101 protein-coding genes, 5 tRNA genes and 2 pseudogenes (2 of these 108 cut by a window edge) are annotated in these 115,343 nt (G+C 32.1%); 63 read left to right on the top strand and 45 right to left on the bottom strand.

Annotation, left to right across the window (positions count from 1 at the left end; genetic code table 11):
• From GQR97_RS09865 to GQR97_RS09775, 19 genes and pseudogenes are all read left to right on the top strand, one after another.
• Positions 1 to 595 carry the 3' end of an oligosaccharide flippase family protein gene (locus GQR97_RS09865; RefSeq protein WP_158847917.1) on the top strand. The gene continues 941 nt to the left of window position 1, outside the view, so 595 of the gene's 1,536 nt are visible here — the last part of the coding sequence; its start codon lies off the left edge, out of view; the stop codon is at positions 593 to 595.
• Positions 596 to 1,378, top strand: a complete 783-nt coding sequence (locus GQR97_RS09860) for a hypothetical protein (RefSeq protein WP_158847915.1) — start codon at positions 596 to 598, stop codon at positions 1,376 to 1,378. It begins immediately after the preceding gene.
• A 25-nt stretch (positions 1,379 to 1,403) separates the two neighbouring features.
• On the top strand, positions 1,404 to 2,357 hold the full coding sequence (locus GQR97_RS09855; protein ID WP_158847913.1) for a glycosyltransferase family 2 protein: 954 nt from the start codon (positions 1,404 to 1,406) through the stop codon (positions 2,355 to 2,357).
• A 26-nt stretch (positions 2,358 to 2,383) separates the two neighbouring features.
• Complete coding sequence (locus tag GQR97_RS09850) at positions 2,384 to 3,367, top strand: hypothetical protein (protein ID WP_158847911.1); 984 nt, start codon at positions 2,384 to 2,386, stop codon at positions 3,365 to 3,367.
• Between the two features lie 3 nt (positions 3,368 to 3,370).
• On the top strand, positions 3,371 to 4,393 hold the full coding sequence (locus GQR97_RS09845) for an acyltransferase family protein (RefSeq protein ID WP_158847909.1): 1,023 nt from the start codon (positions 3,371 to 3,373) through the stop codon (positions 4,391 to 4,393).
• 1 nt (position 4,394) lies between these two features.
• Positions 4,395 to 5,369, top strand: a complete 975-nt coding sequence (locus GQR97_RS09840; protein WP_158847907.1) for a hypothetical protein — start codon at positions 4,395 to 4,397, stop codon at positions 5,367 to 5,369.
• A 431-nt stretch (positions 5,370 to 5,800) separates the two neighbouring features.
• Positions 5,801 to 5,975 (top strand): annotated as a pseudogene (locus tag GQR97_RS19970) (DapH/DapD/GlmU-related protein); the annotation flags it as partial.
• Between the two features lie 80 nt (positions 5,976 to 6,055).
• Positions 6,056 to 6,664 carry an acyltransferase gene (locus GQR97_RS09830; protein WP_158847905.1) on the top strand — a complete coding sequence of 203 codons (609 nt, stop codon included), beginning with the start codon at positions 6,056 to 6,058 and terminating at the stop codon, positions 6,662 to 6,664.
• Positions 6,665 to 6,687: 23 nt separating this feature from the next.
• The gene (locus GQR97_RS09825) at positions 6,688 to 7,986 is read left to right on the top strand and encodes a hypothetical protein (RefSeq protein WP_158847903.1); all 1,299 of its coding nucleotides are present in this window, start codon (positions 6,688 to 6,690) and stop codon (positions 7,984 to 7,986) included.
• On the top strand, positions 7,968 to 8,804 hold the full coding sequence (locus GQR97_RS09820; RefSeq protein ID WP_158847901.1) for a glycosyltransferase family 2 protein: 837 nt from the start codon (positions 7,968 to 7,970) through the stop codon (positions 8,802 to 8,804). The genes GQR97_RS09825 and GQR97_RS09820 overlap by 19 nt, the downstream gene beginning before the upstream one ends.
• On the top strand, positions 8,789 to 9,649 hold the full coding sequence (locus GQR97_RS09815; protein WP_158847899.1) for a hypothetical protein: 861 nt from the start codon (positions 8,789 to 8,791) through the stop codon (positions 9,647 to 9,649). Before GQR97_RS09820 ends, GQR97_RS09815 begins: the two co-directional genes overlap by 16 nt.
• A 45-nt stretch (positions 9,650 to 9,694) precedes the next feature.
• The gene (locus tag GQR97_RS09810; RefSeq protein WP_158847897.1) at positions 9,695 to 10,816 is read left to right on the top strand and encodes a glycosyltransferase; all 1,122 of its coding nucleotides are present in this window, start codon (positions 9,695 to 9,697) and stop codon (positions 10,814 to 10,816) included.
• 8 nt (positions 10,817 to 10,824) lie between these two features.
• Positions 10,825 to 11,397 carry an acyltransferase gene (locus tag GQR97_RS19895; RefSeq protein ID WP_199269927.1) on the top strand — a complete coding sequence of 191 codons (573 nt, stop codon included), beginning with the start codon at positions 10,825 to 10,827 and terminating at the stop codon, positions 11,395 to 11,397.
• Entirely contained in the window at positions 11,390 to 12,241 is an 852-nt protein-coding gene (locus GQR97_RS09800) for an NAD-dependent epimerase/dehydratase family protein (protein ID WP_158847895.1), read from the top strand. The genes GQR97_RS19895 and GQR97_RS09800 overlap by 8 nt, the downstream gene beginning before the upstream one ends.
• 9 nt (positions 12,242 to 12,250) lie before the next feature.
• Positions 12,251 to 13,618 carry a hypothetical protein gene (locus GQR97_RS09795; RefSeq protein WP_158847893.1) on the top strand — a complete coding sequence of 456 codons (1,368 nt, stop codon included), beginning with the start codon at positions 12,251 to 12,253 and terminating at the stop codon, positions 13,616 to 13,618.
• 10 nt (positions 13,619 to 13,628) lie between these two features.
• Positions 13,629 to 14,663: an acyltransferase family protein gene (locus GQR97_RS09790; protein ID WP_158847890.1), complete on the top strand. Its 1,035-nt coding sequence runs from the start codon at positions 13,629 to 13,631 to the stop codon at positions 14,661 to 14,663.
• Entirely contained in the window at positions 14,660 to 15,883 is a 1,224-nt protein-coding gene (locus GQR97_RS09785) for a glycosyltransferase (RefSeq protein ID WP_158847888.1), read from the top strand. Before GQR97_RS09790 ends, GQR97_RS09785 begins: the two co-directional genes overlap by 4 nt.
• A 202-nt stretch (positions 15,884 to 16,085) precedes the next feature.
• Positions 16,086 to 16,811 (top strand): WecB/TagA/CpsF family glycosyltransferase, encoded by a 726-nt coding sequence (locus GQR97_RS09780; RefSeq protein ID WP_158847886.1) that lies wholly within the window; start codon positions 16,086 to 16,088, stop codon positions 16,809 to 16,811.
• Positions 16,812 to 17,290: 479 nt separating this feature from the next.
• The gene (locus GQR97_RS09775) at positions 17,291 to 19,651 is read left to right on the top strand and encodes a GumC family protein (protein WP_158847884.1); all 2,361 of its coding nucleotides are present in this window, start codon (positions 17,291 to 17,293) and stop codon (positions 19,649 to 19,651) included.
• Between the two features lie 229 nt (positions 19,652 to 19,880).
• Here the strand turns inward: GQR97_RS09775 and GQR97_RS09770 are convergent, their stop codons facing one another.
• The 6 genes from GQR97_RS09770 to GQR97_RS09745 all read right to left on the bottom strand — a co-directional run bounded on the left by GQR97_RS09770 (position 19,881) and on the right by GQR97_RS09745 (position 29,274).
• Positions 19,881 to 21,656 (bottom strand): Ig-like domain-containing protein, encoded by a 1,776-nt coding sequence (locus GQR97_RS09770; RefSeq protein WP_158847882.1) that lies wholly within the window; start codon positions 21,654 to 21,656, stop codon positions 19,881 to 19,883.
• A gap of 3 nt (positions 21,657 to 21,659) precedes the next feature.
• The gene (locus GQR97_RS09765) at positions 21,660 to 22,085 is read right to left on the bottom strand and encodes a hypothetical protein (protein WP_158847880.1); all 426 of its coding nucleotides are present in this window, start codon (positions 22,083 to 22,085) and stop codon (positions 21,660 to 21,662) included.
• Positions 22,086 to 22,541: 456 nt separating this feature from the next.
• Positions 22,542 to 23,150, bottom strand: coding sequence for a DUF2652 domain-containing protein (locus GQR97_RS09760; protein WP_158847878.1), 609 nt, complete (start codon positions 23,148 to 23,150; stop codon positions 22,542 to 22,544).
• Positions 23,151 to 23,382: 232 nt separating this feature from the next.
• Positions 23,383 to 24,435, bottom strand: coding sequence for a sugar-transfer associated ATP-grasp domain-containing protein (locus tag GQR97_RS09755; protein WP_158847876.1), 1,053 nt, complete (start codon positions 24,433 to 24,435; stop codon positions 23,383 to 23,385).
• 179 nt (positions 24,436 to 24,614) lie between these two features.
• Positions 24,615 to 26,099, bottom strand: coding sequence for a hypothetical protein (locus GQR97_RS09750; protein WP_158847874.1), 1,485 nt, complete (start codon positions 26,097 to 26,099; stop codon positions 24,615 to 24,617).
• A gap of 655 nt (positions 26,100 to 26,754) precedes the next feature.
• Entirely contained in the window at positions 26,755 to 29,274 is a 2,520-nt protein-coding gene (locus GQR97_RS09745) for a cation-translocating P-type ATPase (RefSeq protein ID WP_158847872.1), read from the bottom strand.
• A gap of 580 nt (positions 29,275 to 29,854) precedes the next feature.
• On the opposite strand from GQR97_RS09745, the gene GQR97_RS09740 reads away from it, so the two are divergent.
• Positions 29,855 to 30,949, top strand: coding sequence for a L,D-transpeptidase (locus GQR97_RS09740; RefSeq protein ID WP_158847870.1), 1,095 nt, complete (start codon positions 29,855 to 29,857; stop codon positions 30,947 to 30,949).
• A gap of 31 nt (positions 30,950 to 30,980) precedes the next feature.
• On the opposite strand, the gene GQR97_RS09735 is transcribed toward GQR97_RS09740, so the two are convergent.
• The 3 genes from GQR97_RS09735 to GQR97_RS09725 are packed head-to-tail and all read right to left on the bottom strand — an operon-like array spanning position 30,981 to position 34,687.
• The gene (locus GQR97_RS09735; protein ID WP_158847868.1) at positions 30,981 to 32,630 is read right to left on the bottom strand and encodes a SulP family inorganic anion transporter; all 1,650 of its coding nucleotides are present in this window, start codon (positions 32,628 to 32,630) and stop codon (positions 30,981 to 30,983) included.
• Positions 32,631 to 32,673: 43 nt separating this feature from the next.
• On the bottom strand, positions 32,674 to 33,051 hold the full coding sequence (locus tag GQR97_RS09730) for a DUF983 domain-containing protein (protein ID WP_158847866.1): 378 nt from the start codon (positions 33,049 to 33,051) through the stop codon (positions 32,674 to 32,676).
• Positions 33,052 to 33,073: 22 nt separating this feature from the next.
• Complete coding sequence (locus GQR97_RS09725; RefSeq protein ID WP_158847864.1) at positions 33,074 to 34,687, bottom strand: NAD-dependent malic enzyme; 1,614 nt, start codon at positions 34,685 to 34,687, stop codon at positions 33,074 to 33,076.
• Between the two features lie 207 nt (positions 34,688 to 34,894).
• Here GQR97_RS09725 and GQR97_RS09720 point away from each other — a divergent pair, with 207 nt between their 5' ends.
• Entirely contained in the window at positions 34,895 to 35,599 is a 705-nt protein-coding gene (locus tag GQR97_RS09720) for a Crp/Fnr family transcriptional regulator (protein WP_158847862.1), read from the top strand.
• A 166-nt stretch (positions 35,600 to 35,765) separates the two neighbouring features.
• Here the strand turns inward: GQR97_RS09720 and acs are convergent, their stop codons facing one another.
• From acs to GQR97_RS09675, 9 genes are all read right to left on the bottom strand, one after another.
• On the bottom strand, positions 35,766 to 37,673 hold the full coding sequence (gene acs, locus GQR97_RS09715; RefSeq protein WP_158847860.1) for an acetate--CoA ligase: 1,908 nt from the start codon (positions 37,671 to 37,673) through the stop codon (positions 35,766 to 35,768).
• A gap of 14 nt (positions 37,674 to 37,687) precedes the next feature.
• Positions 37,688 to 39,583 carry an acetate--CoA ligase gene (locus tag GQR97_RS09710; protein ID WP_158847857.1) on the bottom strand — a complete coding sequence of 632 codons (1,896 nt, stop codon included), beginning with the start codon at positions 39,581 to 39,583 and terminating at the stop codon, positions 37,688 to 37,690.
• Between the two features lie 3 nt (positions 39,584 to 39,586).
• Entirely contained in the window at positions 39,587 to 39,805 is a 219-nt protein-coding gene (locus GQR97_RS09705; RefSeq protein ID WP_158847855.1) for a hypothetical protein, read from the bottom strand.
• 72 nt (positions 39,806 to 39,877) lie between these two features.
• Positions 39,878 to 40,243, bottom strand: coding sequence for a response regulator transcription factor (locus GQR97_RS09700; RefSeq protein ID WP_158847853.1), 366 nt, complete (start codon positions 40,241 to 40,243; stop codon positions 39,878 to 39,880).
• Between the two features lie 16 nt (positions 40,244 to 40,259).
• The gene (locus GQR97_RS09695; RefSeq protein WP_158847851.1) at positions 40,260 to 42,950 is read right to left on the bottom strand and encodes a sensor histidine kinase; all 2,691 of its coding nucleotides are present in this window, start codon (positions 42,948 to 42,950) and stop codon (positions 40,260 to 40,262) included.
• Positions 42,951 to 43,276: 326 nt separating this feature from the next.
• Positions 43,277 to 45,043, bottom strand: a complete 1,767-nt coding sequence (locus GQR97_RS09690) for a sodium:solute symporter family protein (RefSeq protein ID WP_158847849.1) — start codon at positions 45,041 to 45,043, stop codon at positions 43,277 to 43,279.
• A gap of 29 nt (positions 45,044 to 45,072) precedes the next feature.
• Positions 45,073 to 45,333 carry a DUF4212 domain-containing protein gene (locus GQR97_RS09685; RefSeq protein WP_158847847.1) on the bottom strand — a complete coding sequence of 87 codons (261 nt, stop codon included), beginning with the start codon at positions 45,331 to 45,333 and terminating at the stop codon, positions 45,073 to 45,075.
• Between the two features lie 12 nt (positions 45,334 to 45,345).
• A complete protein-coding gene (locus GQR97_RS09680) occupies positions 45,346 to 46,596 on the bottom strand; it encodes a hypothetical protein (protein WP_158847845.1) in 1,251 nt (416 codons plus the stop codon).
• 107 nt (positions 46,597 to 46,703) lie between these two features.
• Positions 46,704 to 47,123 carry a terminase gpP N-terminus-related DNA-binding protein gene (locus GQR97_RS09675; protein ID WP_158847843.1) on the bottom strand — a complete coding sequence of 140 codons (420 nt, stop codon included), beginning with the start codon at positions 47,121 to 47,123 and terminating at the stop codon, positions 46,704 to 46,706.
• 100 nt (positions 47,124 to 47,223) lie between these two features.
• Between GQR97_RS09675 and GQR97_RS09670 the strand changes: the two genes are divergently transcribed.
• From GQR97_RS09670 to GQR97_RS09615, 12 genes are all read left to right on the top strand, one after another.
• Positions 47,224 to 49,140: a DUF294 nucleotidyltransferase-like domain-containing protein gene (locus GQR97_RS09670; RefSeq protein ID WP_158847841.1), complete on the top strand. Its 1,917-nt coding sequence runs from the start codon at positions 47,224 to 47,226 to the stop codon at positions 49,138 to 49,140.
• Between the two features lie 359 nt (positions 49,141 to 49,499).
• On the top strand, positions 49,500 to 50,084 hold the full coding sequence (locus GQR97_RS09665; protein WP_158847839.1) for a CDP-alcohol phosphatidyltransferase family protein: 585 nt from the start codon (positions 49,500 to 49,502) through the stop codon (positions 50,082 to 50,084).
• A 19-nt stretch (positions 50,085 to 50,103) separates the two neighbouring features.
• The gene (locus GQR97_RS09660) at positions 50,104 to 51,324 is read left to right on the top strand and encodes a metallophosphoesterase (RefSeq protein ID WP_158847837.1); all 1,221 of its coding nucleotides are present in this window, start codon (positions 50,104 to 50,106) and stop codon (positions 51,322 to 51,324) included.
• 212 nt (positions 51,325 to 51,536) lie between these two features.
• The gene (locus tag GQR97_RS09655; RefSeq protein WP_233267636.1) at positions 51,537 to 52,013 is read left to right on the top strand and encodes a nicotinate-nucleotide adenylyltransferase; all 477 of its coding nucleotides are present in this window, start codon (positions 51,537 to 51,539) and stop codon (positions 52,011 to 52,013) included.
• Between the two features lie 445 nt (positions 52,014 to 52,458).
• Positions 52,459 to 53,568, top strand: coding sequence for a sensor histidine kinase (locus tag GQR97_RS09650; protein WP_158847832.1), 1,110 nt, complete (start codon positions 52,459 to 52,461; stop codon positions 53,566 to 53,568).
• Positions 53,565 to 54,281: a LytR/AlgR family response regulator transcription factor gene (locus tag GQR97_RS09645; protein WP_158847830.1), complete on the top strand. Its 717-nt coding sequence runs from the start codon at positions 53,565 to 53,567 to the stop codon at positions 54,279 to 54,281. The genes GQR97_RS09650 and GQR97_RS09645 overlap by 4 nt, the downstream gene beginning before the upstream one ends.
• Before the next feature lie 96 nt (positions 54,282 to 54,377).
• On the top strand, positions 54,378 to 55,565 hold the full coding sequence (locus GQR97_RS09640; RefSeq protein WP_158847828.1) for a DUF1566 domain-containing protein: 1,188 nt from the start codon (positions 54,378 to 54,380) through the stop codon (positions 55,563 to 55,565).
• Positions 55,566 to 55,674: 109 nt separating this feature from the next.
• A complete protein-coding gene (locus GQR97_RS09635) occupies positions 55,675 to 56,901 on the top strand; it encodes a DUF1566 domain-containing protein (protein WP_158847826.1) in 1,227 nt (408 codons plus the stop codon).
• 64 nt (positions 56,902 to 56,965) lie between these two features.
• Complete coding sequence (locus GQR97_RS09630; protein ID WP_158847824.1) at positions 56,966 to 58,000, top strand: arylsulfotransferase family protein; 1,035 nt, start codon at positions 56,966 to 56,968, stop codon at positions 57,998 to 58,000.
• A gap of 145 nt (positions 58,001 to 58,145) precedes the next feature.
• The gene (locus GQR97_RS09625) at positions 58,146 to 58,895 is read left to right on the top strand and encodes a YHYH protein (RefSeq protein ID WP_158847822.1); all 750 of its coding nucleotides are present in this window, start codon (positions 58,146 to 58,148) and stop codon (positions 58,893 to 58,895) included.
• Between the two features lie 140 nt (positions 58,896 to 59,035).
• The gene (locus GQR97_RS09620) at positions 59,036 to 59,479 is read left to right on the top strand and encodes a toxin-antitoxin system YwqK family antitoxin (RefSeq protein WP_199269926.1); all 444 of its coding nucleotides are present in this window, start codon (positions 59,036 to 59,038) and stop codon (positions 59,477 to 59,479) included.
• Entirely contained in the window at positions 59,448 to 60,113 is a 666-nt protein-coding gene (locus tag GQR97_RS09615) for an SCO family protein (protein WP_158847820.1), read from the top strand. The genes GQR97_RS09620 and GQR97_RS09615 overlap by 32 nt, the downstream gene beginning before the upstream one ends.
• A gap of 233 nt (positions 60,114 to 60,346) precedes the next feature.
• Here GQR97_RS09615 and GQR97_RS09610 read toward each other — a convergent pair.
• A tRNA-Pro gene (locus tag GQR97_RS09610) sits at positions 60,347 to 60,421 on the bottom strand.
• Between the two features lie 161 nt (positions 60,422 to 60,582).
• Between GQR97_RS09610 and GQR97_RS09605 the strand changes: the two genes are divergently transcribed.
• The 9 genes and pseudogenes from GQR97_RS09605 to GQR97_RS09565 all read left to right on the top strand — a co-directional run bounded on the left by GQR97_RS09605 (position 60,583) and on the right by GQR97_RS09565 (position 70,339).
• Positions 60,583 to 62,880 carry a TonB-dependent receptor gene (locus GQR97_RS09605; protein ID WP_158847818.1) on the top strand — a complete coding sequence of 766 codons (2,298 nt, stop codon included), beginning with the start codon at positions 60,583 to 60,585 and terminating at the stop codon, positions 62,878 to 62,880.
• 25 nt (positions 62,881 to 62,905) lie between these two features.
• A complete protein-coding gene (locus GQR97_RS09600; protein WP_158847816.1) occupies positions 62,906 to 64,030 on the top strand; it encodes a PQQ-dependent sugar dehydrogenase in 1,125 nt (374 codons plus the stop codon).
• Positions 64,031 to 64,034: 4 nt separating this feature from the next.
• Positions 64,035 to 64,451 carry a c-type cytochrome gene (locus GQR97_RS09595; RefSeq protein WP_199269925.1) on the top strand — a complete coding sequence of 139 codons (417 nt, stop codon included), beginning with the start codon at positions 64,035 to 64,037 and terminating at the stop codon, positions 64,449 to 64,451.
• Positions 64,452 to 64,501: 50 nt separating this feature from the next.
• A complete protein-coding gene (gene udk, locus GQR97_RS09590; protein WP_158847814.1) occupies positions 64,502 to 65,107 on the top strand; it encodes a uridine kinase in 606 nt (201 codons plus the stop codon).
• Positions 65,108 to 65,440 carry an FtsB family cell division protein gene (locus GQR97_RS09585; protein ID WP_158847812.1) on the top strand — a complete coding sequence of 111 codons (333 nt, stop codon included), beginning with the start codon at positions 65,108 to 65,110 and terminating at the stop codon, positions 65,438 to 65,440.
• Positions 65,433 to 66,815 (top strand): methylmalonyl-CoA mutase subunit beta, encoded by a 1,383-nt coding sequence (locus GQR97_RS09580; RefSeq protein WP_158847810.1) that lies wholly within the window; start codon positions 65,433 to 65,435, stop codon positions 66,813 to 66,815. The genes GQR97_RS09585 and GQR97_RS09580 overlap by 8 nt, the downstream gene beginning before the upstream one ends.
• Positions 66,799 to 67,440: a hypothetical protein gene (locus tag GQR97_RS09575; protein ID WP_158847808.1), complete on the top strand. Its 642-nt coding sequence runs from the start codon at positions 66,799 to 66,801 to the stop codon at positions 67,438 to 67,440. Before GQR97_RS09580 ends, GQR97_RS09575 begins: the two co-directional genes overlap by 17 nt.
• Before the next feature lie 3 nt (positions 67,441 to 67,443).
• Positions 67,444 to 69,565, top strand: a pseudogene (gene scpA, locus GQR97_RS09570) (methylmalonyl-CoA mutase).
• Between the two features lie 24 nt (positions 69,566 to 69,589).
• Complete coding sequence (locus tag GQR97_RS09565) at positions 69,590 to 70,339, top strand: DUF5995 family protein (protein WP_158847806.1); 750 nt, start codon at positions 69,590 to 69,592, stop codon at positions 70,337 to 70,339.
• 18 nt (positions 70,340 to 70,357) lie between these two features.
• On the opposite strand, the gene GQR97_RS09560 is transcribed toward GQR97_RS09565, so the two are convergent.
• From GQR97_RS09560 to GQR97_RS09550, 3 genes are read right to left on the bottom strand one after another with little or no spacing between them, the layout of a single operon-like run.
• On the bottom strand, positions 70,358 to 70,588 hold the full coding sequence (locus tag GQR97_RS09560) for a VF530 family DNA-binding protein (RefSeq protein ID WP_158847804.1): 231 nt from the start codon (positions 70,586 to 70,588) through the stop codon (positions 70,358 to 70,360).
• Positions 70,569 to 70,793, bottom strand: a complete 225-nt coding sequence (locus tag GQR97_RS09555) for a DUF6500 family protein (RefSeq protein WP_158847802.1) — start codon at positions 70,791 to 70,793, stop codon at positions 70,569 to 70,571. The genes GQR97_RS09560 and GQR97_RS09555 overlap by 20 nt, the downstream gene beginning before the upstream one ends.
• 3 nt (positions 70,794 to 70,796) lie before the next feature.
• A complete protein-coding gene (locus GQR97_RS09550) occupies positions 70,797 to 72,080 on the bottom strand; it encodes a DEAD/DEAH box helicase (RefSeq protein WP_158847800.1) in 1,284 nt (427 codons plus the stop codon).
• Positions 72,081 to 72,258: 178 nt separating this feature from the next.
• On the opposite strand from GQR97_RS09550, the gene GQR97_RS09545 reads away from it, so the two are divergent.
• From GQR97_RS09545 to GQR97_RS09535, 3 genes are all read left to right on the top strand, one after another.
• Entirely contained in the window at positions 72,259 to 74,115 is a 1,857-nt protein-coding gene (locus GQR97_RS09545) for a M1 family metallopeptidase (protein ID WP_158847798.1), read from the top strand.
• 55 nt (positions 74,116 to 74,170) lie between these two features.
• On the top strand, positions 74,171 to 74,632 hold the full coding sequence (locus GQR97_RS09540) for a VOC family protein (protein WP_158847796.1): 462 nt from the start codon (positions 74,171 to 74,173) through the stop codon (positions 74,630 to 74,632).
• A 243-nt stretch (positions 74,633 to 74,875) separates the two neighbouring features.
• A complete protein-coding gene (locus GQR97_RS09535) occupies positions 74,876 to 75,556 on the top strand; it encodes a hypothetical protein (protein ID WP_158847794.1) in 681 nt (226 codons plus the stop codon).
• Positions 75,557 to 75,629: 73 nt separating this feature from the next.
• Here the strand turns inward: GQR97_RS09535 and GQR97_RS09530 are convergent, their stop codons facing one another.
• Positions 75,630 to 77,942 carry a type IA DNA topoisomerase gene (locus GQR97_RS09530; RefSeq protein WP_158847792.1) on the bottom strand — a complete coding sequence of 771 codons (2,313 nt, stop codon included), beginning with the start codon at positions 77,940 to 77,942 and terminating at the stop codon, positions 75,630 to 75,632.
• 302 nt (positions 77,943 to 78,244) lie between these two features.
• On the opposite strand from GQR97_RS09530, the gene GQR97_RS09525 reads away from it, so the two are divergent.
• From GQR97_RS09525 to GQR97_RS09460, 14 genes are all read left to right on the top strand, one after another.
• A complete protein-coding gene (locus GQR97_RS09525) occupies positions 78,245 to 80,278 on the top strand; it encodes a tetratricopeptide repeat-containing sensor histidine kinase (RefSeq protein WP_158847790.1) in 2,034 nt (677 codons plus the stop codon).
• 4 nt (positions 80,279 to 80,282) lie between these two features.
• Entirely contained in the window at positions 80,283 to 80,924 is a 642-nt protein-coding gene (locus GQR97_RS09520; protein WP_158847787.1) for a response regulator transcription factor, read from the top strand.
• A gap of 371 nt (positions 80,925 to 81,295) precedes the next feature.
• The gene (locus tag GQR97_RS09515) at positions 81,296 to 81,715 is read left to right on the top strand and encodes a hypothetical protein (RefSeq protein ID WP_158847785.1); all 420 of its coding nucleotides are present in this window, start codon (positions 81,296 to 81,298) and stop codon (positions 81,713 to 81,715) included.
• A 25-nt stretch (positions 81,716 to 81,740) separates the two neighbouring features.
• Positions 81,741 to 82,358 (top strand): SIMPL domain-containing protein, encoded by a 618-nt coding sequence (locus GQR97_RS09510; protein WP_158847783.1) that lies wholly within the window; start codon positions 81,741 to 81,743, stop codon positions 82,356 to 82,358.
• Positions 82,359 to 82,402: 44 nt separating this feature from the next.
• Entirely contained in the window at positions 82,403 to 83,083 is a 681-nt protein-coding gene (locus GQR97_RS09505) for a Lipl32 family lipoprotein (RefSeq protein ID WP_158847781.1), read from the top strand.
• A 466-nt stretch (positions 83,084 to 83,549) separates the two neighbouring features.
• On the top strand, positions 83,550 to 84,683 hold the full coding sequence (locus tag GQR97_RS09500) for a fibrinogen-like YCDxxxxGGGW domain-containing protein (protein ID WP_158847779.1): 1,134 nt from the start codon (positions 83,550 to 83,552) through the stop codon (positions 84,681 to 84,683).
• Between the two features lie 154 nt (positions 84,684 to 84,837).
• Entirely contained in the window at positions 84,838 to 86,709 is a 1,872-nt protein-coding gene (locus GQR97_RS09495; RefSeq protein ID WP_158847777.1) for a B12-binding domain-containing radical SAM protein, read from the top strand.
• Positions 86,710 to 87,045: 336 nt separating this feature from the next.
• Positions 87,046 to 87,534, top strand: coding sequence for a hypothetical protein (locus GQR97_RS09490; RefSeq protein ID WP_158847775.1), 489 nt, complete (start codon positions 87,046 to 87,048; stop codon positions 87,532 to 87,534).
• A 136-nt stretch (positions 87,535 to 87,670) separates the two neighbouring features.
• Positions 87,671 to 87,976 (top strand): ArsR/SmtB family transcription factor, encoded by a 306-nt coding sequence (locus GQR97_RS09485; RefSeq protein ID WP_158847773.1) that lies wholly within the window; start codon positions 87,671 to 87,673, stop codon positions 87,974 to 87,976.
• A 50-nt stretch (positions 87,977 to 88,026) separates the two neighbouring features.
• The gene (locus tag GQR97_RS09480) at positions 88,027 to 88,263 is read left to right on the top strand and encodes a thioredoxin family protein (RefSeq protein ID WP_158847771.1); all 237 of its coding nucleotides are present in this window, start codon (positions 88,027 to 88,029) and stop codon (positions 88,261 to 88,263) included.
• Positions 88,264 to 88,277: 14 nt separating this feature from the next.
• Complete coding sequence (locus GQR97_RS09475; protein WP_158847769.1) at positions 88,278 to 88,685, top strand: OsmC family protein; 408 nt, start codon at positions 88,278 to 88,280, stop codon at positions 88,683 to 88,685.
• On the top strand, positions 88,678 to 89,655 hold the full coding sequence (locus GQR97_RS09470) for a permease (protein ID WP_158847767.1): 978 nt from the start codon (positions 88,678 to 88,680) through the stop codon (positions 89,653 to 89,655). Before GQR97_RS09475 ends, GQR97_RS09470 begins: the two co-directional genes overlap by 8 nt.
• Positions 89,656 to 89,709: 54 nt before the next feature.
• Complete coding sequence (locus tag GQR97_RS09465; RefSeq protein ID WP_158847765.1) at positions 89,710 to 90,141, top strand: nitrophenyl compound nitroreductase subunit ArsF family protein; 432 nt, start codon at positions 89,710 to 89,712, stop codon at positions 90,139 to 90,141.
• Positions 90,142 to 90,852 carry an aromatic aminobenezylarsenical efflux permease ArsG family transporter gene (locus GQR97_RS09460; RefSeq protein ID WP_158847763.1) on the top strand — a complete coding sequence of 237 codons (711 nt, stop codon included), beginning with the start codon at positions 90,142 to 90,144 and terminating at the stop codon, positions 90,850 to 90,852. It abuts the gene before it with no gap.
• A 20-nt stretch (positions 90,853 to 90,872) separates the two neighbouring features.
• Here GQR97_RS09460 and GQR97_RS09455 read toward each other — a convergent pair whose 3' ends face one another.
• From GQR97_RS09455 to GQR97_RS09440, 4 genes are read right to left on the bottom strand one after another with little or no spacing between them, the layout of a single operon-like run.
• On the bottom strand, positions 90,873 to 91,451 hold the full coding sequence (locus tag GQR97_RS09455; protein WP_158847761.1) for a pentapeptide repeat-containing protein: 579 nt from the start codon (positions 91,449 to 91,451) through the stop codon (positions 90,873 to 90,875).
• Positions 91,452 to 91,511: 60 nt separating this feature from the next.
• Positions 91,512 to 93,659: a DNA helicase RecQ gene (recQ, locus tag GQR97_RS09450; protein ID WP_158847758.1), complete on the bottom strand. Its 2,148-nt coding sequence runs from the start codon at positions 93,657 to 93,659 to the stop codon at positions 91,512 to 91,514.
• Positions 93,660 to 93,698: 39 nt separating this feature from the next.
• Complete coding sequence (locus tag GQR97_RS09445; protein WP_158847756.1) at positions 93,699 to 94,496, bottom strand: lysophospholipid acyltransferase family protein; 798 nt, start codon at positions 94,494 to 94,496, stop codon at positions 93,699 to 93,701.
• A gap of 59 nt (positions 94,497 to 94,555) precedes the next feature.
• Entirely contained in the window at positions 94,556 to 95,197 is a 642-nt protein-coding gene (locus tag GQR97_RS09440; protein ID WP_158847754.1) for an NUDIX hydrolase, read from the bottom strand.
• Positions 95,198 to 95,201: 4 nt separating this feature from the next.
• On the opposite strand from GQR97_RS09440, the gene GQR97_RS09435 reads away from it, so the two are divergent.
• On the top strand, positions 95,202 to 95,894 hold the full coding sequence (locus GQR97_RS09435; protein WP_158847752.1) for a peptidylprolyl isomerase: 693 nt from the start codon (positions 95,202 to 95,204) through the stop codon (positions 95,892 to 95,894).
• 32 nt (positions 95,895 to 95,926) lie between these two features.
• Here the strand turns inward: GQR97_RS09435 and GQR97_RS09430 are convergent, their stop codons facing one another.
• Complete coding sequence (locus tag GQR97_RS09430; RefSeq protein ID WP_158847750.1) at positions 95,927 to 96,592, bottom strand: M15 family metallopeptidase; 666 nt, start codon at positions 96,590 to 96,592, stop codon at positions 95,927 to 95,929.
• Positions 96,593 to 97,199: 607 nt separating this feature from the next.
• Here GQR97_RS09430 and GQR97_RS09425 point away from each other — a divergent pair.
• Positions 97,200 to 97,901, top strand: coding sequence for a DUF4369 domain-containing protein (locus GQR97_RS09425; protein ID WP_158847748.1), 702 nt, complete (start codon positions 97,200 to 97,202; stop codon positions 97,899 to 97,901).
• 66 nt (positions 97,902 to 97,967) lie between these two features.
• On the opposite strand, the gene GQR97_RS09420 is transcribed toward GQR97_RS09425, so the two are convergent.
• The 4 genes from GQR97_RS09420 to idi form a co-directional block, all read right to left on the bottom strand.
• Positions 97,968 to 98,041: transfer RNA gene (locus tag GQR97_RS09420), tRNA-Thr, on the bottom strand.
• A 61-nt stretch (positions 98,042 to 98,102) separates the two neighbouring features.
• The gene (locus tag GQR97_RS09415; RefSeq protein WP_158847746.1) at positions 98,103 to 98,369 is read right to left on the bottom strand and encodes a hypothetical protein; all 267 of its coding nucleotides are present in this window, start codon (positions 98,367 to 98,369) and stop codon (positions 98,103 to 98,105) included.
• A gap of 176 nt (positions 98,370 to 98,545) precedes the next feature.
• The gene (locus GQR97_RS09410) at positions 98,546 to 98,956 is read right to left on the bottom strand and encodes a 6-pyruvoyl trahydropterin synthase family protein (RefSeq protein ID WP_158847744.1); all 411 of its coding nucleotides are present in this window, start codon (positions 98,954 to 98,956) and stop codon (positions 98,546 to 98,548) included.
• A gap of 1 nt (position 98,957) precedes the next feature.
• Positions 98,958 to 99,479: an isopentenyl-diphosphate Delta-isomerase gene (gene idi / locus GQR97_RS09405; RefSeq protein WP_158847742.1), complete on the bottom strand. Its 522-nt coding sequence runs from the start codon at positions 99,477 to 99,479 to the stop codon at positions 98,958 to 98,960.
• 381 nt (positions 99,480 to 99,860) lie between these two features.
• On the opposite strand from idi, the gene GQR97_RS09400 reads away from it, so the two are divergent.
• Both GQR97_RS09400 and GQR97_RS09395 read left to right on the top strand, forming a co-directional pair.
• A complete protein-coding gene (locus tag GQR97_RS09400) occupies positions 99,861 to 101,450 on the top strand; it encodes a peptide chain release factor 3 (RefSeq protein ID WP_158847740.1) in 1,590 nt (529 codons plus the stop codon).
• Between the two features lie 50 nt (positions 101,451 to 101,500).
• A complete protein-coding gene (locus GQR97_RS09395) occupies positions 101,501 to 101,734 on the top strand; it encodes a (4Fe-4S)-binding protein (RefSeq protein ID WP_158847738.1) in 234 nt (77 codons plus the stop codon).
• A gap of 75 nt (positions 101,735 to 101,809) precedes the next feature.
• Here GQR97_RS09395 and GQR97_RS09390 read toward each other — a convergent pair whose 3' ends face one another.
• The 13 genes from GQR97_RS09390 to GQR97_RS09330 form a co-directional block, all read right to left on the bottom strand.
• Positions 101,810 to 102,127 (bottom strand): DUF3467 domain-containing protein, encoded by a 318-nt coding sequence (locus GQR97_RS09390; RefSeq protein ID WP_158847736.1) that lies wholly within the window; start codon positions 102,125 to 102,127, stop codon positions 101,810 to 101,812.
• 204 nt (positions 102,128 to 102,331) lie between these two features.
• Complete coding sequence (gene rpoC / locus GQR97_RS09385; RefSeq protein WP_158847734.1) at positions 102,332 to 106,633, bottom strand: DNA-directed RNA polymerase subunit beta'; 4,302 nt, start codon at positions 106,631 to 106,633, stop codon at positions 102,332 to 102,334.
• A gap of 94 nt (positions 106,634 to 106,727) precedes the next feature.
• Positions 106,728 to 110,540, bottom strand: coding sequence for a DNA-directed RNA polymerase subunit beta (rpoB, locus tag GQR97_RS09380; RefSeq protein WP_158847732.1), 3,813 nt, complete (start codon positions 110,538 to 110,540; stop codon positions 106,728 to 106,730).
• A 188-nt stretch (positions 110,541 to 110,728) separates the two neighbouring features.
• Complete coding sequence (gene rplL / locus GQR97_RS09375) at positions 110,729 to 111,103, bottom strand: 50S ribosomal protein L7/L12 (protein WP_158847730.1); 375 nt, start codon at positions 111,101 to 111,103, stop codon at positions 110,729 to 110,731.
• A 60-nt stretch (positions 111,104 to 111,163) separates the two neighbouring features.
• On the bottom strand, positions 111,164 to 111,685 hold the full coding sequence (gene rplJ / locus GQR97_RS09370) for a 50S ribosomal protein L10 (protein ID WP_158847728.1): 522 nt from the start codon (positions 111,683 to 111,685) through the stop codon (positions 111,164 to 111,166).
• Positions 111,686 to 111,704: 19 nt separating this feature from the next.
• Positions 111,705 to 112,394, bottom strand: a complete 690-nt coding sequence (rplA, locus tag GQR97_RS09365; protein WP_158847726.1) for a 50S ribosomal protein L1 — start codon at positions 112,392 to 112,394, stop codon at positions 111,705 to 111,707.
• A gap of 20 nt (positions 112,395 to 112,414) precedes the next feature.
• Positions 112,415 to 112,852: a 50S ribosomal protein L11 gene (gene rplK / locus GQR97_RS09360; RefSeq protein ID WP_158847724.1), complete on the bottom strand. Its 438-nt coding sequence runs from the start codon at positions 112,850 to 112,852 to the stop codon at positions 112,415 to 112,417.
• A gap of 71 nt (positions 112,853 to 112,923) precedes the next feature.
• Positions 112,924 to 113,478, bottom strand: a complete 555-nt coding sequence (gene nusG, locus GQR97_RS09355) for a transcription termination/antitermination protein NusG (protein WP_158847722.1) — start codon at positions 113,476 to 113,478, stop codon at positions 112,924 to 112,926.
• Between the two features lie 9 nt (positions 113,479 to 113,487).
• Positions 113,488 to 113,682 (bottom strand): preprotein translocase subunit SecE, encoded by a 195-nt coding sequence (gene secE / locus GQR97_RS09350; protein ID WP_158847720.1) that lies wholly within the window; start codon positions 113,680 to 113,682, stop codon positions 113,488 to 113,490.
• 78 nt (positions 113,683 to 113,760) lie between these two features.
• A tRNA-Trp gene (locus GQR97_RS09345) sits at positions 113,761 to 113,833 on the bottom strand.
• A 61-nt stretch (positions 113,834 to 113,894) separates the two neighbouring features.
• A complete protein-coding gene (gene tuf / locus GQR97_RS09340) occupies positions 113,895 to 115,082 on the bottom strand; it encodes an elongation factor Tu (RefSeq protein WP_158847718.1) in 1,188 nt (395 codons plus the stop codon).
• A 63-nt stretch (positions 115,083 to 115,145) separates the two neighbouring features.
• A tRNA-Thr gene (locus GQR97_RS09335) sits at positions 115,146 to 115,217 on the bottom strand.
• Positions 115,218 to 115,286: 69 nt separating this feature from the next.
• Positions 115,287 to 115,343, bottom strand: a tRNA-Gly gene (locus GQR97_RS09330); it runs 16 nt beyond the window's last position.

The following is a 115,343-nucleotide window of genomic DNA, read 5'->3' as shown; positions in this document are numbered from 1 at the left end:
TTTTTTTCTATTAACTATATTTTATGTACCAGTAATATTGGAAATGCCTTATATTTTTGGTTTATGGTTAAAAGAAGTCCCTGAATACGCCATTATATTCTGTCAATTACTTTTAGCAAGAAATTTAATAGAACAACTCTTTCGTACATTATCATCTTCCATTGCAGCAGTAGGTAATATTAAAAAATTCGAAATATATAAAGCCTTTATAAACTTCTTACCACTAATAGTTGCTTATATACTATTTTCTCTGGGTTACCCGCCTTACACCTTGTATGTCGTTTTTATCATTTACGCCATTTTGAATGCTATCCTTACTTTATATATAGCCAAAATAGAATGTGGATTATCTATTAAGGAGTTTCTAAAAGATGTGGTATTTAAAAGTGTTTTTACTTTTGTAGTTTTAATTTTAATCACAGCCATTCCTAATTACTTCTTAGAAGAGAGTTTTATTAGGCTTATAGTCGTGCTAGCTGTTAGTACTTGTTTCTTTTTTATCGTCGTTTGGTTTATTGGATTAACTGTATATGAAAAAAGTATGGTTAAAAATATATTAAACAATGTTCTCTCTAAGCATAAAGCAAAAATGTAAATGAAAAATTATTCTATTTTTATAAGCTCATCAGATGCTTATTCAGATCTATGGCCTATTTTTTTTGATCTATTCCACAAGTATTGGCCTCAATATAAAGGGGTTATTTATTTAAATACAGAAAGTAAAACTTATCAACATCCACATTTAAAAGTTGTTTGTACAAATGTTGGGCATCAAAGTAGTTTTGGAAGAACATTTAGAAAAGGCCTCGATAAGGTTGAAACCGATGATATATTATTGATGATGATTGACCATATTTTTATGGGAGATGTAGACCATGCTAAAATGATAGAATATTTTAACTATTTTAAAGATCATGATATAGACTCCATGTATTTAGCACATCAGAATTATAGAGAATTAGAAAAAACCAATTTTAAGGATATTGATATTATAGTACCTCCAGCACAATTTATATTTGCATTTCAAATTTCTTTTTGGAAAAAAAACGTTCTTATTAAAATGGTACTACCTCACGAAAACCCATGGACTTCAGAGAATTACGGATCTAAACGAGCTAGTAAAATGAAATTAAAGTTTACTTGTCTTTCTAAAGAGGTAAAACTACCCATAATTTATGATTTATCAGGATGCTTAGATAAAGGAAAGTGGTTGGAAAATGCAAAAGAACACCTTGAAAGTATTGACTACCCTGTTAATTATAGTAAAAGAGGATTTCGTACAAAAACTCCAATGCCATTAAAACTTAGAATTAAAATAAAACGGATTTATATATCACATTACCTAAAAGGTCTTTACTGGGGTTTATTTCGTAAATAATAATAATAATAATAATAAAGAATAAATGATTTCTATTGTCATACCACTATTTAATAAAGAAACCACAATTAAAGACACTATAGAATCTGTTTTATCCCAATCCTTCACTAATTTTGAGTTGATAATAATTGATGATGGATCAACAGATGATAGTGTAAACACAATTTCGAATAATTTTAAAGATGAAAGAATTAAAATTATTCCTCAAAAAAACCAAGGGGTTAGTGTAGCAAGAAATCAAGGGGTAAAAAATGCAAGACACGAATTAATTGCATTTTTAGATGCTGATGATTTATGGAGTCCTGAGTATTTGGAATATATGGTTAAAGCGCATAACAAACACCCAGAAGCTGGAATGTATTGCTGTGCCGGTTTTGTTAAAAATGCAGACGACTCAATATATAAACGAACAACAGATAAAGTTTCGGAAGATATTTCAATGATTCATTTTTTTCATAATCCACATATCTTTCTTCATACAAGCAGCACTATTGTAAAAAAAACTATTTTTGAAAAAGTAGGTGGTTTTCCTAAAGGAATGGTAAGGAATCAAGATTTCGCATTATTTTTTTCTATTGCACTAATTTCAAAAGTTTGCTATTGTAAACTACCACTAAGTACTTATGTTGGAGGTGTACCTAACCAAGCAACATCTTCTTTTTCAATAACTAAACTTCAGAGTATTGTTGATCGATTTAATATTGTCCACAATAATTGGATTAACTCAAACCGCAAAAACAAAGATTACTTAGTTTTTACGAAATATGAAGTCAGACATATGATTTTATCCAATATAAGAAGCAAAGAGTTTGAATTTATGAACTACTTTTTAAACAATTTATCCGAAGAATTAATATCTGAATTTTATAGCCTTGAAATCAAAATTTATAGATCGAAAAAATTCAACTTTTTGTCTAAGTATTGGATTCTTTTCACTAAAATAATTTGGAGATCAAAAAATTATCCAAGGGTGGGATAATATTATTATTAAATAAATAAAAAAACGTGATTGAAAAAATAAAAAAAAAATTATGGAGTAAGACCGTAAACTACGCTAAAAATAAAAAATGGTATACCTTTTTATACAAGGCATATTGGAAAACTAAAACCCGCAAAATTAACCCAAATACTATTAAACAATATTTCACGGCTATTCCTAATCCTGGTGCAGGTATCGGACATCAAATCGCTAATTGGATAGCAGGTTATTGGTTTGCCCAACAATTTAATTTAAAATTTGCTCATATTCCTTTTTCTTCAGCAAAATGGGAGGCTTTTTTAGGTTTTGGTAATGGCGAAATAACAGTACAAGAATTAATAAAAAAACAGGGGTACAAAAAAATTATGCTACCCTTATTTAATGAAACCAATGAGAAAGAAACCGCTTTAATAAACAGTATAATTGGCTCTTACGCAGGAAAAAAGATTATTTTCATTTGCGAGCAAGATCAATTTCACCGAGATCAGTTTGGTATTCAAGAGGTTATGCAAGAAAAATTCTCAAAATCAAAAATAAGAAAAAGTGAAAAATTAATATATTCAAAAGACAACTACAATATTGCCATCCATGTACGTCGAGGAGATATTGTTATAGGGCAAACAAACAATAACCCAAATTTATTAATGCGTTGGCAAAACAACGACTATTTTACAAACGTACTAAGTAATGTGCTAAAACAATTAAAGACTGATAAACCTATTGCTATTTACCTGTTTTCCCAAGGCGTTGAAACCGACTTTCCTGAATTTAAAAAGTTTGAGAACCTCTCCTTTTGTTTAGATATGAATGCGCAAGATTCTTTTTCTCACATGGTTTTTGCAGATTTATTAATTACTAGTAAAAGTTCATTTTCTTACAAACCCGCTTTATTAAATAAAGGGATTAAAGTATGCCCTGCCAATTTTTGGCATGGTTATCCAGAAACGAAGGATTGGATACTAGTTGATGATGATGGAATTATTGAAAATGAACAAATGATTAATTTGTAATTAATGAAGACAGAACGTTTATTATATATTGATAGATTAAAGGGTTTTACAATTTTTCTCGTGGTATTAGGACATGTCTTACAATATAATACGCAAAATCCTTTTGATAATATAATATTCAACATTATATATTCTTTTCATATGCCATTTTTCTTTTTTCTAAGCGGTTATGTGGCCAACATTACAACAAAAATCACATCTATTACTAGTGCAATTTTATTCATAAAAAACAAATCAATTGCTCTTTTAATTCCCATGATTGCTTGGCCAATTATTAGACATTACTTTTTTACAGAAAATGTAGACCTCACGTCAATTTTCACAATAATTTATAATCAAATATTAGACCCTAGTCTATGGTTTTTAAAAACGCTATATGAAATACTGCTCGTTTATTTGGTGTTTTGGATTGTTTCAAATTATTTTAATTCCAAACAACATATATTCAAGGATATTTTAGTTCTTATATTTATAGCTTCTTTTCTATTAGCAATATCATATGCCATTCATAGCAAAGAAATTTTAACATTTTTATTAAATTTTGTCTTTTTCATGATAGGAGTTTTTCTTTCTAAATACGAGTCATTAAAACTTTTAATTCAAAATAAAATAGTTCTATTAAGCGCGTCTTTACTATTTATGGCATTAATAGGACATTTTAAGTTTAATGAATTGAATTTTATATACATGAAATTTTTGAAAGTATGTATTACAATTACTGTAATCACCATATTTTATAATTATTCGAAAACATTAAAAATATCTAAAAATATAGACGATTACTTATGTTTAATGGGACGTAATTCATTAATTATTTATGTAACTCATTTCTCATTTTTTTATGTACTAAATGATAAGCTGCTATTATCTTCTGATATTAGTTTTATTTTATTGTTAATACTTACAATCCCCATAAGTTTAATTTTAATATCGTTAAGCATGTTTATCGGAAGACTTATTGCATTACAGCCAATTTTAAACTTCCTATTTTATGGTGTTAGAATAAAAAATAAAAACATTAATTAATATGCAGAAATTAACAAAGTTCACTTTAAAAGCACTACGAAAAATTTATCAAAAAACTGATAAACAATCTTTTAAATTTGTGAGAGGTACCGAAGAACAAGCTTATACAACCCTAAATAAAAAAATACTAGACAATGAACCTTGTATGATTGCAAGGTTAGGATCAACAGAATTAACATGTTTGTTAAATTATTTAAGTATTAAAGAAAACAAACATCAATATTTAAAATATATAAAAGGTGAATGTGAGCCTTTTTGGTGGAATGAAAACATCATGCTACAGATGCAAAATTGGAGTGGTTTCTTTCCTGCAGATCAAGAAAACCTTACTCGCTTTTGTGAACTGATGCTAGAAAATATAAAAGAAGTTGACATTTTAGGTTCGTGGTTATTTGCAGAGAAGAATGTAGATATCTATAGAAAAAAAAACTCTGTTAATATGCATCTTCGTTTATTGGAACCTTTTTGGTCTAAAACACCATGGACAACTGCATTAAAAGGAAAAAAAGTATTAGTAGTCCATCCTTTTAATGAAACTATTGAAGCACAATATAAAAAGCGCCAATTACTGTTTGATAAGGAAGTGCTCCCTGAGTTTGAATTAAGCACCATAAAAGCTGTACAGAGTTTAGGAGGCGATAGTACCTTTAAAACTTGGTTTGAAGCTTTAGATTATATGAAAGCAGAAATAGACAAAGTAGATTATGATGTATGCCTAATAGGCGCAGGAGCCTATGGCTTTCCGCTAGCAGCTCATGTAAAACGCAGCGGTAAAAAAGCAGTGCATTTAGGTGGTGCTTTGCAACTCTTGTTTGGTATTAGAGGGAAACGTTGGGAAGATCCTAATTATGGTGTTGAAGAGTGGGGTATTGAAAGAGGGAGTTATTCAAGCTTAATGAACGAACATTGGGTAAGACCTGGAGAAGTAAACAAACCAAAAAATGCACAACAAGTTGAAGGTGGTTGTTATTGGTAATTCATTATAAATTTATGAGATTATTAAAAAGAATATTGAGTATGCCAATAGGGTTAATTAAAGGACTCGTTAAATTGGCAAATGACAATGCTAGAGATATTGAAAACAAAAACCATTTTCCAAAATCTATTATTGATAAAGGATCTAGTTTCACGTCAAATTCTACTATAGGAGAACATAGTCACATATTAGCGGGGGCAATTATCAATCATAGCCATATAGGTCATTATACATATTGTAACACGAATGTACTCATACAAAATACAACAATTGGCAACTATTGTTCCATAGCGAGTGATGTTATAATGGGGCTTGGAGCGCATCCACTACATCTATTTTCTACATCCACTGTTTTTTATAAAGCAAAAAACACATTAGGAGTAAATTTTGTGGATAAAGACCTTGATTTTGAAGAATACAAACCTATTAAAATTGGAAATGATGTTTGGATTGGAACAAGAGCTATTATTATGGATGGCGTAATAATTGGCCATGGTGCCGTAATTGCAGCAGGATCTGTAGTAACAAAAGACATACCCCCTTATGCAATAGTTGGTGGAGTACCAGCAAAAATAATAAAGTATCGCTTCTCCGATGAAAGAATAAATAAACTTATTAATTCCAAATGGTGGGAATTAGATTTGAATGAGATAAAGGGAGAAATTAATAATTTAAATAATTAATCTATGGTGTCACACATTTATAAGGGAATCAGAAAAGTAACTGGTTTAGCGTTAAGTTATATTTACACGCCTTATACAAAACTAATTTTTTATTTAAACGGCGTTAAATTTTCAAAGCACCTTTCTATTAATGGTTTTATGAAAGTGTTTGTTACCCGCAGAGGTCAAGTTACAATTGGAAAAAAATTATTAATTAATAGTGGTCACAATCATAATATAATTGGTCGGCAACAAAAAACTATCTTTTGGGTTGAAGGAAAATTGATAATAGGAAATAATGTGGGGATGAGTTCCGTGGCAATAATCTGCAACCATGATATAGAAATAGGAAATGATGTTACAATCGGGGGAAATACCGTAATTTATGACACCGATTTTCATTCATTAGATTCAACTATTAGGATTGATAAATCAAAAGATAAAACAAATGCGAAAAAAGGTAAAGTAACCATAAAAAACCGAGTATTTATAGGAGCTCATAGTACTATTTTAAAAGGGGTTACAATAGGAGAAAATTCCATAATAGGCGCATGTTCTGTAATTACTAAAGATATTCCTGCTAATGAAATATGGGCTGGTAATCCCGCAAAATTTATTAAGAGGGTCAAGTAAATTATTAACAAAGTAAGATTGAAATGAAAAGACTTTTAATAAAAATAGTACCGCCACTAATATTGTTCATCACAATTTCATCAATCAATGCTTGGACCACTTTACTTATCGGAAACACAACGATATGGTGGTTTATTAATGCTCTAATTTTATTGCTATTTGTAAAGTCAAAGACCTATTTTTTTAATCAAGAAAACCGTAGGTCTGTTTATGTAGTGTTTGCCTATATAGCATGGAATGCAGTATGCATAATTAGAGGAACCTTTATTGCGGATAATTATTGGGAATGGAAAAATTTAGTATCAACAACCATGGTTTTATTAATGCCATTAGCCATTTATATAACGACTAACAAAGGAATTGTCCAGAGATTAATTTCAATATGGATAAAATATGCATTACCGGCATTCTTTATTTTTATTTTATTTATGCGTCCTATAGCTTTTGGCTATTATCTAATTCCAATTTCATTTTTGTTTTTGTTTTTTCCAATTTTAGAGAATAAATGGAAATTAATTCTTCTTTTTTTTACTTTAATTGTTCTTTTATCTGATTTAGGTGCGCGGAGTAACGTAATAAAATTTGCAGTCCCAATTATATTTGCCTGTATTTATTATATAAGGTCATTTGTTGGAGTTAAAATAATGGAGTTTGGAAGGCTAATATTTATTTTTTTGCCAATCGTTTTATTTGGCCTAGCTTTAAGCGGGATTTTTAATCCCTTTAAGATGGATGAATACATTGAAGGAGATTTTACTACGGAATCGCGATTTGAAGGAGAACAAGTTACGGAATCACTAACAGCAGATACGCGAACAGATTTGTATGTTGAAGTTTTAGAGTCTGCCCTTAATAATAATTATATCTTATTAGGTAGAACACCCGCTCGCGGTAATGATTCTGTGCTCTTTGGCAGTTTTTTAAGCGACGAATTAAACACAGGTAAAATGGAACGCTTTGCTAATGAGGTTTCTATTTTAAATATTTTTACTTGGACAGGGCTTACTGGGGTGATACTCTATTTCTTAGTATTCTTTAAGGCTTCCTATTTAGCTATAAATAAATCTAAGAGTATTTTTCTCAAAATTATTGGTCTATACGTTTCATTTCGTTGGGCCTATGCTTGGGTAGAAGATTTTAGCCGATTCGATTTGTCTAATATATTTCTTTGGATTGCCATTGGTATGTGTTTTTCAAAATCTTTTCGGGCTATGTCTAATAAAGAATTTATTATTTGGGTACGCGGTATCTTCGATAATCATTATCGAAAATTAGAATTTTACATGTATAAAAAAAGAACAGAATGGTTGTTAAAGAAATAGCTATCTTACTCACTTGCCATAACCGCAAAGAAAAAACAATAGAATGTTTAACTGCACTTTATTCAAATGTAATACCAACGGGATATTCATTTGATGTGTTTTTAGTCGATGATGGCTCCACAGATGGAACGGGAGAAGCAGTAAAAGAAGACTATCCAAATGTAAATATTATTTTGGGAACGGGAGATTTGTATTGGAATAGAGGTATGCATTTGGCTTGGAAAACAGCAACCAAAAATAAGAATTATGACTTTTATTTATGGTTGAATGATGACGTAAAATTACTTCGAGATTCTATAAAAATTATTTTGGATGATGCTATAAAAGCTCCTGACTGCTTATTGTGCGGCGTAATGGCTTCTGAAGATACAGGAAACATTACTTATGGAGGAAGAGACAAGAATGGTAAAATACTAATCCCTAACAAGAAAGAACCTATAATATGCATGGAGGTTAATGGCAATTTTGTTTTAATTCCTAAAGAGATATATGAACAAGTCGGTATGTTAGATCCTATTTTCCCTCATGCCATTGGTGATTTCGATTATGGATTTAGATGTGTCTCTAAAGGATTTACTTGTAAAATAACCTCAAAAATTGTGGGACACTGTGAGGCCAATCCTCAATTACCAAAATGGTGTCTTCCAGAAGTATCATTCTTAAAACGCGTAAAAGTATTATACTCTCCATTAGGGAATAGCCATCCTTATTACTATTTTCTTTATGAAAAACGACATTTTGGTTTATTACTTGCAATCAAACATTTTTTAACAATACACCTTCGAGTTTTGATACCACAATTATGGAAACAGATTTAAAAACCCCCTATGTGTTTCAGGTAGATTCTGAGATTGTAAAAGATATATATAAAAATAACAACAATTATCTTATCTCATTTAATGAAGAATGTACGGATAAAAATACATGTGCTATATATTTTAGTAGCAATGATATCTATTATCCAAATATTGAAGATACATTTAGAAAAAAAATTATAGAAAAAAACTTCTTTGAATGGTATGGTACCAGAATAAAGAATGTTTACAAACATATCTTAGTAAGGGACGTTCACAAACAGTGGTATCTTTCAGGTATAAATGATCAAATAAATTCTCCTGAAAAATTATTGTTTTTTTTAGAGAATGAAACAAAAAACAGCTCTGTAATTACAGTTGGTAGCTCCGCAGGTGGTTATGCTGCGGTGTTATATGGCTCATTACTAAAAGCAAAAAAAGCAATTGTTTTCAATGCTCAATTTGAGATAAAAACCTTATTAGCTTCAAGTAATAGCAATATCAATCCCTTTATTTTTAGATATTCTAAATTACCTATATCAAAATACTATGATATAAAACCTTTTATAAATAAAGAGCTAAACATATTTTATTTTTTATCAGCTAACTCTGCATGGGATGCCGAACAATACCAGCATATAAAAGATGTTAAAACAATACGTGTAATTGCATTTAACACAAAACACCATGGAATTCCTTTTTTAAAATCAGCGTTAAGTGCAGTTATTAATTTAGATGAAGTTAAATTTAAAAACTTTACTAAATCAAAAAATAATCCTATCTTTTTTACAATTCGTATAATTGGGTTGTTAAAAACATTTAAAGGAGCTAAAAAGCAATTATTATATAAATACAACAAGCAAAATTAGATAATCCGATAGGATTTAGCTGATTTATTATTATCGAATATAAAAATGAATAAGAATAAACCTAAAGCATTAATTTTTTTTCAATACTTACCTCCATGGCGTATTGATGTGTTTAATGAAATGGCACAGTATTATAATTTAACAATTGTTTATACAGATGCTGATATAGAAGGATTTAATTATGATAGAGAAGATCTATTAAATCGTTTGGATAAGGATATTAAAAATATATTTTTAAAAAAGGGTTTTAGAATTGGAAAACGTCCTATACGATTTGGAATTTTTAGATTAATTAAAACCATTAAGCCCGATATTGTTTTCTCACATGAGTACTCACCTACAAGCATTATAATTGCTACGTATCGTAAATTAAATCTTTTTAATTTTAAATACGTTATAACAACATCTGATAATTTATTAATAGCAGAAGAAGTAAAAGGAATAAAAGCAGTTTTTAGAAAAAAGGTATTATCAATTGCAGATGCAGCTATTGTTTATAGTGAAACTGTGAGAAATTTTTATAATAACAATTTCCCTAGCTTAAAAGTAGAGATCTGTCCTAATATACAAAACCCAATAACATTACTTAAAAACAGAATTTTTTTTCCTGATTTAATTGAAAAGTATATTGATCAATTTAGGCTGAATGATAGTAAAATTATATTATATACAGGTAGGTTAGAAAAAGTAAAGGGCCTAGACTTATTGCTTGAAGCATTTGCAAAGTCGTATAATGATAATTTTAAATTGGTATTGGTTGGGGATGGAAGTGAAAAGGAAAATTTAAAAGGTACCTGTAAAAAATTAAATATTGAAGATAAAGTGGTATTTGCTGGTTTTTATTCAGGAAAAAATTTGTATGCTTGGTATGATTTAGCAGATTTTTATATTCTTCCTAGTAGATTTGAACCCTTTGGCGCTGTCGTTAATGAGGCTTTGGTCTTTGGATGTCCTATAATGGCTAGTAAATATATAGGGGCGGTGGATTTTGTGAATCAATTTAATGGTTTATTGTTTGACCCTCTAAATGAGAATGAATTTGTTGAGTCTCTAAATTTATTTTTTAAAAGAATTCAATCATCGGAAAACAATTATAGAAAGAATTTAATGCCTTTTTCTTTTGAAGAGTATGTCAAAGTTTTTTCTGAAATCTATAACATGAACTAAATAGAGTTATGATAAAAATTGAATACAAAAATATGCCTTCTGGTAGTAATAAGTTTAAATTTGCTTTACGTTTCTATTTTAATGTTTTACGTACTTGGTATTATTTTACATTTAAATGGCCTTGGGTGAAGTATAAAGGCTTTGTTCGTGTTATGCCATTGTGTCTTTTTGTAAAAAGAGATATTCACATTGGTAACAATGTTCAGTTTGGAAGAGGTACTTGGGTTTCTACAGATGTACATTTTGGTAATAATATATTAATTGCTGGTAGGGTTAGTTTTGTAGGTAAAAATGATCATGTTTTTAATATTCCGGGAATAAATATGTGGGATGCTGAACGAGGCATTGATGAGCCTATATTAATAAAAGATGATGTTTGGATAGGTACTAATGCAATTATTATTGCAGGTGTTACTATAGGAAAAGGAGCTATTATTGCAGCAGGTTCAGTAGTTAATAAAAATGTACCAGACTGTGAAATTTGGGGAGGTGTACCAGCCAAAAAAATTAGGGATAGATTTAAAAATGAAGAATCAAAATCCATTCATTTAAATTATTTAAAATTAAATAATAATGACTAAAAAAATATTAATTATAGGTAGTAGTTCATTTGTGGCAAATGGTCTCTATAAAGAAATGACAGAAAATGGTTTTGAAGTAGATTGTTTTGCTAGAGGCGATAAAAATAGAATCGGAGACAAGGTCTTTGGAGATGTTTTTAATTTAGCAGAAAACGAATTTCTAAAAAAAACATATGATGTTGTTATTAATTTTATAGTTATAAAAGATGCAGATGAATCTAAAAATTTAGAGTTTATAAAAGGTTTAGTCTCATTCTGCAAAACTGTAAAAGTGAAACAGTTACTCCATTTTTCATCTATTATGGTGTATTCTAATACGGAAGTATTAATTGATGAAAATACAGCAATTGAAACCAATACGCATAAAAAAGGATATGGCGCTATTAAGATTGCAACAGATGCCTATTTAGAATCTTTAGACCCACTACCTTTTCAACTTTCTTTTATACGACCTAGCTATGTACTAGCAGGAGATAGACCAGCACCTTTCATTAAAAACTTACCTCTTGGCTTTGTTTTATTAAAAGGGCATAAAAAAGCTATTATGCCAATTATAAAGCGCTCAAGTATTCATAAAGCTATTATGGCCATTATAACTTTAGAGCCAAAGCAAAAAGTATATCTTTTTTTACCAAACGATAATGCGACCAAACTTAAGTATGCAAAAGAAATTGGGCATAAGCGCATTATTACTATGCCTAAATGGTTGGTATTGGGCTCTGCAAAACTGTTTATGAAAATAGGAGTGTTACCTGCATCATTTTATGTACGTATTGAGAGTATGTTTATTGAATCAAAGTATGATTCAACAATAACTGAAAATAAATTACAACTAACATTATAAATTCTAGATATGAATATTTGTGTTATGGGAGCAGGCGCATATGGTAGTTACACCATAGATGCATTACTCGAAAAATACCCTAAAGCAACTATTACCCTTTTTGATGTAGGAGATGCTGCCATTAAAAGTGAAAAAGAAATTGGATATTTTTCAAGTCTAAAGAGTAGAGTTTATAAAGGGCTTAGTGATGGACGTTTTTTTGGTTTTGGCGGAGCTACTGAGAAATGGGGTGGTCAATTATTAACGTATACAGAAAATGATTTTAGCAATCCAAACCCCTTCATGACTGATGTTGTTAAATTAAATGAAAAGCATAAAGAGAGCATGCTTAAAAAATTTAATATCACAAATAATTATAAAGAGAATTTTGTAACTAATACGCTTTTTACTAAAACAGGAGTTTGGTTAAGTGTCTTTAACAGAAACTTTTTTAAAATATTTAAGATTCAACAACGCAAGCAAGTTACAATTATTTCAAATGCTCGTGTTTCAAAGATTGCTACGAATGGTGAAAAAAAAATAACTAAAGTTCATTACATAAAAAATGGTGTTGAACAAGAGGCTTCTTTTGATTATTACTTTTTAACTACTGGTGCTTTTGAAAGTGCTCGTATTTTATTATCATCTGGTTTAATACCCGAAAAGAAGGTGTATTTTTCAGATCATCTTTCTCAAAAGGTTTTTAAAATAAAAAAGAATACCTCTATTGGTAAGGAAAATTTTGTTTTTAAAATGAAAGGATTTTCGTTAATAACCAAAAGACTTATTGGTGAATATGACAATTGTTCTTTTTATGTACATCCCGTTTTTAATATGGATTTTCCTTTTTTTCAAAGTTTAAAAACCATTTTATTTAAAAAACAAGTTACATTAAAAGCTATTAAAAACATTATAATCAATATTCCGCAGGCCATAGGTTTCGGATGGGCAGTTCTATTTCATCGCCGTATTTATGTTTATAAAAACGAGTGGTTTTTGTACATTGATATTGATAACCCCACTAATGATAGTTTTGTATCTCTTTCAAAAGAAAAAGACACATTTGGTATAAACGGTTTAGAAGTGACCTATAACATTGGTGAAAATGCAGCTGTAGTTTATAGAAATGCAAAAGACCAAGTTGTAGAACACCTTAAAAATTCTAAAGTAGATTTTGAAATTTTAGCTGAAGAAATTGATGTCCAAAATACGGAAGATATATATCATCCTCATAAGATGTTTCATTATGAAAATATTGATTCTTATTTCAATGAATATGATAATATGTTACTAGTTAATACTGGTATTTTACCAAGATCTGGTGGTATCAATCCAACTGCAGCATTGTTGCCTATATTGGATGAGTTTATCAATGAAAAATTAATATACAAAATATAAATATTTAAGGATGCTTGTTGAAAAAAAACGAATTTATTACATTGATATAGCTAAATCTATAGGAATAACATTAGTTGTTTTTGGACACACCTATAATAAACATGATTTTTTATATAATTTTATATATTCTTTTCATATGCCCTTATTTTTTTTACTATCTGGTATGTTTTCAAAAAATTTAAAAAAACATAGCATCAAACCTCTTTTAATTAAGCGTTTTAATAATCTAATTCTACCTTATTTGTTTTTCTATATTTTAACATACTTGTATTGGGTTTTTATAGAATCAAAATTTAGACCAGGAGCAAGCGACATTTATGAAACTTGGTATTCCCCTATAATTGGAGTATTTTATGGAGGCCACTATAACACTCCTCTATGGTTTATCCCCTGCTTGCTATCTATAGAGATTATGAATTTTTATGTTCAAAAATTCAAAAATTTTATAGTTCAATTAATATTGGTTTTTTTGTTTTTTACTATCGGGTTTTATGTTTTACAGCTTATCCATTTAGGCTTTGATCTGCCTTTTCAATTGTTTAAAGCATCAATTTCATTATTGTTTTTTTATTTTGGAAAATATTTTATGAAGCTTAACTTACTCCGTTTTTTTCAAAAAGGAATATTACTTATTTTAATGATTATAATCTATACTAGTTTTATATTAGATTATATTCCAAACACACACCTTTTACCAAGCTATAATACTAATTTAATTTATATATTAATTGCATTTTTTACAATTGCAATGCTCTTATTATTTGTAGATTTAGTAGCCTATAAAATGAATATGTATTGGTCTAATACTCTATCTTTTTTTGGTATTAATTCATTAGTGATATTATGTATTCACGATCCTATAAAAAGGGTGATTATATTTACCTATTCTGTTGTATCTGAAAAGTCTGTTTTAGAAGTTAGAACTGATATCGTAGCCTCTTTAATTTGTACTTTAATCGTAATGCTTCTAATGCTACCAACGATTTATTTATATAAGAAAATAATTGAAGGAAAATTATTAAAAAACTTAAAAATTTCACTATGATTTCTGTATTAATTAATGCGTATGCTTGCGCCCCAAATATGGGATCTGAACCCGGAATGGCATGGAACTGGGTCATCAATTTAGCTAAGTATTGCAAGGTAATAGTAATAACTGAAGGCGAATGGCAAAAAGAAATAGAAGCTGCTGTAAAAGAATTACCTCAAGGAACTAATTTAACATTTCATTACAACCCTGTTAGTGTCGAAATTCGAAAAATGTGCTGGAACCAGGGCGATTGGCGGTTTTACAAACATTATAAAAAGTGGCAATTTAAAACATATCAAATAGCTCAAGAAATCCTAAAAACAAATAAAATTGATGTATTACATCAATTAAATATGATTGGTTTTAGAGAACCTGGGTATTTATGGAAAATTACAAATGTTCCACTAATTTGGGGACCTGTCGATGCTAAACAAAAATTCCCTGTAGCTTATCTTAATGGGGCTGATTTAAAAACAAAGCTTTTCATAAATCTTAAGAATCGGATTACCTATCTGCAGCTTAAACATTCAAAACGTCTTCGGATAGCTGTTAAAAATGCTTCTGTGGTTGTTTCTGCATCTACGAATTCCCAAACCTCTTTTAATCGCTTTTTTGGAATAAACTCCCCTTTATTAAATGAAACTGGCTGTTATATCCAAGAACATAAAATAGTAGATAAAACAAATAAAAAGAACCTTGACCTACTGTGGGTAGGGAAACTTGATTTTAGAAAGCAATTACCTATTGCAATACAGACTTTAAAAGAAATAAATAACGAAGACATTGTGCTGCATATTGTAGGCGGTGGCGATGATTTAGCCTATAAGTCTTTGGCAAAAAGCATAGGTATAGAAAATCAATGTAAATGGTACGGTTTAATAAAACATAGTGAAGTGCAGCAATTGATGCAAAAATGTGATTTATTTTTTTTCACTAGTGTAGCAGAAGGCACACCTCATGTAGTACTAGAATCTATAAGCAATAACTTACCAGTATTATGCTTTAATACTTGTGGCCAAGGAGATTCAATAAATGAAAATGTTGGAATTAAAATTGAGTTAAGTAATCCTGAACAATCGTCTATCCATTTTGCAAAAAAAATTAAAGACTTATTTAATAATAGGGAAAAGCTAGAATTGTTATCCAATAATTGTAAACAACGTCAAATTGAATTATCATGGGATCTAAAGGCTAAAAATATGATAAAATTATATAATGAATCTTTAAAAAAATAGAATACTTTAATTACTATATCATCGACATTATAAAATTTTGACATTTATGATAAACAAAAATATAAAATAAACAAAAGTATTATATCCCACATGTATAAAACATGTTTAAACAAATTGAAGTCTAATTTAATAATTTTTAAAAAGTCAAATTGCAAGGTTATTAAATAAAAATTTATCACTTAAAAACAAAGTTCCTTTACATATGAATTTAACAGATATTGTTAAAAACAAAATTTTTAGTCAACCAGTTTCCGAAATAAAAACGGATAGCAAGTGTTTTATAAATACTATAAATGCCTATTCCTTTTGTATGGCTAAAAAAGATGCCCACTTTGCAGAGGTATTAAATACTAGTGATATATTATTACCAGATGGCACTAGTATTGTACTAGCTTCTAAATTATTAGGAGGTAAAAAAATCAAGAAAATTGCAGGTTGGGACATCCACCAATATTTATTATCGGAATCCCATTTAAAAGGTTTAAAAGTGTTTTATTTAGGAGCTTCAGAGAGCACCTTGGCCCTTATTAAAAATAGAGTTTCCCAAGAATTTCCTAAAGTAAAACTTGCTAGTTATTCACCACCATATAAAGCAACATTTAACAAGGAAGATAATAGTGAAATGATTGCCCAAGTGAATGCGTTTTCTCCGGATATTCTTTTTATTGGCATGACGGCACCTAAACAAGAAAAGTGGGGCCACGAGTATAAAGAGAAACTCCATACCTCTGTAATATGTTCTATAGGTGCCGTATTCGATTTTTATGCAGGCACCGTAAACAGAGCGCCCAAATGGATTCTTAATTTGGGTATGGAATGGTTGTATAGACTAGTAAAAGAACCCAAACGTATGTGGCGCAGGTATTTAGTTGGGAATACTAAATTTGTCTATTATGTATTTCTCGAAAAACTACAATCATTGTTTTAACACCAAAATACCCATAACGCAAGAGAGCATAAAATAAATGATATTCTGAACAAACCTGCAGTTTATATTTCATTTATTAAAACGAATCTCATTGTTAAAGAGCAAGTAAAGAGTGTTTTTTAGAGTTTTCATCGATGTTTTTTAATGTACAAAGAAAATAATTAAAAAAACGAAGTATTCATTTCTAAAAATACTATTATTGTAAGCAAATAAGCTACTAAAAACTCTATAATAGAGAGATAGCAGTTATTATAATAATAAAACCTGACGACAGTATGAACCGAATATATAGCAAACTGATATGTTAAACATTAACAGATTACTCATGATAAATATAAAGTAGTCGCTTAAAAAATACATCTTTCAACTATGAAAACAGTCTCAATTATAATCAACACAGCTCTAATCCGACCTAATACAGGTGCAATAACAGCTTCAACCTATACACTTATCACTCCCTAATCTTAATATAATATAATATGCAAAATAAAGAAAACTTTCAGGATTATATGTTTATCGATGACGACGAGGACATCAATATTCGCCAAAAAGTTGAAAAATACCTATACTATTGGAAGTGGTTTGTATTAGGACTTTTTCTTGCCTTAATGAGCGCTTACTTCTATTTGCGCTATACCCCAAACTCCTACGAGGTTTCTACAACTATTTTGATTGATAATGAAGACGGTGGTGGATTACCTACAGAACTGGCTGCTTTTGAAGAATTAGGCCTAGGTGGAGGTAATTCTAAAAATATTGAAAATGAGATGGGTATTTTAACGTCTAGAAGTTTAATGACACGCGTTGTAAACAAACTAGAGCTTAATATTAGTTATTTTAAAGAAGGTAACGTCATAAATCAAGAAATATATAAGGATGACCTGCCTTTTAAAACGGCTTTTTTTATTAAAGATTCTACATTTTTTTGGAGGAGAACAGCATTTACCGTTAAAATTCTTTCGGATACTAAATTTGAATTATCCCATGGTGAAGAAACACCTGCAGTAACACATACCTACGGTGAAAAAATTGCAATTACCGATGGTGAACTGATTATTACACCGAAACAAATTACAGAAGCCGATATTAATACAGTCTATATTGTTAGCACAGCGCCTATAAAAGATGTTGCCAATGCTTATAGAAACAGCATTGATGTGAGTTTATGGAATAAAAAAGCAAGTATTTTAAAACTAACTTTAAGAAGCCCCGTAAAAATAAAAGCAGAGCGTATTTTAGATGAATTAGTCCTACAATATAATAAGGATGCCATAGAATATAAAAGTTTGATAGGTAATAATACCAATACCTTTATTAACGAACGTTTAGAACTCATTGAGGATGATTTAAGAAAGGTTGACAAAACAGCCGAAAGATTTAAATCAAGTAATAAACTAACGGACATTACTGTTGAAACAGGCATTGTTTTACAAACCAACTCTGAAGTAGGAAAAGAAATTATTGATTTAAGGACCCAATTAAAACTGGTAGACTATGTGCTTGAAAATATGAATCCAGATTCGGATAATTTAATTCCGGAAAATTTAGGTCTTAACTCCAACCAAGTGAACTCGAGCACGACTCAGTACAATATTTTATTACTAGAACGTAATAGACTCATGCAAAGTTCTGGAAAAAACAATCCTGTACTTCTAAATTTGAATGCACAATTATCGCAATTGTATAATAGTATAAATCAAGGTTTAGCCAATTTAAAGCGAAGTTTAACGATTTCTTTAGGGCAAGCACAATCTCAGGAAAAACGTATTGATAACAAAATAACCTCTGCTCCAAAAAAAGAACGTCAGTATAGAGATATACAACGCCAACAACAAATTGTAGAAACACTCTATTTATTTTTATTAAAAAAACGAGAAGAAAATTCAATTTCTTTAGCCGTAACCGTACCAAACGCCAAACTTATTGATTCGGCAGACGGTAGCTACTACCCTGTAAGCCCCAACAAAAAAATGATTTATGTTATAGCATTGTTGTTCGGTTTCCTTATTCCTTTTGTAATTATATCCATAATATTTATGTTAGATACTAAAATACGCAATCAAGAAGATGTCGAGGACAGTTTAAAAGCGCCTATTATAGGTAACATTCCAAAAACATTAGACAAAAATAAAATTCTTACAAAATCTGACAGAGGGAATATTGCCGAAGCTTTTAGAATGCTAAGAACCAACATGAATTTTATGTTGGGTAACTTGAAAGACAGCTCTAAAACGATATACATTACTTCTACCATTCCTGGTGAAGGAAAAACATTTGTAGCTATTAATTTAGCAACCGTTCTTGCTATGTCTAACAAAAAAGTACTCCTTATTGGTGCTGATATACGTAAACCAAAAGTAGCAGAATATTTAGAAATGCCAACTACAGATAAGGGATTATCCGTTTTTATGGCCGATAACAGTGTTGACATAAAAAACATTATAGAGCCCGCTAAAAATGGTGAATTCGATATTATCCAGTCTGGAATGGTACCACCAAACCCCTCGGAGCTTCTGATAAATGGACGTTTTGACGAGGCTTTAAATTATGGAAAACTACATTATGATTATGTAATTGTAGATACCGCCCCCGTTAACATGGTAACAGACACCTTACAAATTGCATCGAAAGCCGATTTGTTTATCTATATGGTTCGCGCTAATTATTTAGACAAAAGCCTTTTAGATGTTCCTGTAAAATTATATAACGAAAAAAGAATTCCTAATATGTCTGTGGTTATAAACGGAACAGACGTAAAAAAAGGTTATGGTTATGGTTATGGTTATGGAGAAGATGATGTGAAGACCTCATGGTTTAAAAGGTTAACTAGTAAAAGTTAAAAAATGCCTTAAAATAATATACTTCTAACTTTAACTAGATAAAAACCCCTATGGTATTTAAATCCATAGGGGTTTTTTAGTTTTATTTAAATTTATGATTTTTATGGAAGATAAAAGTTTATTCACAATGGTACACTATGTCATAAAAAAAGGCTTAACTAGATGCCAAGCCTTGATTTATAATAATGAAAGTTCAAGTTATCATTAAAGCTATAAATTACTATTTATTTTAATTAAAGAAATTATTTTCTTGTTCAAACCATGCGCCACCTACAATAAGATTTCCCCATGACCCATAATCTTCTGGTAAGCCATAACCTTCACTAATTTGTATTTTAGCAGGATAACCAACACTGGTATTATACAAATAATAATCTTTTAAATCAATATCCTTATAATATAAATTAGCCATGGCGGCAAGCACTGAATTCTGTCTTTTTCCTACTGTTGACAATGGTGCTCCGTTATAAAACCTAATATCATTCCAACCTCCATAAACAAAACTTCGTAAATAATTAGATTGACCTAAAATTAGAGTTTTAAGGCTCTTTTGGGTTATACCATCTGTCGTGCTACTTCCTGCATATCCATTAGTTGTTATATTAGTTGAGCCTTGAATAATTCCTTCTGTGGTAGCGTAATCATAAAGCTTATCATCAGGAAAGTGATTTGCCATAGCATCTAAATGAGCCATAGAAACCAATGTCGTTAAACTTACATTTGTGTAGAAAACACCTATTGTATTATCATAGTCACTTTTATTTCTAATCAGTTCCCAAAAAGAGCCATCTGAAAAAGTACCGTATTTAATCACAACTTTAAAAAATTCACGACAAAAATGCTCTATTTCAAGATCGTTATTACTGACAGCCCACGACTCTAAATATATTAAAGTGTCTAAAATTCTATTGTTGAATACATCTTGCGCCCACGCCATTGTGTAATTTAAGTCAGGATTTCCGTTAGCATCCTCTATTGGATTGACCGCTGCAGACCCTAAAGGATACAACCCTTCAGGCCAAAAATGCGTTAACCCGTTTACATCCCAATCTTCACCCCAATATACTTCTGTATAACTTCTAAACCATGTATATAAAATATCTTTATACCTTGAAAACCATGTATCTATCAATACTGTTTCAGAATCGGTTAAAACATTTTGTACGTTTTTAGTAAGACTATATGAGTCCTTCATTTTCTTAATTGAAGACGATTGGATCATATAAGCACTCATCTCACGTATATTAATATTATTATAGTAAGAGGTCGTTAAGTCATTTGCTTTAATAGTTGCTAGTATCTCTATAACTACCGCATTAGCAACTTCTTCATTATCTAATGCATACGCATACATCGCAGAATGAGACAAAATTTGCCTTTCTTTTTGATATACAGGAGACTCCCCATAAATAGGCCTGTATAATGTAGGATTTGCTAGAAATGAAGGTATATTATTCTTAATAAGAGTAAAATCGCTTGAAAAACCTACACCTGTAACATAATCATTTTCAAATCTTTGTTTGAGTGTTTTTTTCGCCTCAGCAGTAAATAAATAATTTTTAATTTCAGCACTCACAATAACAGTAACATCTCCTGTATCTGTAAATAATTCACCATTGCCATCAAGCGCTTCAACAGTATAGGTAAAGGTATCACTAATTTCTGAACCGCTTATGGGAGCGATATATTCAATAGTATGATCTTCATTTACTGTTATAGTTCCATTTGTTGGTTTGGATACATCAGAAATCCTAACTTCATGAAAATTAGGGATATTATCATTTATTAAAACATCAAAAACTTTTGTTTTACTGGATCTGACCGTAAAATTATCATCTCCAACATAATATGTATCAACGTCTTCATTACTACCAGCATCTTTGGTAACAGCGGCTTCCTCTACGAAAAGCGCTTCATTTTCAGTACTACAAGATAAAAGTATGGTTGATAATAGAATTCCTATTGGTAGCATACGTTTTGCGCGAGGTTTGTTTTTTAATTTCATAGGTTAAGTGTTTTGGGAATTCAAGAATACTACTTTTATCACAAAAAACGCCATAATACAATATTTATTCGATGAAATACACTCTCTGTACGAAATTAATCTATTTTTTAATCGATTAAAGGTAGAAATTCGATTATAAAACTTAAAACCTAATGTATATAGGTGTGCCATTGCTTCTACAAAAACGTATAACCATTGCAAAAAAAGCAAGCCTTTAAAATTAAAACCGAAATTAAACGCTACAATGTGACTAATAATGTCGCCTTCAGTTTCTGAAACTCTTAACCCCACAGTATTGGGATAAATAACTTTATTTAAAAATGAGGGAAATATTTGTGAGTTAAACTCCGTATGTGTAAAACTCATAAGATCAGGGAATCTGCTAATATCTGGGTTACAAATTAATGTTGAAGTTGGGGTTAGTTCCATACTTTCAATTACTTAGATTAATTAGCAGTCTAAGAACTAAAAAATACGGTAAACTACCAAACGTTTGCTGTTATTAAATTGCGTTTTACTCAAAATATGTTCATATTTTTTTGAGATGCACTTTTCTTATAAATAGCTATTCACATTAAAAAACATTAAAACCTCAAATTCAAAAACCTTTTAGGGTACTAAACCCATAATCTATAAAGGTATTTTAAAATTTTAATTAGAATGTGTAACTAAACGTTAATAATGGTGGTAATCATGATTTATGAAGCAGTAAATCGGGTAAATTCGAGAATTTCAATATTAACGGGGTTTTATAGATCTCCTTTTCAGAAAAAGATTAATCAATAAAGAACAGAACATGTTCCAACTTGTTTTTGACATATTTGATAACTTTAAGGATATTAACCTATTACAATATTTTAATAACCCATTTTTAATACTGGCTTTTTATTCTATCAAAGGTTCTAAATTTATATAATTATAACTAACATCACCAATATGCTTATAAGTAGTATCATTTTCATGCAATTGACCCCAGCCAAAATTATGTTCTAAATCTTCCCCTTTATATTGCTCCAATATATTTCCAGAAAGTAAGATGTACTCATTAAAAGGAATTTTATTTTTTAACAAACGATGTGCTATAATAACATCTTCGCCCATAAGTTTTATATTTTTCCCTATTTGAACGGCACTAATTTTTTCTCCAAAATGCAAAATTATTTTTAAGCCTAAAACATCGGGAATATCAACACCTTTTGCGCGATACCCATATTTTTGATCCAACAGATTTAATTGCTTATAAAATTCGGTGTAAAATAATCTACATTGTTCTACCAAAGCTTTAAATGTGGGTAAAGGTCCTGTTTTAAAAAATAAAATGGCATCACCTTCAATCTCTGAAACTTTTAACCCTATGTTATTGGAATAAATGACCTTATTTAAAAGTGCTGGTATTATTTGTGAGCTTAACTCAATATCGGTGGAACTCATAAACTCAGTGAATCCGCTAATATCCGGGATACAAATTAATGTTGGCGCTGGTGTTTGTTCCATGATTTTAAAAATTAGTTTAATTTAAAAGTATAAGAACTATAAAATATGAATGAAAAACAAATATTTCTTAATTTTTAAACCACGTTTTACTTACAATTAATTCCATTTTTAACATGATGCTCTTTTGCGTTATTAATTATTCAAATTAAAAAATAGACCTTAACACTTTTATAAGTTCTTTATTCATAAAGATTATAACCTTAAAGTATATCTTTTTAAATGGCCATATAATTTATTTCCAAAGACTCTCCCACCCTAAGCCTTTAAAACAAGGACCTTGCGTGAATTCTGCAAAACCAATACCTGTATGAAAACCATTCCATTCCATAACCTGAACGTTATCATTTTCATCTAGAATCAGATCCCAACCAATACATTTTACAAAAGGCATGGAACTCTGCAATTCAAGTGATTTTTTAATGATTTTATCAAAATTTGGAATTTTCTTGTTCCTGAATTCAAATCCTGTATCTGGATGAGTATCTAGCGTATACCAAGATTTAGAATGACCTAGATTATTCAATTCACCATTTTCCACATCAACAGGAATGGATATTTGTGAACTTGACATAACATGAGAGTCTCGATTTCTTCCAACTCTAAGATAAACAGCCCTTACTGATGCTTTGCCATCATTAGTCAATACAGTGAGTACACGAATAGTAGAAACAGAATTAGGCATTATTTGATTAAAAAATGAATGTTGTTTAATATACTTCTGAAAAACACCATCGCCCAAACGCTTCACTTGACTAAGATTAAAAGATTCCTGATCCACAACTATGACTCCCATACCTTGCGCAGAATTATTGATCTTAAAAACAACTTTATCCGTATCTTTAAATAAATATTGAGCAACATGAGTATCTTTAATACATTGGTAATTTTCTGAATAAAACGTTCCATTTACAAAACACCCCACATCTGGAAAATCGAAACTATTAAAGAGTTTTTTTGATAAAGGTTTCAAAAAAGAAGTTTTTCCTACCTCACCTTGAAGTTTAGGCACAATAATGCTTCCAAAATAATTTTCCGGAATCCATCCTTCTTTAAATTCGCCAACCATAGCACTATAAGCTTTAAGCCATGGCGCATAACCACTCCACCCTAATACATCTTTTGCATATTCATTAGACAGATTAATCAACTTGGGGTTAGTACTACCTCTAATAGACTCAATAGTTTTAAGCGCATTTTTAGCCATAAGATGATGACTATGGTTATAATTATACTTTTTAATAAAATTTACAAATTGTTTGGAACTAGATATAAGTTTTGCTTTCATAGAAATAACTGAAATATTTATATATGATCTTTAAAAAAATAAGCTGATTTACTCTCGAAATATTACCTGTAAATTTTATAAACAGACAACCTCTTAAAAGTAATTTATAGTATAATTATCAAACTATTATGGAGAAAAACTCTTGATTAAATATTTTTTGCTCTAATCAAAACAAGTGCCTATTTATTATATTTTTCTAAACCTATTTTCACTAATGCGCTTTTAATTTTTTGTTTTAATTTTACTTTGGAAGTTTCAGGATTTATAGGCTCCAGTAAGACTTTTGGCCAAAGCATCTTCATCGTATCCCTGTATAAAATATAATCTGGTTTTGACCGATACTTTGTATCTATATGAAGCATAATATCTAAAAGCTCTCGATTATTAAAGGGTGTAAAGGTATCATGAACAATATCCCACTCTAACTGACTCTGCGTTTGCCAACTACCCGTACTCATTTCCCAATGAAATAAGTCTAGAATGTTATAACCCTTATTATTTTTTGATTGTTTAACTTCATCATACCACACCACCATACGTTCTTCGATAAAAGGAATCCCTTTCCATTTAGGGTAGGTATCAATGAAATCTTGACTAGAGTTAAATTTAGGATGAACCCCATTTTTATAAAAGAAACAACGCCCTGTTTCTGAGCAACTTCCTTTAACAGACATTGTATCCTTTGGTAAATTCTGAGAAATACCATAAGCAATAGCGCCCCAATCATCAAGATGTGCCATATCTGAATTTTCTAAATACACTTTTTTGAATGCTTCAGTAATAGGAATGCGGCAATCCATAACCTTATGAGGTATTTTAAGTTTGCTTGTTAAAGAAACAGGTATCCTTATATCATTGGAATATTTATCGAGGTTTCTATATTGCAACGTGTAAAACAACATGTGCTCTGCAGCATCTTTGCTAGCGCTTAGTAATATTCGGCTATCATAACCACTTGTAAGACCTAAACCAAGATTATACTTTTTACTACCAGCTTCCATTGTAAGTTTTAAAAGCTCGGCAAATTTTTCTTTGGCTTCTTCATAACCACCAATTTCTAAATTTTTAATTGGCCAATATCTTGTTTGCTCTAATGACTCACTTTTTAAATAATGATTCGCCACTAAATGGTATACATCTTTATATAATGAAGTACCACTAGGAAACCAGTGCTCCTTACTTCCTTTTACATAATCTGAATTATGGTAGCTCTTGTAACGCTCCCCTTCCACAATAAGGTCTTTGGTAACTAGTTTTAAAAGCAAAGGTTGTGAAGCCGCATAAAAGTCATTATTATATTGTGTGTAAAAAAAAGACTTTAAACCACAGGCATCATTAAAAAAAGTAAAAGTATTGTTCTCCTCAATAATTAATACAAACCTACCAACTAACTCGTACAAAACCTCAGCAATACCTTGCTCATTATTTTGTTCCAATAGAGATTCTAAAATAGAAGTATTTGTTAGGTCTGATTTCCTTGGGTTCAATATATGCCCGAGCAACACTCCTTTTTTACCGTTAGTGGTAACTACAGCTTTTAAACAATCTGGATGCACATACAACTCATGCTCTCCTAATAATTCCTTATTCCAGCCCTCCAATTCAAAGCAAGACTTTGGTGATAGTAAAAATTGTCTTCTAAATTTTAATTTTTCTAAACTCATACTTTTAATCTCGCATATTTTGTTAAAATGATAACTTTAGCTTCCAGTCATTTAGTTTGTTACTCCATTTACCTTAAGGAAATATGGTAAATATAGCATACCGAAATAGGCTGACTTTTTTAGTTTCATTTATACCTTTTTAAAATATTTTTTTTAGCTCATTATAAATCAAAAAACGGATTGAGCTATGCTTTTTATAAATTGTTAATTCAGGCAAACTTACATTATTTCTTCGATATGATTTGTATTTGATATTTGGATTCATCTGTACCTTAGCTGGTTTTCTTAAATCGAAGCTTAAATTATTATAAATATACTAATTGTTTAGTCTTTTTTTAGCTATCTCTATTTTTTTTTAATAGTTCGTTTTAAACCATTTTTAAATTATATTAATACGCACTGTAATATCATTTTCATAGGTTTCGAATTTTTCGGTTTCGTGCATTCTAATACCATTGTTTTTCGGTTGAGTGTTTTCTGTTTTTTATGGCTATAATTTCAACACAAACATATTAGTTAACAGGTAGCTTCAGTAAAAACCATAGTTTATTCACGCAAAAAAAAGAAGCAACTAATAAAAAGACTCGCTAATACTAATTTTGTAAGATATAATTTTTAGGACTACTATTTTGAATTCTAGTTTCAAAAACAATCTCTAAACTAGATTATTTGAAGATGTATTCTTTCTTCTCTTAAACCATTTTACCACTTCATACCAAATAACAGATAAAAAACCAATACCAATACTTGTAATTATGAGTGAAGTATTCAATATTTCGAATTGGAAGAATTGATTAAAGGGTTTAACAAACAGTAACAATGCGCTAATAAAAACGGTAATACCAATGATTAAAGAAATTAATCTATTTTTATACTTGATGGTGGTAAAAACTGAATAATAAAAAGAACGGTTTACAAAGGTTAGAAATATATTGGCCGACATAAGAACCGTAAAGACCATCGTTCTTGTAATAGATTCGTTATAACCTTGCAACACCGCATATTGATAGGCCAAAAGAACTCCTACAGTAATCATTAATCCCTGAATAACACTGGTTATTAACTCTTTCCCTTTAAAAAACTTAGTGGTAAAAGGACGAGGCTTTTGATACATGGTATTCTTTTCCATGGGCTCATTTTCATAAACAATAGAACAAGTAGGCCCCATTATTAATTCTAATAAAATAATATGCACAGGAGATAAAATGTTAGGATAAACCCAACCTAATACCAACGGAATGAATACCGTTAATATTATAGGTATATGGATGGATATAATATACTGAATGGCCTTTTTTAAATTACTATAAATTTTTCTGCCCATAGCCACAGCATCTACCATTTTAGACAAATCATCATCCACTAATATCAATGACGCAGAATCTTTTGCTATTTCAGTTCCTTTTTTCCCCATGGCAATCCCAATATGAGCACTTTTTAATGCAGGCCCATCATTTACGCCATCACCTACCATAGCAACCACTTCCCCATTTGCCTTTAATGCATTGATAATTTTTAATTTGGCATCTGGAAACATTCGTGTAAATATTTGAATTTTAGAAACTGTTTTTAACAATTTAGAATCGGGTATTTTCATTAACTCATCACCAGAAATACTGTATTCATAACCTCTAAAACCAATTTGTTTTGCAATTGCCATGGTGGTTGCAGAATTATCGCCTGTAATGATTTTTACATTAATTCCGGCAGTATTAAAATCTTCAAAAACAGATTGGATATTTTGCTTTGGAGGATCATAAAAAGCCACTAATCCTTTGAAGGCAAATTTGAAATCTTGTTGTTCTGAAGGGAAAACATCACCATTAAAAGTAGTGTGACCTACTCCTAAAACGCGATATCCATCATTTGCGAGCAAGTTTATAGCTTCTTCTATTTCTTTTCTTTCTTTAGGTGTAAGAATTGATACGTTTAGCAAGGCTTCTGGCGCTCCTTTGGCGGCAATTATTCGATGACCTGAATCGTCCTGAAAAATATGCGTCATCATTGGTGGTTTTCCATTCAAAGGATATTCGTGAAACATTTTATAGTTTGGTCTTTCATCTACCGTAAAAAGACGTTTATAACTTTCATGCAATGCTATTTCCATAGGATCGAAAGGAATAGGTTCGCTTGCCCACATAGCCATACGCACAAGTTCTTTTTCATTTTTATTTAGCGTTTCTTTAGTTGAAGTAATTTTTCTGATTACTGTACAATAAAGCTTAGCAAGGCTCATTTTATTTTCTGTAATTGTGCCGGTTTTATCCGTACAGATCACCGTTGCACTTCCTAAAGTTTCAACCGTTTTCATCTGTTTTACAACAACTCCCATTTTCATAAGTCGCCAAGCACCCATAGCCATAAAGGTTGTAAAAGCAACGGGAATTTCCTCTGGTAAGATACTCATAGCAAGCGTTAATGCTTTCAGCAAACTATCTAGTAAATTATAAGACTTAAAATAATTAACACCCCAAACCAATATAAAAACGGCAATACCTGCGATAACCATTTTCTTTACAAAATTGTTAATTTGTAATTCTAACGGTGTTTTTTCTTCTAATACATCTTCAAGACTTTTACCTATTTTACCTAATTTGGTTGCATTACCAATATGGGTTACCGTTGCAATAGCCAATCCGCTAGCTATCATGGTGCCCATATATATTACATTACGTTCCGCTGTTTGATTTTTGTTGACCGAAAAAGATTCTCCTGTAAGTATAGATTCATTAACCGAAAAATCATTAGAATGAACAATAATACCATCTGCTGGAATTGTAGCACCTTCCTCAACCATCATACTATCTCCAACAACTAGTTCTTCACTATTTATTTCGATAACTTTACCTACTCTAATAACCTTGCAATTAGGTTGTGTGTATATTTTTAATTTTTCTAAAGCATTTCGACTTCTGGAATCTTGGTACAAGGAAATTGTAGCAACCAATACAATGGCGACAGCTAAAAAAACGCCATCACCAAAATTTCCTGTTATAAAATATATTGTAGAAGTAACCAATAACAGTATAACCATTGGCTCTTTAATGATATTCTTAATGGCATAAATAAATCCGCTTTCTTTCTTAAAATTTAAGATGTTTTGCCCATACTTTTCACGTGCTTCAAGTACTTCACTATCGGTAAGACCTTTTATATTGTAGTTTTCAATGGCCATTTATATTTTTATTATTAATGAAAGAATGAAATTGAAACACTTTTTAGAAGAAGAAATATCAGAGAATTACAAATCATCCATTTTGATATTTATGAATTTTACATACCTCATTTTCAAATTGTAAAAGAGCAAATCTTTTTCCATAAAGCACCAATGTATTTCCGTTCTATCGTCCTGTGATAATATGGGTTCTTCACTATCCGATTAAATTCCAATATTTTTCATAACCATGTTAGGATATAAAACCATGAAGAAATTATTCTTATATCAAATATAGCACCCTCTTAAAAAAATGGCAATGATAATTATCAGGCAGTAAAGATGTTAGTTGAAGCTAACAGAGAAACGTATTTTACAACTCACGTTCTTATTAAATATACATTATTGGAATAACCGCCATAGCTGTAAATAGTTTCTGCCGCTTTAAACTATTTAGTTTTCTACTATTATCTACTTCATTAATATCAACTTACAGCTCACTATTTTAAAAAAATAATATTTTACTAAATTCTGAAGTACTGATATCTATCATTTCGAAATACGCTTTATAAGTCTATTTTGGTAATTAAAATGGTTAATTATGATACAGATAAAAGACCCTACAAGTATTACTTTCTCTACGGCTAAACAGAAGATCCAACTAAAAGCACTAGGGTTTCTATTCTGTATATCATTTATTTGTTTTACCGGTTGCGCCAATTTTAATAAAAAAAACACCGTATTAGATTCAAACACTACTAATAATCCACCCATAAAAAAAGAAAGCGTTCTAAAGAAACCGGTTATTAATAATAAAATTGTTGTAAATAAAGATATCCCTATACGTGTATACTTTAAATGGATGGACAGTCTGGTTACAGTGCTCAATCAAAAAAATAGTTATCCTATTGACGAGTATATTATTGTAAGATTTAATCCTTGGATATTAGATACTTTGGCACATACCGATTATTATTACTTAAAAGAAAAAGGTATTTTTAATGAAGATTCGCAGGCGCTATTTGCACTTGTAAAAGACCAAATAATTAGTATTCCAGATTCCGTACAAACTCAGAAAATAAAGGAACGTATGGCAAACACTTATATCGATGTTAATATACCCGAATTTAAACTTCGAATTATAGAAAACGGTAAAGTTAGCTATACGTTTCCTGTTAGAGTTGGCCAGAATAACAAACGGTATTTAGAAATGGCAAAACGCGAAGTTGATATGCGGACAAAACCTGGAATAGGAAAAATAGTAAGGGTTAATAAAACGCCTGTTTTTATCAATCCAAAAGACAACCATAAATATTACGCCACAAAACGAGATGATAATAAAGTCACCAAATTACCAGCAATACCTTGGATAGAGCCAGAAATTGATGGTCGTCGTTTTGGGCAACTTATTCATCCTACAACTAATATGGCTACTTTGGGTAAGGCATATTCTAACGGCTGTATTGGCTTAAGAGAATCTGATGCTTGGTTCGTGTATTATTATGCTCCGTTAGGTACAAAGGTATTTATTAGATACGAATTGCAAGGTAAAGATGATGAAGGTGAAAACATCCAGTTTGCAAATATTTACCCTGGTTTTGAGAATAAAACATATAGAAAAGAAGCTATTGAATCTGCATTTAAAGCTATTGACGGAAAACCGACAACAGCTTGTGATTGTAGAGTTTTGGAATAATAGAAGCCTTTTGCCGCAAATATCTAGGAGACTAATTATTTTCTTTAGCTATTTTAATGGCTGAATGAATTTCTTCAACTACAAAATCATTTTCTATAAATGAAAATACCTCATTTTTCTCAAAATCTTTTCTTAAGTCTTTTCCAATACCAGAAATAATAACTTTTATTTTCCTCGCCTTATAGGTTTTTATTATTTCTTTTATGCTTTGATACCCTGTAGCATCAATTAATGGTACATACCGCATTCTAATTATAATAACTTTAGGCTGCAAATGTGTATTGGTAATGGTTTCCTGAAATTGTCTGGCCGCTCCAAAAAATAATGGTCCATTAATTTCATATAAAGTAACACCTTCAGGAAGATCCAATAATTCATCATCAAAAAGATGTTCACTTTTTCTGTTTTCAGATGAAAACCCCTGAATATCCATAGATTTACTCATTCTTTTCATAAACATAAAACTAGATAACACAATCCCGATTTCTATAGCAATTACCAAGTCGAAAACAACGGTAAGAAAAAAAGTGGTAAGTAAAATAATAATATCCATTCTATTGCCTTTTAGAATAGATCTGAATTGTTTCCATTCACTCATATGGTAAGCAACAACCATTAAAACACCAGCTAAACATGACATAGGTATTAATTTAGCATAGGGTCCGAATAAAAGCATAATGGCCAATAAAACCAAAGCGTGAACGATACCAGCAATGGGTGTTCGCCCTCCATTTTTTACATTGGTTGCTGTTCTTGCAATGGCTCCTGTTGCAGGAATACCTCCAAAAAGAGACGACATTATATTTGCTCCTCCCTGCGCTACCAATTCCATATTTGTACGATGTTTACCCCCAATCATTGAATCTGAAACCACGGCAGATAGGAGTGATTCTATACTTCCCAAAATAGCAATGGCAAATGCTGGCTGAATAAGTGCTTGAATGGTTTCGAAATTAACATTTGGAATATGTGGTAAGCCCAATTTATTTGAAATAGTTCCAAAATTACTTTCAATAGTATCCACAGGAATATCAAATATAACCACCACTATAGTAGATAATAATATAGCTATAATAGACCCTGGGATTTTTTTAAATAGCTTTTGAAAATAAATTGTAATAAATATTGTTACAACAGCAATACCAATAGCATACCAATTTATTTTGTAGAAATTATTAAAATACACCACCCATTTATCTATAAAATTAGCAGGAACTTTAGCAATATGAAGCCCAAAAAAGTCATTAATTTGAGAGGAGAAAATAACAAGTGCAATCCCACTTGTAAACCCCACAATAAGAGAGTAAGGAATGTATTTTAGCAAATTTCCAAGCCGTGCTAATCCAAAACCAATAATAATAAAACCGGCCATAAAAGTAGCAATGGTTAAGCCATCTGTACCATATTCTTGAACAATACCATAGACAATAACAATAAAAGCGCCAGTTGGCCCTCCAATTTGAACCCGGCTACCTCCAAAAGTAGAAATAACGATACCTGCAATAATGGCTGTTAAAATTCCCTTTTCGGGAGAAACACCAGAGGCAATAGCAAAAGCGATGGCCAATGGTAAAGCAACAATCCCTACAATTAATCCCGAAAGAAGATCTTTAGTCAACGTTTCTTTTGATATCCCTTCTTTTAAAAGAGAAAATAATTTTGGTACAAATTCTTTGTTCATTAGTTTACTAATTAAATATTGATTTTTAACCTGTTATTATTTCTTAATACTTTGCATTATAATCAATAGTTATATTCAACAAAACAGCTCTCGCAACACGCATTAACGGTATCTGTAGCATTAAACTTAAGACTATAATAAATGGATAAATAATTTTGAAAAACCCACTAATATTATCCAATGAATACCCCAATACAATTAAAGGGACAAAAATGATAAGCACGATAGGATAACTAATCCATAAAGCCGCTGTATAAAACCCTGGTTCCAACTTAAAATCTTGCTTACAATGCGGACATTTATCAGGCATTTCTAAGATTCTTGAAAACACAAAAAGTCCTGGATTATTGAATAAATTTCCGATTTGACAACGTGGGCATTTTAGTTTTAAGACACTGTATCGTTTTGTTCCTTTTTGCATAAAATAATAAAACAAATAGTCTTTAATAATAAGGGTTATACATATAATCGGAAATAGTTTGCTTTAAATTTTTTGGTCTTTCTATTCTGGTAATACCCAATTCAAATGCTTTTTCAGCGACAGATAAAGCAATCTCCAATGAAATGCTCTGGATTTCATTTAACTTAGGATATATGGCACCTTCAACTATGTTTTTATCGCTTACCATTTCAGAAAGCGTTTTAGCTGCAGTTAGGAATATTTCGTCTGGAATTATTGTCGCTTTTGCAACAATAACCCCTAATCCTATTCCTGGAAAAATATAAGCATTGTTCCCTTGCCCGGGACGATATTCCTTTCCATTAAGTTTAACCTTATCAAAAGGACTACCGCTTGCAAAAACAGCCTTCCCCTTACTCCACAAATAAGCTTGCTCTGCAGTACACTCCGCCTTTGATGTTGGGTTAGACAAAGCAAAAATTATAGGACGTTCATTAATATCACTCATAGCCTCAATCACCTCTTTTGAAAAAGCTCCAAAGGCTCCAGTGGCACCAATTATTGCATGTGGTTTAATTGTGTTAATCGATTCGATAAAATTTAATTGATTATGATTGTGGGCATAGGGTAAATTATGTGGCATTAAATCTGTTCTTCCAGAGACAACTAATCCGTTTATATCAACAAACCATAAGCGCTCCAAGGCTTCTTGTTTGGTTAATCCTTCTTTTACTAATGCCAAAACCAACAAATCGGCTATTCCTGTTGCTGCAGAGCCGGCACCTAAAAACATAATTTTTAAATCTGAAAATAGAATATCTGTAATTCGTGTGGTTGCATACAAACCTGCCAAAGCAACAGCTGCGGTACCCTGAATATCGTCATTAAAACATAATGTTTTATCTTTATAAATATTCAATAAAGCATAAGCATTAGGCGTTAAAAAATCTTCAAATTGTATTAAAGCATCTGGATATTTTTCTTGAACAGCCATTACAAATTCATTAACCAACTCTAAATATGCCTCGCCTTCAATTCGTTCTTTGGGATACCCCAAATACATTATATCTTCTCGTATTTCTTTATTATTCGTACCTACATCTAGCATTACTGGCAAGCATTGATTAGGGTGTATTCCGGCGCATGCCGTATACAATGCTAACTTGCCTATAGGTATTCCCATACCGTTTGCCCCTAAATCCCCTAAACCCAAGATTCGCTGTCCATCGGTTATCACAATAACTCGTATATCCTTTTCTGGCCAATTTTCAAGAATTTTTAGCATTTCCCCCTTATCATCAGGTGTTATATAAAAACCTTTAGCTCGTCTAAAAATATGAGAAAATTTTGTACAAGCTTCACCAACTGTAGGTGTATAAATTATAGGCATAATTTCTTCTATATATTCACTGGCTATTCTATAATAGAGCTTTTCATTTCTGTCTTGAAGCGCAGAAAGCATAATATATCGTTCAATATCCGAATCTTTCCGGCGCAAGCCCTCTATCACACGCTTCACTTGAACGCTTTGATTTACAATAGAATACGGAAGCAAACCTCGCAATCCTAATTGTTCCCTTTCGTTTTTTGAGAAAGCCAACGATTTACTTATTGTACCATCATATAAAACCTCAAAACCTTTTTTATTAGTAACCATTATATAAATTATATTGTCGTTACGCATTAGTAACGATTGCTTGTAGAAATCCAGAACATCTAAGAAGGACTGCTCCCTCTATTAATAAAACTAATTATGTATTCATAATACATATTAAGTTAAATCGACCACAAAAATACAACAAAAGTTATTTCAAAACCTAACAAATGTTATGTTTTTATATGTTATTTGTCATATATTTGACTGATGAAAAACTTCTATTCACAATTTGATTTTCAAAGTAAGCTCCTTTTTGAAGCATTAACTTCTAATGAAAAAAAATTAGTTCTCGAAACTATGGAACCGTTAATAATAAAGAAGGGAAGTCTTTTGTTTTATGAAGAAGGTGTTCCTACAGGAATCTTTCAAATTAATAAAGGGAAAGCAAAAAAGTTTAAACGCGGTTTTTCGGGAACAGAACAAATTTTTTACATCTATACGCCTGGCGATGTTTTAGGATATCATGCTTTATTTGGTGAAGAACGCTATCAAGATTCTTGTGAGGCATTGGAAGATTTGGAAGTAAACTTTATACCCAAAGATGTTTTTTTTCAACTTTTAAAGGAAATACCTGCTTTACAACAAACTTTTATAAAAAATATAGGTCATGAATTTGGTGTTCTTGCTAATATTATTGCTGTATTAGCACAAAAAAATCTAAATGCACGCTTGGCTATTAATTTGCTTATTCTTGATAATCGATTTCAAAAACAAGACGAAAGAAGTGGTATTGATTTAACACGAGAAGATTTGGCTAATATTATTGGCACTTCTCCCGAAAGTTTGGGAAGAAGCCTTAAACAGTTTAAAGATGAAGGAATTATTGAAATACATAAAAAAATTATTTATATAAAAAACAAAGAACATATACTGCAATTATTAAATATTGATTTTGAGCTTTTAAAGGCTTGAACATGTTAGTCACTTCTCACATACATAAAAATTGATCTATTCAACGAGTCTTTTTATTCTCCAAGCTAGTTTCCCCATTAATAAAAGAGTTAAAAAAAACGTTGATAAGATATCTTACCAACGCTTTTAATAAAAATTAACTTTATTTCTATTTAAAATTAATTATCTACAAAACGTTATCCATTATATTTTGAACACATTCAGGGTTTAATAACGTACTAGTATCTCCTAAATTACTGGTGTCATTACTTGCTATTTTTCTAAGAATACGACGCATAATTTTTCCAGAACGCGTTTTCGGTAGTTCATTTGTAAATTGAATTTTATTTAGCTTAGCAATTGGGCCTATTTGTTCGGTAATAATTTGATTGATTTCTTTTCTTAAATTATCATGGTTTCTTCCTTCTCCTGTTTCTTTTAAAATTACATAACCATACAATGCATTTCCTTTTACATCGTGTGGAAAGCCAACTATTGCACTTTCAGAAACCGCTGGATGTTCATTTATAGCATCTTCTATTGGTGCAGTTCCTAGATTATGACCAGATACAATAATAACATCATCCACTCTACCTGTAATTCTGTAATAACCAACCTCATCTCGAAGTGCGCCATCGCCTGTAAAATACATGTTTTCATAAGCTGAAAAATAAGTATCTTTATAACGTTGATGGTTTCCCCAAATAGTTCTAGCCATACTTGGCCAAGGGAATTTTACACATAAACGACCATCGGCTTGATTGCCTTTTATTTCTTTACCATTTTCATCCATTAATACGGGCTGAACACCAATAAACGGTAGTGTTGCATACGTTGGTTTTGTGGGTGTACAAAAAGGAATAGGCGTTATCATAATACCTCCTGTTTCGGTTTGCCACCACGTATCTACAATTGGTGATTTTTTCTTACCAATATTATCATCATACCAGTGCCAAGCCTCTTCGTTAATTGGCTCTCCAACAGTTCCTAAAACTTTTAAGGATGATAAATCGAACTTTTCAACGTGCTCTACGCCTTCTTTGGCTAACGCTCTAATCGCCGTAGGTGCAGTGTAAAATTGTGTAATTTTATGCTTTTCTACAATCTCCCAAAAACGACCATAATCTGGATAGCTCGGTACGCCCTCAAACATAACGGTTGTTGCTCCATTTGCTAACGGACCATAAACAATATAACTATGTCCTGTTATCCATCCAATATCTGCCGTACACCAATAGATATCATTTTCTTTATATTGAAAAACATTCTTAAAAGTATAGGCACTATAAACCATATAGCCTCCCGTTGTATGCACCATTCCTTTTGGCATACCTGTAGAACCAGAAGTATATAGTATAAACAAAGGATCTTCAGCATCCATAACAGTGGCAGCAAGTTCGTCTGAAGCTTCATCTAATAAAGGTTGAAGCCATTCATCACGTCCTTCTTTCATATAAATATCTGTATTGATACGCTTTACCACTAAAACAGATTCTACACATTTACAATCGTTTAATGCTTCATCTACAATCACTTTTAAATCGATCGTTTTTGCACCACGATATGAACCATCTGAAGTAATGACCATTTTACAATCACTATCATTAATTCTAGTTGATAAGGCTATAGATGAAAAACCCGCAAATACAACAGAGTGTATTGCTCCAATGCGAGCACAAGCTAATACGGAAATTGCTAATTCTGGAATCATAGGCAGATAAATACAGACGCGATCTCCTTTTTTAACTCCTTTAGCTTTCAATACATTTGCAAACTTATTTACACGATGATATAAATCTTGATAAGTAATGTGCTGTGCTGCTTCTTTGGGATCATTTGGTTCAAATAATATAGCTGTTTTATCGCCTCTTGTAGACAAATGCCTATCAATGCAATTTTCCGTAATATTTAATTTTGCACCTTCAAACCATTTGATTTCTGGTTTTTTAAAATCCCAACTTAATACATTATCCCATTTCTTTCGCCATAGAAAATGCTCTTCAGCTATTTCTTCCCAAAAAGCTTCGGGATTACGAACAGACTTTCTATATACTTGATAATATTCTTCTAAATGTTTTATGTGATAATTACTCATTATTAATTAGCTTTTTATTTATGAATCCCGATATTATGGGCTTGATATATTAATTTTATTTCTTCTATTATGTTAACATCATCAATGGTTGATGGTGCATTATACTGATGTTCATCTGCTATATTTCTCAATAATTTCCTTAAAATTTTGCCCGAACGTGTTTTTGGTAATCGCTTAACAACTAGCACATCTTTAAAGGATGCAACAGCTCCTATTTCACGTCTTACATCTTGTACTATTTCTTTTTGAATCTTATTATCTTCAGAAATTTCATCAGATTTTAAAACAACCAATCCTAATGGTTTTTGTCCTTTTATTTCACAGTGAACTCCAAAAACAGCACATTCTGCAACTGCTTTGTGTGAGGCTACAATTTCTTCCATTTCGGCAGTAGATAATCTGTGTCCAGCTACATTTATAATATCGTCTACACGACCAGTGATAAAAACATAACCATCCTCATCTTTATACCCACCATCTCCAGAAAAATAATAACCTAGAAAACGATCTAGATAACCCGCTTTAAAACGCTCTGGATTCCCCCAAAGATTACTTAACATTCCCGGTGGTAATGGTAATTTTACTGCAACAAACCCTTCTACTCCAGCTTCTACTTCTTTTCCTTCTTTATTTACAATTTGTATATCATAACCACAAACAGGAAAGCTTGCAGACCCAGGTTTTATAGGTTGTAATTCTACACCAACCATATTAGCCAACATGGGCCAACCACTTTCAGTTTGCCACCAATGATCTATAACGGGTACTTTTAATTTTTCTTCTGTCCAAGTTAAAGTTGCCACATCACACCGTTCTCCCGCTAAAAACTGATATTTTAAACAAGACATATCAAATTGCTCTAGCAACTCTCCATTTGGATCTTCTTTTTTTATAGCTCTAATCGCTGTTGGAGCCGTAAACATTACTTTTACATTATGCTCACTAATAACACGCCAAAAAGTTGAAGCATCTGGTGTTCTTATAGGTTTGCCTTCAAATAAAATGGTTGTATTTCTATTTATCAAAGGTCCATATACAATATAACTATGCCCAACAACCCAACCTACATCACTAGCTGCCCAAAAGGTATCTCCTTCATCTAGACCATAAATATATTTCATAGAGAATTTTAATGCCGTGGCATAACCACCTGTATCTCTAATAATTCCTTTTGGTGTTCCTGTAGTTCCTGAGGTGTATAATATATAAGAAGGGTGTGTAGATTCTACAAAAACAGCTTCAATTGATGGAGACTTTTCTACTAAGGTTGCGTAATCTACATCGTAATCTTTCTTCGGAATCTCAACATCTAATTCTCTATCGAATACAATCACATGTTCTGGTTTGTTTTCGGCCTTATCAATTGCTTCATCTACAAAAGGTTTGTAAGGAATAATACGTTTTATTTCTATTCCGTTAGAAGCCGTTATAATGGCTTTAGGTTTACAATCATCTATTCTAATAGCGAGTTCGTGCGGTGCAAAACCACCAAACACCACTGAATGAATAACACCAATTCTAACACAAGCCAACATAGCATACAATGCCTGCGGAATCATTGGCATATAAATAATGCAAGTATCTCCTTTTTTAAGCCCTAAATTTTGCAATCCACCAGCAAGCTTTGAAACTTCTTGATGTAATTGATTGAAAGTAATATGTTGCTTAGTATTTGTAACTGGAGAGTCAAAAATAATTGCATTTTGAGTACCAAAACCATCTTTAATATGCTTGTCTATGCACAAATAACTTAAATTAAGTTGTCCATCTTCAAACCATTGATTATGATCGTATTTATCTTTAGATAGAATTGTTTTTGGCGCTTTAAACCAATCCAATTTATTAGCGTGTTTAGTCCAAAATTGTTCTGGATACTGAATGCTTTCTTGGTAAAATTCTTGATAATACATAACTTACTTTTTATTAGAATTAAGTAAGCCAAACCAATTAGGATTAAGCACATTAAGCTTGATGAGTACCCAAATAATAACCACAAAACAAATACCCATAACTATAGATAGCACAGGACTTACATTTGTAATATTTTCGTATTTGAACCTTAAAAATAGCGTAGCAATAGCATAGATACTAATTATAATATCTGAGGCTAATGGAGTGATGCGAAATTTCATGTCTTTAAACTTTAATTAAACTTAGTTTGTTTGCACACAAAACCAATTTTAAAAAAAGACTTTAAAAGACTTTTATTCTAAAAGCTCCAGTATTTCTGAAACTATTTTTTTTACTGAGAAAGGTTTAGTTAAATATTTATCAGCTCCAAGATTTAACCCTTTCTCAATATCTGAAGCTTTATTTTTGGCAGTTAAAAACACCACTTTGGTATCTTTTAAATTGCTCGTATTTTTTATATGTGTTAACGTTTGATATCCATCTACATTTGGCATCATAACATCTAGCAAAATAACATTAGGAATCTCATGTTTTAATATCTCTAAAGCCTCACTTCCATCTCTTGCAATAAACACTTCAAAGCCTTGTTTTTTGAAAGTGTATTCTAACGACATTACAATATTTGGCTCATCGTCAACAATTAAAATTTTCTTCTTCATACTTTAAGTTAACAATTTACTTAAAAGGGATGGTAAAAACAAGCATTGCTCCATTTTTTACATCTTTTTTTGCCCAAATTTTTCCTTTGTGTTTTTCAACAATTTGCTTAGTAATCGCTAAGCCTAACCCGCTTCCTTGCGGTTTTCTTGTATTTTGATCTTTAGATTGATAAAATTTGTCGAAAATAAAATCGTGATCTTCCTTCGGAATCCCTTTACCATTATCGGTTACAGAGATTTCAACTAACTCATTTCCTAATCTATAATCTATTTCTATCTTCCCTACTTTAGGCGGACAAAACTTTATGGCATTAGATATCAAATTGGTTAATACTTGAAGTATCCGATCTTCATCATAACTTGTCATAAAAGCATGTAAATTACTATTAATAATTTGGACTTCTTTTTTTGCTGCAATTTGCGAGATACTACCAATAGCTTTTGCAATCGTTTTTTGAATGTCTTGATATTGTAAATCTAAATTTAATCGCCCTGTTTCTAATTTTTCAAAATCTAGAATATTATGTATTAACCGCCCTAAACGCTCAGAATCTTGAAGAATATTTTTTAAGAACTGCGCCTTTATTTCCTGTGGCATATCATCATCTTCATCCATAAGCAACTCCGTAGCTGCACGAATACCAGTAATTGGTGTTTTAAGCTCGTGCGCAACCGTATCTAAAAACTCATCTTTTTGTTTGTCTTTACTTATTAATTCTTCATTTGCTTCTTTTAATTTTGAAGACAATTGAGAAAGCTCATTTGACTTATCTAGCAAAACTTTATTACTAACAATGTTTTCTTTAGATTCTTCCAAGATCTTCAAAACTTCCACTAAACTAATCTGCTCCTCTTTAACCACACTTGCTATTAATATTTTGGCTGAAGCCGAACCAATACTACCTGTTAAAAGTTTTTCAGAAAAATTAATTAAACGTGCATCTGCCAATTGCGTATCTTGAGGTAGTTTATACTTGGTAAAGAAAATAGCCAAAGCACGTGTCGCTCTTTTTTCACCTAAAAACCGAACCAAAACATTTTTAATATCCTGCACGTAAGCTTCACCTTTCCAGACCAAAGCACTATCTTGAAGTGATGAAAAATTATTACTATCTACAAACATTTCTGCATAGTTACGTTCTCTATAGTTCCCTTTTGCAATTAGCGAAAACACTAAATAACTCATAAGATTAAATGTTATACTCCAAAAGAAAGCATGCGCTGGCGGACTTAAAAAATCGATTCCAAACAAAGCGTAAGGTTTTAATGCTGTAATACCCAATAAACCATGATGTATAAAACCGCTTGTACCAGTATAAGCTTGAAATGTAAATGGCAGAACCAAGGTGTAAACCGCAATACAGAAACCTACAATTATACCCAGAATAGCAGCTTTTGATGAACCACGATTCCAGTATAAACCAATAAAAAATGAAGGTGCTAATTGAGAAATAATTACAAAAGAAATTAAACCTATTGAGTACAATGATAACTCACGTGAAAATGACACATAGAAAAAATATGCAGCAATTATAATTGTAAAAATTGAAATACGACGAATATTCTTTATGTATTTAGAATTTCGTTCCGGTTGGTTTTTTATAAACTTATCTAAAAAACCATAAGGAATAATTAAATTGTTACTTACCATGGTTGACAAAGCAACGGTTGACACAACCACCATAGAAATAACAGCAGAAAACCCACCGAGAAAAACGAGGACCGCTAAAAAATAATTATCATTTTCTAAAGGCAACAACAATGTATAATATTCAGCATTTGAATCTGAACCAAATGTGAGCTTTCCTGCCCAAGCAATAAAAATAACAAATACGTTAAATAACAATAAGTATAACGGAAATAACCAAATCGCTTTTTTTAGATGCTTCTCTCTATTATTTTCTAAAACTGAAACTTGAAACTGTCTTGGTAATAAAAAAATAGACATAAAAGATAATGCAATTAGAAAAAACCAATTAAAGCCATCTTCTACTCCGCCTAATGTTGTAAGCTCTTTAAAATTTTCGGTTATTGAAATTTGATTATAAATATCGGATGTACCATCAAATAAATAAAATGTGATATACACTCCAATTATTAAAAAGAAAACGAGTTTTAAAACCGATTCGAAAGCAACAGATGCGATAATTCCTTTATGTTTTTCTGAAGCATCTGTGTTTTGTGTTCCAAAGAAAGCTGCAAAAACGGCAAGTAATAAAGCGACATAAAATGTAGAATCACCTAAAATAGTTGATGAAACATAACTACTTTTATTAGCCATGATTTCGAAAGTTTCTGAAACAGCCTTTAGTTGTAATGAAATATAAGGCAGCGTTCCAAATAGACAGATTAAAGTTACTAAAGCTCCTAAAAACCTATTATTTCCGTAGCGAAGTGAAATAAAATCGGCTATTGATGAAATTTTATGTTGTTTAGAAATCCTAATAATTTTTCTGAGCACTATTATCCACAAAGGTGCTGCTATAACTGGCCCTAAATAAATGGGTAAAAAATTAATTCCGGAATTAGCTGCAATACCGATACTTCCATAATAAGTCCAAGCAGAGCAATAAACAGCTAAAGATAATGTATATACATAAGGGTTATTAACCCATTTGCTTCTTCGTTTTTTTTCAGCAAGAAAAGCAACGAAAAACAATACTGCTAAATAAATAATTATTATGGTGATTATCGCGTAATTACTCATAATGACGTTTTAGTACGATATATGAAATAATAATTGAGATTAACCAAATAGAAAATATTGAAAAATACAGGGTTGGAATACCCCAAATGGCACCTTCAAAATTAAAAATTAAGATGAAAGGTATATTGAAAATTAAGAACAAAGCTATAGATAATACAACTAGCTTTTGTTCATGACGTTTTTTCATTTGGTTTGTTTTTTTTATTTCCGAGAAATCGAAAACAATAAAATATCTACTAATATAAGAAATCAGCATTACAAAATTGTAATGCTGATTTACTATAACTAATAAATTAAAATTAATTAATTTAAATAAGAACCATAATCTAATGATCTGAAGCTTCACCTGCTCCAGAAGGTATTCTTATACTCTCTACCATGTCTTGAACATTTTGAGGTGGAGCTGGTGTTAATCTAGAAACTACCAATGAAATTACAATATTTACAGTCATTGCAATAGTACCAAATCCTTCGGGAGATGTCCCGAACCACCAATCTTCACTTGTACCACCGCCAAACATATCTAGTTTAAACTTCATCATGTAGAACAGCATTAATACAATACCTACTACCATGCCTGAAATAGCACCTTGACTATTCATTCGCTTATCAAAAATCCCTAAAATAATGGCAGGAAAAAAGGAAGCGGCTGCAAGCCCAAACGCCAGGGCGACGACTGCTGCTACAAATCCTGGTGGATTAACACCAAAGTAACCAGCAATTAAGATTGCTACAAAAATTGAGATTCTTGCCGCTGTTAATTCTGCTTTATCAGAAATATCTGGTTTTAATTGTTTTTTAATTAAATCGTGAGAAATAGATGTAGAAATCACTAAAAGCAATCCTGCTGCAGTAGATAATGCTGCCGCAAGTCCACCTGCTGCAACTAAAGCGATCACCCAATTTGGAAGATTTGCAATTTCTGGATTAGCCAACACCATAATATCTCTATCAACATATAATTCGTTTTTCGCTTCACTTGCGTTAGAAACCATACGTTCTCCGTGTAAACCTCTAGCCTCTGTATACACTGGTTTTTTACCATCTAAAGAATTACCAGCTACATACTGGATTTTTCCATCACCATTTTTATCAGACCAAGCAATTAAGCCCGTATTCTCCCAGTTTTTAAACCATACTGGTATTTCAGAATATTCTTTATTACTTACTGTTTCTATTAAATTCGTTCTAGAAAATACCGCAATTGCAGGTGCTGTTGTATATAAAATAGCTATTAAGAATAATGCATAACCTGCAGATTTACGTGCATCTTTTACTTTAGGTACTGTAAAGAAACGCACAATAACGTGAGGTAAACCAGCAGTTCCTGTCATTAATGCTAAAGTAATTGCAAAAACATCCCAAGTGGATTTTGTTCCGCTTGTGTATTCATGAAAACCAAGCTCTGTATGCAATAAGTCTAGCTTATCTAGAAGAAAGGCTCCGCCTTCTACTTTGCCCCCCATTCCTATTTGGGGAATAATGTTTCCTGTCATTTGCATAGAGATGAAAAAGGCTGGTACCATAAAAGCAAAAATTAACACACAATATTGTGCTACTTGCGTATATGTTATTCCTTTCATTCCTCCTAAAAGAGCGAAGGTTAAAACAACCGTCATCCCAATGACTACACCGAGATTAATATCTACTTGTAAGAATTGCGAAAATACAATACCTACACCACGCATTTGTCCCGCAACATAAGTAAATGAAACTATTAATGCGCAAATTACTGCTACTGTTCTTGCTGTATTTGAGTAATATCGATCTCCAATAAAATCTGGCACAGTAAACTTCCCAAACTTACGTAAATAAGGCGCTAGAAGCAATGCTAAAAGCACATATCCACCTGTCCAGCCCATTAGGTATACAGAGCCATCATAACCCGAAAAGGAAATAATTCCTGCCATACTAATAAAGGAGGCTGCACTCATCCAATCGGCTGCAGTTGCCATACCATTTGCCAAAGGAGAAACGCCTCCACCAGCGACATAAAATTCTTTTGTTGAGCCTGCTCTAGCCCAAATTGCTATTCCAAAATATAAGGCGAAAGTAATCCCTACTAATAACCATGTCCAAAATTGTACACTCATAATTTTTATTGTTTTTGTTTAGTTAAGGTTTACTCGTCGTAACCGTATTTTTTATCTAATTTGTTCATTAATCTTACGTATACGAATATTAAAATCACGAATACATATATCGATCCTTGTTGGGCAAACCAAAAGCCTAGCTTAAAACCGCCAAGTCTAATTTGGTTTAATTCTTCTCTAAATAGAATTCCACATCCAAAGGACACGACAAACCATATAACAAGTAATATTGCTAAATACTTGATGTTTTCTTTCCAGTACGCCGATGCGTTGTCTTGTTTTTCACTCATAGTTGTTCGTTTTTATAGATATATCATTGCTTGAAGCGAAATCGTATTTGCATCTAAAGCACCAAATTTTTGATTTTTATATTCTAAAGTTAATTTCGAGTTGTGACCGCTCATAAAAGCATTAATTCCAATACCTAGTGTAGACCTATCATCACTTACAGCATCATAAGTATGCGTACCATAACTTACATAAGGCTGGTATCTTGTTTTGGTTTTTTCACCATTTAAAACGTAACCCACATGTCCATAAACCATGCTTCCTGTTCCATAAGCACTATACAAATAATTCTTACCGTAATCGCTATTTTGATATACAGCGTATGCCGTAATTGCGCTTCCATCCTCACCTATTGGTGTATCGTAAAAAGCATCTACAGCAAATATGGATACATCTTCGCCTTCAAGATTTGGCGATAGCGCAGTACCTGTATCAATTACAGATCCTTTTGGATGCAAGAAGAAACCTGCACCTACATTAAATACTTTTTTTCCACCTAAGTATGTTCCTACTTTGTAAGGTAAAAAGTTAGATTCTTGATCTAAAAAATTATAATCGAAATAACCAGCGTATGTTTTACCTGCATCTTTAGATCCTAGATTTGCACGACCATTGTAAACAGCATCTCCACCTGCAACAGCAGTTCGAGCATCTAAAGATGATACTGAAGCATCGTTTATGGCAACACGATATTGTAGTTTGTCAAATTTACCTTTTAAGAATACACCTAAATGACGCGCAAATTGATCTGATAAACCAATAGTTGCCCAAGATTGACGGTTGTTATCCAACGTCATCATATTAAGTGTGCTTTGATTATTTAATCTTGAAACACCATTAAAGTAATGTAAACCTCCGCCAACAGTGTGGTCTTTACCTAAGTTGTATTGTGCCCAAACGTCATGAAAAAATAGCTGAGAACCATCCCCTTTTCCTGTTGGACTTAATGTAGAACTTGTTAAACTGTTTAAGCCAAAGTGTGTTACGATTAAAAAATCTTTATTAATTTGCGCAAACATTAAAATACGAGCTCTTCGTAAATTAAAATTCAACGGGCTATTTTCATTCCCGTTTCCATCAAAAGATTCTTCTAAACCATAGTTAGCCTGTACTTGTGCCCAAGAAATAAGCCGAAGATATTTAGAACCATCTTCGTTAAATTTAAACTTAAGACCTCCGTTATAATCCGGAGAGCCTTGAGCATATAAACATTGAAAGGACGCAAGACATAGCCCAAACAGTAGTAATAGATTGTGTTTTCTCATTCTTTGGTAGTTTAGTTAGTGAATAATTGGTTTTGTGTGCACCGCTAAACTCTGAAAAACAATCTGTTAAATAATAATTAATATATTTATTTGCTAAATAGATATACTTAATCTTTAAAACGCTCCCATTTTATAAGCATAAACTTATCCCCCAACTCGGTAACAACAACACCTGCTCCTTTAATATTCTCAGCGTTAGCAAAGTATTTACCTAGCTCAAGAGCATTTAATATCTTATATGTTGGATGGTAATTAGAATTATAAGGACGTTTAATATTATACTTCTTAACCCAGTTCATTATACTAACATGAGAAATACCTAAAATACGCTCAATCTCCCGATAGGTCAACCCTTCTAGATACAACTGAAGAGACTTGTTAACATAATAATCGTCTATCTTCTTCCCTATCTTATTTACAGTAAAAAAATAGCCGCATTCCTTACACTTATAACGCTGTCTATCATTTACAATTCCACTCTTTATATTTCTATCTGAACCGCAATTTGGACATAGTTTAATTTTCATATATACTAATTTAGCATAAATATATCAATTTAGCAACATATTATTTAATAGACTCTTAAATATTTCACTATATTAAGTGTTAATTAATAATAGAAAAACCGTGAGCACTAACAATTCGCAGAGAATTTATGATTTCTTAAAAGCGTATCCTCCGTTTGATATTCTTGAAAAAAATCAATTAAAACTAATTACATCAAAAATTAGAACACTCCATTTAAAACCTAACCAACTCGTGTTTTCTCAGAAAGAAACGCCGCATGAGTATTTTTATGTTGTAGCTCAAGGCGCTATAGAATTACGTGCAAAAATGGAAGAAAGCTCTATTTTATTAGATATTTGCGACGAAGGCGATGTCTTTGGATTACGTCCTTTAATTCAAAAAGACAACTATTTAATGAGTGCAAATGCAAAAGAAGAATCTATTATTTATGGTATTCCTATAGCGACATTTAAAGATATCATTAAAGAAAACAACAAAGTCTATAATTTTATAATTGCAAGTTTCACAACCAATATTAAAGACCTTTATTCTAAAAACGAACCAAGCGAGTTATTTGCAAATGAAGATATTATCAAAAAAAGCAATTTGTTTTTTGATAGTCAACTTGCAACTTACAGTACTAATCCCATTACCTGTAAAAAAGGCACTTCAATAAAAGAAAGCGCTCAATCTATGAGTGAGCATCAAGTAGGCTCCATTGTTATTGAAAAAAACAATAAACCAATAGGCATTATAACAAATAAGGATTTACGATCTAAAATTGCTACTGGACTTGTTTCTATTGAAGAAAATGTAACACAAATAATGTCCTCTCCGGTTATTACAGTTTCAGACGATATAACAGTAGCCGAAGCTCAAATAATCATGTTAAAATATAATATCTCACATTTATGTATTACCACTAAAGGCGATACTAATTCTGATTTAAAAGGAATATTATCTGAGCGTGATATACTTATTTTAAGAGGAAACAATCCTTCTGCTTTTATAAAAAACATTAAACGAGCAAAAGATATTGAAGCTTTAACACTTATTCGTGAAAAAACAAGCACGCTTTTAGCTCAATATCTTGAGCAAAAAACACCGATAATTTTTATTTCAAAAATAATATCTGAAATTAATAAATCTATTACAAACAAAATAATTGAATTTTCTTTAAATGAAATGCCCTATACGCCTCCTGTAAAATTTGCTTGGTTATCACTAGGTAGCCAGGGTAGAAATGAACAATTACTAATAACAGACCAGGATAACGCTTTGGTTTTTGAAGATGTAAATGAAGAATTACATAAAACAATAAAAGCCTATTTCTTAGAATTTACTAAAAAGGTAACAGCAAAATTAAACAAAGTAGGATTTGAATACTGCCCGGCAGATATGATGGCCAGTAACCCTAAATGGTGCCTATCTTTAAGCGAGTGGAAAAGCCAATTTAACCATTGGATACAAAAACCTTCTGAAAAAAGTATAATGATGTGTACTATTTTTTTTGATTTTAACTGTTTGAATGGAGAAGAAGGTTTAGCAAAAGAAATATCAAAAAGTATTATTAAATCGATTAATTCTTTTGATATATTTTTAAATTACCTAGGACGAAATGCTATACTAAACCCACCTCCTATTGGATTTTTCAGACAATTAATTGTAGAATCTAATGGAGCACATAAAAATGAATTCGATTTAAAAGCAAGAGCTTTAATGCCTTTAATTGATGCGGCAAGACTATTAACACTTTCTCATCAAATTGAAAACAAGGTTAACACCATAGATCGTTATCAAACTTTAGCAGAATTGGAACCTCAAAATAAAGACCTATATGAGTCTTGTATCGATTCATTTAAAATTTTACAAAGGCATCGATCTGAACAAGGATTGCTACACAATGATTCCGGAAGATACTTGAAACTTCAAACTTTAAGTAAATCTGAAAAATTGCGTCTAAAAGGATGTTTTAAACCCATAAAAGATGTTCAAGGATTATTAACTACACGATATAAATTATCTCAAATAATGTAATAAACGGTTCTTCTTTACATAACAAAACCAATACGTTAAGGCTCTCTTTTAAAAGATTTCAAAAATTAATAAACCTAATACTGTAAAAGCCTGTCCTAATGATACAAAAACAATAATATTGGTCATATTTTGAGCTTGATACACTTTATTAGTAAAAAGTATATTTCCCAAGTAAACCTAAGCATATTGAACGTCTCAAGAAATTAAAAACAGGAAAAGAAGTTTAGAATTAGCTTGTAAAATCTTTGGAATAAAGCTCCTCGAAACATTACGGATTTTTAACTAAAAAAATAGCTTAATTGATAAAGCTCATGATTAATCCCACTAATATAATCTATTTTTATAGCAAAGAATGATATATGCTTACTTTTAAAAACTTCAATATTGCTGATTGGTTTTCATTTTATAGAATATTTGCTGCACCATTTTTATTGGCTTTAATTTGGTTTGATTTAAGATTGATTTTTACTTGGCTCCTATTAATAAGTTACTCTACCGATGCTATTGATGGTTATTTAGCAAGGAAGTTAAAAATTACAAGTCCAAGAGGGTCGCAACTCGATTCTTTTGGAGACCAAATAACACTTATAGTTGGTCTAACTGGGTTATTATATTTTGAAAATGATTTCATAAAAGAAAACCTAATTTTAATTCTTATCGCTTTTGTTCCTTACATTATTCAAATGCTGATAGCGTATTTTAAGTATGGTAAAGCCACTGCTTTTCATACGTATTTAGCGAAACTATCAGCCGTTTTTCAAAGTTTATTTATTCTATGGTCGCTATTTTTTACACCAGAATATACTTTATTCTTTATAATGATTGTTATTGGGCTATTAGAAACCTTTGAAGAAATCACTCTCATTTATATGTTCGATAATTGGGCATCAGATGTAAAAGGAATTTATTGGGCTTTGAGAGACAAGCGCCGCTTAAAAAAGTAAAAACATAAACAAATACGCTATGCGCACTTATTCATTATTTACAATCTTGCTATTATGTTTAGCAATCTTGCTAATAGATATTGCAGCATTTTATTGGTTACAGTCTATTACCAAATTAATTCCATCAGTACTTTTAAAAACTATTATTAATATTTTATTTTGGTCATTTACTGTTGGTTTAATATCGGCAATTATTGTCCTAAAAATAAAATTAGATGATATTAACCCAAAACGTAAACAATTGCTAATTTCATCATTGTATGGACTTACGATTTCTTCTTTTATTCCTAAATTTTTATTTGTTATAATAATCTCTATTTTATTTTTCAGCAACTATATATTTTCAGAAAAAGAATCCTTAATTATTATTCCTCTTATTGGTTTATTCTCTGGATTTCTACCCTTTTATATTGTTATGTATTCCATATTTAAAGCGGTGTATCATTTTAAAATCCATCGTCATAAAATAGAGTTTAGTAATTTACCTAAATCGTTTGATGGTTTAAAAATTGTTCAAATATCCGATTTGCATTTGGGTAGCTTTAATTACCGCTATAAAGTTTTAGAAAAAGCGATTAAGCTAATAAATGATTTGCATCCAGACCTAATTTTTTTTACCGGAGATTTAGTTAATAATTATGCTTGGGAACTGGTTGGCTGGGATAAAGTGTTCAAAAAATTAATTGCTAAAAAAGGTAAATATGCCATTTTTGGAAATCATGATTATGGTGATTATAGCCAATGGAATTCTGATGAAAAAAAAGAAGAAAACTTAAATAAAATTAAAGAGTTTTATAAAAATATAGATTTCAAATTATTATTAAATACATCCGAAATCATTCAAATTAATCAAGATAAAATAGCCGTAATTGGTATCGAAAATTGGGGAAAACCTCCGTTTAAGCAATATGGTGATTTGCAAAAAGCCTTAAAAAACACTTCAGATATTGTATTTAAAATTTTACTTTCTCATGATCCTAACCATTGGAACGAAGAGGTTATAGATGCAACAGATATCGCACTTACCCTTTCCGGACATACCCATGGTATGCAAGCTGCCATTAATTTTAAAAATAATTCGTGGAGTCCTATAAAATATAAGTACAAACATTGGGCTGGTTTATATCAACATAATAATCAGTCTTTATATGTTAATAGAGGCCTCGGTTGGCTTGGATTTCCAGGTAGATTGGGAATGCGACCAGAAATAACTTTAATTAAATTAAAGCGCAAAGAATAACACTTTAATTCTATTATATCAATGGCTTTTTAATAAAAAAATAATTCTTACTATTCTAGTTTTTTTACTCTAGTGAGCAAAATAAAAACCTCCTTAATCGTCTTTATAACTGATGGTTATCATTTACTATCTTGATTTATATGGATACATTTATTTCATATTAACTTTTAATACTTAAAGTCATGAATAAAATAATCCTAGGTTTATTAATATTGGGATTAACTTCCCAAATAAATGCCCAAGAGCCAACCTTAACGGTACAACTTCCCGAAGTTTATATTGTTCATAATTATAAATACTTGAGCAGCGCAAATTCAGAAGAAGCCGCCATTCCGGTTGAAAACCTGCAAATAAAAGTAAGTGATTTCAATATAAAGGATTTGGATGTCTATACTGATGAAAATGATCTATACGATGTATATTTTATTATTCCAGAAGGGAAAGTACTTGCTTCCTATAACGATAAGGGAATTTTATTGAGTACTGCAGAAAGATATACTGATACAGAATTACCTAGTCTCGTTGTAAAAGCGATTAATAACAGGTTTCCAAATTGGTCTGTAACAAAAAACGTGTATTTAGTTAATTATCACGAATCTAGTAAGACAAAAAAACTATACAAAATCACACTTGAAAATGGTAATCGACGAATTAGAGTTAAAGTTGACGAAATGGGGCTTTTTCAATAGGATTTGAATATTTTATAAAGTCTAAAAATATTTTAGTATAAACGAAATACTAAAAGCAAAACTTTGAGTGAGTATTGAGTAACAGCAAAAGATATTGAGTCCCGGATTTCAGATATACTTCAAAAAAAAAGCAATTTGGACGCTTGTTGAAAAAAAATTGATACAATTCCTATTATCGATTTATATACGACTACAGAACAGCTAACAGAGGATTTGTTTTATCATGTTAATCTTGTAGTTTCAAAAAAAAGATACGCGAACTTGAGAGCATAATTGAGCCATTTAAAATGAAATAAAATCATTAATCTAGTTTCACCCCCTTAGAACATCCTAAACCTCAACTATAAGTTTTTATTGACTCAAACAGCCTTTCTATTGAAAATATTTGAATTCTAACCATAATAATTGCAGTTTTACAGTATCTTAATAGAGCTTAAAAAGTATTATGAATCTAGAATTCTTAAACAAACGCAATTCAAAGATTTTTGAGTTAATTTTTATTTCAGCCTTTTGGTTGTTATTATTTACCGCACCCCTATTCTTTCAGTGGATTAACGTCGATACAGTTAATTGGAACATCATTTTTAATGTTTGGTTCGATTACTTACCGCTACTCATTATATTTTGCATAAACAGAGTTATTTTAATTCCTCTGTTTTTATTTAAATCTAGAGTTTCTTTATATATACTTTCTGCAACGCTATTAATTGCACTAACCGTTCTTGGCTCTATAACAATACGGCAACAGGAAAACCCACAACAAGCACCACCATTACACGGGCAAAATCTACTGCAGTTTCCTGATTCTAATAAAGAACTCAGACAAAGAAAGACAAGAAAACAAGAAGCCCCAACATCTGCAACACCACCCTATATAAACCTTATATTATTATCAATTTTATTGGTAGGTTTTGATACAGGAATGAACCTTTCTGTAAAATGGGCACAGGGACTGCAGGAAAAAGCCGAGATAGAAAAAGAAAATATTAAAAATGAATTAGCATTTTTACGCAATCAAATTAGTCCGCACTTTTTAATGAATACACTCAATAATATTCATTCCTTGGTTGATTTCGATACTAAAGAAGCAAAAAGTTCCATTGCCAAACTTTCTGTATTAATGCGCCATTTGTTATACGAATCCGACGCAACGCCAACTACTTTAATAAAAGAAATAAATTTCATTAATAGTTATATTGAACTCATGAAATTACGGTTTAGCGAAGAGATTGATATTCAATTTAACTTACCAGAACAGCTACCCGATATCACTATTCCGTCATTACTTTTCACAAACATTCTAGAAAACGCGTTTAAGTATGGTATAAGCTATGATGAAAAATCATTCGTTCATATTAACTTATTTATTCATAAAAACGAGCTTGAATTTAGTATATCCAACAGTTTACATAAAAAGAAAAAACCCAAAGAACAGCCTGGAATAGGTATAGAAAATACTGAAAAGCGCCTTAAATTACTTTTCAAAAATAATTATACATTTACCCATACAGAGCACGACAAGATATTTAATTCAACTATTAAGATACCTATATGATAACCTGTATAGCAGTAGACGATGAACCTCTAGCATTGAGGCAGGTTGTTTCTTACATTGAGCAAACGCCATTTCTGCAACTTTCTGCAAAATTCACGAATGCATCATTGGTTAAGGAATACCTGAAAACTAACGCTATAGATTTGATGTTTTTAGATATTAATATGCCAGATCTTAGTGGTATGGAATTGGCCAAATCACTTAAAAATCCGCCTAAAATAATTTTCACCACAGCTTATAGTGATTATGCCATAGAAAGCTACAAAGTAAATGCTGTAGATTATTTGCTAAAACCAATTGAATACAACGATTTCTTATCTGCATCTACCAAAGCTGAAGACTTTATAAAAAAAGATACGCTTCTAAAAACAGAAATTAAAAAGACTGGTGATTACCTGTTTATCAAATCTGGACAAAAGCATATCCGAATCAATTTTAACGATATAGAATATCTAGAATCTCAAAAAGAATATGTCTGTATCCATTTAGTAAATAGAGCTCCTGTAAAAACATTAATTCGTCTTAAAAATATTGAAGAAGTATTACCTCAGGAAAATTTTATGCGTATTCACCGTTCCTTTATTGTTAACCTCAACCATATTATTACCGTAGAACGTAACCGAATTATTTACAGCGATAAAAGATTTATTGTTGTGAGCGACACTTACATCGATCAATTTAAAGAATTTATTAGTAACAACTTTTTCAGCTAAAATTCCATTGATTAAATACTGGGTTCCGTTGATATTACTTTTTTTTGACTCTTATCTTTTAGATCTTTATAGTAAGTTAATACTAAAAATAAAGAAATGATATATTATAGCAAAAAACTATTTACGGCGCTTAGCCTATTTTTGTCGGTTATTTCTGTGGCAAAAGCCCAATCTAACTATGCTATTGTAGATACAGGTGTAAAAGTATTTTATAGCGATAAAGCCATAATAGCAGAACCAACCAAAGCACAGCCTTATTATGGGCAAGATGCAACATACACTGGCAATCAACCATCTTACAACGATAATAACGACGGCACTATTACAGACCACGTTACTGGCTTGGTTTGGGAAAAAGATATGGGAGCAAAAATGACTTTTGATGAGGCCTTTAAAAAAGCTAAAGAATCAAACCTTGGAGGTTATACAGACTGGCGAGTTCCAACAATAAAAGAATTGTATTCACTTATTTTATTTACGGGTAAAGTTAAAGGCGCTGTTGCCATAGATAAGTTTATTGATACCGAATATTTTAATCAGCCACTTGGAAACACAAATATTGGGGAACGTGAAATTGATGCACAAACTTGGTCGGCAACAGAATATGTAGGCAAAACTATGAGAAAAGACGCCACTATTTTTGGCGTTAATTTTGTTGATGGAAGAATCAAGGGCTATCCTAAATATAAACCCAGAACAGGAGATGAAAACACCATGTACTTCCGTATGGTTCGAGGAAATACTGAATATGGAAAAAATAATTTTATCGATAATCGAGATGGTACAATAAGCGATTATGCTACCGGATTAATGTGGCAAAAAACTGATGATGGAAAAGGACGAGATTGGGAATCATCTTTAGAATATGCCGAAAACTTAGAACTCGCAAACTATTCCGATTGGCGTTTACCCAATACCAAAGCGCTACAAAGTATTGTAGATTACTCAAGGTCGCCTCAAACAACAAATTCTCCGGCTACAAACCCTATATTCAACACAACAGAAATAAATGACCCAGAAGGAAAGTCTGGACAGTACCCTTATTTTTGGACGAGCACAACACATTTAGATGGTCGAAATCCATCTGCTAGTGCTGTTTATATTGCTTTTGGCGAGGGACAAGGAAAAATGAGAGGAACATTAATGGATGTTCATGGTGCGGGCTGCCAAAGAAGCGATCCTAAAAGTGGAAGTAAAGATAATTACCCGCAGTTTTTTGGACCTCAAGGCGATGTTCGCTATGTATATAATTTTATAAGATGTGTAAGAGATATAACAGAATAATAATTCAAATTTCTTAAATCTAGATTTTCATTGATGAAACAATGTATTCTATTTATACCTTTTTCTTTAAACTTATACAGTAAGTAAATTTGACTTTAATAAAAAAAACATGAATATTAAACATATTAATTTTTTAGCAATCTTTATACTTACCATTACATTATTTTCATGTAATAATGACGAATCAGAGATATCAGATGATGCTTCTACTTTGGACACAACAGACAAAACCTATCCAATTGTAGATACAGGTGTTTTCGAGTTTTACAGTAATGATGCTCTAATAACAGCACCAACTTCGGGGCAAGATTTTTACGGGCAAGACGCAACTTACAATGGAAATCAACCATCGTATACCAACAATGGTGACGGAACAGTTACTGATAATATAACAGGTTTAATGTGGCAACAAGATATGGGCGATAAAATGTCTTATTCAGATGCTGCAGCATTAGTAGAAACTATAAGTTTGGGGGATCATACAGACTGGAGAATACCTACTATCAAAGAATTGTACTCATTAGCTAATTTTACAGGAAGATGCTTTGGCGATGATGCCGTAGACCTATTTATCGATACCAATTATTTTGAACAACCTATTGGAGATGAATCTATAGGAGAAAGAGAAATAGATGGACAAACTTGGTCTAAAACACATTATGCGGGACTTATAATGAATGGAGATGAGGCCATTTTTGGTTATAATTTTGTTGATGGTCGATTAAAAGGATACCCTAAATATAAGCCTGCAGATGGTTCTCCTAACACTATGTATTTTAGAATGGTAAGAGGTAACGAATCTTATGGCGAAAACAACTTTACAGACAATGGTGATGGTACTATTACAGACCTTGCAACAGGTTTAATGTGGCAACAAGCAGATAATGGTAATACTTACGACTGGGAAAACGCATTAGATTACGCCGAGTCACTTACACTTGCCGAACATGGCGACTGGAGAATGCCGAATGCTAAAGAATTACAGAGTATTGTTGATTATACACGAAGCCCTTCAACGACTTCTTCACCAGCGATAGACCCATTATTTTCTTGTACTCCTATTATTGATACCGATGGTAATACTGGACAGTATGGTTACTATTGGTCCAGCTCACCATTACAAGATGGACCAACTCCATATACCGATGCCGTTTATTTTTGCTTTGGAAAAGCTCAAGGCGTAATGAATGGTAATCTAATGGATGTACATGGTGCCGGAGCACAACGTAATGATCCTAAATCTGGAGATGCAACAGATTTTCCTGATAATTTTGGTCCACAAGGTGATGTTCGCTATGTTTATAATTTTATTAGATGTGTAAGAGATGTAAATTAAGCACTTATACCATAACGCACTTTTAAATTAACGCTCTTAAATAAGAAGCCAAAAATAATTGAATATGAAACACTTAAAATTTTTAATAATTATAATCACTGGTTTTTTAATTTTCTCTTGCGAAAAAGATTCCAATAGTGGTAATATAGAGACACCAATAGATGATACAATAGGTAAACTTAGCGATGGATATGTTCTTTACTCTTTTATGGGAGACAAAACAATACATCTAATCGATACCATAGGAAATGATGTAAAATCATGGACATCTTCATTCCAAACTTCTGGGGGGTCTTATTTATCTAAAAACAATAACCTTCTTCGTTTAGGGTCCACACCCGAAGCTAAAGCAGGAGTTTTTTCTAGTGGTGGTGCTGTTGGAGGAATTATCGAAGAACTAAACGATAATAGCAATGTTATTTGGTCTGTTCAAAAAGATAGTGACAACTCTACATTTCATCACGATTTTAAAGAGGTAGATGAAAATACAATAATTGCTCTTACATGGGAACTTCTAGAATACAATGGAGAAGAATACTGGAATGAAAACATATTACTAATAGACAAAACTAACAATTCGGTTATTTGGGAATGGAGCGCAATAAATGACGGTGGCCTTATTCCAAACGATAATGATAAAACAGACTTTCTTCATTTTAACTCTATTGATTATAAAAACGGCTCTATTTTAATAAGTTCCAGAAGTCAAAATAAACTCTATTTAATCAATAAAGAAAGTAAAGAAATAACAACCACTCTATCTGTTAATGGCACTCTATCTGGTCAGCATGATGCTACTCTTTTAGATAATGGAAATATTTTAGTCTTTAACAATAATGCAGGTAACAATAAATCAGAAGTATTAGAAATCACAAAGTTAGATGAGCTTATATGGCAATATTCAAATGATTTTTATTCTGATCATATATCGGGAGTTTATCGTTTAGAATCCGGCAATACCATCATTTGCTCGGGAATTGAAGCACGCATTATAGAGGTCTCTGAAACTGGAGAAGAAGTTTGGGACTATTCACCAGAGAGCACGAATACAAATAAGAGCTCTGAAATATTCAAGATTAGGAAATATTCTAGTTATTAAAAGTAAATAAGCGTTATCATTGTAATCTTACTTGCTATAGACTTCCCTATTTGAAAATGAAGTGCAATATATCCAATACTACTCTTACAAGTAGCTGCCATCGAAAATATTTCAACAAAAAAACATTAATCAAAATAGAATCTATATGAAATCGAAATATATTAAAAACTTCACCATAATAATGATCTTTTTAAGCCTTGCTAGTTGTAATGAAGACGATAAAGTAACAACCCCTGAAACTATAGAAGTTCCTGATGTGTATTTAAAAATTTATGGTGCAACAAGTATTACAAGCGATGGCACTTATATTACCATAAATACAAATGGCACACCAGACCATAAGAGTGTTTATTACCCAACTTCAAGTGAGTTATACGAAGATTTTAGTGGTACAACTTTCGAAGGTTATACTTTCAAAAAAAATCCCAATACAATAGCTTCTTTTGATTACACCTTTAAAATCCCTTTAAACCCAACAGTAGCTACTAATCATGCAGCAACACCACTTGGAGCCATCGGTGTTTCATTAAACGGAGTACCTCTATTTAATCAATATGCAGGACCTAACCAGCCGCTTACAGACGAGTTTCAAAGTTTTGATAAATATTTGGGACACCCAACAGCAAACGGAACCTTCCATTATCATATTGAACCACTATATTTAACAACCGTAACGGCTAGCAGGTCTGCACTACTTGGTTTTCTTTTAGATGGTTTTCCTGTTTATGGTCCTGAAGAAAATGAAATGGACGTTACTGGATTAGATGCATATCATGGTCATAACCACGCTACCGAAGATTACCCTGATGGTATTTATCACTATCATATTACCAATACAGACCCTTATATAAACGGAAACGGATATTATGGAACACCAGGAACTGTAACACAGTAATGAAATACGCCCATTTAATTTTCCTGATTATTTGCATGTGTTCTTGTAAAAACGAAACAAATAAAACTGTTATTATTAAAAACATTCCAGCTTCATTTGTTTTAAAATCAAATACCACAACAAAAACCAGTTCACTCTATTTGGAAGACAAAATCTATTCAGGTTTCGTTTACGAACTACATCCAGGGTCCGTAGATACGATTTTAATAGAAAGTTATTACAATGGGTTAAAAGAAGGTGCTTCAAAAAAATGGTACACTGATAATAAATTAAAGGAATTGCGACATTATTCTTCTGGACAAAAAAACGGTAAGCAAATTGCCTTTTGGAAAAATGGAAATAAAAGATTTGAATATACAGCCAAAAAGGATGCCTATGAAGGTGAATTAAAAGAATGGAATAGCTATGGGTTTTTATTTCATTTAGCTCATTATACCAACGGACAAGAGGAAGGCTCACAAAAACTATGGTATGATAACGGGAAAATTAGAGCAAACTACGTTATCATTAGTGGTAAAAGATATGGGTTATTAGGAACTAAAAACTGTGTAAATGTATCGGATAGTATTTTTTTTAATAAGTAGTATTTTACTCATTGGTTGTAATGGAAACAAAAAGCAGCTTCAGAATATAAAAGACACCATAGCTTTGCCTTACTATAATGACCCGACTTTTACCCCTGTATTTATAAAGGATAAATCTAGCGTTCAAAAAGAAATTACACATACTATTGCTGATTTTGAATTCTTAAATCAAGATAGTGTTTTGGTGAATCAAAATATAATTAAAAATAAAATACACGTTGCCAATTTTATTTTCACGACTTGCGGTAGTATTTGCCCAATAATGACAGATAATTTAAAAATAGTTAGTGATAGCTTGCAAAACAATAAAGACCTTGTCTTTCTATCTTATTCTGTTACACCTTGGATAGATACGCCAAGTAAACTAAACACTTACAAGAAGATTCATGACATAACCAATAAGAATTGGCAATTTCTAACAGGTTCAAAAAGTGACATCTATAAATTAGCGAGACAATCTTATTATGCCGAAGAAGATATTGGTTTCAGTAGAGATAGCACAGAGTTTCTACATACCGAGCATTTAATTTTAGTAGACAAAAGCAAAAAAATTCGAGGTATTTATAATGGCACCGTAGCTTTAGATATGAAAGCGCTAATCAATGATATAAATACTTTAAAAAATGAAGAATAAAACTTTCGTTAGCAGCGTACTCTTGTGAAAAACAAGTAAAAGAGCACTGCTTTTAGTAAAAGCACCTTTATAAGTATCATCATATATTTATTCACCTAAGTGTAAAACTCAAATTTAGAATGAGCGTTCATACTCTGTATTTATTATATGATATCAAACAATAACATATAAAACAAAAAACACTGAAAATCATACGATTAACAGTGTTTTTATCTTCCCTATCTCTAGGTTAGTCGGGGTGGCAGGATTCGAACCTGCGGCCTCCACGTCCCAAACGTGGCGCGATAACCGGGCTACGCTACACCCCGAATAGTTATCTCTAACGGGATGCAAATATACTTTTTTATATAATATATGCACTAAATATTTTATATAATTTTTAAAAAAATTATTTTTAACCTTTATAAGAATAAAACAAGTTGCATTTAATATTAGCATAACCTGACATAAAAACTCACACAAACAGAAAATGAAAAAGCATAACCATTTGTATTTCAGTAAAATAATAACGTTTATTATTTTGCTTATTGGAGGCTTAAATATAAATGCTCAACAAATTATAACAGGCAAAATTATTGATAGCGAAAACGGAACTCCGCTTGAAAATGTAACAATTAAAGATAGCCTAAACCATATTGTTTCAATTTCTAATGTTTTAGGTGCTTTTAAACTGCAAAAATCTGGATTATATCAAATTGAAAAAATAGGCTATCAAGTAAAAATCGAATTTGTAAAATCTAACTATACTACTATTCAGTTAGAGCTAAACCCTTCTCACTTAAGTGAAATTATTGTTAACGCACACCATTTACCCCTAAAACTAAAAAAAGCAAATACAACTATAGACATAGTTACATCTAAAGATATTGAACGCGGAAACACAACAAACCCAATCCATGCTTTAAACAGAGTTCCTAGTGTGTTCATGCAATCGGGAGCTTTAAATACAAACAAAATTTCTATTAGAGGTATTGGTTCCAGGAATCTATATGGAACTTCAAAAATTAGAGCTTATTTTCTGGATATCCCGCTTACATCAGGGAACGGAGAAACTAACATTGAAGATTTTGAATTGAGCACGATCTCCCGCTTTGAAATTATTAAAGGTGCTGGCTCTAGTATTTATGGTGCTGGATTAGGTGGTACTATCCATTTAATTCCACAAAGCGCTTATTTAAATCAGACGTCGTTTCAAACTGATATTTCGTTTGGATCGTTCGGACTTATAAAAGGCCTATTAAATATAAATCACGGTACAGGTAAAAACAGTTTTAAAATTATACATAGCAACACACAAAGCGATGGGTACCGCGATAATAATAAATACAATCGGCAAACTTTTACTATCAACACTAAACACTTTTTAAGTGAAAAGGATGATATTTCATTTTTAGCCAGTTATGTAGATTTAAAAGCTTTCATACCAAGTTCTATAGACAAAAGCACCTTTACAAACAACCCCAAATCAGCAGCTTTTACTTGGGCACAATCTAAAGGCTACGAAGATTCGCAACGTGGTATTTTCGGGAGTTCTTGGAATCATCAATACGCAAGTAACCTAAAACAAATAACAAGTATTTTTACCTCATTTAAGAAAGCATACGAACCAAGACCTTTTAATATTCTAACGGAAAACACAGCTGCTTTTGGTTTAAGAAGCCGCCTTTTAGGATCCTTTAAAAAAGTAAATTGGACTCTTGGTGGCGAGTTTTTTAAAGACACCTATACATCTAGAACTTTTGAAAACCTATATCAAGATTTCCCTGCAGGAACAGGGAGCATTAAAGGAGACAAACTATCTGAATTTAAAGAAAACAGAACGTATTATAACCTTTTCTTTGAGACTAATTATCAAGCTTCAGAAAGAACAACATTTTCCCTTGGTTTAAACTTTAACAAAACATCTTACAATCTATTAGACCAATTTGTTACAAATGAAAACCCAGACCAATCGGGGAACTACAAATTCAAAGCTATATTATCTCCAAAATTCGGATTTTCACATTTATTCACAGATCATGTTAGTCTTTACGGGAATATCAGTCATGGTTTTTCACCTCCTTCAACTCAAGAAACCTTGCTACCCGATGGACTAATAAATACCGACATAAAACCAGAAACCGGCTGGAATTTCGAAATAGGCACTAGAAATGCTTTTTTCAACAACCGTTTAAAACTCAATTTAGCTTTATACAGGTTAGACGTTCGTAATCTTTTAGTGGCCAGAAGAACGGGTGACGACCAATTTATTGGTATTAACGCTGGAAGAACAACTCACGATGGGCTGGAAATAGTTTTAAAATACCAATGGTTGGAATCGAAAATGATATCTCTCAACCATTATGTAACCTATACTTTAAACAATTTTAAATTTAAAGAATTTCTAGATAATGGAGACAATTTCTCAGGAAACAAACTAACTGGTGTGCCATCAAATCTATTAAATACAGGTCTCGATTTAGATACTAAACGGGGTATGTATGCAACGATAAACTATCAATATGTGGGGCGCATACCCATAACGGATAGCAACTCGCTTTTTTCTAACAGTTATAGTTTAACGAATATTAAGTTGGGCTACAAGCACAACATAAAGAAACACCTTAAACTTAATGCCTATTTTGGTCTAGATAATATTTTTAATAAACACTACGCATCGCAAATACTAATTAACGCTATTGGCTTTGGCGGTACTGCTCCAAGATACTATTACCCAGGTAATCCTATAAATTATTACACCGGAATAAACTTAAGTTATATGTTTTAACTAAATTTATAAAAAAACAAAAAAGATGAAAAAACTTCACGTTATAATTGCTGTAATTTCACTATCACTAAATGCTTGTGCTCAACAAACCGAAACGGAAGTAAAAGCAACAACACCTGTAAACTTAAATTACACAACAGAGTTAGTTGTTCCCAATTTAAACACGCCTTGGGGTATGGCTTTTTTACCAGATGGTGGTATACTTATTACAGAAAAAGCTGGTGAACTTATTCTTTTTAAAAATGGAACAAAAACAAATATAGATGGTTTACCCGATATTTATGTTCGCGGACAAGGAGGCTTATTAGACATTGAAATTCATCCAGATTATAAAAATAACGGTTGGATATATATTACATACGCTTCCGCGGAAGGAGAAGGCGATGGTGGCAATACTGCGCTAATGCGAGCCAAAATAAGCAACAATACTTTAGTTGAAAAACAGGTATTATACAAAGCTGGACCAAACACTAAAAAAGGACAACATTTTGGTTCTAGAATAACATTTGATAATGATGGTTATTTATATTTCTCTATTGGCGAACGTGGTAATCGTGACGAAAACCCACAAGATATTACGCGCGATTGTGGAAAAATATATAGATTAAATGATGATGGAACAATCCCTGCAGATAATCCGTTTGTAAACACACCCAATGCCAAAACAGCTATTTTCAGTTACGGACATCGTAATCCTCAAGGCATGGCTAAACACCCAGAAACAGGAGTAATTTGGGTTAACGAACATGGACCAAAAGGTGGCGATGAAATTAATATACTTGCCAAAGGGAAAAACTACGGTTGGCCTATAATTTCCTATGGCGTAAATTACAGTGGCACAGCATTTACAGAAATAACAGAAAAAGAAGGTATGGAGCAACCCTTGTTTTATTGGGTACCATCTATCGCCCCAAGTGGTATGGCTTTTGTAACGTCGGGGAAATATCCAGAATGGAAAAATAATATCTTGGTAGGCTCCTTAAAATTTCAATATTTAGAACGCTTAGTTCTCGAGAATAACAAAGTAGTAAAACGCGAAGAATTATTTAAAAATATTGGCCGCGTACGTAACGTAGTCCAAGCTCCAGATGGTTATATTTACGTTGCCGTAGAAGGTAAAGGCATTTTTAAAATTATTCCAAAAAAATAAAACTATGAAAATAACTGTATTATGTCTATTATTTTGCTATTCATTATACCAGATAACGCCAGATAAAACAACCTATATCAAAACCGATCCATTAAAAGAAAGTATAGTTCGAGGTCGAGAAATTTATAATGATTTTTGTGTGTCTTGCCATTTACCAAACGGTAAAGGCGTAGAAAAAGTTTATCCGCCATTAGCAAAATCCGATTTCCTTTTAAAAGAAACAATCGAGAGCATAAAAGCCATAAAATTCGGCAAAACAGGTAGAATGGTCGTTAATGGCAAAATATATAATGGCAGCATGATGCCTTTAGGTTTAAGCGATGATGAAGTGGCCGATGTTATGAATTATATTACCAACGCTTGGGGTAATAAAAACGACAAAATTATTACCGAAGACGACGTTGCAAAAATTAAAAAATAAAGATTCCTTAAACCTTTACAATTAATTAACTTTGCACAAAATAAAAAAACATGCTAATTATAGGAATTGCAGGCGGTACTGGCTGCGGAAAAACAACGGTTGTAAATCAAATTCTACACGAATTACCTGAAGGTGAAGTAGGTGTTATTTCGCAAGATTCCTATTATAAAGACAATACTCACCTATCTCTTGATGAACGTGTTAACGTAAATTTCGATCACCCTAGATCCATAGATTTCGATTTATTAGAAACACATTTAAAAGCATTAAAAAAAGGAAAAAACATACATCAACCCGTATATTCATTTGTAAAACACAATAGAACGGGCGATACTATTTTAACACATCCACGAAAAGTGATGATTGTTGAAGGTATTTTAATATTAACAAATCCCGAACTTCGTGATATGTTCGATATCAAAATATTTGTTCATGCCGATACAGACGAGCGTTTAATTCGCCGTTTAAAACGTGATATTAGCGAACGCGGTAGAGATATAAACGAGGTTTTAACACGTTACCAAACAACATTAAAACCAATGCACGACCAATTTATCGAGCCTATGAAAGAATATGCCGATATTATTATACCAAATAATAAATACAATACCGTTGCGGTGGATATTGTGCGCACCATTATTAACGACAGACTCTAAATGGCGAAATTCAATAAAAATACAAGTAAATATTTAAAACCTTTTAAAAATTGGTTTATCGTGATATTTGCTGGTTTCATGATTTGGATGATTTTTTTCGATGCCAACTCTTGGCTCATTCATCACGAATTAAATACCGATATTGATGCTTTAGAAAATGAAAAAGAATATTATAAGCGTGAAATTGAAAACGATAATAAAGCAATTAAAAAATTAAGCTCGGAAGAAGGTTTAGAAAAATTTGCCCGAGAAGAATATTTCATGAAGCGTGATAATGAAGAAATTTACATCATTGAATATGAAGATAGTTTAAAAGTAAAAAAAGATGAGTAAAGGCTTGTTTGATGGTTTCGATCCGGTTTCTACTAAACAATGGAAACAAAAAATTCAGTTCGATTTAAATGGAGCTGATTTTAACGATACCCTTATCTGGAATTCAAACGAAGATATTGCTGTAAAACCATTTTATAATACCGACGATTTAAAAAAAAACCCAACAACCTCATCAATAAGCGGTTCTCCATGGAAAATTGGACAAACCATATTTGTTGCTCATATTGAAAACTCGAATTTAAAAGCTGTAAATGCAATTAAACGCGGCGCAGAACGTATTCATTTCATTATTCCTTCCGAAGAAAATATTTCTATTGAAAGTTTATTAAAAAACATAGATACCTCTGCTATTCCTATTCATTTTGAATTACAGTTTCTATCTGTAGAATTTATTGAAAAAATATTAACCCTTACGGGGAAAAGGGACATTACCATTTCAGTTGATATTATCGGAAACCTTGCTAAAACGGGCAACTGGTTTAAGAGTTTAACCGATGATTTTTCAAAATTCGAAACTTGTTTTCAGAGTTCAAAACAAATAAATATAAACACTAGTTTGTATCAAAATGCTGGAGCCAATATCGTTCAGCAATTAGCCTATGCCTTAGCGCATGCCAACGAATATCTCAACCATTTAAAAATAGATACTAAGCAAACTATTCAAACAATATTTAGCATCTCAGTAGGATCGAACTATTTCTTTGAAATTGCAAAAATTAGAGCTTTACGACTACTATGGCGTACTTTAGCAACAGAATACAACATAAATACAGATTGCCACATTATTGCCACGCCAACAAAACGTAACAAAACACTCTACGATTACAATACCAATATATTACGCACAACCACCGAATGCATGAGTGCCATTTTGGGCGGAGCAAATACAGTTTGTAACTTGCCTTTCGATGCCATTTACCATAAAGATAACGAGTTTGGAGAACGTATTGCTAGAAACCAACTGCTTATTTTAAAGCATGAAAGCTATTTTGATAAAGTGAACAATCCGGCCGATGGCGCCTATTACATAGAATCGCTAACAGAACAATTAGCAGAAAAAGCATTAGACTTATTTAAAAATATTGAACGTAATGGCGGATTTTTAAATCAGTTAAAATCTGGCACTATTCAACGTAAAATTAAAGAAAGTGCAGATAAAGAGCAACAACAATTTAATAGTGGTGAGCGTGTTTTATTAGGCACAAATAAACACATTAACCCAAACGATAAAATGGAACACCAATTACAGCTTTATCCTTTTGTAAAAATAAATAAGAGAAAGACTTTAATTGCTCCCATTATAGAAAAACGATTATCAGAACAAGTAGAACAAACCCGATTAAAAAATGAAAAACAAAATGAAATCAACCGTTAACATTATCTTATTATTAGTGGCATTAACCGCTGTAAGTTGTAAAAAAGAAAATACTTTTAACGATTACAAATTTGCAGAAAAAGGCAACGTTATTAACTGTGAAAACCAAAATACAGCCTTAATAAATGAAGCCTTATTTAGCTTTGAAGATGATATTGCTTCATTTTATGCTAAAAACGGACAAAAAAACATGACCACCTCTTACTCGCAATTTCTTAGAAATGCTACTATTAATAGAGTAAAATATGCCGATGTAGTTTCTCCACACACCGTAAAAGTATTTGAAGCTTTAAAAAACGAAGGAAGCCTTTGGGATGCAAACAATCCAGACAGCCATTTAAATTACAAAAGCGATTTGATTAATTGTATTGCAAGTAACTTAAAAGATAAAAACTTAAAAACAACATTTGATGCGCTAGTTACAACCAATAGTATGAAGCCTCAATTATTCGTGACGCCAATTGCACGAAACTATAGAGCTGCAATTTCAGATAAATATTTAGCGACTTACATTGCTTTAGATTTGTATTACGCGAAACTTTTCGATATTGATTTATCTAATGTGAAAGAAAAACCAATTGTTGAACAAAAAGTAGATTTTAATAAAAGGCCAATAACTAAATAAAAATTGAGAAAAAACCTTCAACATATTACTTTAAAAGCAGAAGCTGAAAGCCAAAATTTGGAAGTGAATAAAACTGAAAACTTTATCACTTCCGAAGGCATTCCGTTTAAACCGAAATATTCTAAAGTGGATGTTGAAGATTTAGAACATCTCAATTTTGCTGCTGGAATACCACCTTATTTACGCGGCCCATATAGCACAATGTATGTTGAAAAACCTTGGACCATTAGGCATCATGCTGGATTCTCTGCTGCTAAAGATGGTAATGTTTTTTATAAACATAGTTTAAAAGAAGGACAAAAAACACTTTCAATTACTTTAGATTCCGTAACAAATCTTGGTTACGATTCCAGTTACGAATGCATGGATGGAGATGTTGGAAGGTCTGGTGTTGCTATAGATTCTGTTGAAGACATAAAAATACTCTTCGACCAAATTCCTCTCGATAAAATCTCGATTTCCATACCGATGAATGGAGCTGTTTTGCCTATCATGGCTTTTTATATTATAGCTGCAGAAGAGCAAGGTGTAAAACTAGAACAATTAATTGGCACCATCCAAAACGATACTTTAAAGGCGTTTATGCTGGATAATGCCGACATCTATCCGCCAACACCATCAATGAAAATTATTTCGGATATTTTTGAATTCACAAACAAAAACATGCCGAAGTTTAATAGCATCAGTATTTCTGGATACCACATCCAAGAAGCTGGAGCTACCTGTGATATTGAATTGGCTTATACCCTAGCCGATGGTTTGGAGTATATAAAAAAAGGACTTAATGCTGGCTTAGATATAGACGCATTTGCGCCAAAACTTTCTTTCGTTTGGGGAATTGGCATGAATCATTTTATGGAAATTGCCAAAATGCGAGCCGCACGAATGTTATGGGCAAAACTAATCAAGCCATTTAACCCGAAGAGCCCAAAATCATTATCATTGCGTACACATTCTCAAACGGCTGGTTGGAGTTTAACAAAACAAGATCCTTTTAATAATATTACTCGAACAACTATTGAAGCTACATCTTCGGTATTTGCAGGCACTCAAAGTTTACATACCTCCACTTTAGATGAAACCATTGAGTTACCAACCGATTTCTCGGCACGTATTGCTAGAAACACACAAATATATTTACAAGACGAAACACAAATAACAAAGACCGTAGACCCATGGGCAGGCAGTTATTTTGTAGAGAAACTAACCGCCGATATAGCAAACAAAGCTTGGACTTTAATTGAAGAAATAGAATCTCTTGGAGGTATGAGTAAAGCTATTGAAGCAGGAATCCCTAAACTTAGAATTGAAGAAGCTACTGCTAAAAAACAAGCAAAAATTGATTCTAATCAAGACATTATTGTTGGAGTAAACAAATATGTTCTTGAAGAAGAAGATTCTATTTCTACGCTTGAAACTAATAACGAAACGGTTAGAAACAATCAAATAGACCGTTTAAAACAAATAAAAGCAAATAGAAATTCTGAAAACGTAAAAACAGCTTTATCAAATTTAACGGAAGCTGCTCGCACAGCACAAAATAATTTATTAGCTTTAGCTATTGAAGCTGCTCGCGAACGCGCTACTATAGGTGAAATAACCAAGGCTTTAGAAGTAGAATTTGGAAGACATAAAGTCTCAAACTAAATCATTTTCTGATATGTATAACAAAGCAATAAAAAAAGATATATCCTTTAATAAAGCTCAAGAATTAGCCGACATTTTTGCCGAGCAAGACGGAAGACGCCCTAGAATTATGGTTGCCAAAATGGGACAAGATGATCAGAACTCGAAAATAATTGCCACAAGTTATGCCGATATTGGTTTTGATGTTGATATTGGTCCATCATTCCAATCGCCTACCGAAGTTGCAAAGCAAGCTGTAGAAAACGATATACATATTTTAAATATTTCCTCGTTAACAACAGGACACAAAACACTCGTTCTAGAAGTTATAGATGCGCTTAAAGCTTATGAACGTGAAGATATTATGGTTATCATTGAGGGCGTAATATCAAAACAAGATTATCATTTTTTGATTGATGCAGGCGTTATTGCCATTTTTGATCCTAAAACTAAAATTAGCGAAGCCGCTATAAAAATATTAGAGATTTTGATTAATTAAAGTATAACTCTAAATTTCAATAAAATGATTGCAACTACCATTGATGAAGTTATTGAGCATTTAGAATTCATTATCCAAACTTCTATAAAAGAAGAAAGCACACTTGGTTATTTTGCGGCGCTATATCAAAAAGTAACTCTAACGGTTAAAAATAAACTCGGCACAAACTATTTTGATGATGATGTAAGAATGGAGAAGTTAGATGTTATTTTTGCCAATCGCTATTTAATGGCTTATTCAAATTATAAACAAAATCAACCAGTCTCTAAATCTTGGCAATCAACTTTTGATACTTCCTTTACTTGGCCACCTATCGTACTTCAACATTTACTTTTAGGAATGAATGCACATATTAATTTAGACTTAGGTATTGCCGCAGCCGAAATATCAAACCCTTCAACAATTAGAAGTTTACAGTCCGATTTCAACAAAATAAATGATATCCTCTCCGCATTAATTAATGATGTACTAGCCGATTTGTCTGAAATTTGGCCAACCCTTCTCAAAATCTTAAAATTCACGAATAAGGTCGATGACTTTTTAATAAACTTTAGTATGAATATGGCTCGCGATGGAGCTTGGAAGTTTGCCAACACCATGGTTAATCAACCAGATATACTTTCAAAAAACAATGCTATATTGAAGCGTGATGGAGAGATAGCCGAATTCTCAAAAACGATAACCAATCATAAATTCACAATTAAAATGATACTTCTAGCTGCGAGAATTGGTGAACGCGGTAGCGTTTCTGATAAGATTAGAATATTAAGATAATTGAAAACGAAGTATAACCTAGCTTCTATTTTTATTCTTCAGCATTTTTAAATACATGTTCTCCACTTTTGTGCGTGCCCACGGCATTCTACGCAAAAATTTCAAACTCGATTTTACCGATGGATTATCTGTAAAACATTTAATTTTTATATTGTACCCCATGTATTCCCAACCATAATGCTCAACCAAATCATTAATAATTTGCTCTAGCTTTATACCGTGTAAGGGGTTATTTGGTTGCGATTCCATTTACTAATGCTTTTATTTTAACCGCTTTTTCAAAATGATCCAGTTTATGGGTTTCAATCCACCAAGTAGCGGCTTCCATTAACAATTCTGGATTATCATTTTTGTTTTTAAAAAAAGCGTAAAAGGAAACACCAACGGTGTCTCCTTTTACAGCTATCTTTTTATTACAAACGTCAATTATTTTATCTTTTAAAACCTGTTGCATGTTCTAATTTCGACGGTCAGAGTTACGCTTTGGTCGTCTTGAACCACTACTTTTACTAGAGCTTTTACTACTAGAGTTTCCAGATTTATTAGATGGTCTAGAATTTCTATTTTGGCGTCCTTGTCCTTGTTTTATTGGTGCTGTAGATGCATTTGGATCTGGCTCAAAACCTTCCACGATTTCAACAGGAATCTTCATTTCAATAAGCTTCTCAATATCACGTAAAAAAGAAGTCTCATCGGCACTCACTAAAGAAAGCGCTAAACCTTTTGCTCCTGCTCTACCCGTTCTACCAATTCTATGTACGTAATCTTCTGGAATATTTGGAATTTCAAAATTGATAACATGTGGTAATAATGGAATATCTAATCCACGTGCCGCAATATCTGTAGCAACTAAAACACGAACGCGTCCGCTTTTAAAACCTGCTAAAGCCTTTGTACGCGCACCTTGACTTTTATTCCCATGAATAGCTGCAGCTGTAATCCCTGCCTTATCTAATTTTTCACAAAGCTTATTTGCCCCGTGTTTAGTACGTCCAAAAACTAAAACTTGTTTCCAATTACCTTCAGAAATTAATTTAATAATTAACCCTGTTTTAGAACCTTTGGCAACACGATATACTTTTTGAGTAATCGCATCAACCGTTGTGTTTTCTGGAGTTGCTTCAACTTGTACTGGGTGGTTTAAAATCCCATGAGCTAACTTTTTAATATCTTTTGAAAACGTTGCTGAAAACATCAAATTCTGACGCTTTTCTGGCATCGATTTAATAACACGTTCAATATCGCGTAAAAAACCCATATCCAACATTCTATCTGCTTCATCTAAAACAAAAATTTCCACACGTTTAAGTGATAGTAAACCTTGGTTTTGTAAATCTAACAAACGTCCTGGAGTTGCAACTAAAACATCAATTCCTTGGCGAAGTGTTGCTACTTGTGGTTTCTGGTTTACACCACCAAAAATAACGGCACTACGCAAATTTAAAAACTCACTATATTCTTTAACATTAGCATAAACTTGTGCTGCTAATTCACGCGTTGGCGTTAAAATTAAAGCACGAATTGGTCTATATTTTTCTTTCGGGTTTTCCGATAAAAGATGTAAAAGCGGTAATGTAAAACCTGCTGTTTTTCCTGTTCCCGTTTGCGCCGAAGCTAAAACATCGTGTCCTTCCAATACTGGAGGAATCGCTTTTTCTTGAATTGGACTTGGAGTAGTGTATCCTTTTTTGCTAATCGCTTTTAGCAAGGCTTCGGATAGGCCTAAAGATTGAAATGACATATAAATTGTTTAGTAAGCTCTTTTTTCGAGCCGTTGAGATGACAATTTATGTATAAAACATCACCTCGAATTATTAAGCTGCGAATGTACGTTTTATTTTTTCGACCTTGGTTTATTTATTGCTTTTAAAACAAAAACGAGTAACTTCGTAACTATATTCAAACTATTTTAATTCTATATGAAAACCATTATTTCACTTTTTGGCTGCATCCTACTATTGTTCTCAAGCTGCCAAAACACTAAAAAAACAGAACCTTTAATGACTTATATTGAAGAACCGCACTCGTTTGCAAAACCAAATCAAGCTGTAATAACCCATTTAGACTTGGATATTATAGTAGATTTTAAAACTGAAATTATTTCGGGAACAGCATCCTATCTAATTAGTAATAACGATGCTTCGGAAATTATACTTGATTCAAAATTTTTAAATATTGAAAACGTACAAGCCGATGGTGAAGACACGAACTTCTCTTTAGGTGCTTTTGATGAAACACTTGGGAACCCATTAAAAATTTCAATTAAAAAAGATACGAAGCAAATTACTATCTTTTATAAAACAACGAACAAAACCGAAGCACTCCAATGGTTAAAACCTCAGCAAACAGCCGATAAAGACCAACCCTTTTTATTCACACAAGGCCAAGCTATTTTAACGCGTACTTGGATCCCGATACAAGATAGCCCGCAAATTAGATTAACATACAATGCTAAAGTTGAAGTGCCAGCACAGCTTATGGCGGTTATGAGTGCAGAAAACCCAAAGGTAAAAACACAAGATGGTGTTTACTATTTTAAAATGACGCAACCTATTTCGCCTTATTTAATTGCTCTTGCTGTTGGAGACATTGCATACAAACCTATAAGCAATAGAACAGGTGTTTATGCAGAAAAATCTATGTTAGACAAAGCCTTTTATGAGTTCTCGGATATGGAAGATATGGTCGCTTCCGCGGAAAAACTTTACGGTAAATATGCATGGGAACAGTTTGATGTTATTGTGCTACCACCAAGTTTCCCGTTTGGAGGTATGGAAAACCCACGTTTAACTTTTGCAACACCAACCGTAATTGCTGGCGATAAAAGTTTAACATCGCTTATTGCTCACGAATTGGCGCATTCATGGTCTGGAAATTTAGTAACCAATGCCACTTGGGACGATTTTTGGCTTAACGAAGGTTTTACTGTTTATTTTGAAATGCGCATTATGGAAGCCCTTTACGGAAAAGATCGCGCAAATATGTTAGCTAGAATTGGACGTCAAGATTTAGAAGAAGAATTGGAAGGTTTTAAAGACACTCCAAATGATACAAAACTGAAATTACACTTAAAAGGACGCAACCCAGATGATGGCATGAACAGTATTGCATACGATAAAGGTTACCTGTTTTTAAGAACATTAGAAGAAACGGTTGGTCGTGAAAAATTTGATATTTTCTTGAAGAACTATTTTAAATCTCACGCTTTTTCAACCATGACTACCGAAAAGTTTGTAACCTATTTAAATGAAAACCTATTAATAAAAAACGGAATTACCTTCAATACAGAAGAATGGATTTACGAGCCAGGAATCCCAGAAAACCAAGCGATTATTGTTTCTGATAAATTTGAAAACGTAGAAAAAACAGTTCACGAGTTTGTAGAAACAAATACAATCGATAAAGCCATAACAACAGATTGGACACCGCAAGAATGGGTACATTTTGTTCGTAATTTCCCTGAAGATATGAGTGCAGAACAAATGGGATTAATTGATAATACGTTCAATTTAACCAACTCCAACAACTCCTATATTGCAATGGTTTGGTACGAGCAAGCCATAAATCACGATTATCATGGTAATAATATAGATGAAAAAATAGAGACTTTTTTAACTCAAGTTGGGCGTCGCTGGTATGTTTCAACCATTTACAAAGCTTTTAAAAGGAATAACAAAACAGATGAAGCTTTAGCTATTTATAGAAAAGCACGCGCAAATTATCATTCGGTTACGGCGAATACTATTGATGATATGCTAGAGTTTGAAGGAGAATAAATAATTTGAGTTATGTTGATGTTGTATGTCATTTAAGAAAAACCGGAACTATAATATGATAAAAGGACTTTTTGAAACACATCTATTTGTTGAAAATATTGAACGGTCGATTGAATTTTATGGAAATATTCTTGAACTAAAACAATGTCATTATGAAGAAGAACGAAGAGCAGCTTTTTTCTGGATTGGAAAGGATAAGCAATCTATGCTAGGTTTATGGGAAAAACCTAAAGATGAAATTGATATTCGACATTTTGCATTTGAATGCGAGCCTGAATGGGTTATAAATCAATCTGTGAATTATCTAAAAAAGAGAAACATTGGGTGTTACAATTTTCTAAATGATGGAACTGAAAGACCAATGGTTTTTGCCTGGATACCTGCAATATCAATATATTTTAACGACCCAGATGGACATTCTCTAGAATTTATTGGGATTTTAAATGGAAAATCTAAACCTGAAAACGGAATAGTTTCTTATGAGAAATGGAAAGAACTAGATACGGAGGAAAAATAAAAACGCCATGCAATAAAATCGTATATGATTTATTACTAGTTTTAGCTTATTTACGAAAACTCTTCGGGTTTTTTATTTAATTTTTAGTTACTTAACCACGCAACAAACCATATACAAAAATGCTGCCTGCTATCTTAATTTACCATTTAGCAACCATTACTATTGAATATAAAATTCATAAACAACTTCAATAAGTTCTTACTTAAATAAAACCATGAACTTTACAATAAAACACACCAAATAATGAAGGGTTTTGAAACTAATGTCTTGATTCTATTACTTGCATTCATTCAATTTACAGGATATGCTCAATCAGAAAAGTATATGATAAATAATTCTATTATAATGCCTTTAATAGAGGGGAAAAACCCGAGTATTACATTTGAGAAACTAGTTATAGAACCAGCGAATCTATTCATTCAATCAAAACCAAGAAACGAGAATTCTCCACATATTCAACTGGAATTAAATGTAGTTGAAAACAATGCTAAATACTCTACTTTTCTTTGGTATTATAAGATCTCTAGTGATAGTATAAAAACAAACTACCCGAAAGCATATAAAAACTATTCTTTTGACTTAAAGATTAAGAAAGAGGAAGTTGCGTTAGTTATTGAAAAATTAGACTTTGGAAAAACAATATTTATTGATTTAGGTCAAAAAATTATTATTGGAAACCTTGAAATTCTGTTTAAAGATTGCGTTGGAGAATGGTCTGAGGATATAAATGGAAATCAGACAGATGCTTTTAACACCTATAATATTTCGTTATTCGAAGAAAATAACCAGAAAACCATATCTTTTATATCGCTAAATAAGGACACGGAAAAGGAACGGTATATAGAATGGAAGAATTATAAAATTATAATTTTAGAAGATTCTGAAAAAGCATTAAAGCTAAAGGTTTTTAAAACCGATTCTTAAAAACCCAATACAAGTGTCTCATAAAAACTAAAGACTTATTATATGTCCTGTCGTGGATATAGCAATAAACACGTTACACTTCGCCTTTCAATATTTTATAAACTAGTTCTTTTGTAGGCTTCTGTCCGTTAATTTTAGATTTAACAGAATCAAAAGTCATTTTAAAATCACAACCCGATTTATAAGCGCTACAACCGTAAGCCGTTTTTCCTTTTATAACGGTGCCTTTATGACATTTTGGACAGGTTAATTTATCGGAATTCTCAGATGTTGCTATTTTTTGTGCCTTCTCTACTTTTACTTTCGGCTCTAATTTCAGATTAAAATCATCATCAAAACGTAACAGACCTTCAACTGTTCCTCCATCAATTTTAAAACCTTTTAAATTAACAGTCGACCCTTTTTGAAGCAATCGAATAAACTGCTTTTCAGATATCTTTTTCTCACCAAAACTAAAAGGCATTAAAAACTTACAACCATCCTTATAAGCGCTACAACCATAAGCCGTTTTCCCTTTTAAAAGTTGTCCTTTTTTACATTTCGGACAAACCTCAGCCATAATTCCAGCTTGTTTTTTCACTGTAGCTTTGGCCGCTCTATTTTTAACAACATTGGCTTGCGAAATATTAGCACGTTTGGTTTCACTTCGTACTTCGTAAACCAAAGCATCTACCATGCGTTTCATGTTTTTTATAAAAGCACCGGCGCTATATGTACCTTTTTCAATATCCTTTAACTGCTTCTCCCAAGACCCTGTAAGTTCGGCCGACTTTAGCAAATCATTCTGTATGGTATCAATTAACTGAACGCCCGTAATAGTTGGTAACACCTGTTTTTTGTTACGTATTATATATTTTCTTTTAAATAGCGTTTCTATAATATTGGCACGTGTAGATGGTCTACCAATACCGTTTTCTTTCATTAAATCTCTAAGTTCTTCATCGTCTACCTGCTTACCTGCTGTTTCCATAGCACGTAATAAAGTAGCCTCTGTAAATTGATTTGGCGGTTTTGTTTCCTTTTCTAAAAACGAAGGTTCGTGCGGACCTTTTTCTCCTTTTACAAAAGTTGGTAAAATCCCAGATTCTTTTTCTTTAGCATTAGGGTTTTCAAAAACCACGCGCCAACCTTTTTCTAAAATTTCTTTTCCAGTAGTTTTAAAAACAACTTTAGCTGCATTACCTAAAACAGTGGTATTAGAAACGATACAATCGTCATAAAAAACAGCAATAAATCGTTTTACAATAATATCATAAACCTGTTGTTGATTGTATTGTAAATTAATTTGAATTCCCGTTGGAATAATAGCGTGGTGATCGGTTACTTTTTTATCGTTAAAAACCCGAGTAGATTTTTTTATTTTCTTTCCTAAAAGCGGTTGTGTTAAAGTAGAATAATTGGTTAACTTCTGAAGTATTCCTGACACTTTTGGATACACATCGTTTGGTAAAAATGTGGTATCTACTCTTGGATAGGTTACTACTTTTTGTTCATATAATTTCTGAACAATTTTCAATGTTTCATCTGCAGAAAAGCCAAACTTCGTATTACAATACACCTGTAAACCCGTTAAATCGAACAATTTTGGCGCGTATTCTTTACCTTTTTTCTTGGTTGTAGATTGAATCTCAAAGTCGCTCTCTTTAACTCTATTTGCTAACGCTTCCCCATCTTCTTTTTTAACAAAACGGCCTTCTTCATAACTAAAAAGCGTTTCACGATACAAGGTTTGTAGTTCCCAATACGGTTGCGGCTTAAAGTTCTCAATGTCTTTAAATCTACCAACAACCATAGCCAACGTAGGTGTTTGCACCCGACCTACGGATAACACTTGTTTATAACCACCATGTTTTACGGTGTATAATCTAGTAGCATTCATTCCTAAAAGCCAATCGCCAATAGCTCTAGAAAAACCAGCATAATATAAATTATCGTAATCCTCAGATGGTTTCAAATTCTGAAAACCTTCTTTTATTGCTTCGGTTGTTAATGACGAAATCCATAAACGCTGTACTTTACCTTTATATTCGGCTTCATTCATCACCCATCGCTGAATAAGCTCTCCTTCTTGCCCAGCATCCCCACAATTTATAACCAATTCGGCTTTATCAAATAAACTTTTTACAATTCTAAATTGCTTCTGGATACCATCATTGGCAACCACTTTAGTTTCAAATTTCTCGGGAAGCATTGGTAAATTATTCAAATCCCAACTTTTCCAATAAGGCTTATAATCATTTGGCTCTTTAAGTGTACATAAGTGACCAAAAGTATAAGTTACCGCATAACCATTACCTTCATAATAACCATCGCGTTTAGTATTTGCACCTAATACGGTAGCAATTTCGCGGGCAACACTGGGTTTTTCGGCTATACAGACTTTCACTTCATTCAGTTTAAAATAGAAGGTGCAAAATAGTACTTTTGATGCGTATTTAAAGCAGGTTTTCTAAGGAGTTATTAACGAATTTTAATGCTTTAAAAATAATACTACCATTAGTTTATCTGTTTTAAGAGAATAATTCGTTCGAAACCATATATTTATAGGAAACTACTTTTTGTTTTAAAAAACTAGTAAATCACTGTTTTCTGGGATGATTATACGTTCCGCAATTCCTACATTTGCACATGCTTTTTAAGCCTCAAAACATAATTATTTTTCTTTGTGTATGCTATACCTCTATTTGTATGGCACAAACGGCGACTTCTATTGATAGAGAAAATAAAAAAGTAGATTCACTTTTTTACTTTTTTAATAATGGTTTTGATAAAAAAGCATATAAACAGGCTCATAATTTATTACCTAAATTTAAAACAAATAAAGCTTTAGCAAACACCAACTTTCTGCTTGCTTATTATCATAATAAATACGCAGCTATAGATTCTTCTATTTATTATACCCAACAAGCGCTTAAAAGTAAAAGTGCTGTTAACGACTCTTTAGCAAATAGACTAACCATATTGGCTTACCAATTACTTGCTATAAACAATAAAAATAAAGGCTTGTATCATGAAAGTAAAAAATGGAATATTAAAGGCGCAGAACTAAGCGAAAAACATAACGAAACCAACTTATACTACTCACATTTACATGGATTAGCTAGTACATATATTGCATTAGGCAAGAACCAAGAAGCTTTAGATCTTTTCGAAAAATGCATTAAATATTCTAACAATGATGAAATTATTTTAGGAAGCTACATCAATTTGGGATCTATTTATTCGTCATTTAACAAATACAAAACATCAAATAATTATTTACAGAAAGCGAAAGAAATTTGTGAGAAAGACCCCAATAGAAAACAAGCCTTAATAAACGTTATTATCAATATAGGGGATAATTATTTAAATAATGGAGAAGCAAACAAAGCGCTTTTAGAATTCTACGACGCAAAAAAAACAAGTTTTCAAAACAAATTCTATAATTTAGAACTCATCGTTACAGATAAAATAGGAACTACACTGTATAATGAAAAAAGAGATAATGATGCGCTTTTAATATTTACAAGCGCTTTACCAAAAGCCATGAGTTTGGGTGCTTTAGATGTACTGATGCATAGTTATCTTATGCTGGAAAAAATTTCTGTTAGAAAAGATGATTATAACAGTGCTTATAGTTATGGAAAAAGATATTACCAGATAAAAGACTCTATAGATAACTCTCAAAAAGAAAAAGAAATTAATAGTCTAGAAATTAAATTTGAAACTCTCGAAAAAGAAAAAACTATAAAAGTATTACAGATAGAAAACTTAAATAAGAGCTTAAATATTAAGAACAAAGATGCAGATATAGAAAAATACAAACTTCAAAAAGCTATAATTGCAAAACAAAACGAAAATCAAGTCTTGCAATTACAAAATGGAGTTGAAAAGCGTAAAAATGAAATTGCACTACTTAAAGAAAAAGAGGCATTAAAAGTCGTTGAATTAGATAGACAAAAGACCATTAAATATATTGTACTTGTTGCATTTTTTATTTTACTAATACCTATTGTGGCCCTTTTAATTATTTACTATCAAAAACTACAAGCACAAGGTTTACTTAATTTAAAAGAGAAAGAGATTAATGAGCAGCGTGTTAATTCCTTAAAAAAAGATCAAGAATTAAAGTTGATTAAAGCATCTGTTGAAGGACAAAACCAAGAACGAAAAAAGATTGCACAAGAAATGCATGATAGTGTTGGGGGTAATTTAGCAGCTATAAAATTACAATTTAGTCAGCTTTCTAATCACCCCAATAATATGAAGTTAATCTACAGTCAATTAGATGACACTTATGAACAGGTAAGAAACTTATCGCACAATTTATTACCTAAAAAAATTAGAGAAAACGATTTTGTAGATTTAATTAAAGAATATATAAATACTGTTGAAGAAGCCAGTGAACTAATTATAAATGTTTCATTTTTCGATGAAGTAAAAATTAATTCTCTAACTAAAATATTACAAAATGAATTGTTTTCGATTTTTCAAGAGTTAACAACCAACACCATTAAATACGCTAAAGCCAAAACCATAGATATACAATTAGACCTTTTAAATGGATGTATATTCTTTATTTATGAAGACGATGGTATTGGGTTCGATTTATCGGTAACAACATTAGGCATTGGCTTAACGAATATAAAGAATAGAGTAGAAAATTATAACGGCATATTACATATAGATTCTAAACTCGAAAGAGGAACAAGCATCAATATAGAAATTCCTTTAAAAGCATAATAAAATGAAGCATAACCTCATTATAGCCGACGACCATAAAATGTTTTTAGATGGTTTATTAAGTATTCTAAAAACGGAAAGCAATTACAATATTCTATTTACGGCAAAGCATGGCGGCCATGTTCAAAAATATATATCAATAAATACTGAAGAAAAAATAGATCTTGTAATTACCGATGTTACCATGCCCGAAGTAGATGGTATTGCTTTAAACAAATGGATAAAAGAGACCTCCAGAAATATAAAAACGTTGGTTGTTAGTATGCATAACACGCCGGATATTATTGATTCGCTCATTGAAAACAACGTAGATGGTTATCTTCAAAAAAACGCACAAAAAGAAGAGTTTTTAAAGGCTATAGAAACTATTTTGGGAGGCGAAAAGTATTTTTCAAAAGATATTAAAGATATTTACCTTCAAAATAAGTTTGAAAAAAATAAAGAAAAAGAAATTAAATTAACAAAGCGTGAGATTGAAGTAATCTCACTAATTGCAGAAGAGTTTACAACACAAGAAATTGCAGATAAGCTCTTTTTAAGTAAACACACTATTGAAAGCTACCGAAAAAACCTAATCACTAAGCTTAACGTTAGAAACCTTGCTGGACTTACCAAATACGCCATAAAAAAAGGGTATGTGTCTTAATAGCCTCAACATACACTAAATCAATTATACAAAAAGGTTCTATTTTATAATAGCACCTTTTTTTTGCTCCAATCTTCTTTTAAATATTAAAACAAACTAATTTAAAGGAACAAAAAAACATATTCTTCTACGTAGTTCTATTAAAAAGGGAATTTTATCTAAAAAAAGTAAAAACCCAAAAACCATTAATTACTAACTATCAACACAATACAAAGCATACCCCTGTTTTCAGGGTATTCATTTTCACTAAATAAGGGGTTATACAGAAGAGGCTATTGGTATAAATTTGTATAAGAATATGAGAAACATCACAAAAAAACATGGTGTTTCAATTATAAAAAACAAATTTTAACCATTAAAAAACAAAAATTATGACTTTCGGAATTACATTAATCTTATTAAGTATTATCGCAGTACCATCTTTATTATTATCAAAAAAACCTAATGCAAAAGAGCTTTTAGAAAAAATAGAACCTTACCAAGGTTGGATTGGATTAATATTATGTTTTTACGGTATTTGGGGAATTATCTTTTCAATTTTAAACTTAGGTTGGATTACAACATTTCCTATTTGGTGGGCGACATTATTAGCTGGAAGTGTTATACAATCTATTTTAGGTTTTATGTTAGGATTTAGCCTTATTAACAAGTTTGTTTTATCTAAAAATGATGCTGCAAAAGAAAAAGCAATGGTACTTAGAGAGAAATTAGCTCCAAAACAAGGCAAACTTGGTATTGTAGGATTATTTGTAGGTGCCTGGATGATAGTTGCTTCTATCTTTTTCTTTTAAAAACTAAAATTAAATTCAAATTACCATGAGAAAATTCATCTATTTAATTGTATTATTCTTTACAATACCTGTAATTTCGCAGGAGAGCAAAAACACAATTGTAGTGATTGGTGAAACAAAAAAAACAGTATTAGATGATAGTTACACCATTCTAATTGCTTTACAACAAATAATGGTTTATGAGGGACAAGGAGAAGTGGAAGCCACCTCTTTAGATCTAGTTCGAAAAAATTACATTAATAAATTAGCAGATTCAGGAATCGATTTTAGCAGATTTAGAAGAAACACATATTATGAATTTGCTATGTCTTATTCACAAAATAGAGAATCTGAGTCTTATTATTTAAAAACAACTAATAAAGAAGAAGTTAGAAAAATAATAAATCTAAAATCGGCTGGAGTGTCAATTTCAAATATAGAAGTAGAAACAACAGATTTAACAAATAAACAATTAGTAGACCTTTCAATAAAAGCCATTGATAATGCAAAACAAAAAGCAAAAGCTATAGCGAAAAAATTGAATAAAACTATTGGAGACATTGTTAGCATTTCAGACCAAAACACAAACGCACAGTATATACAAAACTATGGAGCTTCAACATCGCAAGCCCATAGTGTATCAGTCTCGTTTGAATTAAAATAAAAATACGAATGTCCATAAATTAACAAAATCACTAAAAAACAAACATGAAAATTAAATTAGTAGTATTATCAGTATTCGCTTTCTGTTGTATTTTTAACGCAGAAGCTCAAAAATTAAAAAAGTTTGGAAGTTCAGTTGAAAAAAAAATTGGTCCAAAAACAATTAAAGTGCCTTATACCGACGTAATATCTTATTTAGGATATGCTTCTGTCGGAAATGAAGATGAAGTTGTAGATGGTAAAAAATTCTATTACATCTACCTATGGGTTCCTGCTGTTGCTCCAGAACTTGGTGTAAGAATGCTTTCTCCTGTAGCTAAAACAAAAGTTAAAGATGCTATAAGCTCTGCAGCTTACACAGAAAATGCTTCTTCTAGCGATTATTTCGATACTTACATTACTTTAGAGCGTTCTACTATTTTCAAAAAAGAAGATATTACTGAAGACGCTGCTAAAAATGCAACTTGGACTAAACTTGCTAGTAATGATGATAGTAGTGAAATGCCAAAACAACCTAGTGGAAGCAGCTACAATTCGTTATTAAGATATAAAAGTGAAATGGGAAGCCCTACAAAAGCTTTAACTGCTGGTTTATACCGTATTGGTTTTACAACTTACAAAACAGGAGAAGTTAAAGGAACATTTTTAGCAGAAGTTGCTGCCCCAGTAAAATTACCTGGTGTTGTAATGGCTAAAACCATAGAAGAACTTAAAAAAGGACTATAATACAAAAACAGACATTCGTATTTTAATTAAACACCTCTTTATGCAAATAAAGAGGTGTTTCTTTTTATGCTAAATAAAGTTTATTTAATACCTATTAGATTGAAAGTGAAAAACATAAATTTTGATACATTTTCAAAACACAATTTCCTATAAGCTATTAGTCTTTATTTTTTCTAAACAATGAGTAGTTTAAAGAAAAATACATCAGCTTTTTTAAAATAAAATTATCAAAAACAGATTAGCTTAAAAAGCCATTCAAAAATTCAAATATTATGATTATACGACTAAAACTTGAAAGGTTTTAATTATCCCTTACAGCCTATTTTAACTACCTATAACACGTATTCGTAAGAAAAACTTAACAGTAAAAAATATCATTTTTTACTAAAATAAATATTGTATATATTCGTGTAATTAAACAAATATTCTCTCCCTCAACATGAACAAAATTCCGCTCTTAAAAATCTTGATATGCCTTATCAGTTTTAATAGTTTTTCGCAAGTAGGTATAGGAACAACCACTCCAGATCCTTCTTCTATTTTAGATATCCAATCAACAACTCAAGGATTCTTGCCTCCTAGAATGACCACCACAGAATTAAACGCTATTATCTCTCCTGCTGAAGGATTGTTAGTATTTAATACAGATTATAAATGCTTTCAGTTTTTTAACGGAACCAATTGGTCTGGATGTTTAAGTGAAACGCCAATTAATAAGCTAGACTGTAGCTCTAGCCATGCCAATGGCTCTTACCTTTTAAACTCTCCTTTAAATACAAACCATACTATTACCATAGATGTCCTCGTAAATAAAATAGACAGCTATACCATCCAAACAAATACTGTTAACGGTTATAGTTTTAATGCTTCTGGAACATTTTCTGCAATAGGTATAAACACCATTACGCTAAATGGCACAGGTACACCATTGGCGATACAAACAGATACGTTTACTATAGACTTTGTTGGAACCAGTTTTACTTGTAATATAGATATTAATGTTAGCGATACACCTCTTGCAAATTGTTTAGAGTATTTAAATTCAGGAAGTACAACCGACGGCATTTATACCGTAGATCCAGATGGTACAGGAGGAAACCTGCCTTTTGATTGTTATTGCGATATGACTAATGATGGCGGTGGCTGGACCTTAGTTTTTAATCATAATACCTTAGGGTATATTGCATCTACTTACTTTTGGGCAAATGATGCAGAGGCAAACGAATTTAACGTGGCTTCTCCTGGACTAACAACGAATAAATATTCCATTTTAAGTAAATTAGATGATATTAAAAGCAATACAGCCTACGAGTTTAGGCTTTACTACCCTACCCTTGGTTTAACCAACCATTGGAGCCAGACCTTCGATCCAAGAAGTGGAGGATCTCCAACAAGCCCTGTAGCAGGTTACACTCCTATCAATATAAATATGACAAATAATGGATGGGGTGGTCTAGAATCTAACAGCAACAACACTTTTTTAGATGGTACAGTAAATCATGTTAATTGGTTTTACTCTATAGGGAGCAGATCTCATTATAGTAATGGAATTCCAGCTAATTCTGGTGCTGTAACTCAAGTTCAATTATTTGTGAGGTAATTAAAACATACATATTCAGTATCGCTACTTTTTTAGATGAATAAGATATATAAAGTGATTTTTAATCTCTATTTTTCTAAAACAATTTGCCTTATAATCTTAAAGGGTTATAAATTTTTCAATGCATTTATTTTAAAGACTCTATCTTTGCACGATGCAGCCCAAAGTCCTTTTTATTACACCACCATTTACGCAGTTAAACACAGCTTATCCAGCAACCGCTTATCTAAAAGGGTTTCTGGAAATTCATGATATATCTGTACCCCATTGCGATTTAAGCATTGAGTTATTTACGGCGGTTTTTTCTAGCGGGTTTTTACGCGATATGTTTGCGGAAGCTCAAGAATTGGATAATAACCATTACCCAGAAGTTAGCAGGATGAAAGCCCAATACATTTCATGTGTAGATGTAGTTATTGCATTTCTACAAAAGCACGATTTAAAAACAGCAAAGAATATCTTAAACGTAGATTTTTTACCAGCTGGACATCGCTTAAAACATGTTAACACCAAAATTAAATGGGCAGGTGGCGATATCGGAATCATCGATAAAGCCAAGCATCACGCAACCCTTTTTATTGAAGAAATAGGCGATTTTATTCAAGCCAATGTCGACGAATTTTTTGCATTCACAAAATATGCCGAACAAATAGCAACCTCAGCAAGTAGCTTCAATCAAATAGACGAGTTCCTAAGTTACCAACCCACACTCATAGAAGAGAAAATGTTGGATATCTTAGTCGCTCAAATTAAAAATCACAACCCCAAATTAGTTTGTTTCACCATTCCTTTTCCAGGTAATTTGTTTGCAGCCCTACGCTGTTCGCAATTTATAAAACAACTTTTTCCAGATATTTATGTTGCTTTTGGCGGCGGATATTGCAACACCGAATTACGATCTCTCGAAGATCCTAGAATTTTTGAATTTGTAGATTTCATTTCTCTGGACGATGGAGAAGGTCCGTTATTAAAATTGGTAAGTTACCTCGAAGGCAAAATCGATATAAACCAACTGGAGCGAACCTTTGTGCTAGAAAACAACCAAGTGGTTTACAAGAACAAAACCCCGAACACCATTTACCATCACAGAAACCTACCTGCTCCAAATTATTCAGGTTTACCTTATCATAAATACGTATCCTTTCTAGATGTTGTAAACCCCATGCACCGTATGTGGACAGATGCCAGATGGAACAAACTCACCATTTCTCACGGCTGTTACTGGAAACAATGTTCCTTTTGCGATGTAAACCTAGATTATATTGGTAATTATCAAAACACAACCGCAGACGATTTAGTAAATAAAATCGAAAAAATAATTAAGGACACTGGCATTACAGGTTTTCATTTTGTGGACGAAGCCGCTCCACCAAAAATGTTGCGCGCCCTATCCAACACATTAATAGAACGCAACCTAAACATCACGTGGTGGACCAACATTAGGTTCGAAAAAACATTCGATTTCGAGTTATGTCAACTAATGGAAAAATCGGGATGCATAGCCGTTACAGGCGGATTAGAAGTAGCATCAGATCGCCTATTATCTAAAATGAAAAAAGGCGTCGATATCGCTCAAGTAACCAGAGTAACCCATAATTTCTCACAAAATAACATCATGGTTCACGCCTACCTCATGTATGGCTTCCCAACCGAAACGGAACAAGAAACCATAGATTCACTCGAAATTGTTAGGCAATTATTCGAAAAAAACTGTATCCAATCTGCTTTTTGGCACCAATTCACAACCACAATCCATAGCCCTATTGGTAAAAACCCAGAAGCATTCGGAATCACAATAACAGGCCCTGTTTTCGAAGGTTTTGCCCAAAACGATTTATACCATAAAGATCCCCAAGGCGCCAATCATCCTAAATACACCAAAGGCTTAAACCTCGCATTACACAACTATTTAAACAATGCAGGGTTCAACACTCCCTTACAAAACTGGTTTAACTTTCCCGTACTTCCAACCAGTCACTCTAAAAATTTAATCGAAAGCTTTTTATTAGAAGTAACCGTAAAATAATTTGGGCGTTACCCGAAAAGGGTCGGGCTTTACGTTACAAGTCCTCGCACTTCCTTCGTCAGGCTGTGGGCTTTTCTCTGCAATCCCTAACGCGGGGTTATTTGCTTAGATAAACTCCTAACTTTAAATTCATGGTTAATTTACTTAGTTTTAATAGTAATAAACGAAGTTGCCTTTATGAGAAATAAAGTATAAATTCGTTTGATTATAGAGACGAAAATATTTAATTAATTATCACCCATAAAGATTTTATGTGGCAATTCAGAAATCTATTCTACGGATAAGCAACAAGAAAAACTAACGTATCAAAGACTAGAGCTATCAAAAACAAATTTAATGAAATTCCTATCCCTTCTTAAATCACGAACAGAACATATTGAAATAGATCTAAGCATAGACGATTTAAAAAAACGACTTAACAGCAACGGGAAAACATTTCATTTTAATTGGCAATACCAAAATGATTTCATCATTAGCCTAAATTTTTCTTTTGGCTCAAACAAATTATTCGATATTAATTATCATAATACCAAAAGTGACATTATTGCAAATGGTACTTTAAAAGAACTCACTAAACAGAAAACTCAAATAGTTTTAGAAACCAAGAGCAAATATTGGTTAACATTTTTGCTCATTATACCTGCTATTTTATTTATTGTAAACTTATTCTTGAAACTATGGATTCTTGTTCCACTCTACTTCTTTTTTCCTTTATTTTTAATGCTCATTTTAAATATAATGGACAGTGAAGAAAAACGGCTCATTAGAAATTTTAAAACGTTTTTGAGTACTGAAACTAATACCTTACAAGAACAAAATAAATAGTTCGTTACGACTAATCAGGGGATACTTAAACAAGATCTCTTTTAAACTAAATAAGGAAACCTATTTTAAATATATAGAAAGGTGATAAATATCATCTTCCAACTAAAAAACCAATCGTACATTTGCGATAAGAGATATGAAAAGAAGTTTAGAACATATAGAATACAAGGAAGATACAGAAACTCTAGCAAAATTTGCTAAAGCTTTAGCCCACCCAACACGTATTGCCATTTTAAAACACCTTGAAAACCAATCGTGCTGTTTTACTGGTGATTTGGTTGAAGTCTTTCCTTTGGCACAATCTACAATTTCTCAACACCTTAAAGAGCTTAAAAACGCTGGTTTAATTCAAGGTGAATTAAAACCGCCCAAAATAAAGTACTGTATCGATCAAAAAAACTGGAGTATTGCCAAATCATTATTTCAGCAATTTTTTGATTGATATTTTTTAATAAACATATCGTTTATTGACGATAAACAAATACAAATATTATGAGTAAAGTAATTAAAATTCTAGGAACTGGGTGTCCAAAATGTCAAACTATGACAGGTGTTGTTAAAGATGTAGTATCGGAAAACAATATTGATGCAACTATTGAAAAAGTTGAGGATATCGAAGAAATCATGAAATTCAATGTTATGAGTACACCAGCATTGGTCATTGATGGTGTTATTACAATAAAAGGCAGAATACCTTCAAAAAACGAAGTATTAGCCCTTTTAAACTAATTAAATTTTAGGTTATGAATTATCAAATCAAAGCATCTTCTATCTCAGATGAAGATGCTGTTATTCATATAAAAGAATCGAATATAGATTTTGGGACAACTCCAAAAACAGCTAAAACCTTGCCTAATCCGGCAGAATTATTCTTAGGGTCGTTTGCTGCATGCATGCTTAAAAATGTAGAACGTTTTTCTGCTATGATGAAATTCACATATACTAAAACCACACTTGAAGTTAATGCCACGCGTCTTGAAAATCCACCAAGGATGGATAATCTAACTTATACTTTAACAATCTACAGTAACGATAAAAAGTTAAATACAGATTTGTTAAAAAAGAACATCGAAAAGTTTGGAACAATCTATAATACCGTAAAAATGTCTTGTAACATTTCTGGCACAATTAAAACAATTAAAAATGTTTGATTGGATACAAAATATAGCAGATTGGTTTGTTTATGATGTTGTGAACTTAAACAAAGAACAACATCTGGCAGAAGCTCTAAATTTCTTTATTTATGATACAGTAAAAATTCTATTACTTCTTTTAGTAATTATATTTTTAATGGGCACAATTAACAGCTACTTCCCTATAGATAAGGTTAAAAACTATCTTTCAAGAAATAAATTATACGGTTTAGAATATTTAGTGGCCAGTCTTTTTGGAGTCGTAACACCATTCTGTTCATGCTCTTCCGTTCCGTTATTTATTGGTTTTGTAAGAGGAGGAATACCATTGGGTGTCACCTTTGCATTTTTAATTACGTCTCCTTTAGTTAATGAAGTTGCCATCGGACTTTTTGTTGGCCTATTTGGAGTTAAAACCACTATTATTTATGTAATTAGCGGTATTTTATTAGGTACAATTTCAGGCGTTATTCTTCAGAAATTAAAATTGGAAGCTTATTTAACACCTTGGGTAAAAAATATTTTAGCAAATGCACAAAAAGAACAAGATACCTTTATTGCCGAAAAGCAAACTTTAAAACAACGGTTGCCAATAATTTGGGACGAAGTACTAAATATTCTTAAAGGTATTATTCCTTATGTTATTGTAGGTATTGCGATTGGAGGACTAATGCATGGTTATATTCCCGAAGGTTTCTTTGAGAAATATATGGCGAAAGACAATCTTTTTGCTGTACCCATTGCTACTATTTTAGCAGTACCCATGTACTCTAACGCATCTGGAATACTACCTGTAGCTCAGGTTTTAGTAGCAAAAGGTATTCCGTTAGGCACTGCAATTGCCTTTATGATGGGTGTTGTTGGTTTATCCTTACCAGAAGCCATGCTCTTAAAAAAAGTGATGACATTAAAACTGATTGCTATCTTTTTTAGTGTGGTTACCTTCTGCATTATTATTTCAGGCTATTTATTCAACATATTATTATAATCATAAATAAATTATACAATGAAATTGAAGATCCAAAAAAACAAAATTAAAGTAATGAGTAAAATATTCACAGTTTTAGCAATCGGAATGATGCTAATAGCTTGTAAAGAACAAAGCAAAAATAAAGAACTATCCTTAAATCAATCCATTTCAAAAATAGAAGTTTTAGACTTCCACTCTACCCACAGATGCATGACTTGTAAAGCCATTGAAGCAAATACAAAATATACATTAGATACTTATTTTTCAAAAGAACTAGAAGCTAAAGAAATCACATTTCAAGTTATTGATGTCGACAAAAAGGAGAACGAAAAAATTGCTGAAAAATTCGAAGCCTCAGGAACTGCTTTAATTATTAATGTGATAAAAAATGGTAAAGAAAAACAAATTGATTTAACCGAATTTGCCTTTATGGAAGGAAATGACCAAGATGTGTTTTCTAAAGAATTAAAAGCCAAAATTGACACGGAATTAAAGACCTTATAAATGGATTTTTTACAATCTCTTTTAGAAGATTATAACGTTCCTATTCTATCGGCATTTATACTCGGATTAATGACAGCCATAAGCCCGTGCCCTTTGGCAACCAATATAACAGCAACTGCTTATATCTCAAAAAATATTTCAAGCAAACGGAAAATTTTTTTAAGTGGGTTATTATACTCTTTAGGAAGAGGGTTTAGTTATACTGCAATTGGGTTGATATTATATTTTGGAGCAAGCAAATTTCATATTGCTCGATTTTTTAATCAGAATGGAGAGAAGTATTTAGGGCCTTTATTAATAATCATTGGGCTGATTATGTTAAACATTATCAAACTCAATTTTTTAGGAAAATCGAATTTTCAGGAAAAATTATCAGATAAATTTAAAGATAAAGGATTACTAGGTTCTTTTTTGATAGGTGTGGTTTTTGCTTTAGCATTTTGTCCATATAGCGGTGCCTTATTTTTTGGCATGCTAATCCCAATGACCATTACATCCGCAAACGGACTTTATTTACCCATTATATTCGCATTCGGAACAGGGTTACCAGTAATTCTTTTTACTTATTTATTAGCCTTTACAGCCGGAAAAGTTGGGGTTTTCTATAATAGAATTACTAAAATTGAAAAGGTAATGCGAACAGTTGCAGGTATCGTTTTTATATTAACAGGATTGTATTATGTTTCCATTTTCATGAGAATATTGCAATAGTAACTCAAAAAATAGAAGAATTAAACAGCTTCAATCTCAACCCCATAAACGGCTAAAAGCCCAGCCACACCATCTAACGAAAACTTGGCACCTTTTATTCTATTCTTTTCAGGATGAATATTATAATTAATCGCTTTTCGGAAATCTGTTTTTTCTAGATTCGTATTTTCAAAAGTAGCGCCTTGTAAATCGCAATCATTAAAACTTGACGCGCTAAAATTACTTTCAGTAAAATCTACAGTTATTAGCTTAGAGTTAGAAAACTGCACATGTTTTAATTCCATTTGATAAAAAGAAGCATGATTTAATTGGCAATCTTTAAACTGTAAAGCAAAACCAAACGGGTTACAACTTTCAAAATGCAAACCCAATAATTTACAGCCTACAAATTTAACATCCTGAAAAGTAGAACCTGTAATATCTGAAGAGCTCAAATTACAGTCGATAAATTCACATTCTAAAAATTGTACACCCGACAATAAACCTTCAGAAAAGTTACAATTCTTAAACGTGCAATACTCGTAATCGGCCTTAGGTAATCGGTTTTTTGAGAAATCTTGTTTACTAAAAACCTCGTCTTCAATTAAATCTGTCGGCATATTTTTCAGTTTTATTAAAATCGAAGTTAATTAATTTTCAGTTAAAAAAACAGAAACTCTTTAGTCTTTATCAATAACACTTAATGCTAAACGTATTTTAAAATAATCTATCGATTCATTAAAATATTCAAAATATGCTCTTAAGGCTTTTGGACCATCTAATTCTTTTTTGGCTTTTTGAACAGCTTCTACTTCGCTTTTACTCACAAAATCGTAGATATTTATTTTTTTACCTGTACTATACAATTTTGCAATATGTGAGTAAACGGTTGTTGTTCCTAATTTGCGTTGCATAGCAATTTCATCTATAGATAAACCCGATTGATAAAGTTCGTAAGTTTTTAAATATGTATCTCCTTTTTTTGTTTTCTTAGGTTTAGACCCCATGAAATTCATGATTTCTGCCATAAATTCATCACCATAAACTTCAAGCTTACGCTGCCCTACTCCACTAATCCTTAAAAAATCATCTTCACTTAATGGGCGTTCCTTTTCAATTTCTTTTAAAGTAGCATCACTAAACACCAAATAAGCAGGAATATCTTCTTCTTGGGCAATTTTATAACGCAATCTGCGTAAGCGTTCAAATAAATTATCTGTTGGTGCTTTGGCTTTAGTACGTGTTTTTGTCCTTGTTTTTGTTGCTCGCGTGCGTTTCTCCTTAACCACAGGTTTTATTTCGGTAACAGCAACAGGTTTTGTAAGGGCTACTTTTGCACCTTTAAACAACACGTTATTAGAAAATTCGGTAAGTTGCAAGGCATTATTTTTATGAAATGCTATTTCGCAAAACCCTTGATTTATAAGCTGAATTACAAAATATTGCCAATGTTTCCAGGCAATATCATTCCCAATACCAAAGGTGCGTACATTTTGATATCCCTTTGCCAAAACAGCCGCATTTTGAGAACCGCGGAGCACATCGATAATCATACCCATGGCTTCTTTTTCTTGTAAACGATACACTGCCGAAAGAATTTTTTGAGCGATAATAGTACCATCAAAAAATTGTGGTGGATTTTTACAAACATCACAATTACCGCAGTCATCGCCTAATAACTCACCAAAATAACCAAGTAAAATTTTCCGTCTGCAAGTGTTAGCTTCTGCAAACTGTTTCATCCTGTCAAGTTTAGCAATCTGCACGGCTTCATTAGATGCGCCACTTGCAAAATTTTGTAACTGAATAACATCGGCATAGCTATGAAACAACAAAGCATGCGATTTTAATCCATCTCGACCAGCGCGACCAATTTCTTGATAGTAGCCTTCAATATTTTTAGGCATATTGTAATGCACTACCCAACGCACGTTAGATTTATCAATACCCATCCCGAAAGCCACTGTAGCACAAACTATTTGGGTTTTATCACGAATAAAAGATTCTTGAACCTTACTTCGTTTATCAAAGTTTAAACCAGCGTGGTAAGCTTCTGCTGGAATTTTATTTGCTTTTAATTTTTTTGCAAGTTGCTCTGTTGTTTTTCTGCTTAAGCAATAAATAATTCCCGATTGGTTTGGTCTAGAATTTATAAACTTGACAACTTGTGAAATTCGATTATTCGCCGCTCGTACTTCCAAACCAATATTTTTTCTATCGAAAGATGAAATAAACAGTTGCGCATGTTCTATACGGAGTTGTTTGGCTATATCTTCTCGTGTAGCTTTATCTGCAGTTGCTGTTAATGCTATAAAAGGCGTATTAGGAAGAGTCGATTTCAAAAAACCAAGCTGCTGATACGATGGACGAAAATCGTGTCCCCAAGAAGAAATACAATGCGCCTCGTCTATCGCAATACAGCTAATATATTTTTCGGTTAAAATATTTTGTAGTGAAGCTAAACTTTCTGGAGCTACGTAAAGTAATTTTATTTCGGCTCGAATTACGTTTTCTATAATGGATGATTGCTCTAAACCACTTTGGCTACTGTTGAAATACTCTGCGGGTATTCCGTTGGCATTCAAACCATCTACTTGGTCTTTCATTAAAGCTATCAAAGGCGAAATCACAAGAGTAACCCCTTTAAAAGATAAAGCCGGAAGTTGAAAACACATAGATTTACCACCGCCTGTTGGCATAATAACCAAGCAATCTTTTTTGTTTAAAACGGCTTCTACAATTTCTTGTTGATTGGCTCTAAAACTATCGTAACCAAAATAGTTTTTTAAATTTGAAAACACCTCGTTCGTGGTGGTTGCTTCTGGCATTAACTATAATCTAATAAGTAAGTATGAAAACAAAATGTTTTACCATTTACGTTTTTTATTCAATTCTTCAAGAGCTGCAAGTTCTTTTTGTGGAATTACTTTAAGAAAAGAAGGATGTTGCTCAATAGCTTGTTCTATTTTTTTCACAATATCATCGTTGGTATCATTCTCGTAATCAATTTCTAAAGGTGCTTTTATTTCAAAAGATTGAAAAATGTTTTTCTTTTTTATAAATAATCCTTTTTTATCAAAAGATCTACGGAACCCATCAATAACAATAGGTACAACAATGGGTTTATAACGTTTAATAATATGTGCTGTTCCCTTTCTAATAGGCTTAAAAGGCGTAGTTGTACCTTGTGGAAAGGTAATTACCCAACCATCATCTAAAGCTTTACCAATACTAGAAATATCGCTCATTTTTACTTGGCGGTTTACATCTTTACCTTCCGATCTCCAAGTACGTTCAATACTAATCGAGCCCATATAAGCCAAAATTTTAGGCAATAAACCAGCTTTCATGGTTTCTTTGGCTGCTACATAATATATATTAAGTTTTGGGTGCCAGATATAACCAATGTTTTTTATAGAATCTGTTCTTCCGCTTAAACTTGCATTAAAAACATGAAACATAGCTACAACATCTGCGAAATACGTTTGATGATTTGATACAAAAAGCACGTTGGTATCTGGTAAATCTTTTATAATTTCCGAGCCTTCAATTTGTAGTTCGTTAAAGCCCCGAAACCTTCTATGCGTTATCAATCCGAAGATTCTGATAAGCCATTTCTTTAAAATTAATATATGTCCGAATGGATTTCTCTTAAACAATCCCATAAATCACGCATCAAATTGGTTAGTTAAATAGTATTTACAAATGTAACAATTCTAGCAAACTAGATAAGCTGTTTTAATAAGTCTTTAACTTCACTTAGCATCATGGCTGTCGCCCCCCAAACTATATGCCCATTTAAATTAAATGCAGGCACCTCGACTTCAAGACTATACGAGGTTTTTACCTTTTTTTGAATCACACTTTTTTCATCTAAAAAATGTTTTAATTTTATTTCTATAATAGCCTCGACTTCATCTTCTTGCTTTATAAAAGTAGGTTTTTTATATGTAACTCCCAAAAATGGATATACATAAAAGTTACTTGGCGGAATATAAACTTTACTTAATTCACGCATTACTTTTATGTTTTTAATGGGCACTCCCACTTCTTCAAAAGTTTCACGAACTGCAGCATCTTCCAAAGATTTATCGCTTGCTTCCAATTTACCTCCAGGAAACGCCACTTGCCCAGAGTGTGCGCCTTTATAGATTTTCCTTAAAATTAAAACGAAGGTTGTTTCATTGTTTTCATTCGGATAAAATAAAGATAAAACACCAGCTTGTTTGGCGTGTTTAATAGCTTCTTCTTGCTTTTTTAAAAGTTCTTGACGGAAAGGTGGTACCATTTTAAACTGAGAAGCCTCGGCTGGTAGCTGTATATTTTCTATTTTTGAAATAGATTTTAAAAATTCATCAAAATTCATTGATATGCGTATTGTATTGCTTTTATGTTTATTTTTTTTATTTCTGAATTGTGAAGATAAGCATTCTAAAAAGAAATCTACAACAGAAACTGCGGTAACAAAAACAATTAAAAAGGATACAATTCAAGAAGATCCTGATGCTTTTGAAAGGTTAGATTCTAAAAGTGCCATGGAGTTTTTTCTTGAATATGATAAACACCACAAAGAAAACAAAGTCCGGATTACAACAGATTTTGGTAGCTTTGATATTTTGCTTTATAATGAAACAAAATTCCACCGGTCAAATTTTATTTTTCTCACTAAACAGAAATATTTTGTTGACACCCAATTTTACCGCGTGATAGATAATTATATGGTACAAGCAGGTAATAGCGACGATATTAAAATTTCTAAAAAACGAGGGAAAATCGGAAAATATCTGCTTCCTCCAGATACCAAACGAGGCTTTAAACATGATCGCGGTGTAATTTCTATGCCTAGTAGTGCTATTGATAACCCACATAAATTAGCATCGCCTTATGAGTTTTTTATTATTCAACAACATGGTGGCTCGCACTTTCTAGATGGCGATTACACCGTTTTTGGGCATGTAACGCGTGGTATGGACGTTATTGATAAAATTGCAGCAGTAGATACAGGTAAAGGCGATTGGCCGTTGCTCAATATCTATATACGTGATTGCGAAATTATTGAGTAATTAGCTAAAACGCATAACAACTTTAATATAAATTATTCTATAGGGAAATCAAAAAATGTTTTAGGAAACGGTTCGCCGCGAAGTGTAAAATGCCACCATTCTTTTGAGTAATTTCTAAAACCATATTTACGCATTACCGATTGAAGTATTTGTCGATTTTCTTTTTGCTTTTCTGAAATATTAGGATAATTAACCCATGATGCTTCTCCGAAAAAATCGAACGGACTTCCCATGTCTAAAATGTCTCCAGTATTACCATCTACAATAGTTAAATCGATGGTACTTCCTCTACTATGGCCAGATCTTGTAGCAATATAGCCTGATTTAAACAATATTCGCTTATTAATTTTAGGATAAAAAATAGATTTATTGATAGTATCGCTCAAATCCCTAGCCCAACGTATAAAGTGATTTACGCCTTGTTGAGGTCTATAACCATCGTATACTTTAAGGCATAAATTTTCATCTTCTAATTCAGCTTGTACCAAACGTAGAGCTTCAGCAGCCTGTTTTGTTAAAATTAAACGGTTAGATTTATAACCATCTACTCGCTTGCCAACAAAATTATAGGTGGTATTATAGCGCAACTCAACATTTAAATCTGGAATTATATCTTTAACATAAACAAAACCCTTAGGTAATTGTGCAAATGAAAAGACAGAGAATAGTAGAGCTAAATAGAGAAATTTCGACTTCATAATAGCAAAGTTAGCTAAAATAATGAAACCCAAAATAATTAGACATAAAAAAAACCGAGTTCCCTCAAACTCGGTTTTCTATCATTTGCGTTATTATTATGAGGTTAGATTTGGGATTCCATTTCAACAACATAATGCAAATACTAATTAATTAATCCATTGAACTAAAAGGTGTGTTATTTAGAACACTCCAAATATATAATTTAGAAACTTAACGAAACGATTAAACACACTTAAAATCGATGAAATACACTTAATTTTAACACTTAAAGATTAAATAATCGATAAAATCGATGAAACGCATGGTTTTTTATTACTTACTATTAAAATCACCTACATGTATTAAACAAAAAAAGCACCCGTAAACGGATGCTTTTTTTCTAACTAACCAATCAAAATATGAGTTACAATTCTAAAGTTTAAAGTAACCACTCAATAAACTATTTATATAGAATATAACTATTACTCTAAAAGCAAACGGCGTGCCAAACTTTAAGTGCTTGATAATTTTAAGTTCTTTTTAACGTAAATAATTCAATTATGGGTATTAGTATTTAAAATATAAAAGTGAGATATTTGTAACACTTAAAAAAAAGCATAATTTTCTATGAATAGAGTACTTGTAATATTATTAGTTTGTTTGATGGTTTCTTGCGGAAAAGAACAACACGACTTAACCGTTAAAGGCCATATTAAAGGTTTAAAAAAAGGAACCGTTTATCTTAAAAAAGTAAAAGACTCTGCTCTTGTTAATGTAGACTCTTTAGTTATAAGTGGAAATCCAAATTTCGAATTACATAGCAACTTAGAAACCCCTGAGGTTTTCTTTCTGTTTTTAGACAAAAACAGTAAACGAGAAGATGGCATTTCATTTTTTGCAGATAAAGGTATTACGGAAATAAACGCAACCCTTAAAAATTTTGCTTATGATGCAAAAATTATTGGATCGGAACAGCAAAAGGTATTAGAAAATTACCAAACCATGATTGGTAAATTTAACGGAAGAAATTTAGATTTAATAAAAGATAAGTTTGAAGCACAAATGGCTGGAGATACTTCTAAACTAAAAGTAATCCAAAAGCAAACTGAAAGTATCTTAAAAAGAAGATACTTGTATACTGTGAATTTCGCTCTTAATAATAAAGATAGTGAAGTTGCACCTTATTTAGCTTTAACCGAAATATACAACGCTAAAATAAGCTTATTGGATACCATTAATGTATCTCTAACAGAAAAAGTTAAAGCATCTAAATATGGAAAGGAATTGCAAGCGTTTATTGATGAAATTAAAGCTTCTGAAAAAGAATAATAAACCTTACTTTTTACACATAAAAAAAGACCTTTCAAATTTGAAAGGTCTTTTTTGTTTTTTAAGAGCCGATGGAGGGACTCGAACCCACGACCTGCTGATTACAAATCAGCTGCTCTAGCCAGCTGAGCTACATCGGCTTTTTTAACGAGTGCAAATATAATATCTTAAATTACATGTGCAACATTTAAGTTAAAAAATTTATCCTAAATTATTGATTTTTTCGATTAAAGCCAATCCTTTTGATTCTAACTCAGCATTAATTGCTTTAAAGTGTGCTTTTGCATTATCACTTTTAGTATTTACTTTAACTATTAACTCATCAAAAGTAGCAATTGCTTCATCAATAATTGCTTCGCTTTCTTTAGTATCTTTATCTGTGTTTGCATATTCCCAAACATATACTGCTTCTATAATATCACCTAAAACATAATTAATATCTTTTTTTAGGTTTTTAACATTTGCCATTTTTATCGCTTTTAAATTTTTACAAAATTAAACATAAACTTCTAAACCTTTAACATTTTTAAGACTATTTTAATCGAACGCTCATTTCATCTCTAATAAACCTTATTTTAAATACTTTTAGATTCGAAAAACTGATACTTTCTTAATATGTTTTTGTCTAAAAAAATTAATAACATTTACTTCCCAGAATATCTCACAAAATTCCTTGGCGTTTCAAAAAGGGTTATTTCTAATGCAAGTCTTGCATTTAATTTTGGTTTTATTTTATTGTAAATAACAACAGCTATATTTTCGGCTGTTGGGTTTAGATCTTTAAATTCAGGAACTTCTAAATTTAAATTTTTATGATCTAACCGGTCTTCAATTTCAATTTTAATAAGTTCTTTTAAAACTTTCATATCAACTACAAAACCCGTTTCTTTATCTATTTCTCCTGTAACACTAACAATGAGTTCGTAATTGTGCCCATGAAAGTTTGGGTTGTTACATTTTCCGAAAATAGCATCATTTTTTTCAAAACTCCAGTCTTTTCGGTACAATCGATGCGCTGAGTTAAAATGCGCTTTTCTGTTAACTGTTACTTCCATATTAAGCTATGTTTATATGCTCGTAGAATTTTTCGAATATTATTTTAAACCACTCCGTATATTGTTTGGGGTGTTGTGCCATATCAACTTCTACGGCATCTAAAGTCATCCATTTCCAACTAGCTACTTCATCTGGATTTATAATAGGTTCTCCATTGTAGTTACCAACCATTATATGATCAAATTCATGCTCGGTTAATCCATTATCAAACGGCGCTTTATATATAAAAGATATCGTTTCCTTTAATTCTACCACAAAACCCATTTCTTCTTGCAAACGTCTTTTTCCTGCCTGAAGGTTACTTTCTCCATCTCGTTGATGGCTACAACAAGTGTTAGTCCAAAGTCCCGGAGAATGGTATTTATTTAATGCACGTTGATGCATCATTAATTCATTTTTATCATTAAAAACAAATACTGAAAATGCGCGGTGTAAAACGGCTTTTTCATGAGCTTCTAACTTAGGCATTAAACCTATTTGCTCATCTTTTTCGTTTACTAAAACAACTTTTTCTTCAATCATAGTTTACAAAAATACCAACTAATTCTTAAAAAAAAGAATAATACTTCTTTAAACAGAAAAAGTGCTTCTTAATAAATGCTATTTTTAATTTCTAGACCATTTCGTACTTTGGGCTTATTGTTTCATTTTTACTGTAATAAAAATAATCAACTATTCTAAGATTGAAAAATTAATCCAAATTAAATTTGAATCGTTAACTAAAACATTAATTTTCTTCGCTAAATTGTAAAACTGCAATTCTTATTTTATCAAAAAATATCAATTTTTAATAAGCTTAAATTGTAAAAAATGTCCTTTTTAATTCAAACAAAAGCAAAATGGGCTATTTATAAATAGTATTAAATATGTAATAACATTTATATTTGCCAAAATTATATTTTTATGTCTTTTTTAAAAGAAATACAACGCAGACGAACTTTTGGTATTATCTCGCATCCCGATGCCGGTAAAACAACCTTAACAGAAAAATTACTTTTATTTGGTGGAGCTATACAAGAAGCTGGAGCTGTAAAAAGTAATAAAATAAAGAAAGGTGCTACGAGTGACTTTATGGAAATTGAACGCCAGCGTGGAATTTCGGTAGCAACATCTGTACTTGCTTTTGAATATAACGGTATTAAAATAAATATTCTTGATACACCTGGACATAAAGATTTTGCAGAAGATACTTTTAGAACTTTAACAGCAGTAGATAGTGTTATTGTTGTTATTGATGTAGCAAAAGGTGTTGAGGAACAAACCGAAAAATTGGTTGAAGTTTGCCGCATGCGAAACATACCTATGATTGTTTTCATTAATAAAATGGATAGAGAAGGTAAAGATGCTTTCGATTTATTAGATGAAGTTGAACAAAAACTAGGGTTGAAAGTGGCTCCTTTGAGTTTTCCAATTGGTATGGGTTACGATTTTAAAGGTATCTATAATCTTTGGGAGAAAAATGTTAATTTATTTAGTGGAGATAGTAGAAGAGATATCGAAGAAACTATTGAAATCTCGGATTTATCATCACCAGAATTAGATAAGTTAATAGGCGAAAAAGCTGCAAATACATTACGTGAAGAAATTGAATTGGTAGAAGGTATCTATCCTAAATTTGATAAACAAACCTATTTAAATGGCCAACAACAACCAGTATTCTTTGGTTCGGCTTTAAATAATTTTGGGGTTCGTGAATTATTGGACTGTTTTGTAGAAATAGCTCCAAAACCTAGACCAAAACAAAGTGAAGAGCGTTTAGTGCAACCAGACGAAACTAAATTTACTGGGTTTGTGTTTAAAATCCACGCCAATATGGATCCTAATCACCGAAACCGTTTAGCATTTGTTAAAATTGTTTCGGGCGAGTTTAAACGTAATGCACCTTATTTACATGTAAGACATAATAAAAAAGTAAAATTTTCTAGTCCTAATGCTTTTTTTGCTGAAAAGAAAGAAATTGTCGACATCTCCTATCCTGGTGATATTGTAGGCCTACAAGATACGGGGACTTTTAAAATTGGAGATACTTTAACAGAAGGGGAAATTTTAAACTATAAAGGTGTTCCAAGTTTTTCTCCAGAACATTTTAGGTATATTAATAATGCCGACCCTTTGAAATCGAAACAACTTTTTAAAGGTATCGATCAATTAATGGACGAAGGTGTTGCGCAATTATTCACTTTAGAGCTTAATGGTAGAAAAGTAATTGGAACTGTTGGTGCGCTTCAATATGAAGTTATCCAATACAGATTAGAGCATGAATATGGTGCAAAATGTACTTATGAAAACTTAAATGTTTTTAAAGCTTGTTGGATAGAGCCAGAAGATCCTAAAAATGAAGAATACAAAGAGTTTGTGAGAGTAAAACAACGTTTTCTTGCAAAGGATAAGCAAAATCAATTAGTGTTTTTAGCCGATTCTTCCTTTTCGTTACAAATGACACAACAGAAGTATCCAAGTATTAAATTTCACTTTGTTTCAGAGTATAAATAATCAAATAATTTCAACCAAACCAAAATTAAAATAAGTTCGTATAATTTATTATGAAGATTAAAGCCAGAGAATTTAGTAATAACGATATTACTATAACCTACGATCCTTTTGTGTGTTCCTTATCTGGAACATGTGTAAAAGCACTTCCTGAAATTTTTAGTAACAAAGTTATTCCGTGGATTAATATAGAAAACGCAGAGCCAACTCATGTTATTAATCAAATAAAAAAATGTCCTTCTGGAGCTTTGCAATATAGTTACAGAGTTAAAAAGAAGGCGAGTTAATTTTATCCATTTAATAAATAAAACATATAAGTAAAAAAATCCCTTTAATAAATTATTAAAGGGATTTTTATTGTTTTAAGCTTGTCCAGTTGGACCAAAATTTAACGGTATTGGTGGTTGCTCGTAATCTTTAATTTCACCGTGTGCACTCTCAAAACGTGTTACATTTTCACTTAACGCTTTTAACAAACGTTTGGCATGCTGGGGTGTTAAAATAATACGAGATTTTACTTTACTTTTAGGAACACCAGGCATGATATTCACAAAATCTACTACAAATTCGGAAACCGAATGATTTATAATTGCTAGATTAGAATAAGTCCCTTCTGCTACTTTTTCATCTAACTCTATATTTATTTGTCCTTGTTTAGGATTTTCTTTTTCGTTTGCCATTACAAATTTTATTTTTTACTTCCACAAAATAGGAAACCTATATTAATAAATCGTTATTCAAATAAAAAAAGTCCTACTAAAATTTAGCAGGACTTTCTATTGTTTTTAATAAAGCCCAACCTGCGTTGGGTTCTTGAAACAGTATCAAGATAAATACGACTATCAGGCTTTACTTCACTAATGTTGGTAAAGCCCGAGTCTTATTTAATTATAATTTAATTCTTGTTTTACTTGCATCATTTCATCAAACTCTTCTTTAGAGCCAACGATAATGTCCGTGTAACTTCTCAGACCTGTACCTGCTGGAATTCTATGACCAACAATTACATTTTCTTTCAAGCCTTCTAAAGAATCTATCTTACCAGCTACTGCTGCTTCGTTAAGTACTTTAGTTGTTTCTTGGAAAGAAGCTGCAGAGATAAACGATTTAGTCTGAAGTGATGCTCTTGTAATACCTTGTAGTATTGGTGTAGCTGTTGCTGGCTGTGCATCCCTTGCAGAAACAAGCACTTTATCTTCACGACGTAATATAGAATTCTCATCTCTTAATTCACGAGGTGAAACAGTCTGACCTGCTTTCAAGTTTACAGAATCTCCAGCGTCTTCAACTACTTTCATTCCGAAAATATTATCATTTTCTAAGATGAAATCAGATTTATGAGCTAATTGATCTTCTAAGAAAACAGTATCACCAGAATCGATAATTCTAACTTTACGCATCATTTGACGTACAACAACCTCAAAGTGCTTATCGTTAATTTTCACACCTTGTAAACGATATACTTCCTGTACTTCGTTCACTAAGTATTGTTGAACTGCCGATGGGCCTTTGATATTCAAAATATCGTTTGGTGTAATAGAACCATCTGATAAAGGCATACCTGCTTTTACATAATCATTCTCTTGTACAAGAATTTGATTAGATAATTTAACTAAGTACTTTCTAATATCACCAGTTTTAGACTCTATAATAATCTCACGGTTACCACGTTTGATTTTTCCGAAAGAAACCACACCATCAATTGCACTAACAACTGCTGGGTTAGATGGGTTACGAGCTTCGAACAACTCAGTTACACGAGGTAAACCTCCTGTAATATCACCCGCTTTCGCAGATTTACGAGGTATTTTCACTAAGACTTTACCAACAATAATTTTCTCTCCATCGTCAATCATAAGGTGAGCGCCAACTGGTAAGTTGTAAGAACGCATTGTTTCACCATTTGAATCTTCAATATGAAGCGTTGGAATAAGCTTTTTGTTTCTAGATTCAGAAATTACTTTCTCTTGGAAACCTGTTTGCTCATCTATCTCTACTTGGTAAGTAATACCTTGTTCGATGTTTTCATATTTCACTTTACCAGCAAATTCTGAAACAATAACACCGTTATATGGATCCCAAGAACAAACTTCATCTCCCTTAACTAATTTATCACCATTTTTAACCAAAATAGTAGAACCGTAAGGAATGTTGTTTGTACTTAATACAATACCCGTTTTCTTATCAATAAGTTTAAGTTCAGATGTACGAGAGATTACAATATCGATATCTTTACCTTCGTTATCCTTACCTTTAACTGTTTTTAAATCTTCAATTTCAGCAATACCATCAAACTTAACAACTAATTTGTTTTCTTCTGAAATATTACCAGCAATACCACCCACGTGGAATGTACGAAGCGTTAACTGTGTTCCTGGTTCACCAATAGATTGGGCAGCAACTACACCAACAGCTTCACCTCGTTGTACCATTTTACCGGTAGCTAAATTACGACCGTAACATTTAGCACATATACCTTTTAAAGCCTCACAACTTAATGCAGAACGAACTTCCACAGATTCAATTGGAGATCTTTGAATGGATTTTGCTATATCATCTCCTATTAACTCACCAGCTGAAACTAACAACTCATCATTTAATGGGTTATATACATCATTTAATGATACACGACCAACGATTCTCTCTTCTAAAGTTTCAACAACTTCATCATTTTTCTTCAATGCTTCAACTTCAACACCACGTAATGTTCCACAATCTTCTGTGTTAACAATAACATCTTGTGATACATCTACTAAACGACGTGTTAAGTAACCTGCATCTGCCGTTTTAAGGGCAGTATCCGCAAGACCTTTACGAGCACCGTGAGTAGAGATAAAGTATTCTAAAATTGATAGTCCTTCTTTAAAGTTAGAAAGAATTGGATTTTCAATAATTTCACCACCACCTGCGTTAGATTTTTTTGGTTTTGCCATTAATCCACGCATACCTGTAAGCTGACGAATTTGTTCTTTAGAACCCCTTGCACCAGAATCAAGCATCATAAACACCGAGTTAAATCCTTGTTGATCTTCTCTAATACGTTTCATTGACAATTCAGTCAATTCAGCATTCGTTGAAGTCCAAATATCAATAACTTGGTTATAACGTTCGTTGTTGGTAATAAGCCCCATATTATAGTTACCTGTAATACCTTCAACTAAACCATTAGCCTTATCAATCATTCCTTGTTTCTCTGGTGGAATAATAATATCACCTAAACTAAATGATAATCCACCTTGGAATGCAAACTTAAATCCTAACGTTCTAATACTATCTAAGAAATCAGCACATTCAGGAACTGAAGTTGCTTTTAAAATATCACCAATAATATCTCTAAGAGACTTTTTGGTTAATACTTGATTAATATATCCTGCTGCTTGCGGTACGTGTTGATTAAATAATACACGACCTACAGTAGTTTCAATAATCATTTTATCAAGTTTACCATCTTCATTAATGTCGATAGTTCTAACCTTGATACCAGCATTTAAGTCTACTTTACCTTCATTGAAAGCAATTTCTACTTCTTCTGGAGAATAAAATGTTAACCCTTCACCTTGAATTTTAACTTCTGGAGTAGAAGTACGTAGCTTGGTCATATAATAAAGACCAAGTACCATATCCTGAGAAGGTACTGTTACTGGAGCACCATTCGCTGGGTTTAAGATATTGTGTGATGCCAACATTAATAACTGACATTCCAAAATAGCTTCTGGCCCAAGTGGTAAATGCACCGCCATTTGATCTCCATCAAAATCGGCATTAAATGCTGCACATGCTAATGGGTGTAATTGAATTGCTTTACCTTCGATTAACGTAGGTTGAAACGCTTGAATCCCCAAACGGTGTAATGTAGGCGCACGGTTAAGTAATACTGGATGCCCTTTAAGAACATTTTCCAAAATATCCCAAACCACTGGCTCTCTTTTATCTATAATTTTCTTTGCAGATTTTACAGTTTTTACAATTCCTCTTTCAATTAGTTTTCTAATTACAAAAGGTTTATAAAGTTCTGCTGCCATATTTTTTGGCAATCCACATTGATGTAATTTTAATTCTGGTCCAACAACAATTACCGAACGTGCAGAATAATCAACACGTTTACCAAGTAAGTTTTGACGGAAACGTCCTTGCTTACCTTTTAATGAATCGGATAATGATTTTAATGGACGATTAGAATCTGTTTTTACAGCAGACGATTTACGTGTGTTATCTAACAATGAATCTACAGATTCTTGTAGCATACGTTTTTCATTACGTAAAATAACTTCTGGTGCTTTTATTTCAACTAATCTTTTAAGACGGTTGTTTCTAATAATAACACGACGGTATAAATCATTTAAATCTGAAGTTGCAAAACGGCCACCATCTAAAGGCACTAATGGTCTTAATTCTGGCGGAATAATTGGCACAACTTTCAAGATCATCCATTCTGGACGGTTTTCTCTATTTTCATTAGAATCACGTAAAGCACCTACAACTTGCAAACGTTTTAAAGCTTCTGTTTTACGTTGTTTAGACGTTTCAGTATTTGCTTTATGACGTAATTCATAAGATAATTCTTTTAAATCGATACGTGCTAATAAATCTATTAAACACTCAGCACCCATTTTAGCTAAAAACTTGTTAGGGTCTTCATCATCCAAGTACTGATTATCTTGTGGAAGGGCTTCAAGAATATTTAAGTATTCTTCTTCCGTAAGGAAATCCATTTTTTGTAATGGTTCACCTTCTTCATTCTTAGCGTTACCTGGCTGTATTACTACATAACGTTCGTAGTAAATAATCATATCTAATTTCTTAGATGGTAAGCCTAATAAATAACCTATTTTGTTTGGTAAAGAACGGAAATACCAGATATGAGCTACAGGAACAACTAAGTTGATGTGCCCTACTCTATCACGACGTACTTTCTTTTCTGTTACTTCTACACCACAACGATCACAAACGATTCCTTTGTAACGTATTCTTTTATATTTACCACAAGCACACTCATAATCCTTTACAGGACCGAAGATACGCTCACAGAACAAACCATCTCTTTCTGGTTTGTGCGTACGATAATTGATAGTTTCTGGTTTTAAAACTTCACCTCTCGATTCTGCTAGAATAGATTCTGGTGATGCTAAACCAATTGAGATTTTATTAAACCTCTTTACTGTATTCTTATCTTGTTTTCTTGCCATGTTTTTTAAGTCTTCAGTTTCAGTTCTCAGTCAACAATATTCAGTCTAATAAAATAGACTGTTTAATGTTGACTGCTTACTGCCAACTATTTTTTTACTCTTCTAATCTGATATCCAATGCTAAACCTTTCAATTCATGCATAAGTACATTGAATGATTCTGGTAATCCTGGATCTGGCATTGGCTCACCTTTTACGATAGCTTCGTAAGTTTTGGCTCTACCAATTACATCATCAGATTTTACAGTTAAAATTTCTCGTAAAGTACTTGATGCTCCATAAGCCTCAAGTGCCCAAACTTCCATCTCACCAAAACGTTGACCACCAAATTGTGCTTTACCACCTAATGGTTGTTGTGTAATTAATGAGTAAGGTCCAATAGAACGTGCGTGCATCTTATCATCAACCATGTGTCCAAGTTTAAGCATGTAAATCACACCAACAGTTGCTGGTTGATCGAAACGCTTACCTGTTCCACCATCGTATAAATAAGTATGTCCGTATCTTGGAATTCCAGCTTCATCTGTAAATCCGTTAATTTGTTCTATAGTAGCACCATCAAAGATTGGCGTTGCATAAGTACGACCTAATTTTTGACCAGCCCATCCAAGAACTGTTTCATAAATTTGACCAATATTCATACGAGACGGTACACCAAGTGGATTTAATACAATATCAACAGGCGTTCCATCTTCTAAGAATGGCATATCTTCTTGACGAACGATACGCGCTACAATACCTTTATTACCGTGACGTCCTGCCATTTTATCACCTACTTTAAGTTTACGTTTTTTAGCGATGTAAACTTTAGCTAGTTTTATAATACCTGCTGGTAACTCATCACCTACAGAAATAGTAAACTTCTCACGACGTAACGATCCTTGTAAATCGTTTTCTTTAATTTTATAGTTGTGAATTAAATCGGCAACTAAAGTATTTGTGTGCTCATCTGTAGTCCATTTTCCAGACACTAAATGCGCATAATCATCAACAGCATTTAACATTTTAAGTGTGAATTTTTTACCTTTTGGTAATACTTCTTCACCTAAATCATTAAAAATACCTTGTGCAGTTTTTCCATTTACGATATTAAAAAGCTTTTCGATTAAAACATCTTTTAAATCATCAAACTTTCTATCATATTGCGCTTCTAAAGCTAAGATATCATCTTTATCTTGAGCTCTTTTACGCTTATCTTTTACTGCTCTTGCGAACAACTTCTTCTCAATAACAACACCATGCAATGAAGGAGACGCTTTTAACGACGCATCTTTTACATCACCTGCTTTATCACCAAAGATAGCACGTAATAATTTTTCTTCCGGTGTTGGATCTGATTCTCCTTTTGGTGTAATTTTACCAATTAAGATATCGCCAGGCTTAACCTCTGCACCAATACGGATCATTCCATTTTCATCTAAATCCTTAGTAGCTTCTTCAGAAACATTAGGTATATCATTAGTTAACTCTTCGTTACCTAATTTTGTATCTCTAACATCTAAAGAATACTCATCGATATGTATAGATGTGAAAATATCTTCACGAACTACTTTTTCTGAAATTACAATTGCATCCTCAAAGTTATATCCTTTCCAAGGCATAAAGGCTACTTTCATATTTCTACCAAGTGCTAATTCACCTTTTTGAGTTGCATAACCTTCACATAGAACCTGACCTTTAGAAACTATATCACCTTTTACAACAATTGGTGTAAGGTTGATAGAAGTTCCTTGATTTGTTTTACGGAATTTAACTAATTTATAAGTTTTAATATCGCTATCAAAACTTACTTTAGCTTCATCTTCAGTACGATCGTATCTAATTTTAATTTCGTTTGCATCAACATAAAGTACCTCACCTCTTCCTTCTGCGTTAATTAAAACACGAGAATCTGAAGCTACTTGACGCTCTAATCCTGTTCCAACAATTGGTGCATCTACTCTTAATAAAGGCACTGCTTGACGCATCATGTTAGATCCCATCAAGGCTCTATTCGCATCATCATGTTCTAAGAACGGAATTAACGACGCCGAGATAGACGAAATTTGATTTGGTGCAACATCCGTATAATCTAACTTTGTAGGCTCGATTACTGGGAAGTCACCTTCCATACGTGCAATTACCTTATCATGTAAAATTTTACCGTTTTCATCAACCTTAACAGTTGCTTGAGCGATTAATTTTTCTTCTTCTTCTTCTGCACTTAAATAAGTTGGTTCGTTAACAATATCAACAACACCATCAGTTACTTTTCTATATGGTGTTTCAATGAATCCCATTGAGTTCACTTTAGCAAATACTGAAAGTGAAGAAATAAGACCAATATTTGGTCCCTCAGGAGTTTCAATTGGACATAAACGACCGTAGTGTGTATAGTGAACATCACGAACCTCGAACCCTGCTCTCTCTCTCGAAAGACCACCTGGTCCAAGAGCCGATAAACGACGCTTATGCGTAATCTCAGCTAATGGATTGGTTTGATCCATAAATTGAGATAACTGGTTTGTTCCAAAGAAAGAATTAATAACAGACGATAAAGTCTTAGCATTAATTAAATCAATAGGAGTAAATACCTCGTTATCACGAACGTTCATACGTTCACGAATAGTACGAGCCATACGTGCTAAACCAACACCAAATTGAGAAGATAATTGCTCACCAACTGTACGAACACGACGGTTAGATAAGTGATCAATATCATCAATCTCAGCTTTTGAGTTAATAAGCTCGATTAAGTATTTTATAATAGTTATGATATCTTCTTTGGTAAGCACTTGCTTATCCATACCAATATCCAACTGTAATTTTTTGTTCATTCTGTAACGCCCAACTTCTCCTAAAGAGTAACGTTGGTCTGAGAAGAATAATTTATCAATTATTCCACGCGCTGTTTCCTCATCTGGCGGCTCAGCATTACGTAATTGTCTATATATATGTTCAACAGCCTCTTTTTCAGAGTTTGTTGGATCTTTTTGAAGTGTGTTATGAATAATAGCGTAATCGCCTTGTTCATTACTTTCTTTATGCAAAAGAACAGTTTTAACATCAACTTCAAGAATTTCTTCTATGTTGTCTTTATCTAAAATAGTATCACGATCAAGCACAATTTCATTACGCTCAATTGAAACTACTTCTCCAGTATCTTCATCTACAAAATCCTCATGCCAGGTATTTAATACACGGGCTGCTAATTTTCTTCCTAAGTACTTTTTTAAACCAGATTTCGATACTTTAACTTCTTCAGCTAAATCGAAAATCTCTAAAATATCTTTATCACGCTCAAAACCGATTGCACGGAAAAGCGTTGTAACAGGTAATTTTTTCTTTCTATCAATGTATGCATACATCACTTGATTGATGTCTGTAGCAAACTCAATCCAAGATCCTTTAAATGGTATAACCCTTGCTGAATATAATTTTGTTCCATTCGCATGGAAAGATTGACCGAAGAATACACCAGGTGAACGGTGTAATTGTGATACAACAACACGCTCAGCACCGTTGATACAAAATGTACCAGAAGGTGTCATGTAAGGAATAGTACCTAAGTACACATCTTGAACAATGGTTTCGAAATCTTCATGTTCAGGATCGGTACAATATAACTTTAACCTTGCTTTAAGCGGAACGCTATATGTTAAGCCACGCTCAATACACTCTTCAATAGCATATCTTGGTGGATCGACGAAGTAATCTAAAAATTCTAATACGAATTGATTACGAGAATCGGTAATTGGAAAATTTTCCATGAAGGTATTATATAAACCTTCATCACCTCTTTCTTCAGATTTAGTTTCTAATTGGAAAAAATCTTGAAAAGATTTTATCTGAATATCCAAAAAGTCGGGGTAATCTGTCTTATTTACAATAGACGAGAAATTTAATCTTTCAGCTTGTGTTGACAACATCAATAGACGGAATTATGATTAAAAAAATAGTGATAGTGCTTTAAAACACTAATTAAACTGCAAAAAACAAGTCAAGAAATTTGAGTTGTTTTGTATTACTTTCGGTATAAATACTCTTATACACAAAATGGTCTAGGTCTGGTAGCGCGTGCTCCAGACCTAAACCTTATGTTTTTGAGATGTTAAGCTTATTTTAACTCAACCTCTGCTCCAGCTTCTTCTAACTGAGCTTTTAAAGCTTCAGCTTCGTCTTTAGTTACAGCTTCTTTGATTGCACTTGGTGCATCATCAACTAAACCTTTAGCTTCTTTTAAACCTAAACCAGTTAATTCTTTAACTAATTTCACAACAGCTAACTTAGAGCTACCTGCAGCTTTTAAAATAACATCAAATTCAGTTTGAGCTTCTTCAGCGTCTCCACCAGCAGCAGGACCAGCAACAGCAACTGCAGCAGCAGCAGCAGGCTCGATACCGTACTCATCTTTTAATATAGTTGCTAACTCATTTACTTCTTTTACAGTAAGGTTAACTAATTGTTCTGCGAAATCTTTTAAATCTGCCATTTTTCTATCGTTTTAATAAATTTTAATAATATAATGTAATAAAGTGCGTACTATTTAATACTATTCTGGTCTCTCAGAAAGTGTTTTGATAAGTCCAGCTATAGTTCCGCCACCTGATTTAAGTGCTGAAATAACGTTCTTAGCAGGCGATTGTAATAATCCTATAATCTCTCCTAATAACTCTTCTTTAGACTTAATATCAACTAACATATCTAATTGATCGTCACCGATATAAACAGATTCCTCAATGAAAGCTCCTTTTAATAAAGGTTTTTCAGCTTTTTTACGGAAAGTTTTAATAAGTTTCGCTGGTACGTTACCTGTTTCAGAATACATCACAGATGTATTTCCTTTTAATACAGATGGAAGGTTTCCGAAATCTCTTTCTGATGCTTCCATTGCTTTTTCAAGTAATGTATTCTTTACAACTGCTAATTTTACGTTTGCTTTAAAACAAGCACGACGTAAATTTGAAGTAGTATCTGCATTTAATCCTGAAATATCAGCTAAATAGATATTTGCATTATTAGCTAATTCTGCAGTTAACTCCTCAATTACTTGTGATTTTTCTTCTCTTGTCATAATAAAAGTTTTAACTTAATTAACCAATTTTAGGATCAACAGCAATACTCGGGCTCATTGTAGAAGACATAAAGATGCTTTTTACATAAATCCCTTTTGAAGCCGTTGGTTTTAGTTTCATTAAAGTTGTTAATAATTCATTTGCATTACCTGCAATTTTATCTGCACTAAAAGATGCTTTTCCAATAGCAGCGTGTACAATACCAGTTTTATCAACTTTAAAGTCAATTTTACCAGCTTTTACTTCTGTTACAGCTTTTGCTACATCCATAGTTACTGTACCTGTTTTTGGGTTAGGCATTAAACCACGTGGGCCTAATACACGTCCTAAAGGACCTAACTTACCCATAACACTTGGCATAGTAATAATAACATCAACATCGGTCCAACCGCTCTTGATTTTATCAAGATACTCATCTAAACCTACGTAATCTGCTCCAGCTGCTTTAGCTTCGGCTTCTTTATCTGGTGTTACTAATGCTAATACTTTTACATCTTTACCAGTACCATGCGGAAGTGAAACAACACCTCTCACCATCTGGTTAGCTTTACGTGGATCTACTCCCAAACGTACAGCTAAGTCAATTGACGCATCAAATTTCATGTTAGAAATATCTTTTACTAATGCTGATGCTTCAGTAAGAGAATATACTTTCCCTTTTTCAATTTTCGCTAAAGCGTCTTTTTGCTTTTTTGTTAATCTTGCCATTTTCTAATGTCTTTAATAGATTAATTAGGGAATTGCCCTGTTACAGTTATTCCCATTGATCTTGCAGTTCCAGCTATCATTTTCATTGCAGATTCGATAGTAAATGCATTTAAATCTACCATTTTATCTTCTGCGATAGTTTTAACCTGATCCCAAGATACTTTAGCTACTTTTTTACGGTTTGGCTCTCCAGAACCCTTCTTCACTTTTGCTGCTTCCATTAACTGGACTGCTGCTGGAGGAGTTTTAATAACAAAGTCAAACGACTTGTCTTTAAAAACAGATATAACAACTGGTAATACTTTACCAGCTTTATCTTGGGTTCTAGCATTGAATTGCTTACAGAACTCCATGATGTTAACACCAGCGGCTCCTAAAGCGGGTCCAACCGGTGGCGACGGATTCGCAGCACCTCCCCGAACTTGTAACTTAACTACTTTACTTAATTCTTTTGCCATTTTTAATAATTTAATTCGATGTAATTTCTCATTTGGAAGCGAAAAATTATATCTATCTTAATGTAACACTATTATACTTTTTCTACTTGCATATAGCTTAATTCTAATGGTGTTTTTCTTCCAAAAATTTTCACCATTACTTCTAGCTTACGCTTTTCTTCATTTATGTTTTCGATTGTACCATCAAATCCATTAAAAGGTCCGTCAATTACTTTAACAGTTTCACCTCTTGTATATGGAATTGCTACCATAGCACTTTCTTCAACAGCCAACTCATCCACCTTACCTAACATTCTATTTACTTCAGATTGTCTTAAAGGTACAGGATCGCCTCCTTTAGTTTCACCTAAAAACCCAATAACATTAGTCACTGAACGTATAATATGAGGAACTTCACCTGTTAAATTTGCTTGTACCATAATATATCCTGGGAAGAATACTTTTTCTTTATGGACTTTTTTTCCGTTACGGATTTGAATAACGCGTTCTGTAGGAACTAATACTTGATCAACATAATCAGTAAGACCTAAACGAGCAATTTCATTCTCGATATATGTCTTAATTTTGTTTTCTTGACCACTTACAGCACGAACAACATACCATTTTTTTTCACTTACTTCAGACATAATTCTTTTTTATTTAATTAGATCAAAGTAAAATGAAATAACATTACTAAATACTGTATCTACTCCCCAAATTACTAGAGAGAATATAATTGAAAACACAGCAACCAAAATGGTTAAACTTTGAGCTTCTGCCCATGTTGGCCAACTTACATTGTTTTTAAGTTCCCCAAATGATTCTTTTATATAATTTACAAATCCAGCCATTTTTACTTTTTTTTACAACATCGATAAACGATGCTTTGTGTAAATTTAATTGAGACTAAAAGTCTCTTGTTCTTTTTGCACGGGCGGAGAGACTCGAACTCCCGACACCTGGTTTTGGAGACCAGTGCTCTACCAACTGAGCTACGCCCGTAAATGAAATCAAGGTATTCCAATTTGGAATACCTTAACTTCTTTATATGCTTAAGACTATATTAGTCTAAAATTTCAGTTACTTGACCAGCACCAACTGTTCTACCACCTTCACGAATTGCGAAACGTAAACCTACAGTCATTGCAATTGTTTGAATTAATTCAACAGTAATAGTTAAGTTGTCTCCTGGCATAACCATTTCAACACCATCAGGAAGCGCAATGTTTCCAGTTACATCAGTTGTACGTACGTAAAACTGTGGACGGTAATTGTTGTGGAATGGAGTATGACGTCCACCTTCTTCTTTCTTAAGGATGTAAACCTCAGCTTTAAATTTAGCATGTGGAGTTACAGAACCCGGCTTAACAATAACCATACCTCTAGAGATTTGAGATTTCTCAATACCTCTTAATAAGATACCAGCATTATCACCAGCTTCACCTCTATCTAATATTTGACGGAACATTTCGATACCTGTAATAGTAGATGTCAATTTCTCAGCACCCATACCAATAATTTCTACAGGATCTCCAGTGTTTGCAATACCAGTTTCAATACGACCAGTTGCAACAGTACCACGACCAGTAATAGAGAATACATCTTCGATAGGCATTAAGAAAGGTTTATCAACCTCACGTAATGGCTCTTCGATCCAAGAATCACAAGCTTCCATTAATTCTAATACTGTATCAACCCACTTTTTCTCACCGTTAAGTGCACCTAAAGCAGAACCAGCAATTACAGGTCCATTATCTCCATCGTATTCATAGAAAGATAATAAATCTCTAACTTCCATGTCTACTAATTCGATTAATTCTTCATCATCAACCATATCCACTTTATTCATGAATACAACGATACGAGGAATACCTACCTGACGTCCTAATAAGATATGCTCACGAGTTTGTGGCATTGGACCATCTGTAGCCGCAACTACTAAAATAGCACCATCCATTTGAGCTGCACCAGTTACCATGTTCTTTACGTAATCCGCGTGACCTGGACAGTCAACGTGAGCGTAATGACGATTTGCTGTTGCATATTCTACGTGAGAAGTATTAATTGTTATACCTCTTTCTTTTTCTTCTGGAGCGTTATCAATTTGATCAAATGATCTTGCTTCTGAGAAACCTGCATCAGCTAATACTTTAGTAATAGCAGCAGTTAAAGTTGTTTTACCGTGATCTACGTGTCCAATTGTACCAATGTTTAAGTGTGGTTTTGAACGATCAAAAGTTGCCTTTGCCATGTTTTTAAAATGATTTAAATCTTTGTTATATAATAATATTAATGTATTCTAATTCTTTCTTTGAGCCAATGACGAGAATTGAACTCGTGACCTCTTCCTTACCAAGGAAACGCTCTACCCCTGAGCTACACCGGCCTTTCATTTACGATTGCCGATTTTAAATTTACAATTCGAAAACTATAAATTATAACTCGTAAATTTTTGAGCGAGAGACCAGGTTCGAACTGGCGACATTCAGCTTGGAAGGCTGACGCTCTACCA

It is taken from the genome of Algibacter sp. L1A34, assembly GCF_009796805.1.
Classification (GTDB): domain Bacteria; phylum Bacteroidota; class Bacteroidia; order Flavobacteriales; family Flavobacteriaceae; genus Algibacter.
This window is presented reverse-complemented; position numbering and strand designations above follow the sequence as displayed.

Coding starts and splice junctions, on each gene's coding strand:
- GQR97_RS09860 (WP_158847915.1), top strand. CDS start 596: ATGAAAAATTATTCTATTTTTATAAGCTCATCAGATGCTTATTCAGAT.
- GQR97_RS09855 (WP_158847913.1), top strand. CDS start 1,404: ATGATTTCTATTGTCATACCACTATTTAATAAAGAAACCACAATTAAA.
- GQR97_RS09845 (WP_158847909.1), top strand. CDS start 3,371: ATGAAGACAGAACGTTTATTATATATTGATAGATTAAAGGGTTTTACA.
- GQR97_RS09840 (WP_158847907.1), top strand. CDS start 4,395: ATGCAGAAATTAACAAAGTTCACTTTAAAAGCACTACGAAAAATTTAT.
- GQR97_RS09830 (WP_158847905.1), top strand. CDS start 6,056: ATGGTGTCACACATTTATAAGGGAATCAGAAAAGTAACTGGTTTAGCG.
- GQR97_RS09825 (WP_158847903.1), top strand. CDS start 6,688: ATGAAAAGACTTTTAATAAAAATAGTACCGCCACTAATATTGTTCATC.
- GQR97_RS09820 (WP_158847901.1), top strand. CDS start 7,968: ATGGTTGTTAAAGAAATAGCTATCTTACTCACTTGCCATAACCGCAAA.
- GQR97_RS09815 (WP_158847899.1), top strand. CDS start 8,789: ATGGAAACAGATTTAAAAACCCCCTATGTGTTTCAGGTAGATTCTGAG.
- GQR97_RS09810 (WP_158847897.1), top strand. CDS start 9,695: ATGAATAAGAATAAACCTAAAGCATTAATTTTTTTTCAATACTTACCT.
- GQR97_RS19895 (WP_199269927.1), top strand. CDS start 10,825: ATGATAAAAATTGAATACAAAAATATGCCTTCTGGTAGTAATAAGTTT.
- GQR97_RS09800 (WP_158847895.1), top strand. CDS start 11,390: ATGACTAAAAAAATATTAATTATAGGTAGTAGTTCATTTGTGGCAAAT.
- GQR97_RS09795 (WP_158847893.1), top strand. CDS start 12,251: ATGAATATTTGTGTTATGGGAGCAGGCGCATATGGTAGTTACACCATA.
- GQR97_RS09790 (WP_158847890.1), top strand. CDS start 13,629: ATGCTTGTTGAAAAAAAACGAATTTATTACATTGATATAGCTAAATCT.
- GQR97_RS09785 (WP_158847888.1), top strand. CDS start 14,660: ATGATTTCTGTATTAATTAATGCGTATGCTTGCGCCCCAAATATGGGA.
- GQR97_RS09780 (WP_158847886.1), top strand. CDS start 16,086: ATGAATTTAACAGATATTGTTAAAAACAAAATTTTTAGTCAACCAGTT.
- GQR97_RS09775 (WP_158847884.1), top strand. CDS start 17,291: ATGCAAAATAAAGAAAACTTTCAGGATTATATGTTTATCGATGACGAC.
- GQR97_RS09770 (WP_158847882.1), bottom strand. CDS start 21,656: ATGAAATTAAAAAACAAACCTCGCGCAAAACGTATGCTACCAATAGGA.
- GQR97_RS09765 (WP_158847880.1), bottom strand. CDS start 22,085: ATGGAACTAACCCCAACTTCAACATTAATTTGTAACCCAGATATTAGC.
- GQR97_RS09760 (WP_158847878.1), bottom strand. CDS start 23,150: ATGGAACAAACACCAGCGCCAACATTAATTTGTATCCCGGATATTAGC.
- GQR97_RS09755 (WP_158847876.1), bottom strand. CDS start 24,435: ATGAAAGCAAAACTTATATCTAGTTCCAAACAATTTGTAAATTTTATT.
- GQR97_RS09750 (WP_158847874.1), bottom strand. CDS start 26,099: ATGAGTTTAGAAAAATTAAAATTTAGAAGACAATTTTTACTATCACCA.
- GQR97_RS09745 (WP_158847872.1), bottom strand. CDS start 29,274: ATGGCCATTGAAAACTACAATATAAAAGGTCTTACCGATAGTGAAGTA.
- GQR97_RS09740 (WP_158847870.1), top strand. CDS start 29,855: ATGATACAGATAAAAGACCCTACAAGTATTACTTTCTCTACGGCTAAA.
- GQR97_RS09735 (WP_158847868.1), bottom strand. CDS start 32,630: ATGAACAAAGAATTTGTACCAAAATTATTTTCTCTTTTAAAAGAAGGG.
- GQR97_RS09730 (WP_158847866.1), bottom strand. CDS start 33,051: ATGCAAAAAGGAACAAAACGATACAGTGTCTTAAAACTAAAATGCCCA.
- GQR97_RS09725 (WP_158847864.1), bottom strand. CDS start 34,687: ATGGTTACTAATAAAAAAGGTTTTGAGGTTTTATATGATGGTACAATA.
- GQR97_RS09720 (WP_158847862.1), top strand. CDS start 34,895: ATGAAAAACTTCTATTCACAATTTGATTTTCAAAGTAAGCTCCTTTTT.
- acs (WP_158847860.1), bottom strand. CDS start 37,673: ATGAGTAATTATCACATAAAACATTTAGAAGAATATTATCAAGTATAT.
- GQR97_RS09710 (WP_158847857.1), bottom strand. CDS start 39,583: ATGTATTATCAAGAATTTTACCAAGAAAGCATTCAGTATCCAGAACAA.
- GQR97_RS09705 (WP_158847855.1), bottom strand. CDS start 39,805: ATGAAATTTCGCATCACTCCATTAGCCTCAGATATTATAATTAGTATC.
- GQR97_RS09700 (WP_158847853.1), bottom strand. CDS start 40,243: ATGAAGAAGAAAATTTTAATTGTTGACGATGAGCCAAATATTGTAATG.
- GQR97_RS09695 (WP_158847851.1), bottom strand. CDS start 42,950: ATGAGTAATTACGCGATAATCACCATAATAATTATTTATTTAGCAGTA.
- GQR97_RS09690 (WP_158847849.1), bottom strand. CDS start 45,043: ATGAGTGTACAATTTTGGACATGGTTATTAGTAGGGATTACTTTCGCC.
- GQR97_RS09685 (WP_158847847.1), bottom strand. CDS start 45,333: ATGAGTGAAAAACAAGACAACGCATCGGCGTACTGGAAAGAAAACATC.
- GQR97_RS09680 (WP_158847845.1), bottom strand. CDS start 46,596: ATGAGAAAACACAATCTATTACTACTGTTTGGGCTATGTCTTGCGTCC.
- GQR97_RS09675 (WP_158847843.1), bottom strand. CDS start 47,123: ATGAAAATTAAACTATGTCCAAATTGCGGTTCAGATAGAAATATAAAG.
- GQR97_RS09665 (WP_158847839.1), top strand. CDS start 49,500: ATGCTTACTTTTAAAAACTTCAATATTGCTGATTGGTTTTCATTTTAT.
- GQR97_RS09660 (WP_158847837.1), top strand. CDS start 50,104: ATGCGCACTTATTCATTATTTACAATCTTGCTATTATGTTTAGCAATC.
- GQR97_RS09650 (WP_158847832.1), top strand. CDS start 52,459: ATGAATCTAGAATTCTTAAACAAACGCAATTCAAAGATTTTTGAGTTA.
- GQR97_RS09645 (WP_158847830.1), top strand. CDS start 53,565: ATGATAACCTGTATAGCAGTAGACGATGAACCTCTAGCATTGAGGCAG.
- GQR97_RS09640 (WP_158847828.1), top strand. CDS start 54,378: ATGATATATTATAGCAAAAAACTATTTACGGCGCTTAGCCTATTTTTG.
- GQR97_RS09635 (WP_158847826.1), top strand. CDS start 55,675: ATGAATATTAAACATATTAATTTTTTAGCAATCTTTATACTTACCATT.
- GQR97_RS09630 (WP_158847824.1), top strand. CDS start 56,966: ATGAAACACTTAAAATTTTTAATAATTATAATCACTGGTTTTTTAATT.
- GQR97_RS09625 (WP_158847822.1), top strand. CDS start 58,146: ATGAAATCGAAATATATTAAAAACTTCACCATAATAATGATCTTTTTA.
- GQR97_RS09615 (WP_158847820.1), top strand. CDS start 59,448: ATGTATCGGATAGTATTTTTTTTAATAAGTAGTATTTTACTCATTGGT.
- GQR97_RS09605 (WP_158847818.1), top strand. CDS start 60,583: ATGAAAAAGCATAACCATTTGTATTTCAGTAAAATAATAACGTTTATT.
- GQR97_RS09600 (WP_158847816.1), top strand. CDS start 62,906: ATGAAAAAACTTCACGTTATAATTGCTGTAATTTCACTATCACTAAAT.
- GQR97_RS09595 (WP_199269925.1), top strand. CDS start 64,035: ATGAAAATAACTGTATTATGTCTATTATTTTGCTATTCATTATACCAG.
- udk (WP_158847814.1), top strand. CDS start 64,502: ATGCTAATTATAGGAATTGCAGGCGGTACTGGCTGCGGAAAAACAACG.
- GQR97_RS09585 (WP_158847812.1), top strand. CDS start 65,108: ATGGCGAAATTCAATAAAAATACAAGTAAATATTTAAAACCTTTTAAA.
- GQR97_RS09580 (WP_158847810.1), top strand. CDS start 65,433: ATGAGTAAAGGCTTGTTTGATGGTTTCGATCCGGTTTCTACTAAACAA.
- GQR97_RS09575 (WP_158847808.1), top strand. CDS start 66,799: ATGAAATCAACCGTTAACATTATCTTATTATTAGTGGCATTAACCGCT.
- GQR97_RS09565 (WP_158847806.1), top strand. CDS start 69,590: ATGATTGCAACTACCATTGATGAAGTTATTGAGCATTTAGAATTCATT.
- GQR97_RS09560 (WP_158847804.1), bottom strand. CDS start 70,588: ATGGAATCGCAACCAAATAACCCCTTACACGGTATAAAGCTAGAGCAA.
- GQR97_RS09555 (WP_158847802.1), bottom strand. CDS start 70,793: ATGCAACAGGTTTTAAAAGATAAAATAATTGACGTTTGTAATAAAAAG.
- GQR97_RS09550 (WP_158847800.1), bottom strand. CDS start 72,080: ATGTCATTTCAATCTTTAGGCCTATCCGAAGCCTTGCTAAAAGCGATT.
- GQR97_RS09545 (WP_158847798.1), top strand. CDS start 72,259: ATGAAAACCATTATTTCACTTTTTGGCTGCATCCTACTATTGTTCTCA.
- GQR97_RS09540 (WP_158847796.1), top strand. CDS start 74,171: ATGATAAAAGGACTTTTTGAAACACATCTATTTGTTGAAAATATTGAA.
- GQR97_RS09535 (WP_158847794.1), top strand. CDS start 74,876: ATGAAGGGTTTTGAAACTAATGTCTTGATTCTATTACTTGCATTCATT.
- GQR97_RS09525 (WP_158847790.1), top strand. CDS start 78,245: ATGGCACAAACGGCGACTTCTATTGATAGAGAAAATAAAAAAGTAGAT.
- GQR97_RS09520 (WP_158847787.1), top strand. CDS start 80,283: ATGAAGCATAACCTCATTATAGCCGACGACCATAAAATGTTTTTAGAT.
- GQR97_RS09515 (WP_158847785.1), top strand. CDS start 81,296: ATGACTTTCGGAATTACATTAATCTTATTAAGTATTATCGCAGTACCA.
- GQR97_RS09510 (WP_158847783.1), top strand. CDS start 81,741: ATGAGAAAATTCATCTATTTAATTGTATTATTCTTTACAATACCTGTA.
- GQR97_RS09505 (WP_158847781.1), top strand. CDS start 82,403: ATGAAAATTAAATTAGTAGTATTATCAGTATTCGCTTTCTGTTGTATT.
- GQR97_RS09495 (WP_158847777.1), top strand. CDS start 84,838: ATGCAGCCCAAAGTCCTTTTTATTACACCACCATTTACGCAGTTAAAC.
- GQR97_RS09490 (WP_158847775.1), top strand. CDS start 87,046: ATGAAATTCCTATCCCTTCTTAAATCACGAACAGAACATATTGAAATA.
- GQR97_RS09485 (WP_158847773.1), top strand. CDS start 87,671: ATGAAAAGAAGTTTAGAACATATAGAATACAAGGAAGATACAGAAACT.
- GQR97_RS09480 (WP_158847771.1), top strand. CDS start 88,027: ATGAGTAAAGTAATTAAAATTCTAGGAACTGGGTGTCCAAAATGTCAA.
- GQR97_RS09475 (WP_158847769.1), top strand. CDS start 88,278: ATGAATTATCAAATCAAAGCATCTTCTATCTCAGATGAAGATGCTGTT.
- GQR97_RS09470 (WP_158847767.1), top strand. CDS start 88,678: ATGTTTGATTGGATACAAAATATAGCAGATTGGTTTGTTTATGATGTT.
- GQR97_RS09465 (WP_158847765.1), top strand. CDS start 89,710: ATGAGTAAAATATTCACAGTTTTAGCAATCGGAATGATGCTAATAGCT.
- GQR97_RS09460 (WP_158847763.1), top strand. CDS start 90,142: ATGGATTTTTTACAATCTCTTTTAGAAGATTATAACGTTCCTATTCTA.
- GQR97_RS09455 (WP_158847761.1), bottom strand. CDS start 91,451: ATGCCGACAGATTTAATTGAAGACGAGGTTTTTAGTAAACAAGATTTC.
- recQ (WP_158847758.1), bottom strand. CDS start 93,659: ATGCCAGAAGCAACCACCACGAACGAGGTGTTTTCAAATTTAAAAAAC.
- GQR97_RS09445 (WP_158847756.1), bottom strand. CDS start 94,496: ATGGGATTGTTTAAGAGAAATCCATTCGGACATATATTAATTTTAAAG.
- GQR97_RS09440 (WP_158847754.1), bottom strand. CDS start 95,197: ATGAATTTTGATGAATTTTTAAAATCTATTTCAAAAATAGAAAATATA.
- GQR97_RS09435 (WP_158847752.1), top strand. CDS start 95,202: ATGCGTATTGTATTGCTTTTATGTTTATTTTTTTTATTTCTGAATTGT.
- GQR97_RS09430 (WP_158847750.1), bottom strand. CDS start 96,592: ATGAAGTCGAAATTTCTCTATTTAGCTCTACTATTCTCTGTCTTTTCA.
- GQR97_RS09425 (WP_158847748.1), top strand. CDS start 97,200: ATGAATAGAGTACTTGTAATATTATTAGTTTGTTTGATGGTTTCTTGC.
- GQR97_RS09415 (WP_158847746.1), bottom strand. CDS start 98,369: ATGGCAAATGTTAAAAACCTAAAAAAAGATATTAATTATGTTTTAGGT.
- GQR97_RS09410 (WP_158847744.1), bottom strand. CDS start 98,956: ATGGAAGTAACAGTTAACAGAAAAGCGCATTTTAACTCAGCGCATCGA.
- idi (WP_158847742.1), bottom strand. CDS start 99,479: ATGATTGAAGAAAAAGTTGTTTTAGTAAACGAAAAAGATGAGCAAATA.
- GQR97_RS09400 (WP_158847740.1), top strand. CDS start 99,861: ATGTCTTTTTTAAAAGAAATACAACGCAGACGAACTTTTGGTATTATC.
- GQR97_RS09395 (WP_158847738.1), top strand. CDS start 101,501: ATGAAGATTAAAGCCAGAGAATTTAGTAATAACGATATTACTATAACC.
- GQR97_RS09390 (WP_158847736.1), bottom strand. CDS start 102,127: ATGGCAAACGAAAAAGAAAATCCTAAACAAGGACAAATAAATATAGAG.
- rpoC (WP_158847734.1), bottom strand. CDS start 106,633: ATGGCAAGAAAACAAGATAAGAATACAGTAAAGAGGTTTAATAAAATC.
- rpoB (WP_158847732.1), bottom strand. CDS start 110,540: ATGTTGTCAACACAAGCTGAAAGATTAAATTTCTCGTCTATTGTAAAT.
- rplL (WP_158847730.1), bottom strand. CDS start 111,103: ATGGCAGATTTAAAAGATTTCGCAGAACAATTAGTTAACCTTACTGTA.
- rplJ (WP_158847728.1), bottom strand. CDS start 111,685: ATGACAAGAGAAGAAAAATCACAAGTAATTGAGGAGTTAACTGCAGAA.
- rplA (WP_158847726.1), bottom strand. CDS start 112,394: ATGGCAAGATTAACAAAAAAGCAAAAAGACGCTTTAGCGAAAATTGAA.
- rplK (WP_158847724.1), bottom strand. CDS start 112,852: ATGGCAAAAGAATTAAGTAAAGTAGTTAAGTTACAAGTTCGGGGAGGT.
- nusG (WP_158847722.1), bottom strand. CDS start 113,478: ATGTCTGAAGTAAGTGAAAAAAAATGGTATGTTGTTCGTGCTGTAAGT.
- secE (WP_158847720.1), bottom strand. CDS start 113,682: ATGGCTGGATTTGTAAATTATATAAAAGAATCATTTGGGGAACTTAAA.
- tuf (WP_158847718.1), bottom strand. CDS start 115,082: ATGGCAAAGGCAACTTTTGATCGTTCAAAACCACACTTAAACATTGGT.